Below are 112415 nucleotides of genomic sequence, written 5' to 3' on the forward strand. Positions count from 1 at the left end.
CACCACTCCTCCCGGCCTGACTCAACGAGCCAAGCCCCTGGAGGGGGTCAACTTTCAAGCGTCGCCGCTGGTCCACTTTTCAGCCGTCGCCGACACCCATCCCCGGCAGGCCCGCCAACAGCTCGTGTGCCGGTGTCCGGGAGGGTTCGTGCAGCCCGCCGCGCCGGGCGATGAGCTGCCCAGCTAGTTCCACCGCATCGCAACCACCCGTGCTTGAGCCGATCAGCAGGGTGAGGAGTTCGCGGTCGGAGAGCGCTTCCGCTCCTCGGTCCAGCAGCCCCTCCCGGGGTCGGTCAGAGACCGGTACGTCCGCCATCCGCATTCCTGCCCCACATCACCCATCAGTCCGCGGAATCGCGGTCGATCGGTTCGTCCAGGAGGGAGTCGGCGTCCGCTTCCTCCTCCAGCCCCTCGTCATCGGGCACCGACTGCGCCTCACCCCTCGCGGCAAGACTCGCCGGTCCCGCCGTTCCACCGATCAACTGCATCAACCGCCGGTGCAAAGTCTCCGACCTCACGCGCAGAAATGTGTCGTAGTCGTCCCTCAATGCCGCCTGGTAGGCGTCTTCCTCTACCAGACAGGTACTCAACCGCTCACGTAGCGGTCCCTCGCCCTCGATGTCGGCCAGGTCTCGCAGATACTGCGAGGGTGGCCGGTCGGTCACCCAGATGTTGCTGTGGGAGGTCAGCATGACCAGATTGCCGCAGACGTTCGCGCCAGCGCTGCTCACCCCGCGCGATCGCAGAAACGCCTTGGGAAAGAAGTGATGGAACTCTTTGTCGTTCTGCCAGGACAAGGCTCTGCCCACGTCGATCCGCTGCCCGGTGAGCAGGTCCAGCGGGTCCTCGTACGCAAGGAGGAGAGCGAGGAGCTTGCTCGGTGCGTTCCGTTTGGAGAAAGCGCTCCGCCGCCACACGGCGCTCCGCGGGAGCGCCGCTCCCGTCTCGATCTCTCGGGCCTCACCCTTGGCGAATGAAGTGATCGCCTGCAGGTCGGGACCCATCTGGGCCTCGCTCCAGCCCTTGAAGTACTCACCGCTCGCGGTCAGCCAGAACCAGCGGCGCAACGCGTCGTACTGCGCGGACGAAGGCTTCGGTAGCTGCCGGAACACTTCGACGAGCACCGCGAACTGGTTGTAGTACGGCAGCGCATCGGCCTTCGGTGTACGGATCTGGGTGCTGAGGAAATCCACCGCCCGCTCGGCCGCCTTCGCCGCCTCGGCCACAGCCTCCCGCAACCGCTCCTTGGCGAGTTCTCTCAGACGGTTGATGTCCTTGGTGGAGAACCCGAATCCGGAGGCAACCGCGATCGTCCGGAGCATGGTCTTGGTGTCGACCCGGCCGTAGCGCTTCGAGTCGAGGACCTGGAGCAGTGATTCGATCTCCTCCTTGAGGTCGAAGTCGGGGCTCCATGTGCCGGCCCGCGCCACGTCGACGATGTTCATCGTCGTGCCCGTGTTGTTGATCCGTACGAAGACCTCCGCCGACTCCTCAGCCGACATGTGGTCCAAGGTCACCACTGGCACCAGGTAATTGGCGAACTGCTCGTACAGCTCGGTCGCGCGCTCGCGCAGCTCGGGGGACAACTCGGCCACCTGCCCGAAGAGAGACCCCGCCGAGCTCACCTTCCGCATAGGGATGATGTGCGGCCCCGTCGGGCTCTCCGGGGTGCGCCGGAAGAAGCGCTCCTCTTCCAGGTCATAGGCGATGTCCCAGGAGCCGGTGCCGCCGTGCAGTGCGCCGATGATGCTGGCGAGCCTCTGCTGGCCGTCGAGGATGTACTTGACCGGGCGACCGGGACGCGGGGGGTCCACATCCAAGCCCGCGACGGTCTCCTCGCTGGCGAGTTGTTCCGTGGTGTCCCACAGCAGCAGGCTGCCGATGGGGTAGTTGCGCAGCACCGAATCCAGGAGGTGGAGGATCTGGTGCGGCCCCCACACGAACGCCCGCTGGTACTTCGGCAGCACGATCTCGCCGGTCAACACACGGTCGGCGAGCCGGGCGACCGGCACGATCGTCGGTTCCGGGCTAGCGGACTGGCGCCTGCGGCGTGTTGCGCTCACTGAACATGCCCCCGTAGGCCGTGATCGTTGGAAGATTGTTCGCTCCGAACTCTACGGAGCAGCACTGACAGACAGACGGCGCTCTAGGAAGGATGGGTACCGATGCCTTGTCATTGTCATGCCCAGCGGAGCTCACTCTCGCGGCGGCCGGACGCTGGCGGCCTTCAAGAAGACGGGAGACCTTAACGCACGGTTCTGTGGGACCTTGGCCGACCCTTGTCGGGTGGCCCGGGGCATCTCGCCGTCCGCCGCCAAGAAACCCGAGCTTTCCCAAGCTCAGTGCTCTACGCCGCCAGCACTGCGGGTCCCCGTGCAGTGCTCGCCATCGTCCCCGACGAGGGTCGCCGGCAGCTCTGCTGCGAGGTCGGCCACAGCAGCCCTGGCTGGGGTTGGTCTGCGGCGTCCCCGCAGGATCTGGCAGGCGAATGGCACGGTCCTTCCGCCTCGCACGCTCCTTGGCGGAGCCGGCCCCGAGTGTCTGAGCCTCAGCCGACGGCAGTCAGCCACGATGGCGGGTCAGCCGACCGTGCAGGCGCGCGTGTGCCTCGCTGTACCCCCACTGGCCTCAGCCGTGCTACTGGCGCCGTTGTTGCGCGAGCTCCGACGGAATGGCCGTTTGAGAGGCCAGTTTCTGGCGAGCAACTCTTTCTGACGCTTGGGAATTCATCAGCTAACTTCAGGGGACTCTCTCAATTTCTCGTCGAGCTTTGCGAGATGAGGATTAGTGGGATCGCGCAGGAGTCCTTCTGTCACTACTTCATTGGCTTTGGTGACATCTTTCGAATACAAGTAAAGCCATGCCAGTCGACTAAGTTCCGTCGGAGTCGCTTCGGTTTTCCTGCTTTCCATAAGGTGAGTTAGATTGGAGATCATCATGGCTCTTACTTCTGGGTCGAATTGAAGAGATTGATTCCTTTGCGTGTGAGCGAAGAAACTTGCCGCATTCGCAATCTCTGAGTAGTCTGCATCCGGCATTTCGGCCAGAACGATACGAGCATTCAGCTCCTGAAGGGCGTCACCCAGCCGTTGATTTACATAGATCAATTTGCGCCACGCTGCAACATTAGTCTCATCAAGCTCCAGGAGCCTTTCGATGCTAGCCCGTGCTTTACCCCAGTCATCACGAGATCCCTCCAGGTAAAAGTCGGCGATCCGCAGCCATGCCTCCGGGTAGCGCCCCGCGACATACTCAAGGGCCCTTATCTGAGGTTGATAGTCCTTGCCAGATTGACGAAGGGAGGCGATCACCCTAATCATTCGTTCGATCCTGGGAAGCATCCCCTTTGAGACATCAGTAACTTGCATGGGGCCGAACTGCTGTATCAATTGAGTATCAGCAAGGACAAGGGGTCTGAATTGACTCACCTTGAGTTTGCTTTGGCCGAAGACGGCCGCAGTCATCGGTGTTCGCAAGAACTGCGATCCGTCATCGTCCGTTAGAACCTCAATCATTGAGTAGCGTTCTAGCTGACTTAGGGCGTCATCAACGTCCATAGTTTCATTTTGGGGTCGGATTAGAGCGGCCTCCAGGGCGAGCCTAGGGACTAGAGAACGCCAATTGCTCAGTGTCAGAAAAACGCGCTGAGCTGCTGGAGATAGCACCCCATACGATCGCTCAAAAAGAGCCCTTAGGGAGTCTTCTTTGTTGAGGAAAAGTCGCCCGACGGGAATCGCTTTACCTTCTCGCTTCGTGTCTCCCAAAAGTATCTTCACGAAATATGGATGTCCGTCAGTTTCCTCGTAGAGCGATTCGACATACGAGACGGTCAGGAGGCTTTCAATACCCAATTTTCGCGAGGTCAACATCACAAGGTCTTCGAATTCTGCCCTCTTCATTCCGCGGATCTCAACTGGAAAGTCCGCTTTGAAGTCACGCATTCGGGTCGTGATAAGGACCTTATTTGGACACCGAACGTGAGAGTCGATGAACTGATACAGTTCAAGGGGATGTGAGGCGGTTTCGAAGTTATCGAAAACCAGGAGAAGTCTCCTACTTTCGTCCCGCTCGGCTAGAGCGCTTGCTAGGTAATCAACCGCCTTAAACCCCTTAACCTTGGCCTCGGTCGGGTTCATGAGTTTCACAAACTGCTTGGCGATGTCTTCCTTGGATAGGACTGCCGGCCGGACAGGCTTCGGACCGTTGGGAAGCAGGTCGATGTCCCGGGAACTGAACCAGAGAATCGCAAAATAGTGACCAGTCTGCGCAACGCGATGAAGTACCTCCAAAGCGAGCGAAGTTTTTCCGATGCCTCCCCTTCCAACAAGAGTGACCACTGGATGCCTATCATCCTGGAGAAGGGAGAAAACCTCGGACTCCAAGTCCGGCCTCTTGATGTAATCCTTCAGAGAGGGCGGGATGTTGGCGAATGACTTTCCTTCGAGGTCGAGGTCGGGGTCCCCCTCTGTCTCGCTGGGTGGTAGTGAATTGGGAGGCGTTTGATAAGACTCGGCGCTTTCACGCCTCCTGGTGTCCGTGATGTATGAAAGCGCTTCGTAGGTTGACCCGGTGCCTCCCTTGCCTTCCTTGTATCCTCCGTTCGCCATGTAGAAATCATGAATGTCTACGTCGCCATGGAGCAGAGGAAGGCGTACCAATCTCTCTCCGAAAGCAATGTGAATTCCATCTGTGTATACGTGATCTTTTTCTGATTTGAGGTATGAAAAATCAGATGTATTCCCCGAAATCGCGGACAGGCGGTATTTCCCTGAAATGTTGCGGTGCAAGTAAATCCATGGGATCGAAAACGCTGCGCAGCCAGTCATCAGTGACAAGATGGATACTTCGAGGAGCGGTGCTGCGGTCGAGCACTTACCAATGGTGATGGCGCCATGGCCGCGCGTCCTATTGCGCAGAGTAGCGAAATTCCTGACCCACCACTGCAGATTTGTTTTTCGGGCGGCTTGTTCGAGATCTGAGTCGATCTCCTGGCATGCGGCACTCAGATTATCGATCGCTACCCTTTGCCACGAAGCCTCACCGGTCAGGAAGTTCTCGGTAAGCTCACGAACGAGAGGCCTAGCTTCGGGAAGGATATAGGCATTTGCTGGTCCAGAAATCACCTCTTCCAAGGCCCTTGACCACTCGCCGATACCATCAGCTCGAACTAGCTGATACTCAACCTTGTACCTTTGTCGATCCCTATCGTTTCCTACACTTGCTAGGACTGTCGATGTGAGGAGTTTAACCAGGAACTCGCCGAGGAGCATCAGGTCGTGAAAGTATGCGACATCGGAATCCTGTTTGCTCTGCTCAACTCGTTCCCACATTCGGGCCAGGATTTTAGAGTTGAAATAGGCCGACATCGCGCTCCCCCTCAGGCCTTGATACTCGCTGAATCATGGATCCTATGGGCCTGACGTCCTATCAGCAAGCCACCGAACAGTGGCAGTCGAGAGACGACGTACCACGGTGCTACCGAGGTGTAGCGGGTGAGCCCGTTATTGATCTTGGAATCCTGATGGCACCGTGGCTGCTCAACGTGGTCAGCCTGACCGCCTTGCAGCGTGCGCCTCTTGCAGAATGAAGAGGGAATTCTGCCAACGCGGCACGGGCGCCGGCCGGGCTGGAGCGGGGCGGAGACAGGAGCGCAGGCCCGGCCGGCGCCCGTGCCGCGCGCGGTGAGCGGAGCGAGCCGCCTTGATGAAGTAGAGAAAGTCTTATCCCGCTGTGATGAGGTGCCGGCCGTCGTGGCTCCGTACGTGGGGTCCGTTGCCGTCCAAGGCATCCAAGAGCCTGATCGCGAAGACCTCGGACATGCGCTCCGCCACCTCGTCAGGCGTGAGCCATGCAACCGCCGTCGACTCGTCGGACGTCCGTTCCTCGCCGCCGGATGGCTTGCAGCGGAAGACCAGTGCCACGATGCCTCGGGTCGTGTTCTTGTAGACGCCGGTGAGTTCGTCCACCTCGACCTGGATGCCTGTCTCCTCCAGGACCTCGCGGGCGACGCCCGCTTCAGGGGTCTCTTCGAGTTCGAGTACGCCGCCGGGGAGCTCCCAAGTGCCGTTGTCGGCGCGGCGGATCGCCAGGAGGCGCCCGTCCTCGCGCACCACGGCTCCGGCCACGGATACCGAGTGCAGCGATGGTGCCTGCCTTGCCTCCTGTGATTGACTCATGTACAGGAGCATAGGAGGAAGAGAAGGACTATGGGAACCGCGGTAGGAGGAGACAAGGCCGTACCTCGGTACGTGCAGATCGCGAACGAGATCGTTCAGCAGATCCGGGCAGGCGTCCTCGAGCCTGGCGACATGGTGCCGAGTGAGTCCGAGTTGGTCGACCGCTACGGCGTCTCTGGCGGCACCATCCGTAAGGCCATGGTCGAGGTGCGCGCAAGCGGCCTCGTAGAGACCCGGCACGGCAAGGGCTCCATCGTGAAGGACCGGCCGCCCGTGCGGCACCGCTCCTCCGATCGCTTCCGGCGCTCTCTCCGTCAGGGGGGTAAGGCCGCGTATCTCGCGGAGTCCGAGCAGTCCGGCGCCTCTGCCAAGGTGAGCGTCCTCTACATCGGGCCGATGGAGGCCCTCGAGGATGCCGCCCGCCGTCTGGGCGTGCCCGTTGGCACTCAGGTTCTCGCCCGCCGACGTCTCTACTTCCGCAACGGCACGCCGGTCGAGACCGCGACGTCGTACCTGCCGTGGGACGTCGTCAAGGAGATCCCGGAGCTGTTCGCCGAGAACCCCGGTGGCGGTGGCATCTACGCCCGACTCGAAGAGCACGGGCATGAGTTCGCCGAGTTCGTCGAGACGCTGCAAGCGCGTCCGGCCTCCAAGGCAGAGGCGTCCGAGCTGGCGCTCAGTCCTGGTGCGCCCCTGCTTCATCTGATCCGGGAGGCCCGTACGACCGAGGGCCTGGTGGTCGAGGTCTGCGACACGCTCATGGCCGCTGACCAGTTCGTTTTCGAGTATCGGATCCCGGCAGCAGACTGACGGCCGCTCAACTGCCCACAGCCCGTCGCGAGTTCGTCTTCGCGGCGGGTTGACTCATGTATAGGAGTGATGCACTCTTCTTCATGTCACTCATGTACATGAGTGACAGAGTCCAGCCTCTATGTAGGAGTGATCTGCTGTGCGCCAGATTCCCGTCGACACCGCCAACGCCACCGTGATGGTCGCCAAGGCCCCGCAGCCCAAGGTCAAGGACCGCCGTACGGGCGAGATCGCCACCGACGCCGAGACCGGCGCGACGATGATGACCGTCGACGTGATGTTCGCGGCCAACGACGAGGTGGAGATCCTCTCCATCACCGTCCCGGAGCCGGGCATCTCCGCCGAGCTGGCCATGGGGACCCCGGTCGCTCTCACCGGCCTGGTCGCCCGTCCGTGGGAGAACGAGTTCAACGGGCAGAAGCGGCACGGCATCGCGTTCCGCGCGGTCGCCGTCACCTCGCTCGCCGATGCTGCGGCGAAGCCCAAGGCGGCCTGATCATGGCCGCGTTCACGGTCGCCCTGGTGCTGGTCGTCGCCACTGCGGGTCTCCTGCGGTGGCGGCGCCCCGCCTGGTACTGGCTGACCTTCGGGGTCACCCTCGCGGCGCTCCGGGTCCTGATCCGGTACGCCTCGGTCATGGACGCCTGCGGGCTGACCGTTCCGCCCTCGCGCTGGCGCCTCGCCCTCGCCCGGATCGCCGACCGGCCGGTGCCTGACTCCCGGGTGCCGCGCATCCTTCGGTTACGCCCGACCCGTACAGGGCTCGTCCTGCGACTCAAGCTTCGCCCGGGGCAGGACGCCTTCGACGTCGCGGCGGCTTCCGACCGGTTGCGGCACTCCTTCGCGATGTACGGCGTCACCTCCCGGGAAGTGCGGTCCGGCGTCGTAGAGCTGCGGATGACCGGCTATGACGTGCTCAAGCGGGTGCAGATGCCCGCCAAGGCAGACGCCCGACCCATGCGGGTGCCGGTCGCCCTGCGGGAAGACGGCTCGGTGCACTACCGCGACTACCGCGCCGTCCCGCACGCCCTCACCCTCGGGGCCACGGAGTCCGGCAAGTCCGTGTATCAGCGCAACCTGGTCGCCGGGCTCGCCCCGATGGATGTTGCCCTGGTCGGCATCGACTGCAAGCAGGGAGTGGAACTCTTCCCGCTGGCACACCGGTTCTCCGCGCTCGCCGACAACCCCGACACCGCCGCCGAACTGCTCGACGCGCTCGTCGACCACATGCAGGGGGTCTACCAACTGATCCGGGCCGAGCAGCGCATCAGCGTCGCTGTACCGGACGCGGACATTGCCGCCGACATCTGGGACCTGCCCGAGGAACTGCGCCCGGTCCCGGTCGTGGTCCTGGTGGACGAGGTCGCCGAGCTGGCCCTGTTCGCCAACAAGGAAGAGGAGAAGCGGCGGGACCGCATCATCACCGCCCTGGTCCGCCTCGCCCAGCTCGGCCGCGCGGCCGGCATCTACCTGGAGATCTGCGGCCAGCGCTTCGGCTCCGAACTCGGCAAGGGCATCACCATGCTCCGTGCCCAGCTCACCGGCCGCACCGCACACCGCGTCAACGACGAGGCCTCCGCGAACATGGCCTTCGGCGACATCTCCCCGGACGCCGTCCTGGCCGCCATCCAGATCCCCGCCGAGCTGCGTGGCGTCGCCATCGCCGGTGACTCCACCGGAGGCTGGCACCGCATCCGCGCCCCGCACACCTCCCTGCGCCAAGCCGTGAACGTCTGCAACAAGCACGCCGACCGCACGCCCGCGCTGCCCGTCCTGGAGCCCTTCCGGCCTGCCGTAGCCGCGCCGCCCGCTCCTCGCGTGCCGCTGTCCAAGACAGCCCCCGTCACGGCCTGATCCTCCCGCCCCAACCGGTCGGCGCGACCGCCTCGCGCCAGGTCCCTACCCCCGCCATGCCTCATCCCAGAAGGGAGCTCGTGATGGCCCGCCCCGCTCTTCGCGTCGACGCGGTCCTGGTCCAGGCCGTCATCGCCGGGGCCCTGTCCTTCGCCCACCTCCACGACCTCGCCGCCGCTGCCGGACAGGACGGCTGGAAGGCCTGGGCCTACCCGATCAGCGTCGACCTTCTCCTGGTAGCCGCCTGGCGCCGACTGCGGACGGACGGTCCTTCACGGCTGGCTTGGTGCTGGTTCATCACCGCGCTGTTCGCCTCGCTGGGCGCCAACGTGGCCACGGCCGGTCTGCTCGACCTGGACCAGGTTCCGGCATGGCTGCGCATCCTCGTCGCGGCGTGGCCCGCGCTCGCGTTCATGGGTGGGACGCTCCTGGCCCACTCCGCCGCAGAGCAGGTCCCGGAACCGCCGGCGCCTACGGTCCCGGACCCCGAACCGGCACCCGAGCCCGTGCCCACGCCCGTCCCGGAGCCTGAGCCCGTCCCGGCCGCCGACGACACCCCGGAGCTTCCCGCCGCCGAGCCCGCTCCGATTCCTCCTGTCACGGCTCCGCCGGTCCCGGCCGCGCTCGTCGACCACGCCCGCAAGGTCGCCGACGACCACCAGGCGCGTACGGGATCGCCCATCGACACCGACACCCTGCGCGCCCGCCTCGGCGTCCCGCCCCAGCTGGCCGACGCCATAGCCGCCCAGCTCGCCTGATCCGAAGGGAGACACCTCGTGCTCGTCGACCCGGCCGACCTGACCGCCGCCGACCACCTCGACGCCGCCCGTGAGATGGCCGCCGCCAACCGGCCCTTCCTCGCCTACCTGCTCGCCGAGGAGGCCGCCCGCCTCACCGCCGACCCGGCCACCGCCGCCGGTATCCGCGCCGCCTTCCCCGACCCGAACCTGACCCGAACGGAGACCGACTGACATGCCCGCCCGCGACTTCTTCCACTCTGTGATGCGGATCGGCCCGGTGCAGGTCGGCACCCACCGCGACCGCCACGGCACCACCAAGCACGCCGCCGTGTGCAGCGCGGACGGCTGCGGCTGGTCCGCCGACTACTCCAGCCAGTCCGCCGCCCAGCTCGCCGCCCGCACCCACCGCTGCCGCGTCCGCTAGGAGACCGCCATGGATGTCCCGCTCTGGTTCGCCCTGCTCGTCGTCGGCTACCTCGGCGTCAAGCTCATCCGCCCGCCCGCCTGGCTCATCGCGGTGCTTCTGCTCGGCGGCTTCCTCCTCGCCGACAGCGTCCTGGCCCCCGCCATCGACACCTTCATCAAGTGACCCGCGCCCGAAAGGGGAACCACTGATGTTCCGCCCGAAGATCCCGACCATGCCCACCCCGACCGGCCGCGTCACGCCGCCCACCGTGGTCGAGCCGACCACTGTCGTCCCGGGCTCGCACACCCCGCCGGCCTACCCGACGGAACCCGCCCGGTCTCGCCCCACCGTCCAGCTCACGCCCGGCACCGCGCTCGCCCTCGTCGGCGGCGGCACCGCCGTCGTCCTGGTCGTCGGCGCCGTCCTGGTCTCCCTGCTCCTGGCGGTCGCCATCACCGGCGCCTCGGTCGCCGTCTGCGCCGTCGTCCTGCGCTCGCTCCTCACATCCGAGGCCAAGCGACGCTGACCGGCCCCCGGGCGGCCTCAACCGCCAAGTCTCCGCCGCCCGGACGCCGTCCCCTGTCCGATCCACTGAACCGGAAGGAACCCCCATCATGACCGGCTCCACCCCGGCCCCCACCGGCAACGCCCGGATCTGCTCGAACTGCGACGGCTTCGGCTCCGTCGCCATCACCCTCGGCGGCCGCGACCGACACGGTCACCTGCGCACCATCACCGCCCACTGCCCGGCCTGCAACGGCCTGGGCACTGTCCCCGCCCGCCGCACCCGGGAGGGCGCCCGTGCCTGAGACGCTGCTCGACCCGACCACCCTCGGCGACCTGCTGAGGGTGGCTTCGGCCCCCGACTACCACCGCTGGGAAGACCAAATCCGCCGCACCGGTGGCTGCTCAGACCCCATCCACCTGACCGGCTGGACCCTCCACAAGGACAAGACGACCGGCGAGACCCTGCACCACTACTCCACCGAACACGAACCAGGCGGACGCCTCCGCCTCGCCTGCGGCAACCGCCGCGCCTCCCGCTGCCCGTCCTGCGCCTGGACCTACGCGGGCGACACCTACCACCTCATCCGCGCGGGCCTGGCCGGAGACGACCGCCGCGACATCCCCACCACCGTCCGAGACCACCCCCGCGTCTTCGCCACCCTCACCGCCCCCTCCTTCGGCCCGGTCCACAACCGGCCCGACCGAGGCATCTGCCGCTGCGGCACACGCCACGCATCGGACGACCCGGTCCTGGGCACCGCCCTCGACCCGGAGACGTACGACTACGCGGGCGCCGTCCTGTTCAACAACCACGCCGGACAGCTCTGGCAGCGCTTCACCACCCGGCTCCGCCGCGAGATAGCCACCCGCGCCGGCCTCACCCGCCGCGAACTCGCCGACCACCTACGCCTCTCGTACGGCAAGGTCGCCGAGTTCCAGAAGCGCGGCGCCCTGCACTTCCACGCAGTCATTCGCCTCGACGGCCCGGACGGTCCCGACACGCCACCGCCCGCCTGGGCAACGGTCGATCTCCTCGCCGACGCGATCCATGCAGCTGCCGCGCACTCGTACACCTCGGTCTCGGTCCCGGCCGCCGAGGGCCAACCAGCCCGCACCTTCCGCTGGGGCACCCAGCTCGACGTCCGACCCGTCAAAGCCTTCGGGGACGGCTCCGACATCACGGAACAGGCGGTCGCCTCGTACGTCGCCAAGTACGCCACCAAGGCCGCCGAGAACACCGGCACCCTCGACCGCCGCATCGGGGAGCTCGCCGAACTCGACCGCCACCAGGTCCCGGACCACACCCGCCGCTTGATCGAAGCCTGCAAGCTGCTCGATCCGCTCTACCCCGACAGGCGCCTGTGGGCCTGGGCTCACATGCTCGGCTTCCGCGGCCACTTCTCCTCCAAGTCCCGCCGCTACTCGACCACCCTCGGCGCCCTCCGCCAGGCCCGCGCCGACTACCGCGCCGCCCAGGAACACGCCGCCCTCGGCCTCGACGACCAGGAGCCGGACACCGTCCTCGTCCTGGCCGACTGGCAGTACGCCGGCCACGGCCACACCCCCGGCGAATCAGCCCTGGCCGCCACCATCGCCCGCGACCTCCAACTCAACCGCGAAACCGCCCGCCAAGCACTGCGAGACCTGGTCTTGGAAGGAGCCATTACATGACCGTACGCACGCTTCCGGAGCGGTACCTGACCCCGGCCGACGTCGCCGAGCTGCTGGGCGTCCCGGTCGAGACGCTGTACCAGTGGCGGCGGAAGCGCACAGGTCCTCCAGCCTTCCGCGTCGGCCGGCACCTTAGGTACGACCCCGTCCGGCTTCGCGAATGGGTCGACGGTCTGACTGAGGTGGCCGCCTGATGCCCGGCCACGTGCAGGACCGCTGGTACAAAACCGAGCCGGGCCCGGACGGCAAACCGGTGAGAGTGAAGACCGACCGCTACGGCAGCGGCCTGCGCTACCGGGCCCGGTACGTCGGTCCGGACGGGACGGAAAAGAGCCGGTCCTTTCCCGACCGTCAGAAGCGCAAGGCGGAAGAGTGGCTGGCCGAGACGGCCGCCGACATGTCCCGAGGCCAGTACGTCGATCCCAAGGCCGCCCGGATCACCTTCCAGCAGTACGCGGAACGCTGGATCGCCGGACAGACGACCGACCTGAACACCCGCATCGGCGTGGAGACCCGACTTCGGTTGCACGCGTTCCCTCGCATCGGCGCGCGTCCGCTCGGCTCCTTCCGGCCGGTCCACCTCCGCGAGTTCGTCCGCGACCTGGAGAACGACGCGATAGGCGGTGCCTACGCCCGCAACATCTACGCCAACGTCCGCGCCGTGCTGTCGGCCGCCGTGGACGATGGCCACCTTGCCCGAAATCCCTGCTCGGCTGCGTCTGTCCGCCCGCCGGTCGTCTCGGCCGCTCGGGTCGTGCCCTGGCTTCCGTCCCAGGTGCGTGCAGTCCGCGACGCTCTGCCCGAGCGTTATCAAGCCATGGTCTCCGTGGGCAGCGGCTGCGGTCTGCGTCAGGGCGAGATCATCGGTCTGTCCGAGGACGCCGTCCAGCTCGACGGCCACACATTGCACGTCACCACTCAGGTCAAGCTCATCCGGGGGGTCGCGGTCTTCGCCCCACCCAAGGGCAACAAGGAACGGAACGTCCCGCTGCCTTCGTCAGTGGCTTCCGCTCTGCGCCGGCACATGGAGCGTCACCCGCCCGTGGACATCAAGTTGCCGTGGGGCAGGCCGGACGGTCCGCTCACCGAGCGGCGTCTGATCTTCACGAACACGGTGGGTGGGGTCGTCTGGCGGAGCAACTTCAACGTGCACGAGTGGAAGCCCGCACTCGCCGCGGCTGGCATCATCCCCACGCCGGAGCCCGGGAAGCCGTACGCCTCCGCCCGGCAGCACGGGATGCACGCCCTTCGCCACTTCTACGCCTCGGTCCTCCTGGACGCGGGCGAGAGCATCAAGGCCGTGAGCGAGTACCTGGGCCACGCCGATCCGGCGATGACGCTGCGGGTGTACGCCCACCTGATGCCCAGCAGCAGCGAGCGAGCCCGCCGAGCCCTGGACGACGTCTTCGGCACGGCCCAGGATCCCTGACGGCCCAGGGACGGCCCACCGGATACGAAACGGCCCCCTGCTAGCGGAAGAACCGCTGGTAGGGGGCTTCTTCATGCCTGTCGGAGTTCAGTTCTCCGGGTGCAGGCATAACCCTTCCAGTGTGGCAGATCAACTCCGGGGCCCCGGGCGCGCGTGGGGTGGGGACGGTCACCTGGGGGCGGACGCCGAGGTTTCAGGAGGCGCCGGTCGGAGTAGGTGCCGGTACTCCCGTGCCGAACACGGGGTTCCTGCCGTCAGGGGTCACGGCGGCACCCTCGCACACGCCGCGGGCGAGCTGCAGCCGGTGCCTCCCTGGGGGCGCGTGTCCACGGGGCTTCCCCGCCGACGCCGGAGCCCCCGCTCCGAAAGAGCGGGGGCTCCCCATGGTCACGGTCCGGCAGGGCGGAGCCACCGGCTCAGCCCGACCCCACGAACACCACCAGCAGCAGCCACACCACCGGTGCCGTCGGGAGGAGCGAGTCCAGGCGGTCCATGATGCCGCCGTGGCCCGGCAGGAGGCTGCCCATGTCCTTGATGCCCAGGTCGCGTTTGATCATCGACTCGCCGAGGTCGCCCAGCGTGGCGCTGGCCGCGACCGCGAGGCCCAGGAGCAGGCCCTGCCACCAGCTGCCGTCGTCGATCAGGAACTGCATGCACAGCGCGCCCGCCACCATCGCGAAGCTCACCGCGCCCAGCAGGCCCTCGCGGGTCTTGCCGGGGCTGATGCGCGGCGCCAGCTTGGTCCGGCCGAAGCGCCAGCCGATGGCGTACGCGCCGGTGTCGCTGACGACGGTCAGGAGCAGGAACGTCAGGACGCGCCACGGCCCGTCGTCCGCGGTCAGCATCATCGCGACGAACGTGGCGAGGAACGGGACGTAGAACGCCGCGAAGACACCGGCGGTGACGTCCCGGAGGTAGTCCTCGGGCGGCTCCGTCATCCGCCAGACCAGGACGGCCAGCGCGGTCAGCGCCATCGCCACCCAGGCGCCCTCGGCGCCCCGCACGTATCCGGCGACCACCATCGCGGCGCCGCCGACCGCGAGCGGGACGAGCGGCGCCCTGATGCCCTTGCGCTCCTCCAGCCGCTTGGTCAGCTCCCACAGGCCCACGACCACGGCCACGGCGACCACACCGACGAACACGGCCTTGACGACGAACAGGGACGCCACGATCACGACGCCGAGCCCGACGCCGACCCCTATGGCAGAGGTCAGGTCGCGTCCCGCGCTCTTCTTCTGCGGCGGGGGCGCCGGCTGCGAGGCGTCGGGCATGGGCTCCGGATTCTGCGGCACCGCCTGGAACGGCTGCGCCAGCGGCGTGTGGTGAGGCCGCGCCTGCGACGGTTCCTCGCGGAACAAGGGGCCACTCAGCCGAGCGGCCCCCCGATCGTCATCCTGGTCTCCGCCGTACACGGGTCCGTCGGGCACGATGGGCATGGGGCGAGTCTGCTGCGCCTGAGGCGCATCGTACGCGGGACCTGCCGGGTCGGCCCCTTGGACAGGTCCTCGATCGTCGGGCCCCCAGTACCCGGCCTGCCCGGCCCCGGTCGGCGCGCCCCAGGAAGAGTCGTTCATCAGACCTCGAGCAGCTCGGCTTCCTTGTGCTTCAGCAGCTCGTCCACCTGAGCGACGTACTTGTGGGTGGTGTCGTCGAGCTCCTTCTCCGCACGCCGGCCCTCGTCCTCACCGATCTCGCCGTCCTTGATCAGCTTGTCGATGGCGTCCTTGGCCTTGCGGCGGACCGAGCGGATGGACACCTTGGCGTCCTCGCCCTTGCCCTTGGCGACCTTGATGTACTCGCGGCGGCGCTCCTCCGTGAGCTCGGGGAACACCACACGGATGATGTTGCCGTCGTTGCTCGGGTTGACACCGAGGTCGGAGTCCCGGATCGCCTGCTCGATGTTGCGCAGGGCGGTCTTGTCGAACGGGGTGACGACCGCCATGCGCGGCTCCGGCACGGAGAACGAGGCGAGCTGGTTGATCGGCGTCGGCGCACCGTAGTAGTCGGCCACGATCTTGTTGAACATCGCCGGGTGCGCACGGCCGGTGCGGATCGCGGCGAAGTCCTCCTTGGCGACCACGACGGCCTTCTCCATCTTCTCCTCGGCCTCGAGGAGGGTCTCTTCGATCACCACTTGCTCCTGCGTGTCTTGAGTGAAAGGCCCGGCTGCGGTTCCTGGGTGGAGGCGGCGGCCGGCTGCGTCGCGTCTTCTTCCTGCACGGTTCCCGACCGGCAGGACATTGTCCATCCCCCGGCCAGGGTCCGTCCCGTCCGTCCCCCGGACGGGTCGGTGCCGAGGCGTCAGCCCCGACCTCCCTGCTCACCCACCAGCGTGCCGATCTTCTCACCCTTGACGGCACGGGCGATATTGCCCTCCGCCAGAAGCTCGAAGACGAGGATCGGGAGCTTGTTGTCGCGGCACAGTGTGATCGCCGTGGCGTCGGCGACCTTGAGATCCCGGGTGATGACCTCGCCGTATCCGAGGGAGTCGAACTTGACGGCGTCCGGGTTGGTCTTCGGGTCGGAGTCGTAGACCCCGTCGACGCCGTTCTTGCCCATCAGCAGCGCCTCGGCGTCGATCTCCAGGGCGCGCTGCGCGGCGGTGGTGTCGGTGGAGAAGTACGGCATCCCCATGCCCGCCCCGAAGATGACCACGCGGCCCTTCTCCAGGTGCCGCACGGCGCGCAGCGGGATGTACGGCTCGGCGACCTGACCCATGGTGATGGCGGTCTGGACCCGGCTGTCGATGCCCTCGTTCTCCAGGAAGTCCTGGAGGGCGAGGCAGTTCATCACGGTGCCGAGCATGCCCATGTAGTCGGAGCGCGCGCGGTCCATGCCGCGCTGCTGGAGTTCCGCACCGCGGAAGAAGTTGCCACCGCCGATGACGACGGCGACCTGGGCGCCGTCGCGTACGACGGCCGCGATCTCACGTGCGATCTTGTGCACCACGTCCGGGTCGACACCGAGTCCCCCGCCGCCGGAGAATGCCTCTCCGGACAGCTTCAGCAGAAACCGGCCGTGTACTTTGCCGTCGTCGCTCTTCTGGGTCTTGGTGGTCATCGAGATCCCGCCTTTGTTACTGGGTGCACATGCGAAGAAGGCCATTGCCGGTGGGGTGTGTGTCGCAACCCATGCGCGGCAATGGCCTCCTCGTCAGATCTGCTGTCGTCCGTCAGCCGCGCGTGCGCGGTGGCGGCGTCCGCCATCGACTGCCTTCGACCCTATAGGGGCGGGGCGTCGAGCGCGGCACGGACTCAGATGCCGACCTTGATGCGCGCGAAGCGCTTCAGGGTGACACCGGCCTCGTCCAGGATCTTCTGGACGGACTTCTTGTTGTCGAGCGCGTACGGCTGACCGAGCAGCGTGGCGTCCTTGAAGAAGCCGTTGAGGCGACCCTCGACGATCTTCGGCAGGGCGGCCTCGGGCTTGCCCTCGGCGCGGGTGGTCTCCTCGGCGACGCGGCGCTCGGACTCGACGACCTCGGCCGGCACGTCCTCCTTGGAGAGGTACTTCGGCGCGAAGGCGGCGATGTGCTGGGCGACGCCCTTGGCGACCTCGGCGTTCGGCTTGTCGAGCTCGACGAGAACACCGATCTGCGGGGGCAGGTCGGGCATCGTGCGGTGCATGTACGCCGTCACGTAGCCGTCGCCGAACTGCGCGAAGCGGTCCAGGACGATCTTCTCGCCGAGGTTGGCGTTGGCCTCGTCCACGAACGCCTGCACGGTCTTGCCGGCCTCGATCTCGGAGGCGAGCAGGGCCTCGATGTCGGCCGGGGAGGTCTTGGCGACGTGATCGGCGATGGCGTTGGCCACGGCCTGGAACTTCTCGCCCTTGGCGACGAAGTCCGTCTCGCACTTCAGCTCGACGAGGACACCGGAGGAGTTGTCGTCGGCGATGACCGAGACCACGGCGCCGTTCTCGGCGGAGCGGCCCTCGCGCTTGGCGACGCCCTTCTGGCCCTTGATGCGCAGCGCCTCGACGGCCTTCTCGACGTTGCCCTCGGCCTCGTCCAGCGCCTTCTTGCAGTCCATCATGCCGGCGCCGGTGAGCTCACGGAGCTTCTTGACGTCAGCGGCGGTGTAGTTCGCCATGAGTCTGTGAATCTTTCTGGAAGTCTGGAAGATCGAAGATCTACGGGGTCTGCGGCCGCCATGGACTGACCGGGGCCGCCGGCCTTCCGTCGACCTACAGGTGAACGGCGGGAGCGGGTTTCACCGCGGCACGGGGGCCGTGGGATCCAGTACCGCTCCCGCCGTCAACGCTGACGGTGTCAGGCCTGCTCGCCCTCGGCGGCCGGAGCCTCGGTGGCCGGAGCCTCGGTGGCCGGAGCCTCGGTGGCCGGAGCCTCGGTGGCCGGGGCCTCCGCAGCGGGGGTCTCGGCGGCGGGGGTCTCGGCGGCAGCCGGAGCCTCGTCGGCCTTCTTCTCACCCTCGAGCAGGTCGCGCTCCCACTCGGCCAGCGGCTCGCCGGCGGCCTTCTCGCCCTTGCCCTCGGTGGCGACACCGCTGCGGGCGATGAGGCCCTCGGCGACGGCGTCGGCGATCACGCGGGTGAGCAGGGTGACGGAGCGGATCGCGTCGTCGTTGCCCGGGATCTTGTAGTCGACCTCGTCGGGGTCGCAGTTGGTGTCGAGGATGGCGACGACCGGGATGTTGAGCTTCCGGGCCTCGCCGACCGCGATGTGCTCCTTCTTGGTGTCCACGATCCAGACGGCGCTGGGCACCTTCTGCATCTCGCGGATACCGCCGAGGGTCTTCTCGAGCTTGGCCTTCTCACGCGAGAGGACCAGGAGCTCCTTCTTGGTCAGACCCGACGCGGCGACGTCCTCGAAGTCGATCTGCTCGAGCTCCTTGAGGCGCTGCAGACGCTTGTAGACGGTCGAGAAGTTGGTGAGCATGCCGCCCAGCCAGCGCTGGTTGACGTAGGGCATGCCGACGCGGGTGGCCTGCTCGGCGATGGCCTCCTGCGCCTGCTTCTTCGTGCCGACGAACATGACCGTGCCGCCGTGGGCGACGGTCTCCTTGACGAACTCGTAGGCGCGGTCGATGTACGACAGCGACTGGAGCAGGTCGATGATGTAGATGCCGTTGCGCTCGGTGAAGATGAAGCGCTTCATCTTCGGGTTCCAACGGCGGGTCTGGTGACCGAAGTGGACGCCGCTTTCCAGCAGCTCCCGCATCGTGACGACGGCCATGGCCGTGTTCTCCTTGGTTCTCGGTTGTGCCGCGGGGGCCGGACGGCTCCCGCGCCTGACGCCCGCGCGCGCCGTGCCACGAAGGACCGAGGGGCGCTGACACCGACCGTTTCCGGCGGGGTGTCGGGGCGTGCGAAGTCGACCCGGTGACCCGGATCGCCAGAAGAAGTGTACGGGACCCGGGAGGTCCCGGGTGACGCCGCTGTCCACAGCACGGAGCTTGTCCACAGATACCGGCCATGATCGGCGGGATTGCGCCACCGTTCGGACATGCGACAGAAGCGATACGTGAACGCGGCGAGGACGTCCGGACGGCTGGTCCTGCTGCTTCTGCTGACGGCCGCCGTCCTGCTGGCACCGGCGCCGGACCTGACCCCGACCGCCGCCCGGGCGCCCGCGGCTCCGGCCGCGGACCCCGAGGTCCCGAGGCTCGGACGGACCTGGCCCGTGGGATCACGCCCACCGGTCCTGCGCGCCTGGGAGCCCCCTGCGACGGCCTACGGCCGCGGCCACCGGGGTGTGGACCTGTCGGCCCCGGCCGGCACACCGGTGCGCGCGGTGGCGGCCGGACGGGTGTCCTACGCCGGACGGGTGGCCGGCAGGGGCGTGGTGTCGGTGGAGCTCGCGGGGACGGGTGACCCCCCGCTGCGCACGACGTACGAGCCGGTGCGGGCGTCCGTCGAGAAGGGCGAGGAGGTGGCGGCGGGGGACGTCGTCGGGGCCGTGGAGCCGGCCGGCTCGCACTGTGCGACGGCCTGCCTGCACTGGGGCCTGCGCCGGGGCGACGGCTATCTGAGCCCCTTGTCGCTGCTCCCGCCCTGGCTCCTGCACGGCCCGTCCCGCCTGCTGCCGGTCCTGCGGGTGCCGGTGCCCGCGGGGCCGGACCTCAGCCCCGCACACCCCTGAGCGCCATGGAGACGGCGGCGTCGGTGATCGCCGCCGGTTCCTCCGCGGCGCCCAGTTCGATCCTGCGGACCGCCGCGTCGACGACGCCCTGCAGCAGCATGGCGGCCAGCCGGGGCTCCGCGTGGCCCATCTCCCGCAGCGCCTCGACGATCATCGCGATCAGCCCGCCGTGCGCGGCCCGGATCTTCTCCCGGGCTCCGGCGTCCAGCTCGCTCGCGGAGATGGCCACGACGGCCCGGTGCCGCCGGTCACCGACCAGCGCGAGCTGGCGGCGCACATACGCCTCGACCTTGCCCTCGGGTGTCGTCTCGCCCTCCATCGCGGCCTCGACCTCCGCGGCCCAGACCGGGAAGTCGACCGCGCACAGCTCCTCGACCACGGCGGCCCGTGACCGGAAGTACTCGTAGACGGAGGACCGCGCGAGTCCCGTGCGCTCGGCCAGGGCCGGGAAGGTCAGCGCCTCCGTCCCGCCCTCGGACAACAGGGAACGAGCCGCGTCCAGCAGGGCGGCTCGCTGCATCGACCGGTGCTCGGCCACGGAGGCCGCTCGAATCCTTGGCACCCGTCCACTGTACGGACGCCGCTCGCCCGACGGGAGTGTCTGCGCCGAACACCACTGTTGCCGGGCAGGTCAGCGGCCGAAGCCGGCCAGTTTCGCCCGGAGCTGGAGCACGGACTTGGTGTGGATCTGGCTGACCCGGCTCTCCGTCACACCCAGGACGTTGCCGATCTCGGCGAGGGTGAGGCCCTCGTAGTAGTACAGCGTCACCACGGTCTTCTCCCGCTCGGGGAGCGTGTTGATCGCCCGTGCCAGGAACCGCCGCAGTTCCCGGTCCTCGGCCACCTCGACGGGGTTGTCCGCGGCGGTGTCCTCCAGCGTGTCCATCACGCTGAGTCCGTCGCCGCCCTCGGCGCCGACGTGCAGCAGCTCCTCCAGGGCCACGACGTTGGCCAGTGACAACTGACTGAAGACCGAGTGAAGTTCCTCCACCGCGATGCCCATCTCGGCGGCGACCTCGGATTCGGTCGGCGTCCGCCGCAGCCGCGCCTCCAGGGTCGCGTACGCGCGCTCGACGTTGCGCGCCTTCTGCCGGACGGAGCGCGGGATCCAGTCCAGCGCCCTGAGTTCGTCGATCATCGCGCCGCGGATCCGGGTGATCGCGTACGTCTCGAACTTGATCTCCCGGTCGATGTCGAACTTCTCGATCGCGTCGATCAGCCCGAACACCCCGGACGACACGAAGTCCGCCTGCTCGACGTTGGGCGGCAGGCCGACGCTGACCCGGCCCGCCACGTACTTGACGAGGGGCGAGTAGTGCAGGATCAGCTGTTCGCGCAGCCGCTCGTCCCCCGTCGCCTTGTACGACCGCCACAGCTCGTCGAGTGTCGAGGGAGCGGGCGGTCGCGCGCTGCCACCGTCACGGGCGGCTGGGGGGATCGCCGCCCGGTCGGACCCGGAGGTGTGCTGGGGCATTCGTTGCCTAGTGCCGTTCTGCCGTGAAGCGGGGTGCCTGGGGAGCCGTCGGTCTGGAGGTCGTCGTGGTCGCTGTGCTTGCTTTCCGTGTCGTGGGGCCGGTCCGAGCCGGAACCCCGTGAGCGTAGCGTGACTGACGTGTCGCGGTGCGCGAAGGGCGGAGGCCGAGCCGTGCGCAGATACGTTCCGCTGGAGGCCCCGCCCGGGTAGGGCGGTCGCGCTGCGTGATCACACGAACACCCCAACTGGGGGAATCTACAAGGGCGTCCGTGTTCCCCCGTACGGCCGAACACGCTCGGTCAGCATGGATGTCGCCCGGTGCGGGCGGCCACCATCGCCTGGCGTGTCAACTTCCAGCCGTCGCCGTGTCGTTCGACCCAGCCGAGTGAGCGGAGTTCGTACAGTCGGGCGACGGCGTCGTCCTCCGTCGTCTGCGCACCGCGCGCGATCTCGTCCGCCCGGGCGGCGCGCGGGCCGGGCAGGGCGGCCAGGACCGCGCGTGCCCTCGGTGCGAGCAGGTCGCGCGGGAGGACGGGCCCGTGTCGCTCGGGGGCCAGCTCCCCCATGTCTCCGACGAGTTCGATGATCTCCGCGGCGTCGGTGACCAGCACCGCGTCCTGCCGCAGCAGGTGGTGCACGCCGGCGGAGAGGCCGCTGGTCGCGGGGCCCGGGACGCCCATGGTGTGCCGGCCGAGGCGCCGGGCGGTCCGTGCGGTGGACAGGGAGCCGCTGCGGTGGGCGGCCTCCACGACGACCGTGCCGCGGGTGAGCGCGGCGATCACGCGGTTGCGCACGATGAATCTGCTGGGGGTGGGGTGCTCCCCCGGTGGCAGCTCCCCGACGACCAGGCCCTGCTCCGCGATCCGGTCGATCAACTGGGTGTGCCCGCGCGGGTAGGGGCGGTCGGCGCCGCAGGCGAGGACGGCGACGGTGGCCCCGCCGGCGCCGAGGGCGCCCCGGTGGGCGGCGCCGTCGACCCCGTAGGCGCCGCCGGAGACGACCACCCAGCCCTGTTCGGCGAGCGCGCCGGCGAGGGTGGCGGCCATGTGCGCGCCGTACTCCGTGCAGGCGCGCGCTCCGACCAGCGCGACGGAGCGCAGCGCCCACATGCGCAGGTCGGCCGGTCCGCGCACCCACAGCCCGAGGGGCCGCGCGTCACCGAGGTCGTCGAGCTGCCCGGGCCATTCGGTGTCCCCCGGGCACAGGAACCGCATCCCGGCGTCCTGGGCCACGGCGAGGTCCCGGGCGGGATCAGCGCGGGCCGCCCGGGCGCGCAGCCCCTCCCAGCGCCGGGGGCCGATGCCCGGCAGGGGCGGCCCGGCGTCCTCCCGAAGCCGCCGTACGACCGCGCTCGCGCCGTACTCGCGCACCCAGCGCCCGGCGGTCTCGTCGCCGGGTTCGACGACCCGGCTGAGGAAGACCCGGTCGAGCAGGGCGTCCGGCGGGGCCTCCCCCGGTGCCCCGGCGCCGGTCACCTCAGGGCCCCGGTCGCCATGGGGACTCCGCGGGGGACTCCGGTGCGCAGCTGCAGGGCGAGGGCGACGTCCGTGGCGTCGGGCCGGTCGCGGCCGACGAGGTCGGCGACGGTCCAGGCGACGCGCAGGACGCGGTCGAGTCCGCGGGCCGTGAGCACACCGCGCTCCAGGGTCCGCTCGGCCTCGTCCATGGCGCCACTCACCGCGTGCCAGCGGCTGCGCAGCTCGCGTCCGGGGATCTCGCTGTTGGTCCGCCAGGGGGTGCCGGTGAGCCGCGCGGCGGCCCGCTCACGGGCGGCGCGCACCCGGTCGGCGACGGTGGCGGTCGACTCGCCGCGGGCGCCGCGCTGGGCGAGCTGGGCCCGGGTGACGCGGTCGACCTCGACCCGGAGGTCGACACGGTCGAGCAGCGGCCCGGACAGCCGGGCCTGGTAGCGGCGGATGGCGGAGGGCGGGCACTCGCACAGGTCGTCGGTCCGGGAGAAGCGCCCGCAAGGGCAGGGGTTGGCCGCGAGGACCATGAGGAACTTCGCCGGGAAGCGGACGACGCCCGCGCTGCGTGCGATCACCACATGCCCGGCCTCCAGGGGCTGGCGCAGGGCGTCGAGCGCCTGGCCGCCGAACTCGGGCGTCTCGTCCAGGAAGAGCACGCCCCGGTGGGCGAGCGACACCGCGCCGGGGCGGGCGAAGCCGGGTCCGCCGCCGACCAGGGCCTGCATGGTGGCGGAGTGGTGCGGGGCGCAGTAGGGGGCCGCGTCGATGAGGGGCTTGCCCGGTGGCAGGAGTCCCGCGACCGAGTGCACGGCCGTGACCTCCAGGGACTCCTGTCGGCCGAGCGGTGGGAGGATGGCCGGCAGCCGCTCCGCGAGCATCGTCTTGCCGGCGCCGGGCGGGCCCTCCAGGAAGAGATGGTGCCCGCCGGCCGCGGCGATCTCCACGGCGGTGCGTGCCGAGGTCTGCCCGACGACGTCGGCGAGGTCGTGACCGTGGTCGCAGGCGGTGGCGCCCAGGGTCTGCATGCCGCTGGCCGCGCCGGTCCCCGGCATCCGCAGTCCCGCGAGGAGCGGGTCCGGACGGCCGTGGTCCTCGGGTTCCTCGTCGGGGACGGGTTCGTCGGCGAGGACGGCGACCAGCTGGCGCAGGCTGCGTACGCCGAGCACGGAGACGCCCGGTACCAGGGACGCCTCGGCGGCCGCGCACTCCGGGACGACGACCTGTTCGTATCCGGCGTCGGCGGCGGCCAGCACGGCGGGCAGGATGCCCCGGACGGGGCGCACCCGGCCGTCCAGTCCGAGTTCGCCGATCATCACGATGTCGGCGAGGACGCGTGGGTCGATGCGCTCGGCGGCGCCGAGGACCGCGCAGGCGACGGCCAGGTCGAAGCCGCTGCCGGCCTTCGGCACGGAGGCCGGGCTGAGTCCCACGGTGAGCTTCTTCTGCGGCCACTCGCCGCCGGAGTTGACCACGGCCGCCCGGACCCGGTCGCGGCTCTCGGTCAGGCTCTTGTCGGGCAGGCCCACCAGGGTGAAGGCCGCGACGCCCGGTTCCAGGTCCGCCTGGACCTCGACGACGACTCCCTCGACGCCCACGAGCGCCACCGAGCAGGTGCGTGCGAACCCCATGTCAGGCCACCCCTCGCGCATGCTCGACGACGGGGGCGCCCCGGTCGGGCAGGACGATGCCGACGAGGTCGATGCGGACGCCTCCGGGTGGGGCTCCGCCGTGCGCGTGGATCCAGCGTTCCGCGAGGCCGCGCAGGCGCCGCGCCTTCTCGGGTCGCACGGCGGCCATCGGATGCTCGAAGCCGCCGGCCCTGCGGGTCTTCACCTCGCAGACGACGAGGACGTCGCCGTCGCGGGCGACGATGTCGATCTCTCCGGTCCTGCCACAGCGCCAGTTGCGCCCGAGAACCGTCATCCCGGCCTCGGCCAGCCGCCTCGCGGCCAGATCCTCGCCGTACCTGCCGAGTGCCCTGCGTGCGTCCATGTCGGCACCACCTCCGGCGCCAACGATGAACCCGCCTCAACGCGTTGTTGGATCTTGGTGGACGACTACAGCGCTGTGGACAACTCCCTCACCCGGGCGGGTGAACCTCAGCCGCTGGGGAGTTCGAGGTCGCTCTTGTTCAGCTCCTCGATGTTCACGTCCTTGAACGTGAGCACGCGCACCTGCTTCACGAACCGCGCCGGCCGGTACATGTCCCACACCCAGGCGTCCGCCATGGACACCTCGAAGAACACCTCACCCTGGACCGAGTGCACCTGCATCTCGTAGTCGTTGGTCAGGTAGAAGCGCCGCTCGGTTTCGATCACGTACTTGAACAGACCGACGACATCGCGGTACTCCCGATAGAGCTTCAGCTCCATCTCGGTCTCGTACTTCTCGAGGTCCTCGGCGCTCATGGCATGTTCCCCTTCAGCCGTGCGATGCCCCCATTGTGCGCCAGTCCCGTCGGGCCCTAGACGATTTCGGTGTCGAGGGTCACGGGCCCGGCAGGGGGACCTTCGTCGAGCAGCCTCCGCAGCAGCTCGGCGAGTCTGGTCGGATACACGGTCTCATGTGCCCGGGCGAGTTCCCGACACGTCCACCAGCGTGCTCCGGCGACGCTGCGCCGCTCGAGCTCGGTGAGGGCGAGGGCCCTGACCGCCGTCTGGGTCGTACGGGCCAGGAAGTACCACTCGTCCTGGTCCCAGCGGCGGCCCGCGAACGGGAACGAGCACCGGCGCCGCCACAGCACGGGGCCGAGGTCGACGTCCGTGATGCCGGTCTCCTCGGCGAGTTCCCGCAGAGCGGCCTCTTCGCGCGTCTCGTCGCCCTCGACTCCCCCGCCGGGTGTGAACCACCAGTCGTCGGCGAGGTCCTCCGGCTCATGGCCGTGCAGCAGCAGGATGCGGTCCTCGGGGTCGAGCAGCACGACGCGGGCGACCCTGCGCACCCCGCCCTCGGGCGGGCCGTCGGCCTCAGCGGGCACGGGCGGGCTCCGCCGTGCGGGAGCGGCCTCCGAGCAGCCTGGCGATCGGGCCGTACGCCCCGCCGCCCAGGACGAGCACGGCACCCGCGACGATCATGAGGCCCTGAGTGCGCAGCGGCCCCTGCGGCGACAGCGGGCCGAGCTTCTCGAAGCCGGTGGCCTGCTCCAGCGTGCCGTTCATGGGCCACACGACGGCCTCCACGCGGGCCGAGACGGCACTGCGGGCGACCGTGCCGCTCGCGGCGTCCGTGAGGTGGGCGGTGGAGTCGAGGGAGCCGCTGCGCTCGTCGCCGAGGAGGAAGATCCGGCCCTCGGGGACCTTCACGGTCGGGAAGCCCTGGAGCTCGGCGAGGCCGTCGTCGGCCAGGTAGGGCTCGTCGATCTGCTTGCCGTTGACGGTGAGCCTGCCGTCGGTGCAGCAGGCGACGGTGTCGCCGCCGATCGCGACGACGCGTTTGACGACGGGGGCGTTGCTGACCCAGGTCTTGTCGGTGAAGACGACGACGTCACCGCGGTGGACGTCGCCGCCGTCGACGCGCTGCGCGAGCACCCGGGCGCCGGCGCCGATCGTGGGCGCCATCGAGCTGGTGGGGACGGTGTACGGCCGGTACACGACCGCTCCCCAGGCGAAGCCGCCCAGGAACAGCAGCAGACCCAGCGCCACGGCCAGCCCGGACAGCACCTGCCCGGTCCGGCTGCCCACCGGGCCCTTGCTCGCGCCGGGACGCGGCGCCGTACGTGTCGTGCTCTCGCCACCCATGGACCCGCACCCTACCCGGCGGTACCGACGCCGGGCAGCCCCTCAGGGGCCCGCGGGCCGGCGGCTCGGCAAAGCTTTCGCCAGCCGCGGGTGCGAAACGGAACGGCTGGTGCCGTACTCCGCGGCGGGCCCGGTGCGGCGGCCCGGGACGGTCCGGGACGCGGTGTCCCGGCCGCTCAGCGCGTCCGCTCGGCCTTGGGCCGCTGACGGCGCCACAGCACCAGCGGCACCGCTCCGGCCAGGGCGAGGCTCGGCGGCGCGACCGTCAGGGCCGCGGACCGCGTGCTGAGGTCCTGGTCGAAGGTGTCCGGAACCGGCAGGGTGTCCCAGCGGCCGACCGGCCACGCGATGACGACGGCACGGCCGACGGCCTTGTCGACGGGGACCATGCCGTGGTTCTCGTCGGACCGGTTGTAGCGCGAGTCCCGGGAGTTCTGCCGGTGGTCGCCCATCACCCAGATGAAGCCCTTGGGGACCTTCACCTTGAACTGACCGCCCTGGTCGTCCTGGCTGCACGGGGTGTTGCCCGGGTAGACGTAGGGCTCGTTCAGCGCCTTGCCGTTGACCGTCAGCGGGCCCGTGCCCTTGCACTCCACGGTGTCGCCGCCGACGCCGATCACCCGCTTGATCAGGTCCTTCTCCTCGGAGGACGGCATCAGGCCGATCCAGCTGAGGAAGGTCTGCAGGGCGTTCGGGTCGGGGGTGGGCTCCCCGGCGAGCCACTGGTCGGGGTCGTGGAAGACGACGACCTCGCCGCGCTGCGGCTCGGAGCCGAACCACGGGGTGAGCTTGTCGACGAGGACGCGGTCACCCTGCTGGAGGGTGTTCTGCATCGAGTCGGAGGGGATCGAGAACGCCTGTACCAGGAACGTCTTGATCAGCAGCGCGAGGACGAGCGCGATCCCGATCAGGATCGGCAGCTCCTTCCAGAAGGAGCGCTGCTTCTTCGCGGGAGCGGCCCCGCCCGACCCCTCGCCGCCGGTCGGGGGCTGCCCGCCCGACCGTCCGCCGTCATTGCCGGATCCGGGCTCATTCCCGGAGGTCACGGCGCCGTCCGCGGTCGGGTCGGCTGCTCCCACGGGGTGTCCGCGGTGCTCCTCGCCGTCGTGCCCGGACCGTGCGCCAACCGCCACATCCCCCACGCCAACTCCTTACTCTGTGCCGCTGCCTGCCCCATGCGCGGCGCAGGCCCACCACTCCCATAACGAGCGGGAGTTCCGCAGGGCTCGGGAGCTGGAGCGTTCCGTTCGATTCGTCCGAGGCAACCCTATGCGACAGCGGGACCGACGCAGTCGACCCCGGCACCGAGTCGGCCACCGAGGCGTAGGTGTTCGGCTCGTCCAGGCTGGTCCAGTGCCCGAAAGGCCAGGCGATCCACTTCGCGCGTCCGACGACCTCGTCCTCGGAGACCGTGCCGCCGTACTCCTGGTCCTGGTGGGCGCGGGAGTCGGCGGAGTTCGCCCGGTGGTCGCCCATCATCCACAGCCGGCCCTGGGGGACGGTGATGTCGAACTGTGTCTTGGAGGGGGTGTTGCCGGGATACAGGTAGTCCTCGTTCAGGGGAACGCCGTTGACGGTGACCCGTCCTTGCGCGTCGCAGCACTTGACGCGGTCGCCGCCGACGCCGACGACCCGTTTGATCAGGTCCTTCTCGTCGTCGGACGGCAGCAGGCCGATGAAGGTGAGGGCCTCCTTGACCTGCTTGACGACGACGGGGTCGTCCTTCTTCACGGTCGTCCGCTCGTCATTGAGCCAGCCGCCGGGGTCCTTGAAGACCACGACGTCGCCGCGCTCGGGCTTGTTGCCGAACCACGGGGTCAGCTTGTCGACGAGGACGCGGTCGCCGACCTGGATCGTCTGCTCCATGGAGCCGGACGGGATCACGAAGGCCTGGACGAGGAAGGTCTTCAGGACGAGCGCTATCAGGACGGCGACGCCGACGAGGAGGGGTATCTCCTTGATCGCGGAGCGCCTGCGGCGGCGTTTGACCTTGCGCTGGAGCTTGCGCCGTTCGGCGCGGCTGCGGCCGCCCGTGGGGCCGGACGCACGCCGGGAGCCGGTGGGCAGCAGGTTGTCGGCGGCACTGGTGGGTACGCCGCGCGGCTTGCCACGGTTACCCATGGGCGCCGTCCGGGGCGGGCACGCGCGCGTAGGCGTCCGGACGGTGCAGTCGGGTCCAGTGGGCCGCGGGCGAGACGATCGCCTCGGCGCGGCCGATGACGTCGTCGACCGGGATCATGCCGCCGCCGGGTGAGCCCAGGTGGTCGCGGGAGTCGCTGGAGGCGCCGCGGTGGTCGCCGAGGACGAAGAGCCTGCCGTCGGGGACGACGACGTCGAACCGCACGGTGGACGGGCGGTCGCCGGGGTACAGGAACGTCGACTCGTCGACCGGGCGGCCGTTCACCTGGATCCTCCCCTCCCTGTCACAGCAGACCACGTGGTCTCCCCCCACACCCACAACGCGTTTGATGTAGTCGGCGTCCCCGAAATACCCGGTTCCGTCGAACACGACGACATCGCCGCGCCGCGGCCCGGCATCGAAACGGTACGCCAACTTATTTACGACTACGCGGTCGCCGATCCTCAATGCGGGCTCCATGGATCCGCTGGGAATCTCGAACGGCCGCGCGACGAACAGGTTGAGCAGCAGGACGCCCACCAGGACCAGCAGCAGGGTCAGGCTGTACCGGCCGCCGGGGAGCCGGCCGGTGATCCCGGCCGGCAACGCGAAACGCGACCGTCCCTCCCGGCCCTCCGGGTCCGGGGCGTACCCGGTGCCGGAAGGGCGGGAGGAGCGGTCGCGCTCCGTGTGCTGTGCTTCGGTGTCCATCGAGGCCAGATGCTATCCGGCCCCGCCGCGGACCCCTCGGGGGCGAGCCCCCGGAAGCGCTCAGTTGTCGCGCTTCTCCTTGATCTTCGCGGCCTTGCCGCGCAGCTCGCGCAGGTAGTACAGCTTGGCGCGACGCACGTCACCCCGGGTGACGAGCTCGATCTTCTCCACGATCGGGGTGTGCACCGGGAAGGTGCGCTCGACGCCGACGGAGAAGGAGACCTTGCGGACCGTGAAGGTCTCGCGCACGCCGGCACCCTGGCGGCGGATCACCACGCCCTTGAACTGCTGCACACGGGAGCGGTTGCCCTCGATGACGCGCACGTGGACGTTGACGGTGTCGCCGGGGCGGAAGGCCGGGACGTCGCTGCGCAGCGACGTGGCGTCGAGGGAGTCGAGCAGGTGAGACATTTCGTCTGCTTTCTTCGCTGATGCCACAGGTCATCAACGGCATTAGGTGTTCGATGAGTGCTGTGCCCGTCAGGGCGGGCGTCGTGTCCCCCTGTGGCAGGGGCGCACGCCGGACAGCGCACAACAGCGGCCTATTCTTCCACGGCCTCGGTCCTGCGCCAAAATCGGCCGAACCGCTCGCCCTCCGGGTCGGGCATCCAGCCCAGGATGGAGAGCATCTCACGGTCCTTCTTGTCGAAGGCGGCGGGCTCGCAGCGTGCGATCAGGTCGGGCCGGTGGGCCGTGGTGCGCCGCAGGGCCTCGTCGCGGCGCCAGCGGGCGATCCTGCCGTGGTGGCCGCTGAGCAGCACCTCCGGGATGTCCCGGCCGCGCCACTCGGGCGGCTTGGTGTAGACGGGGCCCTCCAGCAGGCTCGCCATGGCACCGGGCGCGAAGGAGTCGTCGCGGTGCGACTCGGCGTTGCCGAGGACGCCGGGCACCAGCCGGGCCACGGCCTCGGTGATCACGAGGACGGCCGCCTCGCCGCCGGCGAGGACGTAGTCGCCGATGGACACCTCGTGCACGGGCATCCGGGTGCCGTACTCGTCGATGACGCGGCGGTCGATGCCCTCGTAGCGGGCCGGGGTGAAGATCAGCCAGGGCCGCTCGGACAGTTCGACGGCGAGTTCCTGGGTGAAGGGCCGCCCGCTGGGGGTGGGGACGATCAGGGTGGGCCGGCCGGCGCCGCTCTCGTAGCCGTCGGCCAGGACGGAGTCGAGCGCGTCGCCCCAGGGCTCGGTCTTCATGACCATGCCGGGGCCGCCGCCGTACGGGGTGTCGTCGACCGTGTTGTGGCGGTCGTAGGTCCACCGGCGCAGGTCGTGCACCTGGACGTTCAGCTGCCCGCGCGCGCGTGCCTTGCCGACGAGGGAGACGTTCAGGGGGTCCAGGTACTCGGGGAAGATCGTGACGACGTCGAGCCGCATCAGCTCTCGGCCTCCGCGTCGCGGGACGAGGCGATCTCCGCGCGGTCGTCGATGAGGCCCGGCGGCGGGGCGATGACGGCCCGCTGCTCCTCCAGGTCGATCTCGGTGACGATCTCGGAGACGAAGGGGATCATCACCTCGCTCCCGTCGGGCCGTTCGACGATGAACAGGTCCTGGGAGGGCAGGTGCGAGACCTCGGTGATGCGGCCGACCTCGACGCCGTCCGCGGTGACCACGTCCAGGTCCATGAGCTGGTGGTCGTAGTACTCGTCCTCCTCCTCGGGCAGCTCGTCGGGGTCGACGTCCGCGATCAGGAGGGTGTTGCGCAGGGCCTCGGCGCCGGTGCGGTCGCGTACGCCCTCGAAGCGGAGCAGGAGGCGGCCGCTGTGGACGCGGCCGCTCTCGATGGTGAGGGGTCCCGTGGAGGCGGGATCGGTGGCGAGCACGGCTCCGGGCGCGAGCCGCAGCTCCGGCTCGTCGGTGCGTACCTCGACGGTGACCTCGCCCTTGATGCCGTGGGCCCGGCCGATCCGTCCGACTACCAGCTGCACGTGTCCCATCTCCTGTCGTGTGCCTGCGGCATGACTTCATATACGACTACGGGCCGGGGACGGCCCAGTGGCCCTCCCCGGCCCGAGCCGGTGCTGTGTTCGGCGTCAGCGGACGTGGTCCACGTCGACGAGGTCGACGCGGACACCGCGGCCGCCGATGGCGCCCACGACGGTGCGCAGAGCGCGTGCGGTGCGGCCGTTGCGGCCGATCACCTTGCCGAGGTCGTCGGGGTGGACCCGGACCTCCAGCACACGCCCGCGGCGCAGGTCGCGCGAGGCGACCTGCACATCGTCAGGGTTGTCGACGATGCCCTTCACGAGGTGCTCGAGAGCCTCCTCGAGCATGCTCAGGCCTCGGCCGACTCGGACTCGGCCGAGGCCTCGTCCTTCTTCTCCGCCTTCTTCTTCTGGGTGATCGCCTCACCCTTGCCCTCGTCGTCGCCACCGAGGGCCTCGAACGTCGGGCGCGCCTTCTTCGGCTCGGCGGTCAGCAGCGGAGCCGGGGCGGGCTCGCCCTTGAACTTCTGCCAGTCGCCGGTCTTCTTCAGGATGGCGAGGACGGGCTCGGTCGGCTGCGCGCCGACACCCAGCCAGTACGCCACGCGCTCGGCGTCCACCTCCATGACCGACGGGTTGTAGGTCGGGTGGTACTTGCCGATCTCCTCGATCGCACGGCCGTCACGACGGGTACGGGAGTCGGCGACGACGATGCGGTAGTGAGGCGAACGGATCTTGCCCAGACGCTTCAGCTTGATCTTGACTGCCACTGGAGTGGGTTCTCCTGGATTTGACGTGGTTGGGCACGGCGGGACGGCCGCGTGGGGTTGCGGTACCCGAGTGCCCGATGGACGCGTCAGCCGGAGGAGAGAGGGGTCCTGTGCGGCTGTCGAGTACAGCTAGCCATTGTGCCACACCCGGCGGGTCGCTCCCGGCCGCGGGCGGCCGGCTGCGCGGGCATGGCGAAGGGGCACCCGGCGGACCGGGTGCCGTGAGCATCGGCCACGAGCGGCCCGACGCCGCGGGGTGCCGCTCGCGCCCGGCCGGGCCGTCCTCGACGGGACGGCCGCCCGGGGTCACGGCGGCACCCGCCTCGCCCCGCGTCCCTGACCGGCAGCCACGAGATGCCGGTGCCGGACGCCGTGCGAGCGCGTCACGCAGCTCCCATGACCTCCGGGATGCGGAACGGCTTGCCGCAGCCGCCGCACACGATCGGGGCCTGGGCGAGGACCGAGGGGACGACGCGGACGTTGCGGCCGCAGTCGCAGACCGCTTTGACGCGGACGCCGCCCCCGGAGGACCCGTGCCGTGCGGCCGGGCCCCGGAAGGTCCTGCCGGTGTCCGAGGAGGTCGCCGCCATGTGGGCCTTCAGGGCCCGCTGGAGCCGCTCGATGGTCGGGCGGTACCGGCGCTTGGCCTCGGGGTTGAGCGTGACCAGGGAGAAACCGCTGCTCGGGTGCGGCTCCTCGGGATGGTCCAGGCCCAGCTCCTCGGCGATGGTGAGGAATCTGCGGTTGTGGTAACGGCCGGCCCGGGACGTGTCCCGGATGCCGCGCGCGGCGGCGATGCCATGGACTGCCTCATGGAGCAGTCGCTCGAAGGAGAGTTCGTGACCGCACGCGGACGACGACTCCCCGATCAGGGACTCTGGCGCGGCGAGATCCGGCAGCTCGGGGTGGTACCGCTGAATGTCGGCCCACGCCTGTGCCAGCTCCGCGGCGAGAACAGGTGGTGTCTGTGTCGTGCTCACGTAATGACAACGAGCCGGGGTGCCGCTGTGTTCCGATTCCAGGGCATCCCAAATAATTTGCACGTACCCGTCAGTCGGGAATGATGCGCACCGACGAGGGCGGGTGCGCTGATCTGCGGAGAAAGGCTTACAGCTCGTACCAAGCCGGTGCGTAGCCTGACGTACGACCCGGCGCGTAGGCCGGGTCCAGACGCGGTCACCCCTGTGATGGGCGCGTGCGCAAGAGGCGTTTCGGCCGCTGTCGCTCCCCCGGCGTCATCTCAGTAAGCGCGCGCGACGACCGCGACGTTACCGGGCGCGTCCTCGGAGTCCGGCACCGACCCGTCCGCGGCGACCAGACACCGTACGGTCACCGCCTGCTCGGCGAGGCCGGCCTCGCCTTCCGGGCCGAGCGCGGCCCACGGCAGGCGCGCCCAGCCGCCGCCCGCCACCGCCTCGACGGCCTCCTCGGCGGTCGCCACGTCCGCGGTCCGGGAGGCGCGGCGCTCACGGGACTGCGCCAGCAGCAGCGCCTGGTCCTCCTCCAGGAGCGCGGGCAGCCGGGCCGCCAGCGCGTCGAGCGCGATCGGCTCCTTGCCGCCGGGGATCCGCCGGGCCAGCATCGCCGTGCCGTTCTCGAGGTCACGGGGGCCGACCTCGACGCGGGCCGGCACGCCCTTCAGCTCCCAGTCCACGATCCGGCGGCCGAAAGGGGTGTCCGTGCGGTCGTCGACTTGGACCCTCAGACCGGCTGCGGCGAGCCGGGCGCCGGTCTCCCGGACCGTGGCCAGAACCCGTTCGTCGTCCTTGACCGCGACCACGACGACCTGGGTCTGCGCCAGCCGCGGCGGCACGCGCAGGCCGTCGTCGTCGCCGTGCATCATCACCAGCGCACCGATCATGCGGGTGGTCGAGCCCCAGGAGGTCTGCCAGACCAGTTCCTGCCGCCCCTCCGCGGAGAGATAGCGCGTGTCGAACGCCTTGGCGAAGTTCTGGCCCAGTTCGTGGCTGGTGGCCATCTGCAGGGCCTTGCCGTCGCCCATCATGCCTTCGAGCGTGAGGGTGTTGACGGCTCCGGCGAAGCGCTCCCTCGTGGTCTTGCGGCCGGGGAGGACGTCCATGGCGAGGACGTTCACCATGAAGTCCTCGTAGACCTCGCGGTGGATGCGCGCGGCGAAGTCACGGGCCTCCTCGTAGGTGGCGTGCGCGGTGTGGCCCTCCTGCCACAGGAACTCGGTCGTGCGCAGGAACAGGCGCGGCCGCAGCTCCCAACGCACCACATTCGCCCATTGGTTGATCAGCAGCGGCAGATCGCGGTAGCTCTGCACCCATTTGGCGAAGTACTCGTTGACGATCATCTCGGAGGTGGGGCGGACCACGGCGGGCTCCTCCAGCTCCTTGCCGCCGCCGTGCGTGACCACCGCGAGTTCGGGCGCGAACCCCTCGACGTGGTCGGCCTCACGGGCCAGCAAGGACTGCGGGATCAGCACCGGGAAGTAGGCGTTCTGGGTGCCGGTCGCCTTGATGCGGGCGTCCAGCTCGGCCTGCATGCGCTCCCACAGGCCGTACCCGTACGGCCGGATGACCATGGTGCCGCGCACCGGGCCGTTGTCGGCCAGCTCCGCCTTGGCGACCAGGTCCTGGTACCAGCGCGGGAAGTCGTCGGCCCGGGGCGTGAGTACGGGTGCCTTCGCCATGACGGAATCGTACGGCCTCCGATTACCGGAATGTGAATTTTGGCCACGGACACGGGGAAGCCACAAGCAGGGCCCCGCAACCCCTGGACGCGGGGACGGGCGCGGAGTTACCTGGCATACGGGGGGAGCGCGAGCGCGTGCCACGGGGGCGACGGAAGCGGGCATCGCGACAACTCTCGGCGGATTGGGGCGCTTTACATGACACCTACGCTCGTGCGGCAGCGTCTGCCTCGCGCGGGCCGGGCCCCGCGCGTGGACCCGTGTGCACGCGCGCGTGACTGGTCCGAGATCCAGGAGCGGATGCTGGTCCCGCTCTACGAGGCGGTCTACGAGCGCTTGGAGGTGGGTCCCGGCAGCAGGCTGCTGGGCCTGGGATGCGGCAGCGGACTCGCGCTGCTGATGGCGGCGTCCAGAGGCGCGGCCGTCACCGGCGTCGAGGCGACCGCTCCCGAGCGGCTCGCCCTGGCGCGGCAGCGGCTGCTCCCCGCGGGCGGGGACGCACGCGCGCGCAGCGGCACGCGGCTCGTCGGCACCTTGGGGGACGCGAGGGAGGCGCGGTCGCAAGCCTTCACGGTCGTGACCGCCTTCGAGCCCATCGGGTGCCTGGACGGCGACGCGGAAGGGCTGGCGGGTCTGCTGGCGTCCGCGACCCCGCTCGCCGGGCGGGGTGCGCCGGTGGTGCTGGCGGGCTGGGGGCCGCCCGAGCGCTGTGCGACCTCGTCGGTGCTGCGGGTCGCCACGAAGCTGGCCGATCCGTTGCGGGGCGCGGGCAGTTGGCGCCCGGCGCTGCGGGACGACCTGGAGGAGGTCGCCGAGCGGGCGGGGCTGCGGATGGACGGGTCCGGCCGGGTGGCCTGCCCGTTCGGGTACGCGGACGTGGACAGCGCCGTGCGCGGATTGCTGTCCACGGGGCTGTTCGACGCGGCGATCACGGCGACGGACCAGGTGCAGGTCGACAAGGAGCTGACCGAGGCGCTGCATCCGCATCAGCGGCGGGACGGGACGGTGTGGATGCCGAACGTCTTCCGGTACCTGATCGCGCGCGTACCGTGAGCTCGGCCGCCCCGGTCCGCTACGCGGCGTCGTCCTTCGGCGGCCACGGGATGCCGGCGACCCGGTAGGCGTCGGCCTCCTCCAGGGTCTCCTGCTCCAGCAGGGCCTGCGCCAGGGCGTCCAGCCGGCCTCGGTGCTCGCGGAGTGTGTGGCGGGCCTCCTCGTAGCAGGCGTCGACGATGCGGCGCATCTCGGTGTCGATGACGTCCAGGGTGTGGGGGGCCGCGGAGAGCCCGTACGCCTGCTGGGCGTCGCTCGGCAGGGCGGACAGCCGGCCGACCCGTTCGCTCATGCCCCAGCGGGCGACCATGCCGCGGGCGATGGCGGTGACCTGTTCGAGGTCGCTCTCCGCGCCGGTGGTGACGACGCCGTAGATCTCCTCCTCGGCGGCCATGCCGCCCAGGGCGCCGATGATGCGTCCGCGCAGGTACTCCTCGGAGTGCGCGTACCGCTCCACCTCCGGGGTGGACATGGTGACGCCGAGGGCCCGGCCGCGCGGCACGATGGTGACCTTGCGGACCGGGTCGGCGCCGGGCTGGAGCATGCCGAGCAGGGCGTGGCCGCTCTCGTGGTAGGCGGTGCGCCGCCGGTCCTCCTCGGTCATCACAATGGTGCGTTCGGCGCCGAGCTGCACCTTCTCCAGCGCCTCGGACAGATCCCTGGCCGTCACCTGGGACTGGCCCCTGCGGACCGCGAGCAGCGCGCCCTCGTTGGCGAGGTTGGCCAGGTCCGCGCCGGTCATGCCGGGCGTGGTGCGGGCCAGCTGGGCCAGGTCCACGTCGTCGGCGAGCGGGATGTCGCGGGTGTGGATGCGCAGGATGGCCTCGCGGCCGCGGCGGTCCGGCGGGGAGACGTTGACGACGCGGTCGAAGCGGCCGGGCCGGGTCAGCGCGGGGTCGAGGATGTCGGCGCGGTTGGTGGCCGCGAGGACGACGACGCCCTCGGAGCCGGTGAAGCCGTCCATCTCGGTGAGGATCTGGTTCAGGGTCTGCTCGCGCTCGTCGTGGCCGCCGACCGAGGCGCCGCCGCTGCGGACCCGTCCGATGGTGTCGATCTCGTCGATGAAGATGATCGACGGTGCCACTTTGCGGGCCTCGGCGAAGAGCTCACGGACGCGGGACGCGCCGACGCCGACGATCATCTCGATGAACTCGGAGGCGGAGGCGGAGAAGAACGGCACGCCCGCCTCGCCGGCCACGGCCCGCGCGAGCAGGGTCTTGCCGGTGCCGGGCGGGCCCGCGAGGAGGACGCCGCGGGGCATCTTCGCGCCCATCGCGCGGTAGGCGTCGGGGTGTTCCAGGAAGTCGACGACGTCGTCGAGTTCGCCCTTGACCTCGTCGATGCCGGCGACGTCGGCGAAGGTGGTGCGGTGCCGGCCCGGCAGCAGCTCGACGGGTTTGGGCGGCGGCTTGCGCCCGAACATGCCGCCGGCACCGCCGCGGCCCGGGCCGAACCGCCGGGCGATGAAGATCCACACCGCGACGATGACGACGATCGGCGCGAGGGAGATCAACAGGTTGGTGAGGACACCGCGCTCCTTGACGACCGGCTCCGCGGTCACGGTGACACCCCGGCTGTTGAGCTCCCGCCAGAGGTCGTCCTCGGCGAACGAGGGGCGCTGGGTGTGGAACTTGGTGTACGTCCCGCCGTCGCCGGGGGCGTCCCGGGCCTTCTTGAGCTCGCCCTGGATGGCGTCGCCCTTGGAGTAGATCTTGGAGATGTTGCCCGCCTCGACCTGCCTGCTGAACTCGGTGTACGAGATCGTCGGCTCGTTGCCCCGGTCGAGGTAGTTCAGGCCCACGTAGGCGAGCAGGAACACGACCACCACGGTGACGGCCAGCCCCCACCAACGGCCGCGCATCCTGCGGCCGCCGGACCGCCCGGACGGCTCCTCCGGTGTGCCCTCGGTGCGCCACGGCTGTTCCGGATCCTTCCGTCGTGGCGCGGTATCGCTCATATCTGGACGTTACGGCAGTCGCCGGGCCTCGGCATGCGCAGAGGGCGCCCCTCCCGAAGGAGAGACGCCCTGCGCGACGTACGGGAGCGGTCAGCCCATGAACTTCTTGAACTCGTCCGGGAGCTCGAAGTCCTTGCCGGGCTGCTGGCCCGGCACGCCGAAGGCCCCGCCGCCCTGCGCGGCGGCGGCGCGGCGGGCGGCCTCCTCCTGCTCCTGCTGCTTGCGCTTCATCGGGTTGCCGGAGCGCTGCTTGCCCTTGGCCTTCTTCGGCTGCTTCTTGCTACGGCCGGGGCCCCCGCCCATGCCCGGCATCCCCGGCATGCCGGGCATCCCGCCGCCCTGGGCCATGCGGGACATCATCTTGCGGGCCTCGAAGAACCGCTCGACCAGGTTCTTGACGGCGCTGACCTCGACGCCGGAGCCCTTGGCGATACGGGCGCGCCGCGAGCCGTTGATGATCGTCGGGTCCTGGCGCTCGCCCGGCGTCATCGACTTGATGATCGCGGCGGTGCGGTCGACGTCCCGCTCGTCGAGGTTGTTGATCTGGTCCTTGATCTGGCCCATGCCGGGCAGCATGCCGAGCAGCTTGCTGATGCTGCCCATCTTCCGGACCTGCTCCATCTGGGCCAGGAAGTCGTCCAGGGTGAAGTCCTGGCCCTTCTTGGACGCCAGCTTGGAGGCCATCTTCTCGGCCTCTTCCTGGCTGAACGTCTTCTCCGCCTGCTCGATCAGGGTGAGCAGGTCACCCATGTCGAGGATGCGGGAGGCCATCCGGTCGGGGTGGAAGGCGTCGAAGTCGTCGAGCTTCTCGCCGTTGGAGGCGAACATGATCGGCTTGCCGGTGATCTGCCGGATCGACAGGGCCGCACCACCGCGGGCGTCACCGTCGAGCTTGGAGAGCACCACACCGTCGAAGCCGACACCGTCGCGGAAGGCCTCGGCGGTGTTGACCGCGTCCTGACCGATCATCGCGTCGACGACGAAGAGGATCTCGTCCGGGGAGACGGCGTCGCGGATGTCCGCGGCCTGCCGCATCATCTCCTGGTCGATGCCGAGACGGCCGGCGGTGTCGACGATGACGATGTCGTGGACACGGGACTTGGCGAAGTCGATCGAGTCCCTGGCGACCTTGACCGGGTCGCCGACGCCGTTGCCCGGCTCGGGCGCGTAGACCGCGACACCGGCGCGCTCGGCGACGACGCTGAGCTGGTTCACGGCGTTCGGGCGCTGGAGGTCGGCGGCGACCAGCAGCGGCGAGTGGCCCTGCTCCTTCAGCCAGCGGCCGAGCTTGCCCGCGAGGGTGGTCTTACCGGCACCCTGCAGACCGGCCAGCATGATCACGGTGGGCGGCTGCTTGGCGAAGCGCAGCCGGCGGGTCTCGCCGCCCAGGATCGTGACGAGCTCGTCGTTGACGATCTTCAGGACCTGCTGCGCCGGGTTCAGCGCCCGGGAGACCTCGGCACCGAGGGCCCGCTCCTTGACGTTCTTGATGAACGTCCGCACGACGGGCAGCGCCACGTCCGCTTCGAGGAGCGCGATACGGATCTCGCGCGCGGTGGCGTCGATGTCCGCTTCGGAGAGCCGTCCCTTGCCACGCAGGTTCTTGAACGTCGCTGAGAGGCGATCGGAAAGAGTATCGAACACGGCGCTCGCGGTCCTCGGGGTCGGTGGCAGCTGGGAATCGCCCTCCAGAGTATCCCGGCGACACAGGTGACCGGGATCCCCCGGTCAGCCCCGCAGCGTCTCCTCCAGCTTGCGGGCCACGGACACGGCCTCCTCGTCGGGCAGGGGCGCGCCCTCGGGACCTGTGACGTAGAACGCGTCGACGGCGTTGGCGCCCAGCGTGCTGACGTGCGCGCTGCGCACCCGCACGCTCGCGTCCTCCAGCGCGCGGCCGATCCGGAACAGCAGGCCCGGCGCGTCCTGGGCGCGCACCTCGATGACGGTGGCCAGCCGGGACGCCGCCGGATGCACGGTGACCCGGGGCGGCGGCGCCATGACACCCCGCCGGCGCGGGTAGGCGGCGTCCCGCTCCGCGAGCTTCCCGGCGATGTCCAGGGAGCCGTCCAGCGCCCGGACGAGGTCGGCGCGCAGCCGGGTCGCCTGCGGCAGGGAGCCGTACTCGGCGGCGACCCGCCAGTTCAGCAGGAGGACGGAGCCGTCGACGCCGTCGGGCAGGTCCAGGGCCCTCAGCTCGGCGGTGCGCACGGTCAGCCGGTGCATGGCGAGGACGCCCGCGACGGCGGGCAGCACGCCCGGCTGGTCGGGGACGGCGATCAGGAGCTCGACACCGAGGGGCTCCGGGTCCCCGGCGAGTCCGTCCCCGGCCGGTGGCTCCGTCTGGGCGCGCAGCGCCAGGACGGGGCTGCCGACGGCGATCGCCTCGAGGGCGAGACGTTCCTGCTCGGCGGTGGGCGCGGCGGCCTCGGGCTCGTCCGGGACGTCCCCGGCGAGTACCGCGCCGACCCGTTTGACCAGGTCGGCGACGAGGGAGCCGCGCCACGCCGACCAGGCGGCGGGGCCGGTGGCCAGGGCGTCCGCCTCGGTCAGGGCGTGCAGCAGCTCCAGCGTGCCGGGCGTGCCGACCGCGTCCGCGACCGCGCGGACGGTAGCCGGGTCCTCCAGGTCGCGCCGGGTGGCCGTCTCGACGAGCAGCAGGTGGTGGCGGACCAGGGTAGACAGGACCGCCACGTCGTCGCGGTCGAAGCCGATCCGGGCGGCCATGTCCTTGACGATGATCTCGCCGGCCACCGAGTGGTCGCCGGGCCAGCCTTTGCCGATGTCGTGCAGCAGCGCGGCGACCAGCAGCAGGTCGGGACGGTGGACGCGGCGGGTGAACCCGGAGGCGCGCACGGCGGTCTCGATGAGGTGCCGGTCGACGGTCCAGATGTGGACGGCGTTGCGCTGCGGGCGGCAGCGCACCCGTTCCCAGTCGGGCAGGAAGTGGGTGATCAGCCCCTCGGCCTCCAGCGCCTCCCAGACCTCCACGGTCGGCCGGCCCGAGCCCAGCAGGGTGACGAGCTGTTCGCGTGCCTCGGCGGGCCAGGGGGTGGGCAGCGGGCGCACCCCGGTCGCCATGCGCCGGACGGCGTGCAGGGAGAGCGGGAGCCCGGCCTGGGCGGCGGCCGCCGCGGCGCGCAGCGGGAGCACGGGGTCGCGGTCGGGGCGCGCGGCGCGGGCGAGCACCACCTCGCCGTCCTGCTCGACGACGCCCTCGGCCAGCGGGGAGCGTTCCGCGGTGGGCTTCCCGCCGCCCAGCATGGCCCGCAGCCTCGGCCGTACCGCGCGGGCCCGCAGCACACGGCCCACCTCGCGCCAGGTGACGTCGCTGGCGTACGAGATGACCCGGGCCGCCTCGTACACCTGGCGCAGCAGGGTGTCGGCGTCGAGCAGGCCCAGTTCGGCGGCGACCTGGTCCTGCTCCTGCAGGGCGAGGCGGTCGGTGGCCCGGCCGGTGGCCAGGTGCAGCGCGTCCCGGACGTCGAGCAGCCGGCGCCGGGCGTCGGCGAGGCCCTCGCGGGGGGCGTCCGCCAGCCAGGAGGCGGCGACGGCGCGCAGGATGGTGGCGTCCCGCAGTCCGCCGCGGGCCTCCTTGAGGTCGGGTTCCAGCAGGTACTGGAGTTCGCCCTGACGCTGGGCGCGCTCGGCGGACAGCTCCTGGAGCTCGGGCAGCCGCTTGGCCGCCTGGTTGCGCCAGTCGGCGAGGACGGCGGTGCGCAGTCCCGTGGTGAGGCCGAGGTCGCCCGCGATGTGCCGGGCGTCCAGCAGGCCCAGCTGCACCTTGAGGTCGTCGGCGGCGGTCTTGCGGGCCTCGGCGGGGGTGCGCACGGAGTGGTCGAGGGCGAGGCCGAGGTCCCAGACCGGGTACCAGATCCGGTCGGCGAGGGCGGCGACCGCCGTGCCGTCGCCTCCGTCATGCAGCAGGAGGAGGTCCAGGTCGCTGCGCGGGGACAGCTCGCCGCGGCCGTAGCCGCCGACGGCGACCAGGGCGACGCCCCGCATGCCTCCGGCGCCCGCGGCGAACAGGCCGTTCAGCCACTCGTCGGTGAGCTGGGCGAGGGCGGAGCGGCGCGGCGGCCCGGACCGCACCCCCTCGGTGAGGAGGCGCAGCCGGGCCGCCGCGTAGCCGCTGGGTCCCGAGTCCTCTGCTTCGTCACGCACATCCGTACTCGACACCCGGCAGCTCCTGTTCTTCTTCTGTTCAGAGCGCGTCGGGACCGCGCTCGCCGGTCCTGACGCGTACGGCCGTCTCGACCGGCAGGGACCAGACCTTGCCGTCACCGATCTTGCCGGTGCGGGCCGCCTTGACGATGACGTCGATCAGCTGCTCGGCGTCGTCGTCCTCGGCCAGGACCTCGATGCGGATCTTCGGGACCAGGTCGACGGTGTACTCGGCACCGCGGTAGACCTCGGTGTGCCCCCGCTGACGACCGTAACCGCTGGCCTCGGTGACCGTCAGGCCGTGCACTCCGAAAGCCTGGAGGGCTTCCTTGATCTCGTCGAGCCGGTGGGGCTTGACGACGGCGGTGATGAGCTTCATGCGTCCACCTTCTTGCTCTCGGCCGCGGCGACCGGGGCAGGGGCCGCGGCGGTACGGGCGGCACCGCCACCGGCACCGCTGAAGTCGTATGCGGTCTCGGCGTGCTCGGCCTGGTCGATGCCTGCGATCTCCTCGTCCTCGGAGACGCGCATCCCGATCGTCTTGTCGAGCAGGAAGGCGAGGACCGCGGAGGCGACCAGCGAGTAGGCGAGGACGCCGAAGACACCGGCGCACTGCTTCCAGAACTGGGCCAGGCCGCCGCCGTAGAAGAGGCCGGCCACGTCGGACTGGCCGCCGCCGGTGGCGAAGAAGCCGATGAGCAGGGAGCCGATGACGCCGCCGACGAGGTGGACGCCGACGACGTCGAGGGAGTCGTCGTAGCCGAACCTGTACTTCAGGCCGACCGCCATGGCGCACACGACACCGGCGATGAGGCCGACCGCGATGGCGCCGAGCGGGGAGACCGCGCCGCCCGACGGGGTGATGGCGACGAGGCCCGCGACCGCGCCGGAGGCGGCACCGAGGGTGGTGAACGCGCCGTGGCGGATCTTCTCGTAGGCGAGCCAGCCGAGGACGGCGGCAGCGGTCGCGACCTGCGTGTTGACGAACATCAGCGCGCCGACGCCGTCGTCGTTGCCGAGCCACGAACCGGCGTTGAAGCCGAACCAGCCGAACCACAGCAGACCGGCGCCGAGCATGACCAGCGGGAGGCTGTGCGGGCGCATCGGGTCCTTCTTGAAGCCGACGCGCTTGCCGATGACCAGGATCACGCCGAGCGCCGCGGCACCCGCGTTGATGTGGACGGCCGTACCGCCGGCGAAGTCGATCACACCGAGCTCGAAGGCCCAGCCGCCCGCCCCCCAGACCCAGTGGGCGACCGGGAAGTACACGATCGTGACCCACAGCGTGATGAACAGGGCCCACGCGGAGAACTTCACGCGGTCCGCGAGCGCGCCGCTGATCAGGGCGGGCGTGATGACGGCGAACATCAACTGGAAGACGGCGAAGACGTAGACCGGGATGGTGTAGCCGTCCCAGAGCTGCGTCAGCCCGACCCCGCTGAGGCCCACGAAGTCGGAGGACCAGCCGATGAGGCTGCCGGAGTCGGTGCCGAACGCCAGGGAGAAGCCGTACAGCACCCACAGGATGGTGACGATCCCCAGGCTGATGAAGCTCATCATCAGCATGTTCAGGGTGCTCTTGACGCGGACCATGCCTCCGTAGAAGAAGGCCAGGCCCGGGGTCATGAGCATCACCAGGGCGGAACAGATGAGCATGAAGCCTGTGTTGGCGGACGACAGCGTGGGTGCGTCCGCCGCAAGCGTGATGGCGGCTGATGCCATCGGCGTCTCCTCGTCGTTGGTACGGCCCCGTGCGGGCGAAGCCTGAGCGGAATGAGGGGTGGGCCGGTTATGCGCCAAGAGATTGGCGCAGCGCGGTTTCGGTGGGAGCCCCTCGTTGTTTCGCCGCCGTGACGAAGGCACCTCGCGTGTTACGCGTCGATGAACTGCCGGATCCGGGTCCGCCGGATCGTTATCGTGGCGCAACCTTCGTGGAGGGATGCAAACCGGCCGCGGTCGGCCTTCCGATGACCTGGCATGGGGGAGCCGAGTCGGGCAGTTCGGGAGGGCCGGCCGCGGCCGGGGTCAGGGGTGCCCTGGGCACACGCGCGTGGTCAGACCGCCTCCGCGGTCTCGGGCAGTTCCACGGCGAGCTTCTCGTTGAGGTCCACGACCTCGGCCAGTGCCCCGAAGTCGCGTACGGCCGTGTCGACCGTCTTTCGGATACGAGTGTTCACACGTTCGGAGCGGACCTTCTTGGCGATCCGCATGGCGCGCTCGGCGTAGCCCACGCTCTGCTCGGGCTCGCGCCGCAGCAGGTGCACGGTGGCCATGCCGATGAGGTTCAGCGCGTACGACCGCTGGTGCTCGCCGTCCTGGGCGAACAGGTCCACGGCGCGCTGCATCACGGGTTCGGCGAGCGAGGCGTACGCGGGGCTGCGGCCGGCCACATAGGCCAGGTCGCGGAAGGAGTGGGAGTTCTCCCCGTACAGCTCGGCCTCGGAGAAGAAGCGGATCCAGTCGGGGTCCGGCTCGTCCCACTCGTCGGCCTCGGCGAAGGTGTCCTCGGCCATCCGGACGGCCCGCTTGCACTTGCCGGGCTGGCCCATGTTGGCGTAGGCGCGGGCCTCCATCGCATACAGCATCGACTGGGTGCGGGGGCTCGCGCAGTCCCGGCTGCCGTACTGCGCGAGGTGGATCAGCTCCAGGGCGTCGTCGGGCCGGCCGAGGTGGATCATCTGGCGGCTCATGCTGGACAGGACGTACGACCCGAGCGGCCGGTCACCGGCCTCCTTGGCGGCGTGCAGCGCGAGGACGAAGTACTTCTGCGCGGTGGGCTGGAGCCCGACGTCGTACGACATCCAGCCGGCCAGCTCGGCCAGCTCGGCGGCGACCTTGAACAGCTTCCGGGTGGTGGCCTCGGGCTGGGGCTCCTGGAGCAGGTCGGTCACCTCGTGCAGCTGCCCGACGACGGCCTTGCGGCGCAGACCGCCCCCGCACTGGGCGTCCCACTGCCGGAACATCACCGTGGTGGACTGCAGCAGGTCCAGCTCGGGCTTGGACAGGCGCCCGCGGGCCCGGGAGGACGGGACGGCCCGGGAGTCGCGGTCGGCGCCGGCCGGGGCCGGGACCAGCCAGCGCTGCATCGGCTCGATCAGCGCCGGGCCCGCGGAGAGGGCGAGCGAGCTCCCGAGGAAGCCGCGCCGCGCGAGCATGAGGTCGCTGCGGGAGAACTCGCTGAGCAGGGCGACCGTCTGGGGGCCGGTCCAGGGCAGGTCGACGCCGGACACGGACGGTGCCTGGCGGGCGGTGCGCAGGCCGAGGTCCTCGACGGAGACGACGCAGCCGAACCGCTCGGAGAACAGCTCGGACAGGATCCTCGGGATCGGCTCGCGAGGGTTCTCCCCGTCCAGCCAGCGGCGGACGCGGGAGGTGTCGGTCGAGATGTGGTTGGCGCCCAACTGGCGGGCGCGGCGGTTCACTTGGCGGGCCAGCTCGCCCTTGGACCAACCGCTGCGCACGAACCAGGAGGAGAGGAGGTCGTTCGGGCGCTTGTCAGCGTGCGACGCGCCGGTGGCACTTGTACCGCTTCCGTCGTTGCCGCTCACTGGAACGCCCCCATCCCTTGGACCACTTGTCACCGAGTGCGCCAAGCCCTATCAGAATGCCGGTAAACACGGTCGCCCGTCCGGCAGTTGTCACCCTTCGAACGGAAAGCCGACTTGCCCGCGGCATACCCACAAGTGCATGTGCCCCGAGGCTCCGTGCACACACAGTAATCCTACGATCACTGGCGCAGCCATGGCGTTCGCGGAATCGCCACCATTCGCCACCCCTTCGAATGAACTCACGTACGCCGCAACGCGATTCACTTGACATAGGACGGCCGGAAGCAGGCGGAGCGGAGCATTCAGGGGCGCGTGTCACCTGCCCCACCACCCCGCACACTCCAACGAGCCGCACTGGACGACGCGGCGGCCGGGGTATCCGGCCATCCTGAGAACACAGAGGGTCACGATCCGCTTTCACGCCGTAACCAGCGGCGTGCTGGACCCGTTGGAGGGGGCATGGGCTTCACGATCGGCGGTATCCGGGAGATCCGATCCGGCGCGCGTCGGCGCGGCCGCTCCTCGGAGTGCACCACCGTGGCCGAGTTCACCGGGCTGTGGGGCTGGGACGTGGTGCCCGGCACCCGAGCCACGGGCGGCGCCTGCTCGTGCGGCCGTTCCGGCTGCGAGGCCCCCGGCGCGCACCCTCTGGACTTCGCCCCCCTCATCCCCGCCGGGGCCACGCTCGACGAGGTCAGCAAGGCGTGGTCGGAGTACCCCGGCGCCTCGGTGCTGCTCCCCGTCGGGCGGACGTTCGACGTCATCGAGGTGGCCGAGCCGGCCGGCCGCCGGGCCCTGACCCGGCTGGAGCGCATGGGACTCCCCCTCGGCCCGGTCATCGCCACCCCCGGCGGCCGCGCCCAGTTCCTGGTCGCCCCCGGCGCCGCCGCCGAGCTTCACGACCTGCTCTACCGCATGGGCTGGGACGATCGCACCCGCCTCGACCTGCACGGCCTCGGCCCCGGCAGCCACGTGACCGCGCCCCCCTCCGACCGGGGCGGCCTCGGCTCCGCCCGCTGGCTGCGGCCGCCGTCCCTGGACACGGCGACGAAGCCGCCGGCGGCTCGCCTGCTCCTCGGCACGCTGGCCTACGTGGCCCACCGCTCGCGCGCTTAGGTCGTGTCCCAGCCGTACACAGCGAAGCGCCCGCCCCCAACTGCACCTTGGGTGGCGGGCGCTTCTTCGCGCGGCGGGACGGGTTCGCGGCCGGTGGTGTCACTCCCCGATCAGGGCGTCGACGAACGCCTCGGGCTCGAACGGCGCCAGGTCGTCGGCGCCCTCGCCGAGTCCGATCAGCTTGACCGGGACACCCAGCTCGCGCTGGACGGCGATGACGATGCCGCCCTTGGCGGTGCCGTCCAGTTTGGTGAGCACGATGCCGGTGATGTCGACGACCTCGGCGAAGACACGGGCCTGCACGAGGCCGTTCTGCCCGGTGGTGGCGTCGAGCACGAGCAGCACCTCGTCGAGCGGCGCGTGCTTCTCCACGACCCGCTTGACCTTGCCGAGCTCGTCCATGAGGCCGGTCTTGGTGTGCAGCCGCCCCGCGGTGTCGATGAGGACGACGTCGGAGCCCATCTCCTTGCCCTCCTTCACCGCGTCGAAGGCGACGGAGGCGGGGTCGCCGCCCTCGGGTCCGCGCACGGTGTAGGCGCCGACGCGCTCGCCCCAGGTCTGGAGCTGGTCGGCGGCGGCGGCCCGGAAGGTGTCGGCGGCGCCGAGGACCACGCTGCGGCCGTCGGCCACGAGGACGCGGGCGAGCTTGCCGGTGGTGGTGGTCTTGCCGGTGCCGTTGACGCCGACGACCATCACGATGCCCGGCTTGCTCGCCTCGGGCTCGGTGTGGACCGTGCGGTCCATGTCGGTGCCGATGAGCTTGAGCAGCTCCTCGCGCAGCAGGCCGCGCAGCTCCTCGGGGGTGCGGGTGCCGAGCACCCTGACCCGCTCGCGCAGGCCGTCGACCAGCTCCTGGGTGGGGGCCACGCCGACGTCGGCGGTGAGCAGGGTGTCCTCGATCTCCTCCCAGGTCTCCTCGTCCAGGTGCTCGCGCGACAGGAGCGTGAGCAGCCCCTTGCCGAGGGCGTTCTGGGAGCGGGAGAGCCGGGTGCGCAGCCGGACCAGGCGGCCGGCGGTCGGTTCCGGCACCTCGATCGCGGTCGGCGGGAGTTCCTCGACGACGGGCGGTTCCTCGACGGCCGTCGTTCCGCCGCCCGGGAGATCCACCTCCTCTATGGTCCGGCGCTCTTCGTCGCGCGGTGTCTCGGCCTCGTCGCCGACGTGCGGCTCGGCCGGTGGGGCGGTGATGTCCGGGGCGGCGGGCGGCGGCGGGGGCAGCTGCTTCTTGCGGCGGGTGCCGACGACGAGCCCGCTGATCGCGCCGAGCACGACCACGGCGATGACTACAGCAAGGATGACGATGTCCATAACCCGACCAGTATCGGCCATGGAGTGCCGCGACACCCCTATGGATGTCTGACATACCGTCAGCTATGGTCCGCCGTGCCACCCGCCCCGGCGAAGGGGGAGCCCCCATGTCCGTCACGGTCGTGCGTTTCAACCTGGTCGAGCCCGACGCGACCCCGGCCTCGCTGTCCGCCCGCTACCGGGCCGCCCTGGAGATGGCCGCCTACGCCGACGGGCACGGCGTGACCACCGTCCAGACGGAGGAGCACCACGGCGCCGGCAACAACTGGCTGCCGTCCCCCTTCGCCTTCGCCTCGGCGGTCTTCGGCGCGACCCGGAACATCGCCGTCACCGTCTCCGCGATCATCGGCCCGCTGCACGATCCGCTGCGGCTCGCCGAGGAGATCGCGGTCCTGGACCTGCTGAGCGGGGGCCGGTTGGTGACGGTGGCCGGGATCGGGTACCGGCCGGAGGAGTACGCCATGTTCGACGTGGAGTGGAAGCGGCGCGGCCGGCTCCAGGACGAGCTGCTGGAGACACTGCTGCGGGCGTGGACCGGCGAGCCCTTCGCGTACCGGGGCCGTACGGTCCGGGTCACCCCGCGTCCGCTCACCGAGCCGCACCCCCCGCTGCTGGTCGGCGGCTCCTCGAAGGCCGCCGCCCGCCGGGCCGCCCGGCTCGGGCTGCCGTTCTTCCCGAGCGCGCACCTGCCGGAACTGGAGGCGTACTACACCGAGCGGCTGGCCGAGTACGGAACGGAGGGGTGGGTGATGATGCCGGCGGCCGAGACGCCGCTGCTGCATCTGGCCGAGGACCCCGACCGGGCCTGGGCCGTGTACGGCCGGCACTTTCTGCACGAGGCCCGCACCTACGCCTCCTGGCAGTCCGGGGACATCCGCTCGGCGGTGCGGTCGGCGGCCACGACGGTGGCCGAGCTGCGGGCCGAGGGTGTGTACCGGATCGTCACGCCCGAGGAGTGCCTGGCGCTGGGCCTCGGCCATCACGTCCTGCACCCCCTGGCCGGTGGGATGCCGCCGGAGGAGGGGTGGCGGAGTCTGCGGCTGTTCTGCGAGCGGGTGCTGCCCGCCCTCGGTGCCTGAGCGGGCCGGTACGACGGCGCCGCCCCGGCTCGGGCAGTGGCCGAGCCGGGGCGGCGGCGGGTTACGGGGAGAGGGGGGCAGCGGGGACTTGGCCCTTCCCCCCGGGCCGGGGGCGGTCAGCCCATGTCCTCCAGCCTCTTACCCTTGGTCTCGGGCACGAACTTGAGGATGAAGGGGATGGAGAGGAAGGCGAACACCGCGTACATGACGTAGGTGAGCGACAGGTTCCACTCCGCCAGGTCCGGGAAGGTGATCGTGATCACCCAGTTGGCGATCCACTGGGCCGAGGCGGCCACGCCCAGGGCGGCGGCGCGGATCTTGTTCGGGAAGACCTCGCCGAGCATGACCCAGACGACCACGCCCCAGGACAGGGCGAAGAACAGGACGAACGCGTTGGCGGCGATCAGCGCCACGTAGCCCTGCGCGGTGGGCAGCGGGTCGTTGCCGTGCTGGAAGGAGAAGGACCAGGCGGCCGCCGCCAGGGAGACGCCCATGCCGATGGAGCCGATAAGGGCGAGCGGCTTGCGGCCGAGGCGGTCGACGAAGATCATCGCGATCACGGTGCCGAGGATGTTGACGATCGAGGTCTCGAACGAGTAGAAGAACGAGCTCGACGGGTCGACGCCGACGGACTGCCACAGCAGGTTCGAGTAGTAGAAGATGACGTTGATGCCGACCAGCTGCTGGAAGACGGACAGGCCGATACCGATCCACACGATCGGCAGCAGGCCGAAGCGGCCGCCCAGCAGGTCCCGGAACGTGGACTTGTGGTCGCTGCGCATGGCCTGGTCGATCTCGGCGACGCGGCCGTCCAGGTCGATGTCGCCCTCGACGTCGGCGAGGACCTTCTTGGCGTGGGCGATCCGGCCCACGCTGATCAGGTAGCGCGGGGACTCGGGGATGGCGAAGGAGAGCAGCCCGTAGACGAGGGCGGGCACCAGCATCACGCCGAGCATCCACTGCCAGGCCTCCAGGCCCGCGACCTCTCCGCGCTCGGCGCCGTCGGCCAGGTTGAGGATGGCCCAGTTGACGAGCTGGGAGACGGCGATGCCGATGACGATGGCGGCCTGCTGGAACGAGGCGAGCCGGCCGCGGTAGGCGGGCGGGGCGACCTCGGCGATGTAGGCGGGGCCGATGACCGACGCCATACCGATGGCGATACCGCCGAGCACACGCCAGGCGGCGAGGTCCCAGGCGGCGAAGGGCAGCGCGGACCCGACGGCGCTCACGGCGAACAGCACCGCCGCGATCTGCATGACGCGGATACGGCCGATGCGGTCGGCTATGCGGCCGGCTATCGCGGCGCCCAGGGCGCTGCCGAGCAGAGCGCTGGCCGCGACGGTCCCGGTGACGCCGGTGCTGAGGTCGAACCGGGCCTGGATGCCGCCGTTGGCTCCGTTGATGACGGAACTGTCGTAACCGAAGAGGAAGCCGCCCATGGCGGCCGCCGCGGTGATGAAGACGACGTGCCCGAGATGTTCGGGGTGAGCCGCTCTGGCTCGTGCGGGCTGCGCCTGCGCTGTGCTGGTCACGTGTAACTCCTCGGGCCACCGGCAACGCTGCCGGGTGGGGGGGTCAGCCCCTTCAGGCCGTGATACCTGAAGGAAAAAGCAACGCTGGTGACCCTATTCCTTCAACTTCCGAAGTCAATAGGCTGAGGAGTGTGACTTCGGAGACGACTCCAGCGAGCGATGTGTTCATTTCTTGAAGAAATGAAGGTGAAAGGGCAGCAGCGAAGGGTCCGGCAGGAGGGCAGGGGTGCGCTCTCAGCGCAGCCGCTGGCTGATGACCTTCGACACCCCGTCGCCCTGCATGGAGACGCCGTACAGCGCGTCGGCGACCTCCATCGTGCGCTTCTGGTGCGTGATCACGATGAGCTGCGAGGCCTCCTGCAATTCCTGCATGATGCGGATGAGCCGCTGGAGGTTGGTGTCGTCGAGGGCGGCCTCGACCTCGTCCATGACGTAGAACGGGCTCGGCCTGGCCTTGAAGATCGACACCAGCAGGGCGACGGCGGTCAGGGAGCGCTCGCCGCCGGACAGCAGGGACAGCCGCTTGACCTTCTTGCCGGGCGGCCGGGCCTCGACGTCCACGCCGGTGGTGAGCATGTTGTCCGGATCGGTTAGGACCAGGCGTCCCTCACCGCCCGGGAAGAGCCGGCTGAAGACGCCCTCGAACTCCCGTGCGGTGTCCCGGTACGCCTCGGTGAAGACCTGCTCGACGCGCTCGTCGACCTCCTTGACGACCTGGAGCAGGTCCGCGCGGGTCTTCCGCAGGTCCTCCAGTTGCTCGCTGAGGAACTGGTGCCGCTCCTCCAGCGCCGCGAACTCCTCCAGCGCGAGCGGGTTGACCTTGCCGAGCTGCTGGTAGGCGCGCTCGGCGGCCTTGAGCCGCTTCTCCTGCTCGGCGCGGACGAAGGGCTTGGGCCGGTTGCGCGGGTGCTCGGGGTCCTCCGGGAGCTGCTCCCCCTCGGCGGGCAGGGACGGCGGTACGAGCTGGTCGGGGCCGTACTCGGAGACCAGTCCCGCCGGCTCCACGCCCAGCTCCTCCAGGGCCTTGCTCTCCAGCTGCTCGATCCGCATGCGCTTCTCGGCGCCCAGGACCTCGCCGCGGTGGACGGAGTCGGTGAGCTTGTCCAGCTCCGCCTTCAGGTCCCGGCCCTCGGTGCGGGCGGCCGCCAGCTCGTGCTCGCGCCGCGCCTTGGCGGCCTCGGCGGCCGCGCGCTCCCGCTCGGCGCGGCCCAGCGAGACCTCGACGTGGGCGAGGAGCTGCCGGGCGCCGGACGCGACGGCCTCGGCGACGGCCTCCTCGTGCCGCAGCCGCGCCCGCCGCTGCTCGGCACGCGCGCGTGCCTCGCGTTCGGCGCGGGCGGCCCGGTCCAGCGAGTCGGCCCGTCCGGCGAGTCCCTTGACCCGTTCCTCGTGCGTACGGACCTGGAGGCGGGCCTCCATCTCGGTCTGCCGCGCGTTGGCGCCGTCGGCGGCCAGCCGGTCGCGCACCGAGGTGTCCGGTTCCTCCTCGACCGGCATCTCCTCGGCGACGGCGAGCCGTTCCGCCAGCTCCTCGACCTCCTGGAGCGCCCGGTCGAGCGCCTCCTGGGCCCGGGAGGCGGCGGCCACGGACCGCTCGGCCTCCCCGGCGGCGCCGCGCGCCTGCCCGGCGAGCCTGCCGAGCTGCTGGGCGACGGCCGACTTCTCCCGGTCGGCGGCCCTGCGCCGCTCCCCCAGCTCCTCGACGAGCGCGGCGCGTTCCCGGCGCCGTTCGGTGGCCGCGTGCTGCGCCTCGGTCAGCTCCTCGCACCGCACGGCCAGCTCGTCCAGCTCGGCGGCGGCCTCGTCGACGGACGCCTGCACCTCCAGCAGGCTGGGCGCACCGGCGGAGCCGCCGTGCGCGAAGTGGGCGCCGAGGAGATCGCCCTCGGCGGTGACGGCCGTCAGCTCGGAATGGGCGTGGACGAGGTCCTCGGCGTCCTCCAGGGTGCCGACGACGACGATCCCCCGCAGCAGGCGGCGTACGGCGGGCATGAGCTCGGCGGGTCCGGAGACGAGGTCGGCGGCGTAGCGTCCCGCGGGCGCGGGTGCCTGCTCCGGTGCGGGCGCGGGCGCACCGGCCGGCAGGAGCGAGGCCCGGCCCCCGTCCTGCTTGCGCAGCAGCCGGATCGCCTCGGCGGCGGCCGAGGGGGACGTCACCGCGACCGCGTCCGCCGCGGACCCGAACGCGGCGGCGAGCGCCACCTCGTGTCCCGGTGCCACCGTCAGCAGTTCCGCCGCCGGGCCGAGCAGCCCCGTCAAACGCTCGCGCGCGCCGAGCAGGGCGCCCGTGCCGTCCTTGCGGCGCAGGCCCAGGGCCAGGGCCTCGTGCCGGGCCTGGGTCGCGGCGCGGCGGCGTTCGGCTGCGGTGGCGGCCTCGCGGGCGGCCGTCAGCGCGGCCTCCGCCTCGGCGAGGCCCCGCTTGGCCGTGTCGTGCCGCTCGCCGAGCTCGGCGTCACCGGCGTCCAGCCCGTCGACCTCGGCCTTCAGGGCCTCGTACTCCTCCTGGGCGGCGACCGCCCGCTCCTGCGCCTCGTCGCGGGCGGCGGCCAGGCGGTCGATCTCGGCCTGCGCGGAGGCCGCGCGCGAGCGGGCGGCGTTGACCTGGCCGTTCAGCCGGGCGAGGCCCTCGCGGCGGTCGGCGATGGCGCGGGCGACGTCCTTCAGGCGACGCTCCTCCAGAGCGAGCTCGCGCTCCAGTTCGGCCCGGTGCGCGACCGTGTCCTCCAGGGCGCGTTCGGCCGCTTCCAGGGCCGCTTCCAGTTCGGCCTCCTGCTCGCGGATACGGGCGGCCTCCCGCTCCATGTCCTCGGGTTCGCGGCCCCGGCGTTCCTCGGGCGGCGCGGACGTGGCGCTCTTCACCCGGGCGTCGGCCAGCGAGATCGTGCCGCGCACCCGCTCGGCGAGCTGGGACAGCTCGTACCAGGTCTGCTGGGCCCGCTGGAGGCGCGGGGCGAGCCGGCGCACTTCGTCCTCCAGGGCCGTCTCCCGCTGGAGCGCCTTCTTCAGCTCCTGCTCGGCGGACTCCTTGCGGGCCTTGAGCGCGGCCTCGTCCGCGACCTCGGCGTTCAGCGCCTGGCGCAGCCGTACGAGGTCGTCGGCGAGGAGGCGCAGCCGGGCGTCGCGCAGGTCGGCCTGGATGACGGCGGCCCTGCGCGCGACGGCGGCCTGGCGGCCGAGGGGCTTGAGCTGGCGGCGGAGTTCGTCGGTGAGGTCCTGCACGCGCGCGAGGTTGGCCTGCATCGCGTCCAGCTTGCGCAGCGCCTTCTCCTTGCGCTTGCGGTGCTTGAGGACGCCGGCCGCCTCCTCGATGAAGGCGCGGCGGCCCATCGGATCGGCGTGCAGGACGGAGTCGAGCTGGCCCTGGCCGACGATGACGTGCATCTCGCGGCCGATACCGGAGTCGGAGAGCAGTTCCTGGATGTCGAGCAGCCGGCAGGTGTCGCCGTTGATCTGGTACTCGCTGCCGCCGTTGCGGAACATGATCCGCGTGATGGTGACCTCGGAGTACTCGATGGGCAGGGCCCCGTCGGAGTTGTCGATGGTCAGCGACACCTCGGCGCGGCCCAGCGGCGGGCGGCCGGTGGTGCCGGCGAAGATGACGTCCTCCATCTTGCCGCCGCGCAGCGACTTGGCGCCCTGCTCGCCCATGACCCAGCTGAGCGCGTCCACGACGTTGGACTTGCCCGAGCCGTTCGGTCCGACGACGCACGTGATCCCCGGCTCGAACCGGAGCGTGGTCGCCGAGGCGAACGACTTGAACCCGCGGAGGGTCAGGGCCTTGAGGTGCACGCCGCCGGACTCTACCGTCCGGCGATGTCCCGCTCCATGAACGTGCGGTTTCGCCGGTGAACGCTGAGGGCACACCAGACGTTGAAGAAGGTGAAAGGATGCGCGGGGCAATAAGACGGGGGGAAAGAAAGAAGGGACGCCGAAGCGTCCCTTGCATTTTCTGACGACTGGAAGCCCAGTCGTCCGACGGATTGCCGAGCGGTTGATACGGGCCGCCCGACCACTGCCGTGCTTTCGTGGAGCGATGCAGTGATCAGGTGAGCGCAGGCTCCGCCTGGTGTGCGTCGATGCTCTCCATGATCCTGTCGTGAGAAGCGGCAGCCGTCAGCGCCTCGTTCTCGGCCTGGATCCGTACGAGCTCGGATTCCAGGTCCTGGACACGCTGCTGGAGCCGTCGCATCTCGGCGAGGAGTCGCGGGTCGGAGCCGCCGACGTAACCGAGAAGCGCCTTTGCCATGATGGATGGTCCTCCACACTGAGTGACCGACCGATGCGGTGTGGGTCGTGAGGGATTCGCACCCGTGGTTGCTTGACGGGGCGTGGGTTGTACTGCCGTTCAGCCACGCCAAACAGCCGAGGTGCGCGGGGACTTTCAGCGTCTCACCAAAAAGTTTGACGGTCAACACGATCACGCCCCGTATTGGCGGGCGAACCCGGGGGCACACGGCCGGACGGCGGCACGCGGCGACTCCTGCGGGCCCCTCGGGGCGTGACGATCACCGTGAGAGCGGAGCTTGCCACTACGCGCGGTTCTTTGGCAACCACCTGCTCATTTCTGCTTCGGGCAGGTGCCGGTGGCATGTCCCTCCGCTTCCGCGGGGCCGGCGTGCGGCCCCGCGTCACCGGACGGCGAAGCCGTCGTAGCCGCCGCGGGGTGTGTCCCAGATCTCGGTGACGCCGTCCACCCGCCCGGGCGTGTCGGCTCCCCGGAGCCAGTCGAGCAGCCCCTCGCAGCTCTTTCGGGGGCCCTCGGCGACCACCTGGACCCGGCCGTCGTCCAAATTGAGAGCAAAACCACTCAGGCCGCCGATCTCGAGCGCCTTGGCCCGCGTGAACCAGCGAAAACCCACACCCTGGACACGTCCACGCACCCAGGCGACCAGCCGCACATCCTCGCTCATGACTGCAACCTAACGGGCCAATGTCCCTCGGGGCACTTCCTCCCCTGGCGCCATGCGGTACCGTCCCGACCCAATGAATCTCATGTGAAACTCACCTGATCGTGTGAGTTCCGTGAGGGCATGAAGACGCAGGGACCAGGAAGGCCAGGACATGGGACGCCACCGACGCTCCGCCGCCGGCCGCGCCGCCACGGGCCGCGCCGCGGGGGGCACACACACGGACGGCTCGTACACGCACGGCGATGATCCGCTGAACCCGCTGGGCGACCGGCCCGCCATGGGCATCGCGCCCTACCTGAACCCGGAGGCGTACGCCGAGGCCTACGCGGCGAGCGACGCCTACCTCTTCGCCCCGGACGAGGGCTACGACCGGATCACCGCGACCACCACCTTCCCGGGCGACGGCACCACCACCGCCTTCCACAGCGAGGGCTTCACGCCCGACGCCGGCAGCCGGGTGCCGGGCGGCTCGCACCGCCGCCGCAAGAAGGGCCCGGCCCCGGTGAAGACGGGTCTGCTGGGCGTCTCGGCCGCGGTGGCCCTGGGGACGGTCGCGGTCGCCACCGGTGTGGTGCCCGGCGTCGACAACTACCGGCTCGGCGGCGGCAACGGCACCGACCGGGTGCAGGCCGCCGACAGCCCGACCAACGCGCCGAACGAGCTCGGCGGTACGTCGGGCAGCGCCGAGAGCCACGAGAGCGGCGGCACGACGAGCCGTGACGTCGAGCGGCCCGCCTCGCCCGCTCCCTCCACCACGTCGTCCGCGCCGACGAAGACGCCGTCGAAGAAGCCGTCGGCGACGCCCAGCGAGAAGCCGAAGGACACGCCGTCGCGTGTGGCCACCAAGGCCCCGCAGAAGCCGGCGAAGCCCCCGAAGGCCGAGGAGCGCACCAGCGCCCCGGTGACGGTCTCCGCGGAGGCCGCCGCCGCGGCCGAGGTCCTCCGGCTCGTCAACGAGGAGCGCGCCCAGGTGGGCTGCACCCCGCTGGCCGCCAACAGCGCCCTGGCCGACCTGGCGCAGAACTTCAGCGAGGACATGGCCCAGCGCGGCTTCTTCGACCACACCGACCCGAGCGGCGCCTCCCCGTGGGACCGCGCGGCGAAGGCCGGCGTCACGGACCTCGGCGGCGAGAACATAGCCCGCGGCCAGGCGGACGCGGCTTCGGTCATGGAAGCCTGGATGAACAGCCCCGGCCACAAGGCCAACATCCTGAACTGCGACTTCAAGACCCTGGGAGTCGGCGTCCACATGGGCGCGGGCGGGCCTTGGTGGACGCAGGACTTCGGGTACTGAGACGACCGCGGGTCAGATGGCTAAGCGCCCTCGGGGGTCGTCAGCGGCGGCTTAAGGTCCGGGGGTCATGAGGCGACCACCCGACCAGCCCGACCCGCGGTCACACGCGAGCACATCGTGGCGAGCGTGGTGGCCTGAGAGTGCAGGCGCTGGATTCCCGCACGCGCGTCGGTTGCACAATCCGTCGCGTGCATGCCATCCCAAGGGTGTTGTCGTGGTGTACACCTCCGTGAGGCTGGCGGTTTCTCCGGCGACACGCGCAATGGGTCGATCGCTCGCGGAACTCCGGCACCCGACGAGACCCCGTGCGGCAGATGGCCTGTCGCGGCACAGCAGCGAAGTACGGCAACCGCGCTGACCTCAGACGACCGTTCCCAGCCATGAACAGCCTTGTGACCAGCCCGGGAGACCTCAGCAACCCCCATAGCCATTCGCCTCAAGGGGGTCTCCGCGTGCGATCGGGTTTCGGTGTGGCAGGGTGCGCGCATGTCTGTCGACGTCGCCTATCCCGTGTTCCGCACCGACGATCCCGCGTCAGCGCTCCGAGTGGCACGTCAACTGCTCACGGTGGGCATTCAGCAGTACTCACGGGTACATGTGGACGTCGAACTCCGCACGGTCGACGACGTGCTCCACGCCAGGAAGGCGCTGCCCGAGGCCTGGTTCAGGAGGGAGGACCTTGCGGACTGGGCCCCTGATCCAAACGACCTGACAGCTCTGCACAGCACGGTCCACGCGCCCCGGCTTTCCACCGATCCTGCTTTCTTGTCGGCGCATCTTCCGCTCTGGGCATCGATGCTGGATCAGCCGGTCGGGAGCATCGAGGACCGGTTCACGGCCGTGGCGGCCCGGCATGTGGCGGAGATCCTCTGGGACTTTCTGGGATGGCCGGAGGTTCCGGAAGCCGACCTGTACGCGGACTTCAAGCACGCCGAGGTATCCGTCCTGTTCAACACCGCCACACGTGACCTGGACGAACGTATCGACGGACACACTGTCCTCGTGCACGTTCGCCGGAGAAACGGCGGCGGATACGAGGAGCGCCACGCGTCCTGGCTGGCCGAGCAAGTGGGCCGGACCGTCATCGGCCCGCCGCAGTTCAGCTAGCCCTGACGCGGCGTGCAGCAAGCGAACCGTAGGGGTGCATCTCTGTAAGTGAGGCTCTGAGTCGAGGCACTTCATCCGCCATCGTGTTGAGCCCCGCCGGGCCGTCCCTGGGCCGTCCGAGGGTGCTCAACGACGACCAACGCTGACAACCACAGACAGCTAAGTCGCAGGTCGCAGCGGCGGAAACGACGGCTTCATGGCCGACCCGACAGTCCCACCTTCCGCGCCCCGTGCGGCGAGAGGATCATGGGTGCGGACCAGCCTTGGTAGATCAGGGCGACTTGTGAGGGCAAAGGCACGACCGGATAAACAGTCCGACCACGGGACCAGTTCGCGAGCAGGCCCTCGGTGCTGTCGACGGCAGAGACGATCATGGTGACCGGCATGTCGTTGTCGCCCCAGGTATTCCACAGGGCCCAGCCATCCGCACGGGGTTCGACCGCCGAGGCGCCTGCACGCGTCCTCGTACGTCTCCGTCCATCCGGTCGGCATCGCGCCGGGACGGAGGATGACCACTCCGACGAGCTTGACCAGCGGACGTCCCCGGGTCGCGTCCAGCGTGGCCGCGGAGTTCCTCGCGTCGGGTCAGCGTCCAGGTGTGCTCCTCCTCCATGTCCGGGATGAAGTCCTGCCGCAGGAAGGTCGCCCAGGCGTCCGCGCCGAGCGGGCCCAGGCGCGCTGTCCGGTCGGTCTCTTCGCGGTGCAGCCGCCCCAGGGCGTCCAGCACGTCGGCCGGGTCCGCGCCGTAGACGTCGCACAGCCGTCGTCTCAACAGCCCGCCGTCCGCGCCGAAGCCGACCTTGCGCTGACGCTCGGGAAGCCGCAACAGCGCGCAGCAAGCGGGCCAGTTGCGCGAGCCAACGGGCGGCCGGGCCGACCCGGCGGTCGTCGGCCCAGACCGAGATCCAGGTCGTGAGGTCGCCGTGACGCCTGATCAGCCCGGGCCGCCGGCGGGCGTCCGGGTCGCACCAGATGGCTTCCGGCGAGGGCCGGAAGTCACGTACGGCGTCGTGGTACTCGTGTGGTCACCGCCCGAGCGCGGTGACACCCTCGGGCGGTGAGGAGCGCCCGCGGCCACGGGACAGCCCGTCGTCGCCGCGCAGCAGGGCCACCGCCTCGTGACCGTCCACGGAACCGTCACCGAGAGCGCGCGGCCCGCCGGCGAATCCTCCCTGCTCCAGGGGGCGCAGCAGTTCGCGCACGGCGGGGGTCCACCGGCACGCCGGTCTGAGAATGGCCTCCCCCACCCGGGCGCACCGCCGGGGAATCGTGGTGAGCGGCGGCAGCTCAACGACCCGGCACGACCTTCGGACCGGTCGCGCTCCGGGGGGTGCCGTCGTAACTGCTGTGCCGGTGGAAGGAGTACGCCTTTCCGGCCGCCTGGAGGAAGTTGGCGAGGGCAAGGGCCGCCCAGAGGGCGGTGAGGCCCCCGGCCGTGGCGAGCGGTTCAGCGGCGGCCGCCAGGACTCCGTAGCAGACGGCGGTCGTCACGAAGCTCGGCACCGTGCGCTTGAGGCCGATGAGGCCGAAGCCGACGACCGCCTGCGCGGCGTCGGTGACGACCACCGCCAGCACCCACGGCAGGAGGCCCGTGATCTGCTGCCGTACGCCGGCATCGCCGGTGAACAGCGGGACGACCCACGCGCTGAACACGATCACCGCCGTCCCGACGCACCCCACGATGGCCAGTGCCAGCCACGTCCCCGCCCGGACGCTGCGCCGGATGTTCGCGCTGTCGCGCTCCTCCGCGTACGCGGACACCAGGGGGATGGTGGCCTGGCCGACCGCCACCGCGGCGGTGAAGATCAGGTTCACCAGGGAGATCCCGACGCTGTGCACCGCCGCGCTGTCCGTCCCGGTCCGGGCCGCGGCGAACGTCAGGACGCCAAGGACGGCGAACTTGATGAGGACGGTGCCGGCGAGCGGGATCCCCACGGCACCCAGTTTCCAGACCCGCCGCAGGTCCGGCCGGCCCGGGCGCAGAGAGCGGCCGGACACTGCCGTGCACCGGCGGAGGGCCAGGTGGTTGGCGACGGCGGTGATCAGGCTGGAGGCGAGCATGGCGATGCCCGCCCCGGTCAGGCCAAGGCTCGGCAGCGGGCCCGGGCCGCCCACGAGGAGGACGGACAGCGTGGCCGACGCGGCGGTGCCGAGCAGTCCGGCCCGCATCACCGACGTCGAGCGTCCGAGGGCGACCAGGACCGAGGTCGCCGCCGAGGTGACCGCGATGGCGAGCACACTCGCGGCCAGCAGGTAGGGAAAGCTCCCCAACTCGTCGAGAGTGGCGCGGGTAACCCCGGTCACCCGGCCGATCAGTGGCACCGCCGCGACGGCCGCCGCCGCGAGGCAACCCACGAGGACCGCCAGCCACATCCCGCTGTGCACCACGGGCAGGAGCCGGTCGGGATCGTCCCTGCGGGGCGCGACGAACGGCATCACCCCGCGCAGCGCGCCCGCCACGGTCGCGGTGGCCGGGCTGAACGCCGCCATGGTGACGGCGAAGGCGGCCAGGGCGACGGTGGCATGGTTGCCCAGCAGAGCGGTGTCCACCAGGGCTCCGGCCGACGCGGCGATCATCGTCAGGTACAGCGGCAGCGCGGCCGCCGCCACCCCGGCCCACGTACTCCGCCCGGCTCGCCCGCTCCCCTTGCCGATCACGGTCCCGATCATCACACCTGGGGGACCGGCGGATGGGCGGGACGTGGAACTCAGTCCTCGGCCGGGCCCAGTGGCCGCAGGGCCGAGGTGTGGTCGCCCGTGCTGACGAGACGGTCGACGACCTCGGTCATCGCGGGGATGCCGGGGTCCAGGACCAGCAGGTTGTCCCAGCCGTCGAAGTACCGGCCGTCGAAGCACTCGCCCGTGTCCCGCCGGCGGTCCATGAAGCGGTGCGCCTTGTCGAGCGTGGTCAGGCTCCCCGACCAGCGCCACCCGTCCGGGAAGGTCAGCCACACGTCGACGCTGCACACCTCGTCGGGGTCCTCCCCCGCGCCCGGTACGAAGCAGATCTCGTAACCCGACCCGCGCACCCGGTAGAACGGGCCGTCCCACATGTCTCCCCCAGCCCCCACCCCACCGGCCGGCTCGGTGGGCACCCATGGCGGGTCACGGAACTCGTGCGCGGGGTTTCCGGGGCCGTCAGGCCGCCGCACGCCCCAGAGCGAAGGTCTTCGCCGTCTCCGCCACCCTGCGGCCCAGGTGTTCCGCCGTCGCCACGTCGGCCTTGTGGACGGCGTCCGGGGCCGCGTCGACGTCGGTCTGTGCGGCGGCGCCGGCGAAGACGCCGAGGCGGTTGAGGTCGTTCTCGGAGGCGGCGCTGTGGTTCCAGCCGGGGAGCAGGCCCAGGTTGATCCAGTGCATGCCGAGCTGGGCGGCGAGGATCTGGAAGAACTGCAGGGTGTGCAGCTTGTCGCCGCTCTTGGAACCGGAGTTGGTGAAGCCGGCCGCCAGCTTGTCCTTCCACGCCTGGTCGGCCCAGCGCTTGGAGGTCGCCTCCGCGAAGGTGTGGAAGGCGCCGGACGCGGTGCCCATGTAGGTCGGCGAGCCGAAGACGATCGCGTCGGAGCGGTCGAGGAGGGCCCACTGCTCCTCCGTGATCTCGTCCACCTTGATCAGGTGCACCTCGGCCCCGGCCTCGGTGGCACCGGTGCGCACGGCCTCGGCGACGACGGCGGTGTGGCCGAAGCCGGAGTGGTAGGCGATGGAAACGACAGGGGTGGTCACAGGGCACTCCTGGGGTGCGGGAAGGACCGGGCGCCGGTGACGCGCCGGTCGATGGCAGTATCCAGAGGAAAGCACTAACTATTCGAAAGCGCAAGCGCCGCGATAGCGCTGCATACGCGTACGCTGTCCGCATGGAGAGCACCCAGGAGCGCACGGCGGAGCAGCAGCTTCCGTACAACGTGTTCGCCAGGACCTGTCCGTCGCGCGGCACGCTGGAGCACGTCACGGGGCGCTGGGGCGGACTCACGCTGGGCGCCCTGTACGAGGGGTCGCTGCGGTTCAACGAGCTGCGCCGCAGGGTCGACGGCGTCAGCGAGAAGATGCTGTCCCAGACGCTGCACGCGCTGGAGCGCGACGGCCTGGTGCACCGGGAGGCGCAGCCGACGAACCCGCCGCGCGTGGACTACGAGCTGACTCCGCTGGGCCGCGGTGTGGCCGAGCGGCTGATGGGCCTCATCCAGTTCGTGGAGGGGCAGATGGACGACGTGCTCGCGGCACGACGGCACTACGACGAGACGCGCGGCGCCTTCTGACACTTCGGGCAGAAGTAGCTGGACCGGTTCATCCACGGCCGGCGCCGCATGGGCGTGCCGCAGCGCTTGCAGGGCAGGCCCTCACGCCCGTACGCGTCGAGCGAGCGGTCGAAGTAGCCGGACTCACCGTTGACGTTGACGTAGAGGCTGTCGAAGCTGGTGCCGCCCACCGCGAGGGCCGCGTTCATCACGTCCCGCGTGTGGCCCAGGAGTTCCCGCGTGCGCGGGCGGGTGAGGGTCGCCGTCGGGCGGTCGTAGTGCAGCCGGGCACGCCACAGGGCCTCGTCCGCGTAGATGTTGCCGACCCCGCTGATCAGCGACTGGTCGAGCAGGGCCCGCTTGACGGTCGTGCGCCTGCGCCGCAGCGCCTGGTGGAACGCCTCGTCGTCGAAGAGCGGGTCCAGCGGGTCGCGGGCGATGTGCGCGATGACGTCGGGCAGGCCGTCGGCGGTGGTGTCGTGCAACGACAGACCGCCGAAGGTCCGCTGGTCGACGAAGCGGAGTTCGGTGCCGAGGTCGTCGGCGAAGCGCACGCGGATGCGCAGGTGCTTCTCCGCGGGAGCCGTGTGCGGCTGCACCAGGAGCTGGCCGCTCATGCCGAGGTGCGCCAAGATCGCCTGGCCGGTGTCCGCCAGGGGCAGCCACAGGTACTTGCCGCGCCGGCTGGGGACCCCGACGCGGTGGCCCTTGAGGCGGTGAGCGAAGTCGTCGGCGCCCGCGACATGCCGGCGCACGGCACGCGGGTGCAACACCTCGGCGTCGGCGACCGTGCGGTGGGCGACCCACCGCTCCAGGCCACGCCGGACGACCTCGACCTCGGGCAACTCGGGCATGGGACTCCCCTGTTCACACCGTGCGGATACGGGCCGAGCGCCCGCCCCGGGGCCGGGACGGGCGCTCGGATCGCGCTGTTCGGTCAGGCGGAGGCCGACGCGTCGGCGTCGGGTTCGGGGGCGGCGTTCGCCGCCTCCTTGGCGCGCTCGTCCGCCGCGGCCTTGATGGACCGCCACGCGGACTCGGCGGCCTGCTGCTCCGCCTCCTTCTTGCTGCGGCCGGTGCCAGTGCCGTACGAGACGCCTCCGACGCGGGCGGCAGCAGTGAAGGTCTTCTCGTGGTCGGGGCCGGTCTCCGTGACCAGGTACTCGGGGACACCGAGCCCTTCGGTCGCGGTGAGCTCCTGGAGACTGGTCTTCCAGTCCAGGCCGGCACCGAGGTTCGAGGACTTCTCGATCAGGGGGTCGAACAGGCGGTGCACCAGCTCCGCCGCCGAGTCGAGGCCCTGGTCGAGGTAGACCGCGCCGATCACCGCTTCCAGGGTGTCGGCGAGGATGGATGCCTTGTCCCGCCCGCCCGTGCCCTCTTCACCCCGGCCGAGCCGGATGAAGGAGCCCAGATCGAGCCCCCGGCCGACCTCCGCCAGCGCACGCGAGTTGACCACCGCGGCCCGGAGCTTGGCCAGCTGGCCCTCCGGCAGATCGGGGTGGGTGCGGTACAGCGTGTCCGTGACCACCAGGCCGAGCACCGAGTCCCCGAGGAACTCCAGCCGCTCGTTGGTGGGCAGACCGCCGTTCTCGTACGCGAAGGAACGGTGGGTCAGCGCACGCACCAGAAGGGCGGACTCGAGCTTGTACCCGAGCCGCCCTTCCAACAGCGTGTGGGACGAGGCCTGGCTGTCCGCTGCGTTCTTCTTCGGCGTGGACACAGTGCCTCTCACCAGCCGCTCAGACCTCGAGGACCTGGCGCTTGTTGTAGGTGCCGCACGACGGGCACGCGATGTGCTGCAGCTTGGGCTCGTGGCAGCGCTCGCACGCAACCAGGGTGGGGACCGCAGCCTTCCACTGCGACCGGCGGTGGCGCGTGTTGCTGCGCGACATCTTCCGCTTCGGAACAGCCACGGCTACTTCTCCTGCTTCTCGTCGACGCCCGCTTCGGCGCCGCTCTTGTCGTCCTTATCGCCGGGTTCGAGTGAATCGGCGAGTCCCTGCAGTGCCGCCCAACGGATGTCGACGGCGTCATGGTGGTGGTCCGGGTCGTCAGCGAGACGCACGCCGCACTCGGCGCACAGTCCCGGGCAGTCTTCCTGGCACACCGGCTGCATCGGCAGTGCGAGCACCACCGCATCACGCAGCACAGGCTCGAGGTCGAACAGGCCGTCCTCGATGAAGAGCCTGTCCTCGTCGTCCTCGGCGTCGTCGCCGGGCTCCGCGTGGTGCACGCGGCCCCGGTCGTCGGCGTCAGGGTACGAGAACATCTCCTGGAAATCCGCTTCCACGTCGAGCTGAAGCGGCTCCAGACACCTTACGCACTCCCCCTCGGCCCGTGCACGGGCGGTGCCTGTGACAAGCACCCCTTCCATGACCGACTCGAGCCGGAGTTCGAGCTCCACCGGGGCGCCTTCCGGCACTCCGACGACCTTCTGGATACCGAGGTCCTTGGGGGCGTCGACCGTGCGGGTCAGGCGCTGCAGCGCACCGGGCCGCCGACCCAGCTCGTGCGTGTCGAACACGAGGGGGTTGCGGTGGTCGAGGCGGGCTGTCACGCCGTTCCTGCTTTCGATCTGCTGAGCTCAGGGGGTCCGCTGCCCCGTGGTACCGGCGGGCAGCGTAGATCGCGGACGTACGCGCGACCGAACAGCCAGGATACTGGACCTTTCGCTCACGGCCCAATCCGGTGGTCCCGCTACTGGCCGCGCCCCTGTTCGTACGCCCTGAGCTGCTCCGGAGTGATCATGCTGGTGTCGAAGAGACTGGTCTCGTCGAGCGCGTAGGACTGGTGGGTCTGCTGGGGCTGCTGGTCCGCCTGCTGCGGGTCGTACGCCTGCTGCCCGGTGTCGTAGCCCTGGAAGGGGGCACCTCCCGCCGGAGCGTAGCCGGAGGTGGATGAGTACGGGTCGGCCTGCTGGTAGCCGTAGGCGTCCTGCCCGTCGCCGTAGCCCTGCTGGTAGCCGTACGGGTCGGCGGTCTGCTGCTGGTAGCCGTACGCCGGCTGCGCGGCCCCGGGGTCGTACTGCGGCTGCGGCGGTACGGCCGCCGGCTGCTCGGCGGGGGCGGCCGGGGCGTCCTGCTGCGCGAGCGCGGCGAGGTCGGCGAGGTAGTCGGCGTCGCTGGAGTGCTGGACCGTGCTCATGTCGTCGGCGAGGGCGCCGAGGTCGTCGGTGGCGATCCGGCCGTGCAGCTTCTGCCGGCCGCGGCCGACCGCATCCAGGGTCTTGGCGAGCACCGCCTCGAAGGCGCCGAGCTTGACGTCGACGTACTCGTCGGCGCTGCGGCGCAGGGTCTCCGGGTCGTGGCTGCGCTCGGGGGCGTCCTCGTCCTCGTAGCCGTGCTCGTCGGTACCCGGGCCGGTGCCGAGGAGCTTCTCGCGGCCGCGGCCGACGGAGCCGAGCGTCTTGGTGAGGACGACCTCGAAGTTGGCGAGCTTGGAGTCGACGTAGTCGTCGGCCTCCGCGCGGATCTCCTCGGCCTCCTGGCGGGCCTCGGCGAGGATGCGGTCGGCCTCGGCCTGGGAGCGGCGGGCCACCTCGGTGCCGGAGATCAGGGAGCCGCGCTCGGCGTGCGCGCCCTGGATGATCCGCTCGGCCTCCTGGCGGGCCTGCTCGACCATCTGCTCGCGGTCGCCGATCAGCTCCTGGGCCTGGGCGAGGGAGCCGGGCAGGGCCTCGCGGACCTCTTCGAGCATCGAGAGCAGTTCGGCGCGGTTGATCACGCACGAGGCCGACATCGGCATCGACCGGGCACTGGAGACCGCCGCGACGATCTCGTCGAGCTTCTTCTGCACGTCCACCGTGTGCTCGCCACTCTCTACAGCTGTGATGGAGACGGACGGGACGACTGTAGCCCCATCAGCTGTGCCGCAGCCGCTTGTTCAGCGCCTCCAGGACCACCGGCGGGACGAGGTGGGAGACGTCGCCGCCCCAGGTCGCCACTTCCTTGACCAGGGAGGAGGACAGGAAGCTGTAGGTGGGGTTGGTCGGGACGAAGAGGGTCTCCACGCCCGACAGGCCGTTGTTCATCTGGGCCATCTGCAGCTCGTAGTCGAAGTCGCTGACCGCGCGCAGGCCCTTCACGATGGCCGGGATGTCGCGCTGCTTGCAGAAGTCGACGAGGAGGCCGTGGAACGCCTCGATCCGGACATTGCCGTACTCGGCGGTGACCTCGCGGATCAGGTCCAGTCGCTCGTCGACATCGAACAGGCCCTTCTTGGACTTGTTGATCATGACGGCGACATAGACCTCGTCGTACAGCCTGGAGGCGCGGGAAATGATGTCCAGGTGTCCGTTGGTGATCGGGTCGAACGACCCGGGGCATACGGCGCGGCGCACTTGCGATCCCTCGCTCTCCGGTCCGGTCATCGTGCGTCTTCGCACGTAGAGGCGGCGCGACCGTACCAAAACGTTCCCTCGCCGTACCGGCGGGCCCGGAGGCCCTCGAAACCGTCCGGCCACCGGAATTCCCCGCCTCTGGTGCTGCGCTCCACGGTGACGAGCGCATCGGGCGCGAGCCAGCCCCCGGCACGGAGTGTGAGGAGAATCTCCCGAAGATCGTCGTCGGAGACGGCGTACGGGGGGTCGAGGAAGACGATGTCGTACGGCTCGTCGGGAGCCGGGGTGCGGATGATCTGTTCCGCTTTGCCCGACCTCACCTCGGCGCCGGGGAGGCCGAGACTCCTCACGTTCTCCCGGACGACGCGGGCGGCCCGGGCGTCGGCCTCGACGAGCAGGGTGTGGCTCGCGCCGCGGGAGAGGGCTTCGAGGCCGACGGCGCCGGAGCCGGCGTAGAGGTCGAGGACCCGCTCCCCGTCCAGCGGGCCGCCGAGGAGCGACTGCCAGGTGGAGAGGAGACCTTCGCGCGCGCGGTCGGAGGTGGGCCTGGTCCCCGTGCCGGGCGGCACGGCCAGACGACGTCCGCCGGCGGCTCCGGCGATCACGCGGGTCATCTTCTGTCCTCGGGTGTGGGCGGCTGTGGGTATCAGTGTGGCCGGTCGCGCACGGGCCCGGGTACCCGCCTGGTCCCACCAGCTGCGACCCCCGGACGGGCGCGTCTCACCCCTTCTCCAGGTACTGCTCCCGCTCCTCGTCCAGGAGGGCGTCCAGGGCGGTGCGCAGGCCGGGCAGCTCCGTGAGCTCCGGGTCCCGCTCCACCAGGGCCGCGGCCTCCTGCCGGGCCTCCGCGATGATCTCCTCGTCCTCGATGACGGCCAGCATCCGCAGGCTGGTGCGGGCGCCGGACTGGGCCTGGCCGAGGACGTCGCCCTCGCGGCGCTGCTCCAGGTCGATCCGGGAGAGCTCGAAGCCGTCGAGGGTGGAGGCGACGGCGTCCAGGCGCTGCCGGGCGGGGCTCGCCTCGGGCATCTCGGTGACCAGCAGGCACAGGCCGGGCGCGGAGCCGCGGCCGACGCGGCCGCGCAGCTGGTGCAGCTGGGAGACGCCGAAGCGGTCGGCGTCCATGATCACCATGGCGGTGGCGTTCGGGACGTTGACGCCGACCTCGATGACGGTCGTGGCGACGAGGACGTCCGTGTCGCCGGCCGCGAAGCGGCGCATCACCGCGTCCTTGTCGTCGGGGTGCATCCTGCCGTGCAGCACCTCGACCGTGAGGCCCTGGAGGGGCCCCTGGGCGAGCTGCTCGGCCACGTCGAGCACGGCCAGCGGCGGGCGCTTCTCGGCCTCGTCCTCGGGCGAGGCGGCCTTCGCCTTCTTCGGGTCCTCCTCCTCGTCGCCGATGCGGGGGCAGACGACGTACGCCTGGTGGCCGTTCTCCACCTCCTCGCGCACCCGCTGCCACGCGCGGGTGAGGAAGTGGGGCTTGTCGGCGGCCGGGACGACATGGGAGGCGATCGGGGAGCGGCCCGCGGGGAGTTGGTCGAGGACGGACGTCTCCAGGTCGCCGAAGACGGTCATCGCGACCGTGCGCGGGATGGGTGTGGCCGTCATGACCAGCAGGTGCGGGGGCTGTCTGCCCTTGCCGCGCAGGGCGTCGCGCTGCTCCACGCCGAAGCGGTGCTGCTCGTCGACGACGACCAGGCCGAGATCGTGGAACTGCACCTTGTCCTCGATCAGGGCGTGGGTGCCGATGACGATGCCGGCCTCGCCGGTGACCAGGTCGAGCAGTGCCTGGCGGCGGGCGGCGGCTCCCATGGACCCGGTGAGCAGCACGACCTTGGTGGCGTGCTCGGCACCGCCCAGCGTGCCGCCCTCGGCCAGGTCGCCCATCATCTCGACGATCGACCGGTGATGCTGCTGGGCCAGCACCTCGGTGGGCGCGAGCATCGCGGCCTGCCCGCCCGCGTCGACGACGGCGAGCATCGCGCGCAGCGCCACCATGGTGTTGTGGGTCACCGTGAAGTTGTCGGTGATATAGGCATGGCTCGGGTGCGCGACGCTGATGCACTGAACAGGCTTTCGCCCCACATACTCGACCGCCCGGATCCCTCGCCGGAAGGTGTGGTATTCCGGCCGCGGGCGTACGCGTTCTGCCTTACGGGTGAGCCTGAAGGGGGCGTATTCGTCAGGCAGCGACACCGAGACGTTGAAGTCGGCCTTTTCCGGCAGAACACGCGCCTCACCGCCGAGCGAACGCACCAGCCAGGCCACGTCGTCCGCGAGCCTGCGCGAGGCTGAGCAGAGGGAAATGCTCCAGCCGTCGGCGTCGATGGTGCCACCGGTATCCAAAAGCCCCTGCAACAGCGCGAGACGGTTCTTGATCGAGGTGTTCTTGAACTCGTCGGGAACGAATGTGCCGTGCGACGTCACGCCCCACAGATCCACGTCCCGCAGGGCCTGTTTCACAGGATTGCGGACGCCTCCGACTCGCCGTGTCCGTTGGATCGTGAAGTCACGGCGCGAAGCCCTCACGGGGGCCAGTCGACATTCGGGCGCCACAGTTGCCGCCACGGCGTCGCGGATCTCGTCGTCGAGGGTGGACAGGCGCAGATGGTGACGAAATGAGCCGCCTCCGAGGAGCAGACCGAACAGATACGGATCGAGGGGCAGTCCCGAGTCGCTCCCGAGATCAACCGGCGTGGCCGCCGGGAGGTACCACTTCGAGGACCCGTTGGCCTCGAACGTGTCCAGGCGGATCTCGCGAGTGGTCATGACCTCGGGAGCCTGTCCACGATGCCATCCGCAACTCGTGCCGACGATCCACAGATGCTCGTCGTCGCACTCGACCGAGCTCCCGTCGGACAGGACCAGCCGCCAGACGTCACGCTCTCCTTGTGGAAAGACACCGTCGATCAGCGCGAGCTCGCCGTCCGGCACGACGACTTCGTCCCGCACCTTCAGGTTTCCCATGCGGCGGAACCCGGCAGGTGTGAGCACGAGCGAGTCGAGCGGCTGGGCCTTGCCCGAGCCGACCTCGCCCTGGAGCAGCCGGTGCATCGGGTGCTCGGTGGCCAGGTCGGCGAAGATCTCCCGGGAGACCTGCCGCTGGCCCTCGGTGAGGGTGAAGGGCAGGCGGGCGTCGAAGGCGGTGAGGAGTCCGTCGGGCGCGGGGCGCCGGGCGACGGCGGGGAGTTGGGCGTCGGCGTGCCGGCGGCGGGCGAGCGCGACCTGGAGGACGAACGCCTCGTCCCACTTGAGGCGGGCGCGGGCGTCCTCGATGTCCGCCTTGGTGTGCGGGCGGTGGATCTTGAGCAGGGCCTCCGGGAGGGGGACCAGGCGCCGTCCTTCGCGCAGGGACTCCGGGAGGGGGTCGACTGCCTCCTGGGCGCTCGGCAGGACCGTCTGGATCGCCTTGCCGATCTTCCAGGACTCCAGTTTGGCGGTGGCCGGGTAGAGCGGGATCAGCGCGCCGGCCCAGGTCTCGACGGCCTCCCCGGAGTCGTCGCGCAGCAGTTCGTAGGCCGGGTGCGCCAGCTGGAGGCGGCGGTTGAAGACGGAGACCTTGCCCGCGAACATGGCGCGGGTGCCCGGCAGGAGCTCCTTGTGCGGCTTGTGGACGCCGTTGCCGAAGAAGACCAGTTGGAGGCGGCCGCTGCCGTCCGTGATGGTGACCTCCAGGCGCTGGCCCTTGCCCCGCGGCGCCTTGGCGGAGGCGAAGCTGTGCAGCCGGGCGTCAGCGACCATGGCGACCACGGTGACGTGCTCGTCCATGGGGAGGTCGGCGAGGTGGGTGAGCTGACCGCGCTCCTCGTATCTGCGGGGATAGTGGTGCAGCAGGTCCCCGACGGTGTGCAGGCCGAGGTGCTCGGCCATCACCTTCGCGGTGGGGGGGCCGAGCACCTTCTTCAGTGGTTCGTCCAGTGCGGGCACGAGATCCATTCCACACCACGGCACTGACATCGCGCCGGGCGCCGCCGTGGCCTTGTGCGTAAACGTCCCGGAAACCCCTGGTCAGCCGGTTCGTCTCGGATCTAGGATGACGCGCCCCGGCCATCCCTTCGCGGTCACCGCCTCACCGGGACCGCCCGACCCCGCGCCGTCGCCCCTCCCCCCACCGGCGCTGCGACGATGGACTCCCAGACCTCTCAGTCATCCCAGGCCCCCCAGCCCTCCCCGTCACCTCACACCTTCCAGGTCGACCTGCGCGGTCTCGTGGACCTGCTCTCCCACCACCTGTACTCCAGTCCCAAGGTCTACCTGCGCGAACTGCTCCAGAACGCGGTCGACGCCATCACCGCCCGGCGCGCCGCCGAGCCGGACGCGCCCGCGTCGGTGCGGCTGTTCACCGAGCCGGGCGCGCTGCGGGTCGAGGACTCCGGGATCGGGCTGACCGAAGCGGACGTGCACGACCTCCTCGCGACGATCGGGCGCAGCTCCAAGCGGGCGGACGGACTTCAGGAGGCGCGGTCGGACTTCCTCGGGCAGTTCGGTATCGGGCTGCTCGCCTGTTTCGTCGTCGCCGAGCGGATCCGGGTGGTCAGCCGCAGCGCGCGGACGCCGGACGCGGCGCCCGTGGAGTGGACGGCGACCGACGACGGTTCGTACACCGTGCGCACGCTGCCGGACGACGCGCGCCCGGAGCCCGGCACCACCGTGCACCTGGTGGCCCGGGCCGGCGCCGCCGAGTGGCTGGCCGAGGACCGGGTGCTGGCGCTGGCGCGGGACTTCGGCTCGCTGCTGCCGTACGACGTGCGGGTCGGCGAGGAGGCGGTCACCGATCTGCCGGCGCCCTGGGACCGGCCGTACCCCTCCCCCGCCGCCCGGCGGGTGGCCCTCGGGCGGCACTGCCACGACCTGTTCGGCTTCAGGCCGCTGGACGCGATCGAGCTGGACGTGCCGCTCGCGGGGATCCGGGGGGTGGCGTACGTCCTGCCGTCGGCGGTCAGTCCGGCCCAGCGGGCGGGCCATCGCGTCCACCTCAAGGGCATGCTGCTGACCGAGCGCGCCGAACAGCTGCTGCCGGACTGGGCGTTCTTCGTGCGGTGCGTGCTGGACACCGACAGCCTGCGGCCGACGGCGTCGCGCGAGTCGCTGTACGAGGACGAGACGCTGGCGGCGGTGCGGGAGGCGCTGGGGGAACGGATCCGGGCCTGGCTGACGGATCTGGCGGCCGGTGATCCGGAGCGGCTGGCCGCGTTCCTCGCGGTGCACCACCTGGGCGTGAAGTCCCTGGCGCGGCACGACCGGGAGATGCTGCGCGTCATGCTGCCCTGGCTGCCGTTCGAGACGACCGACGGCCGGCTGTCCCTGGAGGAGTTCGCGCGGCGGCACCGGGTGGTGCACTTCACGCGGACCGTCGAGGAGTACCGCCAGGTCGCGCCGATCGCGTCCGCGCAGGGCGTCGGCGTGATCAACTGCGGCTACACGTACGACAGCGAGCTCGTCGAGGCGCTGCCGTCGGTGCGGCCCGGCACGGTCGTGGCCGAGCTGGACGCGGACACCGTGACCGCCCATCTGGACGCCGTCGACCCGGCGGTGGAGCTGGCGCTGTCGGGCTTCCTGGCGACCGCGCGGGCCACGCTCGACCCGCTGGGCTGCGACGTCGTCCTGCGCGCCTTCCATCCGCTGTCGGTGCCCGCGCTGCACCTGGACGACCGGGCCGCCCGGCACGAGCAGGCCCGCGCGCAGGCCGAGGAGCAGGCCGACGACCTGTGGGCGGGCATCCTCGGCTCGCTGCGGGGCGAGGCGCCCCGCGCGCGTCTGGTGCTCAACCACCTCAGCCCGCTGATCCGGCGGATCGGCTCGCTGGGCGAGCCGGAACTGATCGGCACCGCCGTGGAGTCCCTGTACGGGCAGGCGCTGCTGATGGCGCAGCGCCCGCTCAGGCCCGCGGACTCGGCGCTGCTGAACCGGGCCTTCATCGGCCTGCTGGAGTGGGCCACGAACGGGGAGGGCGACCGCTGATGACCGAGATCACCGACCTCGACGCGCTGCGCCGGGCGATGGCGGAGAACGGCGAGCAGCCGGAGGGCCCGGCCCGCAACGCGCGCGCGGAGCAGCTCCTCGCCGAGGCGGAGCGGCTGGGCGAGCCGCTCGCCGTGATCGAGGCGCTCGGGCACCAGCTGAAGGTCTACAACTACAGCTCCGAGAAGGCGAAGATGTTCGTCCCGTTCGCGCGGCTGCTGCGCATGTGGGACGAGCGGCCCGAGGACTTCGACGAGTACGAGACGCACAGCCTGCACTGGGTCTTCAAGTGGATGTCGGCCGGGATGCTCGACCAGCCGCACATCCCGCTCGCCTCGATCGAGAAGTGGCTCGGCGAGATGGAGCACCGCTACCGGCTCGCCGGCCACTCCGAGCGGGCGGTGCGCAGCGCCGAGTTCAGCGTGGCCGCGCACGTCGGCGACCTGGAGCGGGCGGAGCGGGCGTACGCGGCGTGGCTGGCGGCCGACCGGGACTCCATGGCCGACTGCCACGCGTGCGAGCTGCACGGGCAGGGCTGGTGGCAGGCGGTGCGGGGCCGGGACGCGGAGGCGGTCCGGCTGTGGCGGCCGGTCCTGGACGGCGAGTACTCCTGCGCCCACGAACCGCACACCGTGCTCGCGTCCTCCCTGGCCCCGCTGCTGCGCCTGGGCCGGGTGGACGAGGCCCGCGCCAACCATCTGCGGGGCTTCCGGCTGGTGCGGCCGATGGAGAGCATGCGCGGCGCGTACGCGGACCACGTGGAGTTCTGCGCGCTGACGGGCAACGAGGCGCGCGGTCTGGAGCTGCTGGCGGAGCGTCCGGCGTACTTCACGGACGACGGGCAGCCGCGCAGCAGGCTGGACTTCATGGCGGCGGTGACCCTGCTCATGGACCGGCTGACCGCGCTGGGGCTGGGCGGGCAGCAGGTGCCCGGCCCGGCGGACCGGACGTGGACCGCGCGCGAACTGGCCGCCCACGCGCGCGAGGAGGCGCTGGCGCTGGCCGCGCGGTTCGACGAGCGCAACGGCACGTCGTACACGAGCGAGCGGGCCCGTCTGCGCATGGCACAGGACCCGCTGGTGGAGCGGCTGCCGCTGGGCGTGCGGACGGCGAACCGCCCGGCGTCGGCGCCCCCGGCGGCTCCCGTGGCGCCCGCCCCGGCCGCCGCGGACGAGCGGCCCGGCCTGACGGAGCTGCTCGCCGAGGCGCGGCGGCTGTCGGACAATCTGCGGCCCAGTGCCATCGAGGCGTGGGCGGCGGTGTCCCGGGCCGCCGGGGGCGTCGAGCTGGACGCGCGTGACCGGGCGGAGATCGCCGACCACCGGGCGATGGACCTCGGCCCCGAGGGCGTCCCCCTGTTCGAGGAGGCCGCCGCGCTGTACGCGCAGGCGGGCGATCCGGGCGAGGCTCTGGCGGCACGCGCGCGTGGCGCGTACGTCCGGGCGCTCACCGGCGAGGTGTCCGCGGCGCTCGACGCGATCGGCGCCCTGTACGACCAGGTCCTCGCGCTGTACGCCGAGGACGGCACGGGCGTGCGGCAGACGGCGGCCGTCCTGATGAGCCGGGCGCGGATCCTGATGCGCCGGGTGCACGAGGCGGAGGAGGGCGCCGAGGGCGCCGCCCTGTCCGCCGCGGAGTCGGCCGTCCGGGAGGTGCTGGCGTTCGTCTCCGGGCGCACCGGGGACGACGTACGGCTGCTCGCGCGGGTCGCGGAGGCCCGGGCGATGCTGGCCGAGCTGGCGGCGCTGACCGGTGACGTGGAGGGGGCCGCGGAGCTGTTCGCGCGGGCCTCGGGCGAGTTCGTCGGGGCGGGGCTGCCGTGGTTCGCGGTGGAGTACGAGGCCCGGCTGGCCGGTCTCGCCCACCATCTCGGCGACACGGCCCGGGCCGAGCGGGCGCTGCGGGCCGCCCTGGAGCACGGCGGACCGTACCTGGAGGCGACCGGGCGGGCCCAGCTGCATCTGCAGCTCGCCGAGGTGCTCGGCGGCACCGGGGTGTCCGAGGAGGCCGCGGAGCACGCCCTGGAGGCGGCGCACTGGGCCGACGAGGCGGGTGAGAGCCGCACGCTGGGCGCCTGGGCGCGGCACCAGCTCGGTGGGTTCCTGGTGCGGCAGCAACGTTTCGCTGAGGCGGCGGAGGTGCTGGAGTCGGCGCTGCCCGACCTGTCCGCCGAGACGCACGGCGACGGCGCGGTCGTCCAGACGCTGTGGTGGCTCGGTGACTGCCTGGGCGAGCTCGGCGACCACCGGGACGCGGCGGAACGGCGGCTGCAGGCGGCATCGATCGCCCGGGAGTGGCCCGAGCAGCACGACCACGCGACGCTGGCGCACCTGGCCGCCGAGTCGCTGGGCCACGCGGGGCTGCACACCGAGGCCGACCGCGCCTACACGCGCGCGGGCGACCTGTGGCGCTCGCTGGGCAACGTCCACGGTCTGGTCCGCTCGCTGCGCGCCCGCGCGTGGCTGGCGCTGCGGGTGGAGGACGGCGACAGCGCGCGTGCGGCCGAGCTGATGGCGGGCGCGGTCGAGGAGTGCACGGCGGCGCTGGACGAGGCCGGCGACGAGGAGGCACGGCAGCGGCTGGTCGCCGAACTCGGCCAGACGCACCGCCAGTTCGGGGACCTCCTGGCGCGCTCGGCGGCCGAGGACGCGGAGGACGACTCGATCCGGACGGCGCTGGAGGAGGCCCTGGCGCAGATGACCCGGGCCGTCGCGGTGTTCGCCTCCCTCGGCGACGACGCCCTGCACGGCCGCACCGGCGCCGAGCTCGCCGCCGGCTGGCTCCAGGCCGACCTCAGCCGCCCCGCCGAGGCGGCGGCACACGCGCGTGCGGTGCTCGCCGCCTACGAGGGCGACGACGGGCGGGACGAGACGGTGCGCCGGCGCCGGGCCGAGGCGGAGCAGATGCTCCAGGTCGTGGAGGAGCAGGACGGGGCGTGACGCGGGCCGTGGCCCGGTGGGTCACTCCACGCCGATGAGCAGGAGCGCCCCCTGGCGGCCGCCCCGGTACACGACCGTGTCGACGGCGAGGTACGTCTCCCGTACGCGGGTCTCGAGGTGCTCGGCGATCGTCTCGGGGGCCTCGTCGCCGAGGACGAGGGTGACGAGTTCGCCGCCGGCGGCGAGCATGCGGTCGAGGACGGTCTCCGCGACGGCGGTGACGTCGGCGCCGATCACGGCCACGTCGCCGTCGATGAGGCCGAGGACGTCCCCGGCCTGGCAGATGCCGGCCGAGGTCCAGGACCGGTGCTCGGCGACGGCGACCTCGGCGTGCCGGGTGGCGCCGGCCGCGGAGGTCATCGAGACGACGTCCTCGTCGAAGCGGCGCTCGGGCTCGTGCACGGCGAGCGCCGCGATGCCCTGGACCGCGGAGCGGGTGGGGATGAGGGCCACCCGGATGCCCTCGGCGCGGGCCTGCTCGGCGGCCGCGGCGGCGGTGTGCCGCAGCTCGGCATTGTTGGGGAGCAGCACGACCTCGCGCGCGTGGGCCCGCCGTACGGCCTCCACGAGCTCCCCGCTGGCCGGGGGCTCCCCGGGGCGGGCGAGCACCGTGGTCGCTCCGGCCTCGCCGTACAGCCCGGCCAGTCCCTCGCCGGGCACGACGGCGACGACGGCCCGCTGGACCCGTTCGCGGGGGGTGCGCTCGCCGGTGCTGTGCGCGTCCCCGGCCCCGAAGTGGGTGATCCGGATCCGGTACGGCCGTCCCGCCTCCACGCCGGCCTCCACGGCCGCGCCCGCGTCGTCGACATGGACGTGGACGTTCCACAGGCCGTCCCCGCCGACGACCACGAGGGAGTCGCCGAGCCCGTCGAGACGGTCCCGCAGCCGGGCCACGGCCGCGTCCTCGGCCTCCAGCAGGTAGACGACCTCGAAGGCGGGGCCGCCCTCGCCGGAACCGTCGGCGCAGTCCTCCGCCCCGGCCGGGCCGTCCCCCGTACCGGTACACGCGCGCGTGAACGCCCCGGCGACCACGGGGGCCGCCTCCCCGGTGAACGTCTCGACCAGCGCGCCCAGGACCGCGACCAGGCCGCGCCCTCCGGCGTCGACCACCCCGGCACGCTCCAGCGCGGCCAGCTGTCCGGGGGTGGCGGCCAGCGCCGTGAGTGCCCCGTCGAAGGCGGCCCGGGCGATCGCCCCGCAGTCGTCGCCGGTGGCCGCGCCGGCCGCGTCGGCGGCGGCCGAGGCCACCGTGAGGACCGTGCCCTCCACGGGGTGGGCCACGGCCTGGCGGGCGGAGTCCGCCGCGGTCCGCAGCGCCTGCCGCAGCCCCGTTCCGTCGGTGTGAGCCGTCTCCCGCTCGGCGGCGAGCACCTGTGCCATGCCCCGCAGCAGCTGCGCGAGGATCGTCCCGGAGTTGCCGCGCGCCCCGATCAGGGCGCCGTGCGCCATGGCGCGGACGGCGTCGGCGAGTGTGGGCTTGCCCACGTCGTAGGCGGTGAAGACGGCCTCCACGGCCGCGGCCGCGGACTCCACGGTCAGGTACAGGTTCGTCCCGGTGTCGCCGTCGGCCACGGGGTAGACGTTGATCGCGTCGATCTCCTCGCGCGCCCGGCCCAGCGACTCCAGCGCGAGGCCGCACCAGGTACGCACCGCGAGAGCATCGAAGAATGTCTGCGGCACCTGCGCCACCTGCGCCTCCTCGGACTGCTGGACGTGGGACGCAGCGTAGACCCAGGTCCGGGGCCCGCCGGAGGTGGGCCGGGACCGCCCCCCGGGCAGCCATGGTAGTTTCGTTGTACTGGCGCAGCCGTTGTATGCTGCTCCGGTTGCCCGATCCAATCGGGCCATTCCCCCTGGCAACGCCACTCAGATCTCTGATCCTACGATCTCGATCCCGGCCTGCCGGGATCAACCGTAAGTGCATCTGAAGTCTTTGGAGTGACCGGTGGCTGCCAACTGCGACGTCTGCGGCAAGGGGCCGGGCTTCGGCAACAACATCTCGCACTCGCACCGCCGTACGCCCCGTCGCTGGAACCCGAACATCCAGCGCGTGCGTACCGTGGTCGGTGGGACGCCGAAGCGCGTGAACGCCTGCACCTCGTGCATCAAGGCCGGCAAGGTCTCGCGCTGACGCCCACAGCTGAGCGCGCGGCCACTGCTGGTTCGCTGCGAAAAGCCGGTCCACCCTCGGGTGGGCCGGCTTTTCGCTGTGCCTGACGGACGGGCCGCGGGCTAGCCGAGGGCCCAGCCGTGGTGCACGGGCCCGATCCCGGCGCCGAGGGCGAACCCGGCGGCGATCGCCCCGGTGACGTACTCCTTGGCGGCCGTGACGGCCTCGGGCACGCTCTGCCCCTTGGCGAGCTGGGAGGCGATCGCGGAGGCGAGGGTGCAGCCGGTGCCGTGGGTGTGCCGGTTGTCGTGGCGGGGGGCGCGCAGCCAGTGCTCCTCCGAGCCGTCCGTGAGCAGGTCCACGGCGTCCCCGGCGAGATGGCCGCCCTTCACCACGACCCAGCGCGGCCCGTACGTCAGTACGGCCTCCGCCGCCCGTCTGAGGTCGCCCTCCGACTCGACGCGCACACCGGTGAGCTGCGCGACCTCGTCGAGGTTCGGTGTGGCCACGGTCGCGAGCGGCAGCAGCGCGGTGCGGACGGAGTCGAGCGCGGACGGGGCGAGCAGCGGGTCCCCGTGCTTGGACACCCCGACCGGGTCGACCACGGCCGGCGCGTCCGTCCCGGCGATCAACTCGGCGACCGTGTGGACGAGTTCGGCCGAGGACAGCATCCCCGTCTTGACGGCCCGTACGCCGATGTCGTCGACGACGCTGCGGTACTGGGCGCGGACCGCCTCGGCCGGCAGCTCCCAGGCCCCCTGGACGCCGAGCGAGTTCTGCGCGGTGACCGCGGTGATCACGCTCATGCCGTGCACGCCGAGCGCCAGCATCGTCTTCAGGTCGGCCTGGACGCCGGCCCCGCCGCCGGAGTCGGACCCGGCCACCGTGAGAACGCCCGGTATCACGACTCGATGTCCCCGAAGTGGTCCCAGCCGCCCTTGCGGGTCCAGGGCGCGCCGTCGACCGTGACCTGCGGGAGCGCCGACGGGTTGAGGACCTCCCCGATGACCTTCCAGCGGGCCGGGAGCTTCACGTCGGGCGGGAAGGTCGCCACGATCGCGTGGTCCTCTCCCCCGGTCAGCACCCACTGCATGGGGTCGACGCCGACGGCCTGCCCGATGTCGTTCATCTGGGTGGGGATGTCGATGGCGCCCGAGCGGATGTCGATGCGCACCTTGCTGGCCTCGGCGATGTGCCCGAGGTCGGCGATCAGCCCGTCACTGACGTCGCACATGGCGGTCGCGCCCAGCCCGGCCGCGGCCGGACCCGCGTGGTACGGCGGCTCGGGGCGCCGGTGGGCCTCCACGAAGGCGCGGGGCGAGCGGAAGCCCCGGGCGAGCACGGCGTATCCGGCGGCGGACCAGCCCAGCCAGCCGGTCACGGCGACGAGGTCGCCGGGCTGGGCGCCGCCGCGGGTGACGGGCTCCTGGTTGCGCAGGTCGCCGAGCGCGGTGATGGCCACCGTGATCGAGTCGCCGCGCACGACGTCGCCGCCGACCACCGAGGCGCCCGCGACCTGGCACTCGTCGCGCAGTCCGTCCATCAGCTCGCTCGCCCAGGTCACCGGGAGTTCGGCCGGCACGACCAGGCCGAGCAGCAGCGCGGTGGGCACCGCGCCCATGGCGGCGATGTCCGCGAGGTTCTGGGCGGCCGCCTTGCGGCCGACGTCGTAGGCGGTGGACCAGTCGCGGCGGAAGTGCCGCCCCTCGACCAGGATGTCGGTGCTGGCGACCACCCTGCGGTCGGGGGCGGCCACCACCGCTGCGTCGTCGCCGGGGCCGACCCGGACCGCCGGGGTGGTGGTGAGACGGGAGGTGAGCTCCCTGATGAGCCCGAACTCCCCTAGCTCACCAACAGTGCCCTTCATTTCCCTTACGCCCCTTCTGTCCCTGTTCGCACCCGGTCGCGCGTCTCTGCTGTCCTCGCTACGGTCGAGATGCACGACGACTTCTGCCGTGCGGGCACCCCGGCGCGCAAGCCCCGGCCCTCGCGGGTCTCCCCGCGGCGAGCGGCGACGCGATACCGTTGCGTTCCTTTTCCCCACATGATCCTCGTGGCCGCCCTGGAGGTTCCGTGGTACAGGCGTACATCCTGATCCAGACCGAGGTCGGCAAGGCGTCGACCGTCGCCGAGACGATCGGCAAGCTCGCCGGAGTCATCCAGGCCGAGGACGTGACGGGACCGTACGACGTCATCGTGCGCGCCCAGGCCGACACCGTCGACGACCTGGGCCGCATGGTGGTCGCCAAGGTCCAGCAAGTGGACGGCATCACCCGCACCCTGACCTGCCCCGTCGTCCATCTGTAGCCCCCGTCTACCCTTGGCCGGTGAACTCTTTCCGTCACTGGCGCGCTGTCGTCCTCGGGCTGCCCGCACTCGCCGTGCTCGTCACCGCCGTGGGCTGCTCCTCAGCAGACGGCGGTGCGTCGGCGGCGGTTCCCAGTCCCGGGGCGAAAGCCACGGAGCTGTGCCGGAACCTCGACAAGGTGCTGCCGGCCGAGGTGGACGGGGCGGACCGTGCGGATCCCTCGCCCGCGTCCGCGTTGACCGCGGGCTGGGGAGACCCGGCGATCATACTGCGGTGCGGTGTGGAACGGCCGCCCAAGATGCTGGACCCGAAGGTGGCCGAGGGCAGGGACCCCGACGCGGTGCCCGGTGGCGTGGAAGGCGTGCGCTGGTTGATGGAGAAGCGCGACGGCGGGGGGTACCGGTTCACCTCGGCCCTGCGCAGGGCGTACGTCGAGGTGGACGTGCCCGAGGGCCGGGACGGTTCGGGCGTGCTGATCGACCTGGCCCCGGCCATCAAGAAGGCGATCCCCGAGGGGATCGCCGACTGAGGTTCCGGACGGGCGTCTAGCGCAGTCCGGTGGAGCGCCGCAGGGCCGCCTTGATGAGCCGGTCGATCAGCTCCGGATACGCGATCCCGCTGGCCTGCCACATCTGCGGGTACATCGAGATCGGTGTGAAGCCGGGCATCGTGTTGATCTCGTTGATCACGAACTCCCCGTCCTCGGTGAGGAAGAAGTCCGCCCGCACCAGGCCCTCGCACGAGGCCGCCTCGAAGGCGTCCACCGCCAGGCGCTGGACCTCGGCCGTCTCCTCGGCCGTCAGCGGCGCCGGGACGATGCCGGGCGTCGAGTCGATGTACTTGGCCTCGAAGTCGTAGTAGGCGTGGGCGTCCGGCGGCGGGATCTCGGCGGGGACGGACGCCCGCGGGCCGTCCTCGAACTCCAGCACCCCGCACTCGATCTCGCGGCCGCGCAGGGCCGCCTCCACGAGGATCTTCGGGTCGTGCCGCCGCGCCTCGGCGATCGCCTCGTCCAGCCCGGACAGGTCGTCGACCTTGGTGATGCCGATGGAGGAGCCCGCGCGCGCGGGCTTCACGAACAGCGGCCAGCCGTGGTCGCCCGCGAGGTCGACGATCTTCTTGCGGGCGGCGGACTCGTCCTGCTCCCACTCCCGCGGCCGGATCACCACGTACGGGCCCACCTTGAGCCCGAACGACGTGAACACCCGCTTCATGTAGTCCTTGTCCTGGCCGACGGCCGAGGCGAGCACACCCGAACCCACGTACGGGACGCCGGAGAGCTCCAGCAGCCCCTGCAGGGTGCCGTCCTCGCCGTAGGGGCCGTGCAGCACCGGGAAGACGACGTCGATCTCGCCCAGCGCCTTGGGTACCGAACCGGGCTCGCTGTAGACGACTTCGCGGTTCGCCGGGTCGACGGGCAGCACCACACCGCCGTCGTGGGACTCGGCGAGCTGGTCGACGCTGGGCGTACGGCGCTCGGTGATCGCCATGCGGTCCGGGTCGTCGGCGGTGAGCACCCAGCGGCCGCTCTGCGTGATGCCGATCGGCAGGACGTCGTACGTGGTCCGGTCGATCGCGCGCAGCACGGCCCCCGCGGTGACCGCGGAGATCCCGTGCTCGGAGCTGCGTCCGCCGAAGACGACGGCCACCCGCGGCTTGCGCGCCGGCCGGTCGGGGCTCTGGGGGAGGTTCTCGGTGCTCATATCGCGATGAGAGTACCCGGTGGCAGGGCGCCGAGTCAGCGTCCGTTGACGGGTGGCGGTTCGAGAGATGCCCCGAAAGGGTGGGCGGCGGCGCCGTGCTCCCGGCCCCGGTCGCTCAGCGCCTCTCCGGCTTCGCGCTGCGCGACATCAGCTCCTTCAGCGCGACGACCGGCGGCTTGCCCTCGTGCACGATGCCGACGACCGTCTCCGTGATGGGCATGTCCACCCCGTGCCTGCGGGCCAGATCCAGCACGGACTCGCAGGACTTGACGCCCTCCGCGGTCTGCTTGGTGACCGCGATGGTCTCCTGCAGGGTCATGCCCTTGCCGAGGTTGGTGCCGAAGGTGTGGTTGCGCGACAGCGGCGAGGAGCAGGTGGCCACCAGGTCGCCGAGGCCGGCGAGCCCGGAGAAGGTCAGCGGGTCGGCGCCCAGCGCCATCCCGAGCCGGGTCGTCTCGGCGAGGCCGCGGGTGATGAGGGAGCCCTTGGCGTTGTCGCCGAGGCCCATGCCGTCCGCGATGCCGACGGCGAGACCGATGACGTTCTTCACGGCACCGCCCAGCTCGCACCCCACCACGTCGGTGTTGGTGTACGGCCGGAAGTACGGCGTGTGGGAGGCGGTCTGGAGCCGCTGGGCGACCGCCTCGTCGGTGCAGGCGACGACCGCGGCGGCCGGCATCCGCGCGGCGATCTCCCGCGCCAGGTTGGGTCCGGTGACCACGGCGATGCGGTCCGGGCCGACCTTGGCGACGTCCTCGATGACCTCGCTCATCCGCATCGTGGAGCCGAGTTCGACACCCTTCATCAGGGAGACGAGGACGGTGCCCGGGGCGAGCAGCGGGGTCCAGTCGGCGAGGTTGGCGCGCAGGGTCTGCGAGGGGACGGCGAGGACGGTGAAGTCGGCGTCGCCGGTGGCCTCGGCGGCGTCCGTGGTGGCCCGCAGGTTGCGGGGCAGCTCGACGCCCGGGAGGTAGTCCGGGTTGGTCCGGGTGGAGTTGACCGCGTCGGCCAGGCCGGCGCGCCGGGCCCACAGGGTCACCTCGCAGCCGGCGTCGGCGAGGACCATGCCGAAGGCGGTGCCCCACGATCCCGTGCCCATGACGGCCGCCTTGACGGGCTTGCTCACGTGCCCTGCCCCTCCTCCTGCTCGACCTGCTCCTCCAGCACCCGCCGGCTCTGCGCGGTGGTCCTGCGGCGCTGCTCGATGCGCTCACGGCGCGGGTCGTAGGGCACGTCGGGCGCCTTCTCCCCGCGGATCTCCTCGAGCTGGCGGGTGATCGCGGCCATGATGACCTCGGTCGCCTCCTTCAGCAGCTCCGGGGTCATCTCCTGGCCGTAGAACGCCGAGAGGTCCACCGGGGGTCCCGCCAGCACCCGGTGCGTCTTGCGCGGGAACAGGTACGGCTTCTTGGCGTAGGGCGGCAGCAGTTCGTTGGCGCCCCACTGCGCGACCGGGATCACCGGGCACCTGGTCTGCAGCGCGACCCGCGCGGCGCCGGTCTTGCCGGTCATGGGCCACAGGGCCGGGTCGCGGGTGAGGGTGCCCTCCGGGTAGAAGGCCACGCACTCGCCGCGCTCGACGGCGTCGATCGCGGCCCGGAAGGCGCTCAGCGCGTCCGTGGTTTCCCGGTAGACGGGGATCTGCCCGGTGCCGCGCATCGCGGCGCCGACGAATCCCTTCTTGAAAAGGCCGCTCTTCGCCAGGAATCGCGGAACCCTGCCGGTGTTGTACTGAAAGTGCGCATACGCGAAGGGATCGATGTGCGAATTGTGATTCACCGCGGTGATAAATCCGCCCTCGGCCGGAATGTGCTCCATTCCACGCCAGTCCCGCTTGATCAGAACCACCAGCGGCGGTTTGCAGATCACTGCGGCGAAGCGGTACCAGAAGCCGATTCTGCGGCGGGGCACGCGGACACCTTCCTCTAGGAATCAACGACATCGGGCCGGGGGGCCGCACAAGTGTCGCCCCAGGCCGCCGGTCTGTCGAGAACACTACGCCCGCCTGTTGCGCGCCCCTACCCCTCCAAGGCGCTCCGTCCGGCCCCGTGCCCGCGGCCGCCGGACGCCCCCGGTGACGGCTGGGTGACAATGACCGCGACGAGAGAGGGACGGAACGCCGGTGCAGTGGACCTTGGTCGTACCCCTGAAGCCCTTGGCACGGGCGAAGAGCAGGCTGTCGGACACCGCGGCCGACGCACTGCGCCCGGAGCTGGCCCTCGCGTTCGCCCAGGACACCGTCGCGGCGGCGCTGGCCTGCTCGGCGGTGAAGGATGTGGCCGTCGTCACGGACGACGTGCGGGCGGGCCGCGAGCTGGCGCTGCTCGGCGCCCACATCGTCCCCGACGAACCGCGCGGCGGTCTCAACGCGGCGCTGGCGTACGCGGTCGCCGCCGTGCGCTCCACCCGCCCCGAGGCAGCGGTGGCCGCGCTGAACGCCGATCTCCCCGCCCTGCGCCCACTCGAACTGACCCGGGTCCTGGACGCGGCGGCGGAATCCCCGCGGGCCTTTCTCGCGGACGCGGCGGGGACCGGCACGACCCTGCTGGCGGCGGCGCCCGGAAACGCGCTGCGGCCGGAGTTCGGGGAGAACTCGCGCGCCCGGCACCGCGCCTCCGGCGCACGGGAACTGCGCCTCCACGACGTGGACTCCGTACGCCAGGACGTGGACACCGGCGCGGACCTGCGCGCCGCCCTGGCGCTGGGCGTCGGTCCGCGCACGGCCCAGGTGGCGGCCCGGCTGCTCACCGAGGGCGCGTAGGGGCGGCGACACCACGCCCGGCGAACACCCCCTCGCGGCCCCCCGGCAGAGCGCATAGGCTGCGAACATGCAGGCCACCGCATACACCTACGACGCCGAGACCCGCTCCGGCAGCGTGCTGCTGGACGACGGGACGCCCGTCCCCTTCGACGCCCCGGCCTTCGACGCGGGCGGCCTGCGGCTGCTGCGGCCCGGACAGCGGGTCCGCATCGAGACGGAGGGCGACGGCGGTTCGCTGCGCGTGACGCTGGTGACGCTGCAGACCTTCTGAGCCCGCGCGGGCCCGGACACGCCGCGGGCCGGACTCCGTGCGGAGTCCGGCCCGGCGCGTGAGTGCCCTTGCGGTTCTACCTCTTGCGGGCGGTCGCCTTGGCGGTGGTCTTGCGAGCCGTCGACTTCTTGGCGGGCGCCTTCTTGGCGGTGGCCTTCTTCGCCGGGGCCTTCTTGGCCGCCGTCTTCTGCGCGGTCGCCGTGGTCTTCTTCGCCGTCGTCTTCTTGGCGGCGGCCGTCGTCGTCTTCGCCGGCGCCTTCTTCGCGGCCGCCTTCTTCGCCGTCGCCGTGGTCTTCTTCGCCGTCGTCTTCTTGGCGGCGGCCGTCGTCGTCTTCTTCGCGGCGGCCTTGGTGGTCTTCTTCGCGGCGGCCTTCTTGACCGTGGCCGAGGCGCCGCCGGACAGGCTGCCCTTGGGCGCCTTCTTCACGGAGACCTCTCCGCCGCGCGGCAGCTTCTTCGAACCGCTCACCAGGTCCTTGAAGCCCTGACCGGCGCGGAAGCGGGGAACCGAGGTCTTCTTGACCCGAACCCGCTCGCCCGTCTGAGGGTTGCGGGCGTACCGGGCCGGGCGGTCGACCTTCTCGAACGAACCGAAGCCGGTGACCGAGACCCGCTCGCCCCCCACGACGGCGCGGACGATGGCGTCCAGTACGTGGTCGACAGCATCGGCGGCCTGCTGGCGGCCACCCATCTTGTCGGCAATCGCTTCTACGAGCTGCGCCTTGTTCACGTCTTCCCCTTCGGAGACATCGCCAGAACGAAAGTGTTCAAGCTTTTTCGCACGTTAGGCAGATATATACCGCAAATCAAACACGAAACGGGCTAATCACCCTTGTGCCGCAACAGACTCGACTGTCTCGAAGGTGTTCTCAGCGTTCCTCTTCGGGGAATCGCCCCGCGTCGAGGTCCGCGACGAACCGCTCCAGACGCCTTGCCGCTTCGGCGACGTCGTGCTTGGCCGCGGCCGTAATGACCAGCAGCTTCCGGGTCAGCGCCATCCGTACGCCCTCCGGGACTTGCAGTGCGCGCACGCTCGCGTGCGCTTCCTTGAGTTGGTCCGCGACCGCCGCATAGGGCTCGAGTTGGCCGTCGTGTTCCATGCACAGATTGTGCCATCTGGGGCGAGTTGTCGCCTGCCAGGGGTGCAACTCCGGCCTCAGTTGGCTTTCCGGGCACTTGCGGAAGCCGCGGTGGCACCACTCACGTACCCCGGCAACACCCGCCGTAACGCGGGGTGTTGTGAGCGGTGCGGGGATCACGCAGGGCCGTTCGGGTGCAGACATGGCAGTACCCCCGATCGGGCCGATCGGGGGTACTGCGGGTGTGTTGGGGTGGCCGGAAGTCGCCTTGCGCGGGGTCCGGATCAGCCCTGGAGGGTGCGCGGCTTGAACGACGGCCGCTTCGCCTCGTAGGCGGCGATGTCGTCCTCGTTCCGCAGGGTGATCGAGATGTCGTCGAGGCCGTTCAGCAGCCGCCAGCGGGAGTTCTCGTCCAGCTCGAAGGGGGCGGTGAGGCCCTCGGCGCGCACCTCACGCGCCTCAAGGTCCACAGTGACCTCAGTTGTGGGGTCGTTCTCGGTGAGCTCCCACAGCGTGTCCACGATCTTCTGCTCCAGCACGACCGTGAGCAGGCCGTTCTTCAGCGAGTTGCCGCGGAAGATGTCGGCGAAGCGGGACGAGATGACGGCCTTGAAGCCGTAGTTCTGCAGCGCCCACACGGCGTGCTCACGGGAGGAGCCGGTGCCGAAGTCGGGGCCGGCGACCAGCACCGTGGCGCCTTCGCGCTCGGGACGGTTGAGCACGAACTCCGGGTCCTTGCGCCAGGCCTCGAACAGCCCGTCCTCGAAGCCGTCCCTGGTCACCTTCTTGAGCCAGTGAGCAGGGATGATCTGGTCGGTGTCGACGTTGGAGCGGCGCAGCGGGACGGCCCGGCCGGTGTGCGTGGTGAATGCTTCCATGACTGATCAGACTCCAGCGGGCGTACGGGTCTCGGCGTCGGACAGGTCGGCCGGGGAGGCCAGGTGGCCCAGGACCGCGGTGGCCGCCGCGACCTGCGGCGACACCAGGTGGGTACGACCGCCCTTGCCCTGCCGGCCCTCGAAGTTGCGGTTGGACGTGGACGCCGAGCGCTCGCCGGGGGCCAGCTGGTCGGGGTTCATGCCCAGGCACATCGAGCAGCCCGCGTGGCGCCACTCGGCGCCGGCCTCCTTGAAGACGACGTCCAGGCCCTCGGAGACGGCCTGCAGACCGACCCGCGCGGAGCCGGGGACGACCAGCATCCGTACGCCGTCGGCGACTTTGCGGCCCTTGACGAGCTCGGCGGCGGCGCGCAGGTCCTCGATGCGGCCGTTGGTGCAGGAGCCTACGAAGACGGTGTCCACCTTGATGGAGCTCAGCGGCTGGCCGGCCTCCAACCCCATGTACTCCAGGGCCTTTTCGGCGGCCAGACGCTCCGAAGCGTCTTCGTACGAAGCCGGGTCGGGGACGGACGCCGAAAGCGGCGCGCCCTGCCCCGGGTTGGTGCCCCAGGTGACGAACGGCGACAGCTCGGAGGCGTCGATGACCACCTCGGCGTCGAACACGGCGTCGTCGTCCGTCCGCAGCGTCTTCCAGTACGCGACGGCCGCGTCCCAGTCCTCGCCCTTCGGCGCGTGCGGACGGCCCTCGAGGTACGCGAAGGTCGTCTCGTCGGGGGCGATCATGCCCGCGCGGGCGCCGGCCTCGATCGACATGTTGCAGATGGTCATGCGGGCCTCCATCGAGAGCTTCTCGATGGCGGGGCCGCGGTACTCCAGGACGTAGCCCTGGCCGCCGCCGGTACCGATCCGGGCGATGATCGCCAGGATCAGGTCCTTGGCGGTGACGCCCTCGGGCAGCTCGCCGTCGACCGTGATGGCCATGGTCTTCGGCCGGGTCATGGGCAGCGTCTGGGTGGCCAGCACATGCTCCACCTGGGAGGTGCCGATGCCGAACGCCAGGCCGCCGAACGCGCCGTGCGTGGAGGTGTGCGAGTCGCCGCAGACCACCGTCATGCCGGGCTGGGTCAGTCCGAGCTGCGGGCCGACGACGTGGACGACGCCCTGCTCGACGTCGCCCAGCGGGTGCAGCCGGACGCCGAACTCGGCGGCGTTCTCGCGCAGGGTCTCCAGCTGGACGCGGGAGACGGGGTCCGCGATGGGCTTGTCGATGTCGAGGGTCGGGGTGTTGTGATCCTCGGTCGCGATGGTGAGGTCGAGCCGGCGCACCCGGCGACCGCTCTTGCGCAGACCGTCGAAGGCCTGCGGGCTGGTCACCTCGTGCAGCAGGTGCAGATCGATGAAGAGGAGGTCGGGCTCGCCCTCGGCGCGCCGGACGACGTGGTCGTCCCAGACCTTCTCCGCGAGTGTCCTACCCATCGCTTTCCCTTCGGCCGGTCTACGGTCCACCGGCCCAACTAGAGATCTTGAGAAGGCGACCGCCGTCCGCGCCCCTGCTTCCGGACGTCCGCCGCCAGGCCCGTTCTGGTCCACGGGCCGCTGTGCCTTCGTGACATCCAGAGTGGCGTGTTCCACGGGAAATTGAACTTGCGTTTCACAGAGTGAGACGCGAGTATCGTTGCATGGACAACAGTAGCGGCGTCGGCGTCCTGGACAAGGCAGCCCTTGTCCTGAGCGCCCTGGAGTCCGGCCCGGCCACCCTCGCGGGACTCGTCTCGGCCACCGGACTCGCACGACCCACAGCACATCGACTGGCCGTGGCATTGGAACACCACCGGCTGGTGGCGCGCGACATGCAGGGCCGTTTCATTCTCGGCCCCCGGCTCGCGGAACTGGCCGCGGCGGCGGGTGAGGACCGGCTCCTCGCGACGGCCGGCCCGGTCCTCACGCATCTGCGGGACGTGACGGGCGAGAGCGCCCAGCTCTACCGCCGCCAGGGCGACATGCGCATCTGCGTCGCCGCGGCGGAGCGGCTGTCCGGCCTGCGGGACACGGTCCCGGTCGGCTCGACGCTGACGATGAAGGCGGGTTCGTCCGCGCAGATCCTGATGGCCTGGGAGGAGCCCGAGCGGCTGCACCGCGGCCTGCAGGGCGCCCGCTTCACGGCCACCGCCCTCTCCGGCGTACGGCGCCGCGGCTGGGCCCAGTCGATCGGCGAGCGCGAGCCGGGCGTCGCGTCCGTCTCCGCGCCGGTGCGCGGCCCGTCGAACCGCGTGGTGGCCGCCGTGTCGGTCTCCGGCCCCATCGAGCGCCTCACGCGCCACCCCGGCCGGATGCACGCCCAGGCGGTCATCGACGCCGCCTCCCGTCTGTCCGAGGCCCTGCGCCGCACGGGCTGATCGCCCCCCCCCTCACGACGGTCCACGCCGTCGGTCCGGGACCCGCCTCAACGCCGCGGCGGATCCCGGGCCGACGGATCACCCCCGCGCTACCCGGGCGGGCTTTCCGAACGGTGGGCGAACCGGTCCCTCGCGGACCGGCCGCGTCGCTCCACCGGCACCTGCCCGTGCGCGGCCGCGAGGCCGAACGCCGGCATGTCCCCGTAGACGGACTCGTACGACCCCTCGGGCACGACGTACGCCTCGTGCCAGATCCCCACGTTCCCGCGGACCTTCCCGGCCCGCTCCTCGCGGTTCACGGTCCCCCACACCTTGTGGTGGAACATGTCCGGCGCGGCCGCGTACGCGTACAGCTTGTCCTTGGACTCCCAGTACTGGACGACGTAGTACGTCCGCGGCGAGGCCGTCAGGAGCACCCGCCCCAGCAGCCCCCGGTCGCTGTCCCGCGCGAGCTCCGCGAGCATGCGGAACATGGCCAGCATCACCGGGAGCCACTGGTGCACGGCCCAGAAGTGGTTGATCCGCATGCCGATGAGCAGCACCACCACGTCGCCCTCGGTGTCGGCGGTCGTACGCCCCAGCACCGGCTTCGCGACCATGTCGCCCCCTGACCCCTCGTTGGACAGCGGCACTATCCTTCGGTTCGGTGATTGGATAGTGGCACTTCCCAAGGAGAGGCGCAAGACATGCGGCTGGCGGAGCTGAGTGAGCGCAGCGGCGTGCCCATCGCGACGATCAAGTACTACCTGCGCGAGGGCCTGTTGAGCCCCGGCCGCCAGATCAACGCCCGCACCGCCGAGTACGACGAGGAGCACCTGCGCCGGCTGCGGCTGGTGCGCGCGCTGATCCAGGTGGGGCGACTGCCGGTGGCGACCGCCCGGGAGGTGCTCCGCCACGTCGACGACGACACCCTCCCCCGGACGATCCGGATGGGCGCGGCCCTGTGGGCCCTGCCGCAGATCCCGGAACCGGACGAGGACGACGAGCACGTGCGCGGCGCCCACGAGACCGCGGACCGGCTCCTGGCGGACCTGGGCTGGTCCAACGCCCAGGCGCTGGTGTCGATCTCCCCCGCCTACCGCTCCCTGGTCGTCGCGGTGGCGGCCCTGCGGCGCCTCGGCTACGACTGGGACCCCCAACTGCTGCTGTCCTACGCCCGGTTGATGCACGGCGCGGCCGTCCTGGACCTGGACTTCGTGGAGACCCACGCGTCGGAGGCCGAGAAGGTGGAGACGGCGGTCCTGGGCGCGGTCCTGGTGGAGCCGATGCTCCAGGCTCTGCACCGGCTGGCCCAGGAGGAGGAGTCCGCGCGACGCTACGGCTTCGAGTGAGCGGGAACACGGCGAAGGCCCCCCGCCGAAGCGGAGGGCCTTCTCGCTGTACCCCCGACCGGATTCGAACCGGCGCTACCGCCTTGAGAGGGCGGCGTGCTAGGCCGCTACACAACGGGGGCGAGGATCCTACGAGCGTTCAAAACTGCACCGCCGCGGATCCGAGCTGGTCTACCTGGACTCGAACCAAGACTAACTGAACCAGAATCAGTCGTGCTGCCAATTACACCATAGACCAATGTGGTTTAGACCAGTTTGTACCCCCGACCGGATTCGAACCGGCGCTACCGCCTTGAGAGGGCGGCGTGCTAGGCCGCTACACAACGGGGGCCCTAGCGATCCTGCATCGAAGTCGGTGGGAGCTACCCGAGCCGTCCTCGCGGGAAGGATCTGTACCCCCGACCGGATTCGAACCGGCGCTACTGCCTTGAGAGGGCAGCGTGCTAGGCCGCTACACAACGGGGGCTTTGCGGACTGGTCTCCGCGGCGCAGATGAGCTCTGCGAGCTGGCCTACCTGGACTCGAACCAAGACTAACTGAACCAGAATCAGTCGTGCTGCCAATTACACCATAGGCCACTGGAACGCAAGCCCCTAAGGGGTTCTTGTTCTAGTTCGCTCCCCCGGGTCCCGGCCTTTCGGCCCGCTCCTCGGCGGCGCAGGAAGAACATTACCTGAACGAGGGCCGGGCTCCAAAACGGGTATCGGCGCCGAGCAGCGCGGGGAGTTCGGCGAGCGAGGCGATCCGGTGGGGGCCGACGGCCATGTCATCGGCGGTGTACACGCCGTCACGGTCGATCCAGACCGACAGCAGCCCGGCGTCCGCCGCGCCCCGCCCGTCGATCAGCGGATGGTCGCCGACGTAGGCCACCTGGTGCGGGGCGAGCCGCAGGGCCGCGCAGGCGGCGTGGAAGGCGCCGGCCTCCGGCTTGGACACGCCCAGCTCGGCGGCGCACAGGATGGCCTCGAAGCGGTCGTGGACGCCCAGCACCCGAAGCTTGCGGTCCTGGACGTGCAGGCTGGAGTTGGACAGCACCGCGTGCCGGTGGCTGGCCGCGAGGGCGTCCAGGACCGGCAGGACGTCCGGGAACAGCGCCCAGGCCGTCTCGTAGTGCCCGACGTACCGGTCGAACCAGGCGTCCGCCTCGGCGTCGCCCAGCTCCTCGCCGAGGAAGACCCGCACCCGGTCGCGGCGCTGCGCCTGGAAGGTCACCTGGCCGGCCGCGAAGCGCGCCCACTGGGCGTCGGTGACCTCGCGCCAGCGCGCCAGGGCCCGCTCGGCGCTCCCGTACCTCTCGAGCAGCCCCTCGGCCGCCAGGTGTGCGCGCATACCGGCCCGGTCGGCCGCGGTGTAGTCGAAGAGCGTGTCGTCCACGTCCCAGACCACGGCGCGAATGCTCATGATCCGACGGTAGCGCGCGCCACCGCGGCCTGTCCGGGGATCGCGGCGCGCGGGCCGGTCAGACCAGGGCGCCGGCCTCGTCCGGGGCCACGAAGAAGTCGGTGACGAAGCAGGTGACCTCGCCGTCGGCGCCGCGGCCCGTCCAGGTCGGGTAGGCGCCGTCGCCCCAGCCCGAGGTGAAGGCGGCCAGGGTGTGCCCGGTGCCGGGGGACGTGATCAGGTGGGGCCCGCCGGACCAGTCGCTGCCCTCGAAGGCGTCCCACAGCGGCCCCTCGTCCTCCTGCGCCTCCGGGAAGCCCTCCTCGGCCGAGGCGTCGTAGAAGCAGCCGGTGCCGGCGTCGACGCCGTAGCCGTAGAACTCCTCGTCCCCGAGGTCGGCCGGGTCCTGGCCGGGCTGCAGGGCCAACTCCCACGTCACGGTGGGTTCGTCGCGGATGACCAGGCGTGCCGCCGCCACCCGGCGGTGGGGGTCGTCGGACGGGGCCTCGCCGGGGGAGGTGAGGGTGGCGACGGCGGCCTCGACGCGGTAGCGGCCGGGGGCGACGGTGACCGTGAAGGGCTCTATGTCCCCGGTGCCGAGGTACACGAAGGGGTCGCAGGCGACGACCCGTCCGGTGGGCAGGTCCAGCTCGCCGCCGTCGGCCACATGGATCACGCCGGTGGTCCCGGAGGGGTGGCTGAACGTGCTGCCCGGCGTGAACAGCCAGGTGTAGTCGCGAGGAGACATCGGCATGACGGCGCGCCTTCCTGATCAAGGAACTCGATGGGTGGAACCGTAGCCGGGCCCACTGACATCGCCGCCCGACGCCGAAGGGGCGGCACCCGCGGACCGCGGGTGCCGCCCCTCACGGGCGCGCGTGGATCAGGCGGCGGACAGCTTCGCCAGCGCCGCGTCGATCCGGGCCAGCGTCTTCTCCTTGCCCAGGACCTCCAGGGACTCGAAGAGCGGCAGGCCGACGGTGCGGCCGGTGACGGCGACGCGGACCGGGGCCTGGGCCTTGCCGAGCTTGAGGCCATGGGCCTCGCCGGCGGCCAGGACGGCCTCCTTCAGCGACTCGGCGGAGGACCAGTCGGCGGCGTCCAGCTTCTCGCGGGCCGTGCGCAGCAGGGCGTCGCTGCCCTCCTTCATGGCCTTGGCCCAGGACGCCTCGTCGAAGACCGGCTCCGGCAGGAACAGGAAGTCGACGTTGTCGGTGATCTCGGACAGGACCTTGAGGCGGGTCTGCGCGTACGGGGCGATCGCCTGCCACTTGGCCTCGTCGAACGCCTCCGGGGGCCACGGGGCGACGGGAGCCTGGAGCCACGGGCGGCAGCGCTCGGTGAAGTCCTTCACGTCGAGCAGCCGGATGTGGTCGGCGTTGATCGCCTCGCACTTCTTCAGGTCGAAGCGGGCCGGGTTCGGGTTGACGTCCTCGATCTCGAAGGCCGCGATCATCTCGTCCATGCTGAAGATGTCCTGGTCGGCGGAGAGTGACCAGCCGAGCAGCGAGAGGTAGTTGAGCAGGCCCTCGGGCAGGAAGCCACGCTCGCGGTAGAGGTTCAGCGAGGCCTGCGGGTCGCGCTTGGAGAGCTTCTTGTTGCCCTCGCCCATCACGTACGGCAGGTGCCCGAAGGCCGGGGTCTGCTTGGCGATGCCCAGTTCGGTGAGCGCCTTGTAGAGGGCGATCTGACGGGGCGTGGAGGAGAGCAGGTCCTCGCCGCGCAGGACGTGGGTGATCTCCATGAGGGCGTCGTCGACCGGGTTGACCAGCGTGTACAGCGGGGCGCCGTTGGCACGGACGATGCCGTAGTCCGGGACGTTCTCCGGGAGGTAGGTGATCTCGCCGCGGACCAGGTCCGTGAAGGTGATCGGCTCGTCGGGCATCCGGAAGCGGACGATCGGCGTGCGGCCCTGGGCCTTGTACTCCTCGACCTGGGCGTCGGTGAGCCGGCGGCAGTGCCCGTCGTAGCCGGACGGCCTGCCGGCGGCGCGGGCGGCCTCGCGGCGGGTGTCCAGCTCCTCCTGGGAGCAGTAGCAGTGGTAGGCGTAGCCGGCGTCCAGCAGCTTGGCGGCGACGTCCCTGTAGAGGTCCATCCGCTGCGACTGGCGGTACGGCGCGTGCGGGCCGCCGACCTCGGGGCCCTCGTCCCAGTCGAAGCCCAGCCAGCGCATGGCGTCCAGGAGCTGCTCGTAGGACTCCTCGGAGTCGCGGGCCGCGTCGGTGTCCTCGATACGGAAGACCAGGGTGCCCTGGTGGTGCCTGGCGAACGCCCAGTTGAACAGGGCGGTGCGGACCAGGCCCACGTGGGGGTTACCGGTGGGCGACGGGCAGAAACGGACGCGTACGGGGGAGCCTGATGCGCTAGCCACGCTTGACAACCTTGTTGGTGAGAGTGCCGATGCCTTCGATGGTGACGGCGACGTCGTCGCCGACGTTGAGGGGTCCGACGCCTGCCGGGGTGCCCGTGAGGATGACGTCGCCGGGGAGCAGCGTCATGGCCTCGGAGATGTTGACGACCAGGTCCTCGATGGAGTGGATCATCTCGCTGGTGCGGCCGAGCTGGCGCTGTTCGCCGTTGACCGTGAGCTGGATCGTCAGGTCGGACGCCGTCCCGATGTCCAGTCCGGTCTCCACCCAGGGGCCGAGCGGGCAGGAGCTGTCGAAGCCCTTGGCCCGCGCCCACTGCTTCTCGCGCTTCTGGACGTCCCGCGCGGTGATGTCGTTGGCGCAGGTGTAGCCGAAGATCACGTCCTTGACGCGCTCGCGCGGGACCTCGCGGCACAGCCGGCCGATGACGACGGCGAGTTCCGCCTCGTGGTGGAGGTCCTGGGTGAAGGACGGGTACTGGATCTCGTCACCGGGGCCGATCACCGAGGTGGACGGCTTGAAGAAGGCGAACGGGGCGTCGGGTACCTCGTTGCCGAGTTCACGGGCGTGCTCGGCGTAGTTGCGGCCGAAGGCCACGACCTTGCTGGGGAGCACCGGCGGCAGCAGCCTGACCTTGCTCAGCGGCACCTTCGTGCCGGAGAGCTCGAAGTCCGTGAACGGGATGCCTTTGATGATGTCGAGGACGTATTCGTCCGGCCTGTCGCCCTCGACCGCGCCGAAGGCGACGTTCCCGTCGATGGAGAATCTGGCGATGCGCACGGGATCCTGCGCCCCTCACTTGAAGCCGGCTGGAGTCTGATGCTCCAGGCTAGCGCGGTGAGGCGTCCACGCCTCGCGCGAGCGGCGCGGACGCCGGGGCCGTCGTGGCGGATCCCTCCACCGGGTGGTCGTCCGCCGATGAACGACCTGCCGTGCGCGCCCGTACTAACCGGCGACGGTGGTCGCGGGGAGTTCCTGGAGGATGGTGCGCTTGGGGTTGGCGGTCTGAGCGGGGAGGTCGAGGGAGTGCTCCGGCTGCTCGGGGAGGCGCAGTTCGCCGGCGCTGTCGAGGTGGGCCAGCTTCGTGCGCCGCGGGTTGGCTATGGTGTGGATCATCGTCGTCTTCACGGTCGTACTGAGTCCTGTCGTGACGAAGCGCCCGGATACGAGCCTGTCGGGGCCTGCGTCCGGACGCGGGTGGGCAGAAACATCCCTCTTGTAAAGCGTCAGGCTAAACATCCGCTTCCCGGAGAAGTCGTGAAGACCCCTTGATCTAAGTGTGAGTTTGCTCACGCCGGGATGAATAATCCCGGCAATTCCGACCCGACCCACGAGGCGGGGAAACGGACAATCGCCCCCTGAAGCCATCATTCCGCTCCTGATCATGGCGACTGGGGCACCTTTCACGCGAAAGCGACTCGCGGACTTATGCCCGTTCTGGGATGAATAAGGATCCACGGCAGGTAACCCGGCACTCACACGGTGTCACGTATGTCACGGCTCGACCTACGGGCCTTGTTGGAGATCCTGCACTGTGCTGGAATTCCACGGACCGCCGCAGGATCGAGCCGGCGCACAGGGGGCGCATCGACGCGCCGAGTGGCGGCGAGAAGGGGGAGCCAGCGCCGGGGTCACTCACGACCACCAGGGAGCGTGTTCAGGACGCTCCCCAATACGCCGACACCGTGTCCGACCGCTCACGCGGAAGGGCGCCTGGTCCAGAGGTTGCGACGCTAGTGCAGGGACGTTTCAAGAGGGATGGCAGCGCTTCGGCGGAGCCGGAGCACGGCGGGACCGACCGAGGTCCCTCGACCCAGCACGCCCAGACCCAGGGCCCGGCCCCGTCGGTCGACAGCGGTGAGCGCTCCGGGCGCCACGCTGTGTCGGCGTCCCCGGGTACCGCGGTTCCCCCGCCTCCGACGAAGAAGCCGGCCAGGGGCGAGGTCGGCCCGGGCTCACGGATAGCCCTGCGCAACTGGCGTATCTCCACGCGCCTCGTCGCGCTGCTGACGCTCCCCGTGGTCGCGGCCACCTCGCTGGGCGCCCTGCGCATCAGCGACAACATGGACGACATCCAGCAGCTGGAGAACATGCGGCTGCTGACGGACATGACGAAGCGGGCCACCGAGCTCGCCCACGCGCTCCAGGAGGAGCGCGACCAGTCCGCCGGTCCGCTCGCCCACGGCGCCAAGGCCGGCGACTACACGGTCAAGGGCTACCGCGACAAGACGGACCGCGCCGCGCAGAGCTTCCGCGACGCCTCCGAGGAGATCGACGACCAGAGCAAGGACGGCAGCCTCAAGGGCGTCCGCGACAACATCGTCCAGCTGATCCGCGAGCTCGGCACGATCTCCGAGGTCCGCGGCACGGCGTACCAGGCCGACGGCAACTCCACGCAGACCGTGGAGGCCTACCACCGGCTGATCACCCACCTGCTGGACCTCTCCCAGGACATGGCCGAGGCGACCAGCAACCCGGACATGATCCAGAGCACCCGCGCCCTGGCGTCGTTCTCCTCCGCCAAGGAGTACGCCTCCATCCAGCGCGCGGTCCTCGCCGCGGCCCTCCCGGCGAACAACACCGCCGACGCCGACCTCTCGGACAACGACCGCCTCTACGCCGACTCCGCGCTGGAGAGCCAGAAGTCCGAGCTCCGCTCCTTCAAGAGCATCTACGGCAGCGAGCCCGCCGAGGAGCTGCTGAAGCCGATCGGTGACGGCAACCCGACGATCAAGGCCAGTGACACCTACGCCACCCGCGCCCTGACCTCGTCCACCGGCCTCGCCTCGCTGGACAAGCGCTCCTACCGGGACTGGGTGGACGACAGCACCACCAAGATCCAGGGCATGCGCGCCATCGAGACCACTCTGCTCGAGGAGATGGAGCAGAAGGCCCGCGAGCTGCGCAACGAGTCGGAGAGCGAAGCGATCATCTCCGGTGCGCTGATCCTGCTCGTGCTCGGTGTGTCGCTGGTCGGCGCCTTCGTCGTGGCCCGCTCCATGATCCGCTCGCTGCGCCGGCTGGAGGAGACAGCCACCAGGGTCGCCCAGGACCGTCTGCCCGAGCTGGTCAAGCAGCTCTCCGAGGCCGACCCGCAGGACGTCGACACGTCCGTGGAGTCGGTCGGTGTGCACTCCCGGGACGAGATCGGCCAGGTGGCCGCGGCCTTCGACGACGTGCACCGCGAGGCGGTCCGCCTCGCCGCCGAGCAGGCCCTGCTGCGGGGCAACGTCAACGCGATGTTCACCAACCTCTCGCGTCGCTCCCAGGGCCTCATCCAGCGTCAGCTCTCGCTGATCTCCGAACTGGAGTCCCGCGAGGCCGACCCGGACCAGCTGTCCTCGCTGTTCAAGCTCGACCACCTCGCGACGCGTATGCGCCGTAACGGTGAGAACCTCCTCGTCCTCGCGGGTGAGGAGCCCGGCCGCCGGTGGACCCGCCCGGTCCCCCTGGTCGACGTGCTCCGCGCCGCCGCGTCCGAGGTGGAGCAGTACGAGCGCATCGAGCTGGCCGCCGTGCCGACCACCGAAGTGGCCGGCCGTGTGGTCAACGACCTCGTGCACCTGCTCGCCGAGCTGCTGGAGAACGCGACCTCGTTCTCCTCGCCGCAGACCAAGGTCAAGGTCACCGGTCACGCGCTGCCCGACGGCCGCGTGCTGATCGAGATCCACGACACCGGCATCGGCCTCTCCCCCGAGGACCTCGCGGCGATCAACGAGCGGCTCGCCTCGCCGCCCACCGTGGACGTCTCCGTCTCCCGCCGCATGGGTCTGTTCGTGGTCGGCCGTCTGTCGCAGCGCCACGGCATCCGCATCCAGCTCCGCCCGTCCGACTCCGGTGGTACGACCGCGCTGGTCATGCTGCCCGTCGACGTCGCCCAGGGCGGCAAGAAGCCGGCCGGTGGCAAGCCCGGCCCGAGCGGCCCCGGTGCCTCCGGCGGTCCCGCCGCCGCGCAGGCCGCCGCCGGTGCGGCCGCCGCCCGCCGTCAGGCGCAGTCCGGCGGCGGTGCCTTCGGTGGGGGTGCGCCGGGTGGCGGCGCCGTCGGCGCCGGTGCCCCGGGCGGCGGCCGGCTCGCTCCCGGTCAGGGCCCGCGGGCCGCGCTGCCCGGACGTGACGGTGGCGGTATGCAGGGTGGACCGGGCGCGCCGCGCGGACCGCAGGGCGGTCCCGGTGCTCCCGCGCAGGGCCGGCCGGCTCCGGCCGGTGCCGGGTTCGGCGGTCCGCCGCAGGGCGCCGGTCAGGGCATGCAGGGCAACGGCGCCGGTCAGGGCATGTTCGGCGGCGGCTCCCGCGGGACCGCCCCCGGACGCGACCAGTCCCGCCAGAGCGCCCCGACGCCTCCGCAGGCGCCGCCCGCCGGCGAGCAGGGCTCCCGCCGTGGCCGCCGGCCGCAGCTGCCGCCGCGCGGTGGCGCGCGGGCCGAGCTGCCGGGCGGCAACCAGCCCTCGCGTCCCAGCTGGAGCGACGAGAACGCGCAGCCTCCGGTGCCGCGTGCCTCGCTCGACGCCCCGCGCGGGCACGACGAGGACCCGGCGCAGCAGACGTCGCGGATGCCGCGGATCGACGACCGGCAGGGCCCGGCCTCCACCTCGGAGTTCGCCCGTCCGGACTTCGACGCCCCGGCCGCCGGCGGTTACGGCCAGCAGAACACGGGGCAGTTCGCCCACCCCGGTGCCAACGCGCAGCACGACACCGGCCAGTTCGTCCGCCCGGACGTCTTCGGCCCCAACGGCTCGGGGCAGAACAACGCCTCGCAGACGGGCCAGTTCGCCGCGCCGCAGGCGTACGACAACGGCTCGACGGGCCGGCACTCGCTGCCGGGCCGGCAGAGCCCGGAGTCCACCGGCCAGTTCGAGCGGCCCCAGGTCAACGGCAACGGGACGTACGGCGGCAACACCGGCTACGGCGCCGGCCAGCAGCCCCCCGTCCCGCAGCGTCCGCAGCAGCGTCCCGTGCGGCAGGAGCCCGAGGCCCTGCCGCCGGCGACCGGTCCCGGCGACGGTCGTACCCCGCTGTACGACACACTGGAGACCAACTGGTTCCACGGCGGTCCGCAGGGACACCAGCCGGGCACCGACACCCCGGCCGCCGCTCCGCAGCAGGAGCGTCCGGCCCCGGCGGAGCGGCCCCAGCCGTCCTCCGCCCCCCAGCGCTCCGCGTCGACCGCCTGGCGCAGCTCACCGAACGACGACCTCGTTCGGCAGGCTGAACGCGTCCGGCAGCCCGCCGCGGGCGGAGTCACCACCTCCGGCCTGCCGCGCCGCGTGCCCAGGGCGAACCTCGTCCCTGGCACGGCTCAGCAGCAACAGCACCAAAGCGGTCCGCAGGTCTCGCGTGCGCCCGATGACGTACGCGGCCGGCTGACCAACCTTCGTCGGGGCATCGCTCAGGGCCGTCAGGCCGGCAGCGGCCAGACCGGCAGCTTCCCGAGCCCCACTCACCAGCAGGAGCGTTAGTTGAGCCAGATGAGCCAAGCGGCACAAAACCTCAACTGGTTGATCACCAACTTCGTGGACAACACCCCCGGGGTGTCCCACACCGTCGTCGTGTCCGCCGACGGCCTTCTGCTCGCCATGTCGGAGGGTTTCCCCCGCGACCGTGCCGACCAGCTGGCGGCCGTCGCGTCGGGTCTGACCTCGCTGACGGCAGGAGCCAGCCGGATCTTCGAAGGCGGGGACGTCGCACAGACCGTCGTCGAGATGGAGCGGGGATTCCTCTTCCTCATGTCCATCTCGGACGGGTCGTCCCTCGCCGTCCTGGCTCACCCGGATGCGGACATCGGCCTCGTCGGGTACGAGATGGCACTCCTGGTCGACCGTGCGGGCGCGGTCCTCACCCCGGACCTGCGTGCCGAACTGCAAGGCAGTCTGCTCCACTGACATCTCCCGGATCCACCCGTCTCACCAAATCACCGTCCGGCCGCCACAATCCCCCCACTGGCCCCTCACCCGACGGCTTGACCGACCGACTTGTGTCCCAGCCCGGAGGATTCATGACCCCGCCCACCGCCTCTCATGATCCGTACGCGGAGCCGTACGAGGATGAGGGCGACCAGCCGCTGGTACGTCCGTACGCGATGACCGGCGGCCGGACCCGGCCGCGCTACCAGCTGGCCATCGAGGCTCTGATCAGCACCACTGCGGACCCGGCGGCACTGATGGGGCTCCTCCCGGAGCACCAGCGCATCTGCCACCTGTGCCGCGAGGTGAAGTCGGTCGCCGAGGTCTCCGCGCTCCTTTCCATGCCCCTGGGCGTGGCCAGGATCCTCGTGGCGGACCTCGCCGAGGCGGGCTTGGTCGCCATCCACCAGCCGGGTGGCGACGAGAACAACGGTGGCGCACCGGACGTGACGCTGCTCGAAAGGGTGCTCAGTGGACTTCGCAAGCTCTGAACCAAGCCGGGCGACCACCTCCGCCAAGATCGTGGTGGCGGGTGGCTTCGGCGTGGGCAAGACCACGTTCGTCGGCGCCGTCTCGGAGATCAACCCGCTGCGCACGGAGGCCGTCATGACCTCCGCGAGCGCGGGGATCGACGACCTCACGCACACCGGGGACAAGACCACCACCACGGTGGCCATGGACTTCGGACGTATCACCCTGGACCAGGACCTGATCCTGTACCTGTTCGGTACGCCGGGTCAGGACCGCTTCTGGTTCATGTGGGACGACCTGGTGCGGGGCGCCATCGGCGCCGTCGTGCTGGTGGACACCCGCCGTCTCGCCGACTGCTTCCCCGCGGTCGACTACTTCGAGAACAGCGGCCTGCCCTTCGTCATCGCCCTCAACGGCTTCGACGGACACCAGCCGTACACACCGGACGAGGTGCGCGAGGCGCTGCAGATCGGACCGGACGCGCCGATCATCACGACGGACGCCCGGCACCGTGCCGATGCCAAGAGTGCGCTGATCACGCTGGTGGAGCACGCGCTCATGGCACGGCTGCGGTAGCACAAGTCTGCGGGCACGTACGGCACTTGGCGTAGATGTCCCGGAGCCGGCTGTGGCCTTTGACACGGTCGGCTCCGCTGTTCATAACGTTTCGGCAGAGGAATCGGGTGGTACGGCAACTCGTCGCGGTCAACCGGTCTCGCTGCGCGCACGAACGCCCCGTCTTTTGACGGGGCTCGCTCTTTATGACCGTTTTATCTAGGCCATACATCGCACGGAATCCCCCTCTTCCACTGTTTGGAGGAGCGCGGGCCCACGTGCTGGAATGCCAGAACTGCCCACTGGCCGAAGACGTACTCATCAGTCATGCGTACTCCAAGGCGATGGGCTCTGAGACACAGCGGCACGACCTAGGTGCCGACCCCGCCGGAAGGTTGTTGGTCGAGTGAGGCGAAGCAAGAACAGTCCCGAGCCGTCGGCCCGGGGCAACTTCACCCCGCCGCCGCGCGGAGCGGCGCCCGCCCCTGTGCCCGGATCCGAGCCCACGGCCGCGCCGGCCCCGAGCGGCGGCCGTTTCTCGCCGCGCAACTGGCGCGTGCCGACGAGGCTGAACGCGATCCTGCTCATACCCGTGATGGTCGGCCTCGTCATGGGCGGCTTCCAGGTGAAGAGCTCCATCGACACCTGGCAGCAGGCCGAGGACGCCGAGAACGTGGCCCTCCTCGTGCGCGCCGCCGAGGAGTACGGCAACGCCCTGCTGGACGAACGCGACCTCACCGCGCCCGACCTGCTCCAGGGCAAGGGCACCACGGACACGGTCACGCAGCTGCGGTCGGCGACCGACCGGGCCAAGCAGAAGTTCGACCAGGCGGCGCAGAACCTGCCGAACACGGCCGCGCTCGACCGCCGTATGCAGCTGTTCCGCTCCAACGAGACCAAGCTGGCGCCCCTGCGTCAGGCGGCGTACACCAAGGCGATGGACCCGGTGAAGACCGAGGAGGGTTACGTCGCCGTCCAGCACTCGCTGATGGAGTTCGCCAACGAGCTCAGCCTGGGCACCGGCAACATCACCTCCTACGGCCGCACCGTCTACGCCGTGTCGCTCGCCAAGGCCGCCGTCTCGCTCCAGCGGTCGATCGGCGTGCACATGCTGATCCGGCCGAGCACCAAGGAAGCGGTGGTCCGCCAGCAGGGCGTCTCCCTCGTGTCGTACCGCTACCTCGAGGGCATCGCGATCAACGAGTTCGTCTCGGGCGCCACCCAGGACGACGTCGACCAGCTCGACCAGATCATGGCCACGCAGCGCAAGAAGATCGGCGACAAGGGCACCGCCGTCGACGCCGGTGCCAGCAGCTCCACGCAGGGCGGCGCCTACAGCGCCATGCCGGCCGCCGACGCCATGCTCCAGGGCATCGCCGCGGGCACCTTCACCCCCGAGCAGCTGGCCGCCAAGGGCGTCACGCCCAAGGCCTGGCTGGGCGCCTCCACCGCCAAGTTCGAGGGCTACCGCGAGATCGAGACCGACCTCGTCAGCAAGGCCGTGGACGAGGCCGCGAGCGTCTCCGAGAACGCCAAGCGCGACGCGCTCATCACCGGTGCCGCCGTCGTCATCGCCCTGCTCGCCGCGTTCATCCTGGCCGGCATGGTGGCCCGCCAGATGTCCCGCGCGATGCGCCAGCTGCGCAACGCCGCCTTCGGCATCGCCGAGCAGCGCCTGCCGATGCTGGTCGACCAGCTCTCGCGCACCGACCCCGGCCGGGTCGACACCCGGGTCGCGCCCATCCCGATCACCACCCGCGACGAGATCGGCGAAGTCGCCCGCGCCTTCGACCAGGTCCACCGCGAGGCCGTCCGGCTCGCCGCCGAGCAGGCCCTGCTGCGGGGCAACATCAACGCGATCTTCACCAACCTGTCGCGCCGCAACCAGTCGCTGATCGAGGGCCAGCTGACCCTGATCACCGACCTGGAGAACAACGAGGCCGACCCGGACCAGCTGGAGAACCTCTTCAAGCTGGACCACCTCGCGACCCGTATGCGCCGCAACGGCGAGAACCTCCTCGTCCTCGCCGGCGAGGAGCCGGGCCGCCGCTGGGACCAGCCGGTCCCGCTGGTCGACGTGCTGCGCGCCGCCTCCTCCGAGGTGGAGCAGTACGAGCGCATCGAGCTGTCCGGCGTCCCGGAGGCCGAGATCCACGGCCGCGCGGTCACCGACCTCGTGCACCTGCTCGCCGAGCTCCTGGAGAACGCCACCACGTTCTCCTCGCCGCAGACCAAGGTGCGTGTCACCGCGACCCGTCTCCCCGACGGCCGCGTGATGATCGAGATCCACGACAAGGGCATCGGCCTCACCGCCGAGGACTTCGCGGACATCAACCACAAGCTGGCGAACCCGCCCACCGTCGACGCGGCGATATCCCAGCGCATGGGCCTGTTCGTGGTCGGCCGGCTGTCCGACCGGCACGGCATCCGCGTCCAGCTGCGCCCCTCGGGCGAGCAGGCCGGCACCACCTCGCTGGTCATGCTGCCGGACGCCATCACGCACGGTGGCGGTGGCGCCGAACAGCAGCCGCTGCGCGACGAGTTCACCGTCTCGCAGATCATCCCGGAGCAGCAGTTCCAGGGCGAGAACTTCGGTCAGCCGATGCGTACGGCGGCCGAGCTCGGCTTCGACGACAGCGCCTACACCGAGGTCCCGGACGACATCCGCGAGCTCGACCCGGTCGGCCGCTCCCTGATGCGCGAGGAGCGCCGCGCGGCCCTCGAGGCCGAGGTGCAGGGGCAGGAGGGCACCGAGGCTCCCGCGTACGACGAGTTCGGCCAGCCCGCCTACGACGACCGCAACGGCTACGCGGGGCCGCAGGACGGCTACGACCAGCAGCAGGCGTACGAGGAGCAGCGGCAGCAGTCCTACGAGGACCAGCGGCAGGCGTACGGCGAGCAGCAGCGCTCCGCCTACGAGGAGCCCCAGCGGACGTCGTACGACGACACGTACTACGCGCCGAACGGCGGCCTCCCGCGCGACGACGCCTTCTCCTCCCCCAACGGCTACCCGGACTCCGGCTATGCGGAGCCCGCGGCCGAGGAGCCGGTGGCGCACAACGCCTCCGGCCAGGACGGTTTCACGGCCTTCGAGCAGCGGCGCCACCAGGACGACTGGCCTCAGCAGAACGGCTACCGCGACGGCTACCAGGAGCAGTACGCTCCGGAAGCGGAATCCGCGCAGGCCGGTGACGCCGGCGAGTCCCGCGGCATAGGCTTCGACCGTTCGGGACCGGCCCATTCCGCGGCCCGCGCAGTGACCGACGCCGGGCTTCCGCGTCGTGGCGCCGCCGCGGGCGGCACCAACGGCACGCGGCCCGTGCGGCAGGAAGCGCCGGCTCCCACTCCGGAGAGCAACGGCGAAAACGCCTGGCGTTCGCAGAACGACGAGCGCTGGCAGCAGGCTTCGCAGCTCCGGAAGCCCAAGGCGGGCGGGGTCACCTCCTCCGGCCTGCCGCGGCGGGTCCCGAAGGCCAACCTGGTCCAGGGAGCCGCCGAATCCACCCCCCAGGGGGGCCCACAGGTCTCCCGTGCTCCCGAGGACGTCCGGGGCAGGCTGAGCAACCTGCGCCGGGGTGTCCAGCGGGGTCGCAGCGCGGGAAGTGAAACGAACGGCCAGGGCTTCGGTCCTGACAGCACCTACAACCAGGAGCGTTAGTGTGAGCCCGATGAGCCAGGCGGCACAGAACCTGAACTGGTTGATCACCAACTTCGTGGACAACACCCCCGGGGTGTCTCACACGGTGGTGGTCTCCGCCGACGGACTCCTTCTGGCGATGTCCGAAGGCTTCCCGCGCGACCGCGCCGACCAGCTCGCGGCCGTCGCCTCCGGTCTGACGTCACTGACGGCAGGCGCCTCCCGCATCTTCGAGGGCGGCAGCGTGAACCAGACGGTTGTGGAGATGGAGCGGGGATTCCTCTTCATCATGTCCGTCTCCGATGGTTCGTCCCTCGCCGTCCTCGCACATCCCGAGGCGGACATCGGTCTCATCGGGTACGAGATGGCGCTTCTGGTCGACCGTGCCGGTACGGTCCTGACGCCGGATCTGCGTGCGGAGCTCCAAGGGAGCCTGCTCAACTGAACGGACAGCGGTGCGTTTTGGCGTCCCGGGGCCGTAAGGTACCGGGACGCGGCTCCACATGATGGGTGCCAGGCACAGTCGGAGGAGGAGAGAAAGTGGCAACACCCCCAGACGGTTCGTCATCGGGCAACTGGTCGTACGGCCCTGCCCAGGGCCAGAACGACGGTTCCCAGAACCGGTACTTCCCCTCCCAGCAGAACCAACGGCAGCCGTACCCGCAGGGTCCCGGACCCTCGCCGTACGACCAGCCGCCAGCCCGGCGCATCCAGCCGGTGCAGCCGCAGCGACGCGCCCCTGAGCCGACGCCCGCCGGGGCGTCGAACAACCCCCTGGTGCGTCCGTACGCCATGACCGGCGGCCGGACCCGCCCGCGCTACCAGCTCGCCATCGAGGCGCTGGTGCACACCACCGCGCAGCCGCACCAGATGCAGGGCCAGCTGCCCGAGCATCAGCGGATCTGCAACCTCTGCCGAGAGATCAAATCGGTGGCCGAGGTCTCGGCCCTCCTCACGATCCCCCTCGGCGTGGCCAGGATCCTCGTCGCCGACTTGGCGGAGGCAGGACTGGTCGCCATCCATCAGCCCGGCGGCGACGAGAGCGCCGGCGGCCAGCCAGACGTGACACTGCTCGAAAGGGTGCTCAGTGGACTTCGCAAGCTCTAGCGGAGGGCCTTCCCGCTCCACCACGTCCGCGAAGATCGTGGTGGCTGGCGGCTTCGGCGTGGGCAAGACCACGTTCGTCGGCGCCGTCTCGGAGATCAACCCGCTGCGCACGGAAGCCGTCATGACGTCCGCTTCGGCGGGCATCGACGACCTCACCCACACCGGGGACAAGACGACCACGACGGTCGCCATGGACTTCGGACGTATCACCCTGGACCAGGACCTGATCCTGTACCTCTTCGGTACGCCCGGCCAGGACCGCTTCTGGTTCATGTGGGACGACCTGGTGCGGGGCGCCATCGGCGCGATCGTCCTGGTGGACACCCGCCGTCTCGCCGACTGCTTCCCCGCGGTCGACTACTTCGAGAACAGCGGCCTGCCCTTCGTCATCGCGCTCAACGGCTTCGACGGCAATCAGCCGTACAACCCGGACGAGGTGCGCGAGGCGCTGCAGATCGGCCCCGACACCCCGATCATCACGACGGACGCCCGCCACCGCGCGGACGCCAAGTCGGCGCTGATCACGCTCGTCGAGCACGCGCTGATGGCGCGGCTGCGGTAGACACGGGCCTGTGCGGCCCCTGGGCCGCCTCGGACGGTTGTTCGCCGCCCGGGGCGGCCCAGTCGCTTGTCGCGCGGTTCCCGCGCCCCTCAGGGACGGCAGAAGGGCCCCTCTCCAGGAGAGGGGCCCTTCTCTTCGTTCATACGGGCTCAGCGCCAGCTGTGCGGGGCGCGGAAGCCGCCCTCGCGCTCCAGGCGGCGCCAGCCGGCCTTCGGGCGGCCTCGGTGGGCCGGGGCGGCGACGGGCCGGGCGGCGGCGCGGGCCAGGAGGATCGCCGTGATGGCGGCGACTTCCTCGGCGTCGGCGTGGCCCTTCTCGACGCGGATGTCAGGGACGTTCATGGGCTCAGTCTCCATGGATGAGGTTTCCGCACGGATACCGGTGGGTTACTGCGGAGGGTTGCCGTGCTTGCGGGACGGCAGGTCGGCGTGCTTGGTGTGCAGCATCGCCAGGGAGCGGACGAGGACCTCCCGGGTCTCGGAGGGGTCGATCACGTCGTCGACCAGGCCCCGCTCGGCCGCGTAGTACGGGTGCATCAGCTCGGACTTGTACTCCTTGACCATGCGCGCCCGCATGGCGTCGGGGTCCTCGGCCTCGGCGATCTGCCGCCGGAAGATGACGTTGGCGGCGCCCTCGGCGCCCATCACGGCGATCTCGTTGGTCGGCCAGGCGTAGGTGAGGTCGGCGCCGATGGACTGGCTGTCCATGACGATGTACGCGCCGCCGTACGCCTTGCGCAGGATCAGGGAGATCCGGGGCACGGTCGCGTTGCAGTAGGCGTACAGCAGCTTCGCGCCGTGGCGGATGATGCCGCCGTGCTCCTGGTCGACTCCCGGGAGGAAGCCGGGGACGTCCAGGAAGGTGACGATCGGGATGTTGAAGGCGTCGCACATCTGCACGAAGCGGGCCGCCTTCTCGGACGCCTCGATGTCGAGCACGCCCGCCAGGACCTGGGGCTGGTTGGCGACGATGCCGACGACCTGGCCGTCCAGCCGGGCCAGCGCGCAGATGATGTTCCGCGCCCAGCGCTCGTGGACCTCCAGGTACTCGCCGTCGTCGACGATCTCCTCGATGACCTTGGTCATGTCGTACGGGCGGTTGCCGTCGGCCGGCACCAGGTCGAGCAGCGTCTCGCTGCGGCGGTCCGCGGCGTCCGACGGCTCCACCCGGGGAGGGTTCTCCCGGTTGTTCTGCGGGAGCAGGGACAGGAGGTAGCGCACCTCGGCGATGCACGTCTCCTCGTCGTCGTACGCGAAGTGGCAGACGCCGGAGGTCTCGGCGTGCACGTCGGCGCCGCCCAGGCCGTTCTGGGTGATCTCCTCGCCCGTCACGGCCTTGACCACGTCGGGGCCGGTGATGAACATCTGCGAGGTGTCGCGGACCATGAACACGAAGTCCGTGAGGGCGGGACTGTAGGCCGCGCCGCCCGCGCACGGGCCCAGCATCACGCTGATCTGCGGGATGACGCCGGACGCCTTGGTGTTGCGCTGGAAGATGCCGCCGTACCCGGCGAGGGCGGAGACGCCCTCCTGGATACGGGCGCCGGCGCCGTCGTTCAGGGAGACCAGCGGCGCGCCGGCCGCGATGGCCATGTCCATGATCTTGTGGATCTTGGTGGCGTGGGCCTCGCCCAGCGCGCCGCCGAAGATCCGGAAGTCGTGGGCGTACACGAAGACCGTGCGGCCCTCGACCGTGCCCCAGCCGGTGATGACACCGTCGGTGTACGGCTTCTTGGTCTCCAGGCCGAAGCCCTGGGCCCGGTGCCGGCGCAGCTGCTCGACCTCCCGGAAGGTGCCGGGGTCCAGGAGCAGCTCGATGCGCTCCCGGGCGGTCAGCTTCCCCTTGGCGTGCTGCGCCGCGGTGGCCTTCTCGCCCGGGCCGGCCAGCGCCTGGGCACGGATCCCGTGCAGCTCGGCGGTCCGTCCGCGGGCGTCGATCGGCTCACCCGGTGCCTCATCCAAAACGGTCATGTAGTGACCTTACGAAGGACCCGGCGCAATGCGAGCCGTCGACTCCTCACAGTCTCCGGAGCGTTTTCCTGGTAGCACTGAACAGAACCAAGGCGGCATGCAGCCTTTCCGACTGCTCAGAGGGCCCGTGCGTTGTGGAGGTCACACAAAGCCGTCAGGCGAGAACCACGTCACAACGGTGGGTCCGGCATACCGTCCCCGGAGTGACGCGGAGCCTGAGCCGGGGTCCGGTGGCGAGGATCTCGACCGTCTCGTCGGCGTGCGTCACGTGCCGTACGGGGTGGTCGAGGACGATCTCCAGGGGCTCGCCCGTGCGGGGCGGCTCACTCACACAGAGGGTAGCGGTCCGGCGCCGGCGCCGGAGCAGCACGCTCGCTCCCGCGCCGGCGGTGAGGGGGCCCGCGGTGCCCGGCTGCCGGAAGAGGGCCGCCGTCACTCCCAGGGAGGGGACGTGGACGGCCTGGCGGGCCGGGTCGTTGGCGAGGACCGACAGCCATCCGCGGTCGGCCGCCCGCGCGGCGACCTCCCGGCGGCTCGCGCCCGGCATGAGGACGTACCGGTAGGTCGCGTCGCGCGGGTCGGTGCCGTGGTCGAGCCAGAGGGTCTGCCAGCGGCGGATGCGGCGCTCGGTGGTGCTGGTGGTGTTGATGTCGGCCCACGCGCCGCCGCGGTCCTCGCGGAGGGTGCGCAGCCGGCCGTACGGCACGACCCAGCCGCCATGGCCCTCCAGATGGGCCCAGCCGGGGCCGCGCACCAGGGCGGGGGTGCCGTTCTCCCCCAGGTTGCGGTTGTCGACGACGGTCTCCACGGGGACGCCGTCGGCGCAGGTGATCCCGGTGCCGAGGCAGACCACGGCGTCCGCGAGGCAGAACCACGCCTTGTGGGCCCGCAGCGTCGAGCCCAGGCCCTCCAGCTGCTGGCCGATCGCCGCGTACTCGCCGTCCGTCGTGCCGCCGACCCAGCGTGCGGCGGGCCGGGCCTCGCCCCATTCGCCGCCCGCCCGGTCGGGCAGGCGGCGGGTGGAGACGGTCGTGCCGGGCAGGCGGTACCAGTCGACGGTCGGCCAGTACCAGTCGGTGTACTGGTCGCCGAGGCCGTCGGCCCACCAGGAGACCATGCCCGCGCCGGTGTGCCAGCCGCGCGGGTTCTCGCCGTTGCCGCACTCGTAGTGGGCGATCCGGTCGCTGGCCATGGCGATGGTCGCGACGAAGCGCGGGCGGCGGTGGACGGCGCGGTCCATCGCGGCGAAGAGGTGGTGCCCGACCGGCTCGGGCGCCGCCGGGACCGGCGCCCGGGCGACGGCGTGCAGGCGGGCGAGGTCGGCCACCCCGAACTGACGTGATGTCAGCACCGGTGTGACGGTGTCCCGTTCGATCCAGCCCTTGACGCGGGCGTGCCACCGGTCGCGTTCGGCCGCGCTCGCGCCTGCGGCGAGCAGGACGATGGCGGCGATGAGCCCGTGCCCGTGGTAGTGGTCGCCGCGCATGACCCGCCGGTCGTCGTTCTTGAGGAACCCCCGGCTGATGGCGCGCCCGTTGACGCTGTCCATGACGAGTCCGTCGTGGATCAGCGGGGCGTAGGCCCGCTCGACGCTGTCGAGGACGATCTGCCGGCCGGGGTCGGTGACCTCCCAGTCGGAGCCGGCGAGCAAGGCGAAGAGGCGTCCGAGTCCGTCGAGGAGGACCTGGCCGTAGGTGCCGGAGTAGGCGACCCAGGTGTGTTGTACGAAGGAGCCGTCGGCGTACAGCCCGTCGCCCGCCGTGACGTACGGGAAGACCGGGGAGAGCGCGTCCCGGGCGAGCGCGATCCGGTCCGGGGCGCGGCCGAGGATGCCCCGCAGCGCGACACCGCGGCACAGGTCGACACGGTTGGCGCCGGTGGCGGTGCCGGAGTAGTCGGTGAGCTGCGTGTCGGGGATGAAGTGGTCGACGGCGGCGCAGGCGGCGTCGATCCGGGCCTGCCCGAGGTGGTCGTACAGGGCCGCCGTGATGTCCATGAGCAGGCGCGGGCTGCCGATCTGCCACTCCCACCAGTTGCCGTAGCGGGTGGTGCCGGGGTGGTAGACGGTGGCGGAGAGGTGGTCGAGGCCGCGCAGGACGTCGGCGAGCAGGGCGGGGTCGGCGGTGGCTCCGGTTCCCGGCTGGACGTAGGCCTGGGTCATGGTCCACAGGCGGCTGTAGCTCCGGGTGATGCCGGCGGGCGGGTCGAAGGGGTGGCCGGGCCACAGGGACGCCGGGGTCGGGTCCATGGCCTGCTGGAACCCGCGGGCCAGCGTGCCGGTCTCGGCGAGGCGCCCGGCGTACGGCTCGGCGGCGGGGTCGTAGCCGGCGCCGAGGGTGATGCCGAGCCAGCGGGCACGGAGGGTGTCGTAGGGGTCGGCCGCCCCGGCGCGGGCCGGGGTCCCGGCGGTGCGGCCGAGGGCCGCGGCGAGGGCGGCGGCGGTCAGCAGGGCGCGGCGCGAAGGGGTCATGTCCATGCCCTATCACGTCACGCGGGGTGACACCAGGAACACGTCGCGGATGATGTTGAAAGTTGAAGGGAATGCGTCTACGGTGGTGCGCGTTGGGTAGTTAAAGATTCAACATCACCTCCCGAGGAGAACGTCATGGGCATCTTCAACCGCAAGGCTTCCGCCGAGACCACCGCCCCGGCCGCCGCCGTCGCCGTGGCTCCGGAGCTTGCCGCGCTGACCGGCGACTACACGATCGACCCGGCGCACTCCACGCTCGGCTTCGTCGCCCGGCACGCCATGGTCACCAACGTCAAGGGCAAGTTCCTCGAATTCAGCGGCTCGCTGCACCTGGACGGCACGAACCCGGCCGCGTCCACGGCGTCCCTGGACATCCAGATGGACAGCATCGACACCGGCTCGGCCGACCGCGACGGGCACCTGAAGAGCGCGGACTTCTTCAAGACGGACGAGTTCCCGACGATGACGTTCCGCTCCACCAAGGCGCAGGCCCTGGGCGGCGAGGACTACCGCATCACCGGCGACCTGACCATCCTCGGCACCACCCGGTCGATCACCATCGACCTGGAGTTCAACGGCGCCGCGACGGACCCGTTCGGCAACGAGCGCGTCGGTTTCGAGGGCAAGGCCGAGATCCTGCGCTCGGAGTGGGGCCTGACCTGGAACGCCGCGCTGGAGACGGGCGGCGTGCTGGTCTCCGACAAGATCAAGCTGAACTTCGACATCTCGGCGATCAAGAGCGCCTGAGCCGCGCGGCGCAGGCGCCGCGCATACCGAGCACTCCCGTCCCCCGGTTTCGCGCCGGGTGGGCGGGTGCTCTGTTTTCCGTCACGATCCGCCCAAGTGGGGGGCCTGTGGCCAGGGCCAGTGGCCGGAATTGGGTTCTTATGGGGGTCGTCACAGGGTTCTCATAATCCTGCAACGGAAACGGCCGGGGCGTCTCAGCCGTTCCCGATTGACATGTTCCTGCCATATGCACTTCTCGCGTTGGCATGTCCAACCCCCCACGGAAGGCATCACGTTGAAGAAGCTCCTCACCGCGCTCAAGAGATGCGCGGTCCTCGGCGCCGCCGCTCTCGCGATCGTCAGTCTCCAGCCCGTGTCGGCCGCGCAGGCCGCGGACTCGCGCGTCGTCGGCGGGACCCGTGCCGCGCAGGGCGAGTTCCCGTTCATGGTCCGGCTCTCCATGGGCTGTGGCGGCGCGCTCTACACCCAGCAGATCGTCCTCACCGCCGCCCACTGCGTCGGCTCGACCGGTCCGAACACCGGCATCACGGCCACCGCCGGCGTCGTGGACCTCCAGTCCACCAGCGGCCGGGTCCAGGTCCGCTCCACCTACGTGTACCGGGCGCCGGGCTACAACGGCACCGGCAAGGACTGGGCGCTCATCAAGCTGGCGCAGCCCATCAACCTGCCGACGCTGAAGATCGCCACCACCACGCAGTACAACACCGGCACCTTCACCGTCGCCGGCTGGGGCGCCAACAGTGAGGGCGGGGCCCAGCAGCGCTACCTGCTCAAGGCGAACGTGCCCTTCGTCAGCGACGCCCAGTGCCGCTCCTACAGCGGCTACAGCGGGCTCGTCGCGAACGAGGAGATCTGCGCCGGGCTGCCCTCCGGCGGCGTGGACACCTGCCAGGGCGACTCCGGCGGCCCCATGTTCCGGCGCGACGCGAACAACGCCTGGATCCAGGTCGGCATCGTCAGCTGGGGCATAGGCTGCGCCCGGCCGAACGCGCCCGGCGTCTACACCGAGGTCTCCACCTTCGCCTCCGCCATCGCCTCGGCGGCGTCCGGCCTCTGAGCGGCGCTCCGCGCCACCGTTCCGCCCACAGGGCCCGGTGTCCCGGGGACGCCGGGCCCCCGCGCGTCAGAAGCCTCCACCGCCGTCGAAGCCGCCTCCCCCGCCGAAGTCCCCGCCGCCCCCGAAGCCGCCGTCGAAGTTGCCCGGGTCGAAGTCCGCGCCCGAGACGTCACCGCCCTCGTAGCCGCCGAAGTCGCCGTACCCGGCCCCGTAGTCGGCCGCGTACGCCGGGCCCGCCATCGCGCTGCCCAGCAGGGTGCCGACGAGCAGGCCGGGGAGGATGCCGCCGCCGAA

The 112415-nt window shown here is 70.9% G+C and carries 108 protein-coding genes and 5 tRNA genes (1 of these 113 running past the window's edge); 38 read left to right on the top strand and 75 right to left on the bottom strand.

Annotated features, from left to right (window positions below; genetic code table 11):
* Positions 1-79: 79 nt before the first annotated feature.
* The 4 genes from ACFRAC_RS22855 to ACFRAC_RS22870 form a co-directional block, all read right to left on the bottom strand.
* Positions 80-316: a UPF0758 domain-containing protein gene (locus ACFRAC_RS22855; protein ID WP_382926602.1), complete on the bottom strand. Its 237-nt coding sequence runs from the start codon at positions 314-316 to the stop codon at positions 80-82.
* 25 nt (positions 317-341) lie between these two features.
* The gene (locus tag ACFRAC_RS22860; RefSeq protein ID WP_382926605.1) at positions 342-2012 is read right to left on the bottom strand and encodes a DUF262 domain-containing protein; all 1671 of its coding nucleotides are present in this window, start codon (positions 2010-2012) and stop codon (positions 342-344) included.
* A gap of 717 nt (positions 2013-2729) precedes the next feature.
* Entirely contained in the window at positions 2730-5366 is a 2637-nt protein-coding gene (locus ACFRAC_RS22865) for an NB-ARC domain-containing protein (protein ID WP_382926607.1), read from the bottom strand.
* Positions 5367-5720: 354 nt separating this feature from the next.
* On the bottom strand, positions 5721-6188 hold the full coding sequence (locus ACFRAC_RS22870; RefSeq protein WP_382926610.1) for an NUDIX hydrolase: 468 nt from the start codon (positions 6186-6188) through the stop codon (positions 5721-5723).
* Positions 6189-6206: 18 nt separating this feature from the next.
* Here ACFRAC_RS22870 and ACFRAC_RS22875 point away from each other — a divergent pair, with 18 nt between their 5' ends.
* The 12 genes from ACFRAC_RS22875 to ACFRAC_RS22930 all read left to right on the top strand — a co-directional run bounded on the left by ACFRAC_RS22875 (position 6207) and on the right by ACFRAC_RS22930 (position 13593).
* On the top strand, positions 6207-6986 hold the full coding sequence (locus ACFRAC_RS22875; protein WP_382926613.1) for a GntR family transcriptional regulator: 780 nt from the start codon (positions 6207-6209) through the stop codon (positions 6984-6986).
* Positions 6987-7125: 139 nt separating this feature from the next.
* Positions 7126-7482, top strand: coding sequence for a hypothetical protein (locus tag ACFRAC_RS22880; protein ID WP_115507966.1), 357 nt, complete (start codon positions 7126-7128; stop codon positions 7480-7482).
* A 2-nt stretch (positions 7483-7484) separates the two neighbouring features.
* Positions 7485-8840 (top strand): FtsK/SpoIIIE domain-containing protein, encoded by a 1356-nt coding sequence (locus ACFRAC_RS22885; RefSeq protein ID WP_382926617.1) that lies wholly within the window; start codon positions 7485-7487, stop codon positions 8838-8840.
* An 83-nt stretch (positions 8841-8923) separates the two neighbouring features.
* The gene (locus tag ACFRAC_RS22890; protein ID WP_381919114.1) at positions 8924-9598 is read left to right on the top strand and encodes a DUF2637 domain-containing protein; all 675 of its coding nucleotides are present in this window, start codon (positions 8924-8926) and stop codon (positions 9596-9598) included.
* Positions 9599-9616: 18 nt separating this feature from the next.
* Entirely contained in the window at positions 9617-9811 is a 195-nt protein-coding gene (locus ACFRAC_RS22895; RefSeq protein ID WP_382926620.1) for a hypothetical protein, read from the top strand.
* Between the two features lies 1 nt (position 9812).
* A complete protein-coding gene (locus ACFRAC_RS22900; RefSeq protein WP_382926623.1) occupies positions 9813-10004 on the top strand; it encodes a mobile element transfer protein in 192 nt (63 codons plus the stop codon).
* 9 nt (positions 10005-10013) lie between these two features.
* Positions 10014-10169, top strand: coding sequence for a hypothetical protein (locus tag ACFRAC_RS22905; protein WP_086867423.1), 156 nt, complete (start codon positions 10014-10016; stop codon positions 10167-10169).
* Positions 10170-10194: 25 nt separating this feature from the next.
* Positions 10195-10512, top strand: coding sequence for a SpdD-like protein (locus ACFRAC_RS22910; RefSeq protein WP_382926627.1), 318 nt, complete (start codon positions 10195-10197; stop codon positions 10510-10512).
* A gap of 88 nt (positions 10513-10600) precedes the next feature.
* Positions 10601-10795, top strand: a complete 195-nt coding sequence (locus ACFRAC_RS22915) for a hypothetical protein (protein ID WP_382926630.1) — start codon at positions 10601-10603, stop codon at positions 10793-10795.
* Positions 10788-12164 carry a replication initiator protein RepSA gene (repSA, locus tag ACFRAC_RS22920; RefSeq protein WP_382926633.1) on the top strand — a complete coding sequence of 459 codons (1377 nt, stop codon included), beginning with the start codon at positions 10788-10790 and terminating at the stop codon, positions 12162-12164. The genes ACFRAC_RS22915 and repSA overlap by 8 nt, the downstream gene beginning before the upstream one ends.
* Complete coding sequence (locus tag ACFRAC_RS22925) at positions 12161-12358, top strand: helix-turn-helix domain-containing protein (protein WP_115507958.1); 198 nt, start codon at positions 12161-12163, stop codon at positions 12356-12358. Before repSA ends, ACFRAC_RS22925 begins: the two co-directional genes overlap by 4 nt.
* Positions 12358-13593 (top strand): tyrosine-type recombinase/integrase, encoded by a 1236-nt coding sequence (locus ACFRAC_RS22930; protein WP_382926637.1) that lies wholly within the window; start codon positions 12358-12360, stop codon positions 13591-13593. Before ACFRAC_RS22925 ends, ACFRAC_RS22930 begins: the two co-directional genes overlap by 1 nt.
* Before the next feature lie 416 nt (positions 13594-14009).
* Here ACFRAC_RS22930 and ACFRAC_RS22935 read toward each other — a convergent pair whose 3' ends face one another.
* The 5 genes from ACFRAC_RS22935 to rpsB all read right to left on the bottom strand — a co-directional run bounded on the left by ACFRAC_RS22935 (position 14010) and on the right by rpsB (position 18787).
* Complete coding sequence (locus ACFRAC_RS22935; protein WP_382926640.1) at positions 14010-15167, bottom strand: phosphatidate cytidylyltransferase; 1158 nt, start codon at positions 15165-15167, stop codon at positions 14010-14012.
* Positions 15167-15724 (bottom strand): ribosome recycling factor, encoded by a 558-nt coding sequence (gene frr / locus ACFRAC_RS22940; protein WP_031485072.1) that lies wholly within the window; start codon positions 15722-15724, stop codon positions 15167-15169. Before frr ends, ACFRAC_RS22935 begins: the two co-directional genes overlap by 1 nt.
* 170 nt (positions 15725-15894) lie before the next feature.
* A complete protein-coding gene (gene pyrH, locus ACFRAC_RS22945; protein WP_382926643.1) occupies positions 15895-16653 on the bottom strand; it encodes a UMP kinase in 759 nt (252 codons plus the stop codon).
* 194 nt (positions 16654-16847) lie between these two features.
* Positions 16848-17684 (bottom strand): translation elongation factor Ts, encoded by an 837-nt coding sequence (gene tsf / locus ACFRAC_RS22950; protein ID WP_382926646.1) that lies wholly within the window; start codon positions 17682-17684, stop codon positions 16848-16850.
* 179 nt (positions 17685-17863) lie between these two features.
* On the bottom strand, positions 17864-18787 hold the full coding sequence (rpsB, locus tag ACFRAC_RS22955) for a 30S ribosomal protein S2 (protein ID WP_382926648.1): 924 nt from the start codon (positions 18785-18787) through the stop codon (positions 17864-17866).
* Between the two features lie 270 nt (positions 18788-19057).
* Between rpsB and ACFRAC_RS22960 the strand changes: the two genes are divergently transcribed.
* Complete coding sequence (locus ACFRAC_RS22960) at positions 19058-19693, top strand: murein hydrolase activator EnvC family protein (RefSeq protein ID WP_382926651.1); 636 nt, start codon at positions 19058-19060, stop codon at positions 19691-19693.
* On the opposite strand, the gene ACFRAC_RS22965 is transcribed toward ACFRAC_RS22960, so the two are convergent.
* The 18 genes from ACFRAC_RS22965 to proS all read right to left on the bottom strand — a co-directional run bounded on the left by ACFRAC_RS22965 (position 19674) and on the right by proS (position 34553).
* Entirely contained in the window at positions 19674-20231 is a 558-nt protein-coding gene (locus ACFRAC_RS22965) for a TetR/AcrR family transcriptional regulator (protein ID WP_382926856.1), read from the bottom strand. The two genes, ACFRAC_RS22960 and ACFRAC_RS22965, sit on opposite strands and share 20 nt — an antisense overlap.
* Before the next feature lie 93 nt (positions 20232-20324).
* Positions 20325-21167 (bottom strand): RNA polymerase sigma factor WhiG, encoded by an 843-nt coding sequence (whiG, locus tag ACFRAC_RS22970; protein WP_382926654.1) that lies wholly within the window; start codon positions 21165-21167, stop codon positions 20325-20327.
* A 299-nt stretch (positions 21168-21466) separates the two neighbouring features.
* On the bottom strand, positions 21467-22642 hold the full coding sequence (dprA, locus tag ACFRAC_RS22975; RefSeq protein ID WP_382926656.1) for a DNA-processing protein DprA: 1176 nt from the start codon (positions 22640-22642) through the stop codon (positions 21467-21469).
* Positions 22639-24264, bottom strand: coding sequence for a YifB family Mg chelatase-like AAA ATPase (locus ACFRAC_RS22980; protein WP_382926658.1), 1626 nt, complete (start codon positions 24262-24264; stop codon positions 22639-22641). The genes dprA and ACFRAC_RS22980 overlap by 4 nt, the downstream gene beginning before the upstream one ends.
* Position 24265: 1 nt before the next feature.
* Positions 24266-24628, bottom strand: coding sequence for a YraN family protein (locus ACFRAC_RS22985; RefSeq protein ID WP_382926661.1), 363 nt, complete (start codon positions 24626-24628; stop codon positions 24266-24268).
* 107 nt (positions 24629-24735) lie between these two features.
* The gene (locus ACFRAC_RS22990) at positions 24736-25044 is read right to left on the bottom strand and encodes a DUF2469 domain-containing protein (RefSeq protein WP_003993268.1); all 309 of its coding nucleotides are present in this window, start codon (positions 25042-25044) and stop codon (positions 24736-24738) included.
* A 56-nt stretch (positions 25045-25100) separates the two neighbouring features.
* Positions 25101-25613: an NUDIX hydrolase gene (locus ACFRAC_RS22995; protein WP_382926665.1), complete on the bottom strand. Its 513-nt coding sequence runs from the start codon at positions 25611-25613 to the stop codon at positions 25101-25103.
* The gene (gene lepB, locus ACFRAC_RS23000; RefSeq protein WP_382926668.1) at positions 25603-26373 is read right to left on the bottom strand and encodes a signal peptidase I; all 771 of its coding nucleotides are present in this window, start codon (positions 26371-26373) and stop codon (positions 25603-25605) included. Before lepB (ACFRAC_RS23000) ends, ACFRAC_RS22995 begins: the two co-directional genes overlap by 11 nt.
* Before the next feature lie 176 nt (positions 26374-26549).
* Positions 26550-27515 carry a signal peptidase I gene (gene lepB, locus ACFRAC_RS23005; protein WP_382926670.1) on the bottom strand — a complete coding sequence of 322 codons (966 nt, stop codon included), beginning with the start codon at positions 27513-27515 and terminating at the stop codon, positions 26550-26552.
* Positions 27403-28494, bottom strand: a complete 1092-nt coding sequence (lepB, locus tag ACFRAC_RS23010; protein WP_382926673.1) for a signal peptidase I — start codon at positions 28492-28494, stop codon at positions 27403-27405. The genes lepB (ACFRAC_RS23005) and lepB (ACFRAC_RS23010) overlap by 113 nt, the downstream gene beginning before the upstream one ends.
* The gene (gene lepB, locus ACFRAC_RS23015; protein WP_382926676.1) at positions 28487-29203 is read right to left on the bottom strand and encodes a signal peptidase I; all 717 of its coding nucleotides are present in this window, start codon (positions 29201-29203) and stop codon (positions 28487-28489) included. The genes lepB (ACFRAC_RS23010) and lepB (ACFRAC_RS23015) overlap by 8 nt, the downstream gene beginning before the upstream one ends.
* A gap of 60 nt (positions 29204-29263) precedes the next feature.
* Positions 29264-29614: a 50S ribosomal protein L19 gene (gene rplS, locus ACFRAC_RS23020; RefSeq protein ID WP_382926679.1), complete on the bottom strand. Its 351-nt coding sequence runs from the start codon at positions 29612-29614 to the stop codon at positions 29264-29266.
* A gap of 131 nt (positions 29615-29745) precedes the next feature.
* Positions 29746-30579, bottom strand: a complete 834-nt coding sequence (trmD, locus tag ACFRAC_RS23025) for a tRNA (guanosine(37)-N1)-methyltransferase TrmD (protein WP_382926682.1) — start codon at positions 30577-30579, stop codon at positions 29746-29748.
* Positions 30579-31130, bottom strand: a complete 552-nt coding sequence (gene rimM, locus ACFRAC_RS23030; RefSeq protein ID WP_382926685.1) for a ribosome maturation factor RimM — start codon at positions 31128-31130, stop codon at positions 30579-30581. The genes trmD and rimM overlap by 1 nt, the downstream gene beginning before the upstream one ends.
* A gap of 105 nt (positions 31131-31235) precedes the next feature.
* Positions 31236-31475, bottom strand: a complete 240-nt coding sequence (locus ACFRAC_RS23035) for an RNA-binding protein (RefSeq protein ID WP_005479813.1) — start codon at positions 31473-31475, stop codon at positions 31236-31238.
* A 2-nt stretch (positions 31476-31477) separates the two neighbouring features.
* Positions 31478-31897 carry a 30S ribosomal protein S16 gene (gene rpsP, locus ACFRAC_RS23040; RefSeq protein ID WP_382926688.1) on the bottom strand — a complete coding sequence of 140 codons (420 nt, stop codon included), beginning with the start codon at positions 31895-31897 and terminating at the stop codon, positions 31478-31480.
* A gap of 383 nt (positions 31898-32280) precedes the next feature.
* The gene (locus ACFRAC_RS23045; protein WP_086870333.1) at positions 32281-32877 is read right to left on the bottom strand and encodes a hypothetical protein; all 597 of its coding nucleotides are present in this window, start codon (positions 32875-32877) and stop codon (positions 32281-32283) included.
* 260 nt (positions 32878-33137) lie between these two features.
* Positions 33138-34553: a proline--tRNA ligase gene (gene proS / locus ACFRAC_RS23050; RefSeq protein WP_382926691.1), complete on the bottom strand. Its 1416-nt coding sequence runs from the start codon at positions 34551-34553 to the stop codon at positions 33138-33140.
* Positions 34554-34751: 198 nt separating this feature from the next.
* On the opposite strand from proS, the gene ACFRAC_RS23055 reads away from it, so the two are divergent.
* The gene (locus tag ACFRAC_RS23055) at positions 34752-35606 is read left to right on the top strand and encodes an SAM-dependent methyltransferase (RefSeq protein WP_382926692.1); all 855 of its coding nucleotides are present in this window, start codon (positions 34752-34754) and stop codon (positions 35604-35606) included.
* A gap of 19 nt (positions 35607-35625) precedes the next feature.
* On the opposite strand, the gene ftsH is transcribed toward ACFRAC_RS23055, so the two are convergent.
* From ftsH to ACFRAC_RS23085, 6 genes are all read right to left on the bottom strand, one after another.
* Complete coding sequence (gene ftsH / locus ACFRAC_RS23060) at positions 35626-37563, bottom strand: ATP-dependent zinc metalloprotease FtsH (RefSeq protein WP_382926694.1); 1938 nt, start codon at positions 37561-37563, stop codon at positions 35626-35628.
* Positions 37564-37653: 90 nt separating this feature from the next.
* Positions 37654-39207 (bottom strand): signal recognition particle protein, encoded by a 1554-nt coding sequence (ffh, locus tag ACFRAC_RS23065; protein WP_382926697.1) that lies wholly within the window; start codon positions 39205-39207, stop codon positions 37654-37656.
* 84 nt (positions 39208-39291) lie between these two features.
* Positions 39292-41739: a [protein-PII] uridylyltransferase gene (locus ACFRAC_RS23070; protein WP_382926699.1), complete on the bottom strand. Its 2448-nt coding sequence runs from the start codon at positions 41737-41739 to the stop codon at positions 39292-39294.
* A gap of 25 nt (positions 41740-41764) precedes the next feature.
* Positions 41765-42103, bottom strand: a complete 339-nt coding sequence (locus tag ACFRAC_RS23075) for a P-II family nitrogen regulator (RefSeq protein WP_003997576.1) — start codon at positions 42101-42103, stop codon at positions 41765-41767.
* Positions 42100-43446: an ammonium transporter gene (locus ACFRAC_RS23080; RefSeq protein WP_382926702.1), complete on the bottom strand. Its 1347-nt coding sequence runs from the start codon at positions 43444-43446 to the stop codon at positions 42100-42102. The genes ACFRAC_RS23075 and ACFRAC_RS23080 overlap by 4 nt, the downstream gene beginning before the upstream one ends.
* 332 nt (positions 43447-43778) lie before the next feature.
* Positions 43779-45272, bottom strand: coding sequence for a hypothetical protein (locus tag ACFRAC_RS23085; RefSeq protein WP_382926703.1), 1494 nt, complete (start codon positions 45270-45272; stop codon positions 43779-43781).
* Between the two features lie 459 nt (positions 45273-45731).
* On the opposite strand from ACFRAC_RS23085, the gene ACFRAC_RS23090 reads away from it, so the two are divergent.
* A complete protein-coding gene (locus ACFRAC_RS23090; protein ID WP_382926706.1) occupies positions 45732-46388 on the top strand; it encodes a bifunctional DNA primase/polymerase in 657 nt (218 codons plus the stop codon).
* A gap of 99 nt (positions 46389-46487) precedes the next feature.
* On the opposite strand, the gene ftsY is transcribed toward ACFRAC_RS23090, so the two are convergent.
* Positions 46488-47696 carry a signal recognition particle-docking protein FtsY gene (gene ftsY / locus ACFRAC_RS23095; RefSeq protein ID WP_382926709.1) on the bottom strand — a complete coding sequence of 403 codons (1209 nt, stop codon included), beginning with the start codon at positions 47694-47696 and terminating at the stop codon, positions 46488-46490.
* A 107-nt stretch (positions 47697-47803) separates the two neighbouring features.
* Here ftsY and ACFRAC_RS23100 point away from each other — a divergent pair, with 107 nt between their 5' ends.
* Entirely contained in the window at positions 47804-48775 is a 972-nt protein-coding gene (locus tag ACFRAC_RS23100; RefSeq protein WP_382926711.1) for an LLM class flavin-dependent oxidoreductase, read from the top strand.
* Positions 48776-48891: 116 nt separating this feature from the next.
* Here the strand turns inward: ACFRAC_RS23100 and ACFRAC_RS23105 are convergent, their stop codons facing one another.
* The 4 genes from ACFRAC_RS23105 to ACFRAC_RS23120 all read right to left on the bottom strand — a co-directional run bounded on the left by ACFRAC_RS23105 (position 48892) and on the right by ACFRAC_RS23120 (position 55217).
* Positions 48892-50307, bottom strand: coding sequence for a sugar porter family MFS transporter (locus ACFRAC_RS23105; RefSeq protein ID WP_382926714.1), 1416 nt, complete (start codon positions 50305-50307; stop codon positions 48892-48894).
* A gap of 234 nt (positions 50308-50541) precedes the next feature.
* Positions 50542-54096 (bottom strand): chromosome segregation protein SMC, encoded by a 3555-nt coding sequence (smc, locus tag ACFRAC_RS23110; protein ID WP_382926716.1) that lies wholly within the window; start codon positions 54094-54096, stop codon positions 50542-50544.
* Between the two features lie 253 nt (positions 54097-54349).
* On the bottom strand, positions 54350-54553 hold the full coding sequence (locus ACFRAC_RS23115) for a hypothetical protein (RefSeq protein ID WP_055623302.1): 204 nt from the start codon (positions 54551-54553) through the stop codon (positions 54350-54352).
* A gap of 382 nt (positions 54554-54935) precedes the next feature.
* Positions 54936-55217, bottom strand: coding sequence for an acylphosphatase (locus tag ACFRAC_RS23120; protein WP_382926720.1), 282 nt, complete (start codon positions 55215-55217; stop codon positions 54936-54938).
* Between the two features lie 151 nt (positions 55218-55368).
* Here ACFRAC_RS23120 and ACFRAC_RS23125 point away from each other — a divergent pair, with 151 nt between their 5' ends.
* Together ACFRAC_RS23125 and ACFRAC_RS23130 are read left to right on the top strand one after the other, a co-directional pair.
* Positions 55369-56511 (top strand): CAP domain-containing protein, encoded by a 1143-nt coding sequence (locus ACFRAC_RS23125; protein ID WP_382926722.1) that lies wholly within the window; start codon positions 55369-55371, stop codon positions 56509-56511.
* A gap of 486 nt (positions 56512-56997) precedes the next feature.
* On the top strand, positions 56998-57618 hold the full coding sequence (locus ACFRAC_RS23130) for a hypothetical protein (RefSeq protein ID WP_382926725.1): 621 nt from the start codon (positions 56998-57000) through the stop codon (positions 57616-57618).
* A gap of 1025 nt (positions 57619-58643) precedes the next feature.
* Here the strand turns inward: ACFRAC_RS23130 and ACFRAC_RS23135 are convergent.
* The 4 genes from ACFRAC_RS23135 to ACFRAC_RS23150 form a co-directional block, all read right to left on the bottom strand.
* Complete coding sequence (locus tag ACFRAC_RS23135) at positions 58644-58820, bottom strand: hypothetical protein (RefSeq protein ID WP_382926726.1); 177 nt, start codon at positions 58818-58820, stop codon at positions 58644-58646.
* An 85-nt stretch (positions 58821-58905) separates the two neighbouring features.
* Positions 58906-60288, bottom strand: coding sequence for an MATE family efflux transporter (locus ACFRAC_RS23140; RefSeq protein ID WP_382926729.1), 1383 nt, complete (start codon positions 60286-60288; stop codon positions 58906-58908).
* A gap of 38 nt (positions 60289-60326) precedes the next feature.
* Positions 60327-60671 carry a hypothetical protein gene (locus tag ACFRAC_RS23145; protein WP_382926732.1) on the bottom strand — a complete coding sequence of 115 codons (345 nt, stop codon included), beginning with the start codon at positions 60669-60671 and terminating at the stop codon, positions 60327-60329.
* Positions 60672-60756: 85 nt separating this feature from the next.
* Positions 60757-61341 (bottom strand): flavodoxin family protein, encoded by a 585-nt coding sequence (locus tag ACFRAC_RS23150; RefSeq protein WP_382926734.1) that lies wholly within the window; start codon positions 61339-61341, stop codon positions 60757-60759.
* A 131-nt stretch (positions 61342-61472) separates the two neighbouring features.
* Here ACFRAC_RS23150 and ACFRAC_RS23155 point away from each other — a divergent pair, with 131 nt between their 5' ends.
* A complete protein-coding gene (locus tag ACFRAC_RS23155) occupies positions 61473-61874 on the top strand; it encodes a winged helix-turn-helix transcriptional regulator (RefSeq protein ID WP_382926737.1) in 402 nt (133 codons plus the stop codon).
* On the opposite strand, the gene mutM is transcribed toward ACFRAC_RS23155, so the two are convergent.
* The 8 genes from mutM to ACFRAC_RS23195 form a co-directional block, all read right to left on the bottom strand.
* Entirely contained in the window at positions 61847-62707 is an 861-nt protein-coding gene (gene mutM, locus ACFRAC_RS23160) for a bifunctional DNA-formamidopyrimidine glycosylase/DNA-(apurinic or apyrimidinic site) lyase (protein WP_382926739.1), read from the bottom strand. The two genes, ACFRAC_RS23155 and mutM, sit on opposite strands and share 28 nt — an antisense overlap.
* An 83-nt stretch (positions 62708-62790) precedes the next feature.
* Positions 62791-63588: a ribonuclease III gene (gene rnc / locus ACFRAC_RS23165; protein ID WP_382926741.1), complete on the bottom strand. Its 798-nt coding sequence runs from the start codon at positions 63586-63588 to the stop codon at positions 62791-62793.
* 7 nt (positions 63589-63595) lie between these two features.
* Positions 63596-63769: a 50S ribosomal protein L32 gene (gene rpmF / locus ACFRAC_RS23170; RefSeq protein WP_007493396.1), complete on the bottom strand. Its 174-nt coding sequence runs from the start codon at positions 63767-63769 to the stop codon at positions 63596-63598.
* A 2-nt stretch (positions 63770-63771) separates the two neighbouring features.
* A complete protein-coding gene (locus ACFRAC_RS23175; RefSeq protein WP_382926744.1) occupies positions 63772-64413 on the bottom strand; it encodes a YceD family protein in 642 nt (213 codons plus the stop codon).
* Positions 64414-64553: 140 nt separating this feature from the next.
* Positions 64554-65657, bottom strand: a complete 1104-nt coding sequence (locus ACFRAC_RS23180) for an ATP synthase F0 subunit B (RefSeq protein ID WP_382926747.1) — start codon at positions 65655-65657, stop codon at positions 64554-64556.
* 58 nt (positions 65658-65715) lie between these two features.
* Entirely contained in the window at positions 65716-66195 is a 480-nt protein-coding gene (gene coaD, locus ACFRAC_RS23185) for a pantetheine-phosphate adenylyltransferase (RefSeq protein ID WP_382926751.1), read from the bottom strand.
* A gap of 26 nt (positions 66196-66221) precedes the next feature.
* On the bottom strand, positions 66222-66809 hold the full coding sequence (rsmD, locus tag ACFRAC_RS23190) for a 16S rRNA (guanine(966)-N(2))-methyltransferase RsmD (RefSeq protein WP_382926754.1): 588 nt from the start codon (positions 66807-66809) through the stop codon (positions 66222-66224).
* A gap of 106 nt (positions 66810-66915) precedes the next feature.
* Positions 66916-70134 (bottom strand): helicase-related protein, encoded by a 3219-nt coding sequence (locus tag ACFRAC_RS23195; RefSeq protein WP_382926756.1) that lies wholly within the window; start codon positions 70132-70134, stop codon positions 66916-66918.
* Positions 70135-70323: 189 nt separating this feature from the next.
* On the opposite strand from ACFRAC_RS23195, the gene ACFRAC_RS23200 reads away from it, so the two are divergent.
* The gene (locus ACFRAC_RS23200; protein ID WP_382926759.1) at positions 70324-72159 is read left to right on the top strand and encodes an HSP90 family protein; all 1836 of its coding nucleotides are present in this window, start codon (positions 70324-70326) and stop codon (positions 72157-72159) included.
* Positions 72159-75098, top strand: a complete 2940-nt coding sequence (locus ACFRAC_RS23205) for a tetratricopeptide repeat protein (RefSeq protein ID WP_382926763.1) — start codon at positions 72159-72161, stop codon at positions 75096-75098. The genes ACFRAC_RS23200 and ACFRAC_RS23205 overlap by 1 nt, the downstream gene beginning before the upstream one ends.
* Positions 75099-75119: 21 nt before the next feature.
* Here the strand turns inward: ACFRAC_RS23205 and ACFRAC_RS23210 are convergent, their stop codons facing one another.
* Positions 75120-76787, bottom strand: a complete 1668-nt coding sequence (locus tag ACFRAC_RS23210; protein ID WP_382926765.1) for a DAK2 domain-containing protein — start codon at positions 76785-76787, stop codon at positions 75120-75122.
* Positions 76788-77043: 256 nt separating this feature from the next.
* Here ACFRAC_RS23210 and rpmB point away from each other — a divergent pair, with 256 nt between their 5' ends.
* The gene (rpmB, locus tag ACFRAC_RS23215) at positions 77044-77229 is read left to right on the top strand and encodes a 50S ribosomal protein L28 (RefSeq protein ID WP_004924906.1); all 186 of its coding nucleotides are present in this window, start codon (positions 77044-77046) and stop codon (positions 77227-77229) included.
* A gap of 101 nt (positions 77230-77330) precedes the next feature.
* On the opposite strand, the gene thiD is transcribed toward rpmB, so the two are convergent.
* Complete coding sequence (thiD, locus tag ACFRAC_RS23220; protein WP_382926767.1) at positions 77331-78113, bottom strand: bifunctional hydroxymethylpyrimidine kinase/phosphomethylpyrimidine kinase; 783 nt, start codon at positions 78111-78113, stop codon at positions 77331-77333.
* Entirely contained in the window at positions 78110-79075 is a 966-nt protein-coding gene (locus tag ACFRAC_RS23225; RefSeq protein ID WP_382926771.1) for a thiamine-phosphate kinase, read from the bottom strand. Before ACFRAC_RS23225 ends, thiD begins: the two co-directional genes overlap by 4 nt.
* A 206-nt stretch (positions 79076-79281) precedes the next feature.
* On the opposite strand from ACFRAC_RS23225, the gene ACFRAC_RS23230 reads away from it, so the two are divergent.
* Both ACFRAC_RS23230 and ACFRAC_RS23235 read left to right on the top strand, forming a co-directional pair.
* Positions 79282-79515: an Lrp/AsnC ligand binding domain-containing protein gene (locus tag ACFRAC_RS23230; RefSeq protein ID WP_382926773.1), complete on the top strand. Its 234-nt coding sequence runs from the start codon at positions 79282-79284 to the stop codon at positions 79513-79515.
* 20 nt (positions 79516-79535) lie between these two features.
* A complete protein-coding gene (locus ACFRAC_RS23235; RefSeq protein WP_382926775.1) occupies positions 79536-80045 on the top strand; it encodes a DUF3515 domain-containing protein in 510 nt (169 codons plus the stop codon).
* Between the two features lie 16 nt (positions 80046-80061).
* Here ACFRAC_RS23235 and ACFRAC_RS23240 read toward each other — a convergent pair whose 3' ends face one another.
* The 3 genes from ACFRAC_RS23240 to ACFRAC_RS23250 form a co-directional block, all read right to left on the bottom strand.
* Positions 80062-81219 carry a D-alanine--D-alanine ligase family protein gene (locus ACFRAC_RS23240; RefSeq protein ID WP_382926778.1) on the bottom strand — a complete coding sequence of 386 codons (1158 nt, stop codon included), beginning with the start codon at positions 81217-81219 and terminating at the stop codon, positions 80062-80064.
* A 115-nt stretch (positions 81220-81334) separates the two neighbouring features.
* Positions 81335-82345 (bottom strand): NAD(P)H-dependent glycerol-3-phosphate dehydrogenase, encoded by a 1011-nt coding sequence (locus tag ACFRAC_RS23245; protein WP_382926780.1) that lies wholly within the window; start codon positions 82343-82345, stop codon positions 81335-81337.
* Positions 82342-83130: a lysophospholipid acyltransferase family protein gene (locus ACFRAC_RS23250; protein ID WP_382926783.1), complete on the bottom strand. Its 789-nt coding sequence runs from the start codon at positions 83128-83130 to the stop codon at positions 82342-82344. The genes ACFRAC_RS23245 and ACFRAC_RS23250 overlap by 4 nt, the downstream gene beginning before the upstream one ends.
* Positions 83131-83341: 211 nt before the next feature.
* Here ACFRAC_RS23250 and cofC point away from each other — a divergent pair, with 211 nt between their 5' ends.
* Together cofC and ACFRAC_RS23260 are read left to right on the top strand one after the other, a co-directional pair.
* Positions 83342-83980, top strand: a complete 639-nt coding sequence (cofC, locus tag ACFRAC_RS23255) for a 2-phospho-L-lactate guanylyltransferase (protein ID WP_382926786.1) — start codon at positions 83342-83344, stop codon at positions 83978-83980.
* Positions 83981-84047: 67 nt separating this feature from the next.
* Positions 84048-84251 carry a hypothetical protein gene (locus tag ACFRAC_RS23260; RefSeq protein WP_382926789.1) on the top strand — a complete coding sequence of 68 codons (204 nt, stop codon included), beginning with the start codon at positions 84048-84050 and terminating at the stop codon, positions 84249-84251.
* A gap of 76 nt (positions 84252-84327) precedes the next feature.
* Here ACFRAC_RS23260 and ACFRAC_RS23265 read toward each other — a convergent pair whose 3' ends face one another.
* From ACFRAC_RS23265 to leuC, 4 genes are all read right to left on the bottom strand, one after another.
* Positions 84328-84981 (bottom strand): HU family DNA-binding protein, encoded by a 654-nt coding sequence (locus tag ACFRAC_RS23265; RefSeq protein WP_361346805.1) that lies wholly within the window; start codon positions 84979-84981, stop codon positions 84328-84330.
* Between the two features lie 139 nt (positions 84982-85120).
* Positions 85121-85351 (bottom strand): hypothetical protein, encoded by a 231-nt coding sequence (locus ACFRAC_RS23270; protein ID WP_361346802.1) that lies wholly within the window; start codon positions 85349-85351, stop codon positions 85121-85123.
* 263 nt (positions 85352-85614) lie between these two features.
* A complete protein-coding gene (gene leuD, locus ACFRAC_RS23275) occupies positions 85615-86208 on the bottom strand; it encodes a 3-isopropylmalate dehydratase small subunit (RefSeq protein WP_382926793.1) in 594 nt (197 codons plus the stop codon).
* 6 nt (positions 86209-86214) lie between these two features.
* Positions 86215-87645 (bottom strand): 3-isopropylmalate dehydratase large subunit, encoded by a 1431-nt coding sequence (leuC, locus tag ACFRAC_RS23280; protein WP_382926796.1) that lies wholly within the window; start codon positions 87643-87645, stop codon positions 86215-86217.
* A gap of 203 nt (positions 87646-87848) precedes the next feature.
* Between leuC and ndgR the strand changes: the two genes are divergently transcribed.
* On the top strand, positions 87849-88565 hold the full coding sequence (ndgR, locus tag ACFRAC_RS23285; RefSeq protein ID WP_055623332.1) for an IclR family transcriptional regulator NdgR: 717 nt from the start codon (positions 87849-87851) through the stop codon (positions 88563-88565).
* Positions 88566-88654: 89 nt separating this feature from the next.
* On the opposite strand, the gene ACFRAC_RS23290 is transcribed toward ndgR, so the two are convergent.
* Complete coding sequence (locus tag ACFRAC_RS23290) at positions 88655-89164, bottom strand: DUF4188 domain-containing protein (protein WP_382926801.1); 510 nt, start codon at positions 89162-89164, stop codon at positions 88655-88657.
* Positions 89165-89251: 87 nt separating this feature from the next.
* Between ACFRAC_RS23290 and ACFRAC_RS23295 the strand changes: the two genes are divergently transcribed.
* Entirely contained in the window at positions 89252-89896 is a 645-nt protein-coding gene (locus ACFRAC_RS23295; protein WP_382926804.1) for a MerR family transcriptional regulator, read from the top strand.
* A gap of 49 nt (positions 89897-89945) precedes the next feature.
* Here the strand turns inward: ACFRAC_RS23295 and ACFRAC_RS23300 are convergent.
* The 10 genes from ACFRAC_RS23300 to ACFRAC_RS23345 all read right to left on the bottom strand — a co-directional run bounded on the left by ACFRAC_RS23300 (position 89946) and on the right by ACFRAC_RS23345 (position 94773).
* A tRNA-Glu gene (locus ACFRAC_RS23300) sits at positions 89946-90018 on the bottom strand.
* Between the two features lie 44 nt (positions 90019-90062).
* A tRNA-Gln gene (locus ACFRAC_RS23305) sits at positions 90063-90134 on the bottom strand.
* A gap of 20 nt (positions 90135-90154) precedes the next feature.
* Positions 90155-90227, bottom strand: a tRNA-Glu gene (locus ACFRAC_RS23310).
* Between the two features lie 62 nt (positions 90228-90289).
* A tRNA-Glu gene (locus ACFRAC_RS23315) sits at positions 90290-90362 on the bottom strand.
* Between the two features lie 40 nt (positions 90363-90402).
* Positions 90403-90474: transfer RNA gene (locus ACFRAC_RS23320), tRNA-Gln, on the bottom strand.
* Between the two features lie 91 nt (positions 90475-90565).
* The gene (locus tag ACFRAC_RS23325; RefSeq protein WP_382926806.1) at positions 90566-91297 is read right to left on the bottom strand and encodes an HAD family hydrolase; all 732 of its coding nucleotides are present in this window, start codon (positions 91295-91297) and stop codon (positions 90566-90568) included.
* Between the two features lie 58 nt (positions 91298-91355).
* Positions 91356-92030, bottom strand: a complete 675-nt coding sequence (locus ACFRAC_RS23330) for a DUF4241 domain-containing protein (RefSeq protein ID WP_382926809.1) — start codon at positions 92028-92030, stop codon at positions 91356-91358.
* Between the two features lie 129 nt (positions 92031-92159).
* Entirely contained in the window at positions 92160-93647 is a 1488-nt protein-coding gene (gene gltX, locus ACFRAC_RS23335; protein ID WP_382926812.1) for a glutamate--tRNA ligase, read from the bottom strand.
* Positions 93640-94425, bottom strand: coding sequence for a fumarylacetoacetate hydrolase family protein (locus ACFRAC_RS23340; protein ID WP_382926813.1), 786 nt, complete (start codon positions 94423-94425; stop codon positions 93640-93642). The genes gltX and ACFRAC_RS23340 overlap by 8 nt, the downstream gene beginning before the upstream one ends.
* 165 nt (positions 94426-94590) lie before the next feature.
* A complete protein-coding gene (locus ACFRAC_RS23345) occupies positions 94591-94773 on the bottom strand; it encodes a hypothetical protein (RefSeq protein ID WP_062666619.1) in 183 nt (60 codons plus the stop codon).
* A gap of 608 nt (positions 94774-95381) precedes the next feature.
* Here ACFRAC_RS23345 and ACFRAC_RS23350 point away from each other — a divergent pair.
* The 8 genes from ACFRAC_RS23350 to ACFRAC_RS23385 all read left to right on the top strand — a co-directional run bounded on the left by ACFRAC_RS23350 (position 95382) and on the right by ACFRAC_RS23385 (position 105877).
* Positions 95382-99101, top strand: coding sequence for a nitrate- and nitrite sensing domain-containing protein (locus tag ACFRAC_RS23350; RefSeq protein WP_382926815.1), 3720 nt, complete (start codon positions 95382-95384; stop codon positions 99099-99101).
* Positions 99102-99110: 9 nt separating this feature from the next.
* Complete coding sequence (locus ACFRAC_RS23355) at positions 99111-99524, top strand: roadblock/LC7 domain-containing protein (protein WP_382926858.1); 414 nt, start codon at positions 99111-99113, stop codon at positions 99522-99524.
* Positions 99525-99637: 113 nt separating this feature from the next.
* Positions 99638-100036, top strand: a complete 399-nt coding sequence (locus tag ACFRAC_RS23360; protein ID WP_003997626.1) for a DUF742 domain-containing protein — start codon at positions 99638-99640, stop codon at positions 100034-100036.
* Positions 100017-100592, top strand: coding sequence for an ATP/GTP-binding protein (locus ACFRAC_RS23365; protein ID WP_055624289.1), 576 nt, complete (start codon positions 100017-100019; stop codon positions 100590-100592). The genes ACFRAC_RS23360 and ACFRAC_RS23365 overlap by 20 nt, the downstream gene beginning before the upstream one ends.
* A gap of 385 nt (positions 100593-100977) precedes the next feature.
* Positions 100978-104229, top strand: a complete 3252-nt coding sequence (locus ACFRAC_RS23370) for a nitrate- and nitrite sensing domain-containing protein (protein ID WP_382926817.1) — start codon at positions 100978-100980, stop codon at positions 104227-104229.
* 10 nt (positions 104230-104239) lie between these two features.
* On the top strand, positions 104240-104653 hold the full coding sequence (locus ACFRAC_RS23375) for a roadblock/LC7 domain-containing protein (protein WP_005479603.1): 414 nt from the start codon (positions 104240-104242) through the stop codon (positions 104651-104653).
* A 95-nt stretch (positions 104654-104748) separates the two neighbouring features.
* Positions 104749-105315 carry a DUF742 domain-containing protein gene (locus ACFRAC_RS23380; RefSeq protein ID WP_382926819.1) on the top strand — a complete coding sequence of 189 codons (567 nt, stop codon included), beginning with the start codon at positions 104749-104751 and terminating at the stop codon, positions 105313-105315.
* Positions 105296-105877 carry an ATP/GTP-binding protein gene (locus ACFRAC_RS23385; protein ID WP_026248371.1) on the top strand — a complete coding sequence of 194 codons (582 nt, stop codon included), beginning with the start codon at positions 105296-105298 and terminating at the stop codon, positions 105875-105877. The genes ACFRAC_RS23380 and ACFRAC_RS23385 overlap by 20 nt, the downstream gene beginning before the upstream one ends.
* A 149-nt stretch (positions 105878-106026) precedes the next feature.
* Here ACFRAC_RS23385 and ACFRAC_RS23390 read toward each other — a convergent pair whose 3' ends face one another.
* The 3 genes from ACFRAC_RS23390 to ACFRAC_RS23400 all read right to left on the bottom strand — a co-directional run bounded on the left by ACFRAC_RS23390 (position 106027) and on the right by ACFRAC_RS23400 (position 110323).
* Positions 106027-106218 (bottom strand): acyl-CoA carboxylase subunit epsilon, encoded by a 192-nt coding sequence (locus ACFRAC_RS23390; protein ID WP_382926823.1) that lies wholly within the window; start codon positions 106216-106218, stop codon positions 106027-106029.
* Between the two features lie 45 nt (positions 106219-106263).
* Complete coding sequence (locus ACFRAC_RS23395) at positions 106264-107847, bottom strand: acyl-CoA carboxylase subunit beta (RefSeq protein WP_382926826.1); 1584 nt, start codon at positions 107845-107847, stop codon at positions 106264-106266.
* 154 nt (positions 107848-108001) lie between these two features.
* Complete coding sequence (locus ACFRAC_RS23400) at positions 108002-110323, bottom strand: polysaccharide lyase 8 family protein (protein ID WP_382926828.1); 2322 nt, start codon at positions 110321-110323, stop codon at positions 108002-108004.
* A gap of 129 nt (positions 110324-110452) precedes the next feature.
* Here ACFRAC_RS23400 and ACFRAC_RS23405 point away from each other — a divergent pair, with 129 nt between their 5' ends.
* Together ACFRAC_RS23405 and ACFRAC_RS23410 are read left to right on the top strand one after the other, a co-directional pair.
* Complete coding sequence (locus tag ACFRAC_RS23405) at positions 110453-111064, top strand: YceI family protein (protein WP_382926831.1); 612 nt, start codon at positions 110453-110455, stop codon at positions 111062-111064.
* 274 nt (positions 111065-111338) lie between these two features.
* The gene (locus ACFRAC_RS23410) at positions 111339-112121 is read left to right on the top strand and encodes a serine protease (protein ID WP_361346753.1); all 783 of its coding nucleotides are present in this window, start codon (positions 111339-111341) and stop codon (positions 112119-112121) included.
* Positions 112122-112187: 66 nt separating this feature from the next.
* Here ACFRAC_RS23410 and ACFRAC_RS23415 read toward each other — a convergent pair whose 3' ends face one another.
* Positions 112188-112415, bottom strand: the end of a protein-coding gene (locus ACFRAC_RS23415) for a hypothetical protein (protein ID WP_382926834.1). The gene runs 1119 nt beyond the window's last position; 228 of the gene's 1347 nt are visible here — the last part of the coding sequence; its start codon lies beyond the right edge, outside the window; its stop codon occupies positions 112188-112190.

The organism is Streptomyces sp. NPDC056628 (assembly GCF_042792555.1).
Taxonomy (GTDB): Bacteria; Actinomycetota; Actinomycetes; order Streptomycetales; family Streptomycetaceae; genus Streptomyces.

Coding starts and splice junctions, on each gene's coding strand:
- ACFRAC_RS22855 (WP_382926602.1), bottom strand. CDS start 316: ATGGCGGACGTACCGGTCTCTGACCGACCCCGGGAGGGGCTGCTGGAC.
- ACFRAC_RS22865 (WP_382926607.1), bottom strand. CDS start 5,366: ATGTCGGCCTATTTCAACTCTAAAATCCTGGCCCGAATGTGGGAACGA.
- ACFRAC_RS22870 (WP_382926610.1), bottom strand. CDS start 6,188: ATGCTCCTGTACATGAGTCAATCACAGGAGGCAAGGCAGGCACCATCG.
- ACFRAC_RS22875 (WP_382926613.1), top strand. CDS start 6,207: ATGGGAACCGCGGTAGGAGGAGACAAGGCCGTACCTCGGTACGTGCAG.
- ACFRAC_RS22885 (WP_382926617.1), top strand. CDS start 7,485: ATGGCCGCGTTCACGGTCGCCCTGGTGCTGGTCGTCGCCACTGCGGGT.
- ACFRAC_RS22890 (WP_381919114.1), top strand. CDS start 8,924: ATGGCCCGCCCCGCTCTTCGCGTCGACGCGGTCCTGGTCCAGGCCGTC.
- ACFRAC_RS22900 (WP_382926623.1), top strand. CDS start 9,813: ATGCCCGCCCGCGACTTCTTCCACTCTGTGATGCGGATCGGCCCGGTG.
- ACFRAC_RS22905 (WP_086867423.1), top strand. CDS start 10,014: ATGGATGTCCCGCTCTGGTTCGCCCTGCTCGTCGTCGGCTACCTCGGC.
- ACFRAC_RS22910 (WP_382926627.1), top strand. CDS start 10,195: ATGTTCCGCCCGAAGATCCCGACCATGCCCACCCCGACCGGCCGCGTC.
- ACFRAC_RS22915 (WP_382926630.1), top strand. CDS start 10,601: ATGACCGGCTCCACCCCGGCCCCCACCGGCAACGCCCGGATCTGCTCG.
- ACFRAC_RS22925 (WP_115507958.1), top strand. CDS start 12,161: ATGACCGTACGCACGCTTCCGGAGCGGTACCTGACCCCGGCCGACGTC.
- ACFRAC_RS22930 (WP_382926637.1), top strand. CDS start 12,358: ATGCCCGGCCACGTGCAGGACCGCTGGTACAAAACCGAGCCGGGCCCG.
- ACFRAC_RS22935 (WP_382926640.1), bottom strand. CDS start 15,167: ATGAACGACTCTTCCTGGGGCGCGCCGACCGGGGCCGGGCAGGCCGGG.
- pyrH (WP_382926643.1), bottom strand. CDS start 16,653: ATGACCACCAAGACCCAGAAGAGCGACGACGGCAAAGTACACGGCCGG.
- tsf (WP_382926646.1), bottom strand. CDS start 17,684: ATGGCGAACTACACCGCCGCTGACGTCAAGAAGCTCCGTGAGCTCACC.
- rpsB (WP_382926648.1), bottom strand. CDS start 18,787: ATGGCCGTCGTCACGATGCGGGAGCTGCTGGAAAGCGGCGTCCACTTC.
- ACFRAC_RS22960 (WP_382926651.1), top strand. CDS start 19,058: ATGCGACAGAAGCGATACGTGAACGCGGCGAGGACGTCCGGACGGCTG.
- whiG (WP_382926654.1), bottom strand. CDS start 21,167: ATGCCCCAGCACACCTCCGGGTCCGACCGGGCGGCGATCCCCCCAGCC.
- ACFRAC_RS22980 (WP_382926658.1), bottom strand. CDS start 24,264: ATGGGGTTCGCACGCACCTGCTCGGTGGCGCTCGTGGGCGTCGAGGGA.
- ACFRAC_RS22985 (WP_382926661.1), bottom strand. CDS start 24,628: ATGGACGCACGCAGGGCACTCGGCAGGTACGGCGAGGATCTGGCCGCG.
- ACFRAC_RS22990 (WP_003993268.1), bottom strand. CDS start 25,044: ATGAGCGCCGAGGACCTCGAGAAGTACGAGACCGAGATGGAGCTGAAG.
- lepB (WP_382926668.1), bottom strand. CDS start 26,373: ATGGGTGGCGAGAGCACGACACGTACGGCGCCGCGTCCCGGCGCGAGC.
- lepB (WP_382926673.1), bottom strand. CDS start 28,494: ATGGGTAACCGTGGCAAGCCGCGCGGCGTACCCACCAGTGCCGCCGAC.
- lepB (WP_382926676.1), bottom strand. CDS start 29,203: ATGGACACCGAAGCACAGCACACGGAGCGCGACCGCTCCTCCCGCCCT.
- rplS (WP_382926679.1), bottom strand. CDS start 29,614: ATGTCTCACCTGCTCGACTCCCTCGACGCCACGTCGCTGCGCAGCGAC.
- trmD (WP_382926682.1), bottom strand. CDS start 30,579: ATGCGGCTCGACGTCGTCACGATCTTCCCCGAGTACCTGGACCCCCTG.
- ACFRAC_RS23035 (WP_005479813.1), bottom strand. CDS start 31,475: ATGCTCGAGGAGGCTCTCGAGCACCTCGTGAAGGGCATCGTCGACAAC.
- proS (WP_382926691.1), bottom strand. CDS start 34,553: ATGGCGAAGGCACCCGTACTCACGCCCCGGGCCGACGACTTCCCGCGC.
- ACFRAC_RS23055 (WP_382926692.1), top strand. CDS start 34,752: ATGACACCTACGCTCGTGCGGCAGCGTCTGCCTCGCGCGGGCCGGGCC.
- ftsH (WP_382926694.1), bottom strand. CDS start 37,563: ATGAGCGATACCGCGCCACGACGGAAGGATCCGGAACAGCCGTGGCGC.
- ACFRAC_RS23075 (WP_003997576.1), bottom strand. CDS start 42,103: ATGAAGCTCATCACCGCCGTCGTCAAGCCCCACCGGCTCGACGAGATC.
- ACFRAC_RS23080 (WP_382926702.1), bottom strand. CDS start 43,446: ATGGCATCAGCCGCCATCACGCTTGCGGCGGACGCACCCACGCTGTCG.
- ACFRAC_RS23090 (WP_382926706.1), top strand. CDS start 45,732: ATGGGCTTCACGATCGGCGGTATCCGGGAGATCCGATCCGGCGCGCGT.
- ftsY (WP_382926709.1), bottom strand. CDS start 47,696: ATGGACATCGTCATCCTTGCTGTAGTCATCGCCGTGGTCGTGCTCGGC.
- ACFRAC_RS23100 (WP_382926711.1), top strand. CDS start 47,804: ATGTCCGTCACGGTCGTGCGTTTCAACCTGGTCGAGCCCGACGCGACC.
- ACFRAC_RS23115 (WP_055623302.1), bottom strand. CDS start 54,553: ATGGCAAAGGCGCTTCTCGGTTACGTCGGCGGCTCCGACCCGCGACTC.
- ACFRAC_RS23120 (WP_382926720.1), bottom strand. CDS start 55,217: ATGAGCGAGGATGTGCGGCTGGTCGCCTGGGTGCGTGGACGTGTCCAG.
- ACFRAC_RS23125 (WP_382926722.1), top strand. CDS start 55,369: ATGGGACGCCACCGACGCTCCGCCGCCGGCCGCGCCGCCACGGGCCGC.
- ACFRAC_RS23130 (WP_382926725.1), top strand. CDS start 56,998: ATGTCTGTCGACGTCGCCTATCCCGTGTTCCGCACCGACGATCCCGCG.
- ACFRAC_RS23140 (WP_382926729.1), bottom strand. CDS start 60,288: ATGATCGGGACCGTGATCGGCAAGGGGAGCGGGCGAGCCGGGCGGAGT.
- ACFRAC_RS23145 (WP_382926732.1), bottom strand. CDS start 60,671: ATGTGGGACGGCCCGTTCTACCGGGTGCGCGGGTCGGGTTACGAGATC.
- ACFRAC_RS23155 (WP_382926737.1), top strand. CDS start 61,473: ATGGAGAGCACCCAGGAGCGCACGGCGGAGCAGCAGCTTCCGTACAAC.
- mutM (WP_382926739.1), bottom strand. CDS start 62,707: ATGCCCGAGTTGCCCGAGGTCGAGGTCGTCCGGCGTGGCCTGGAGCGG.
- rsmD (WP_382926754.1), bottom strand. CDS start 66,809: ATGACCCGCGTGATCGCCGGAGCCGCCGGCGGACGTCGTCTGGCCGTG.
- ACFRAC_RS23195 (WP_382926756.1), bottom strand. CDS start 70,134: ATGGATCTCGTGCCCGCACTGGACGAACCACTGAAGAAGGTGCTCGGC.
- ACFRAC_RS23200 (WP_382926759.1), top strand. CDS start 70,324: ATGGACTCCCAGACCTCTCAGTCATCCCAGGCCCCCCAGCCCTCCCCG.
- ACFRAC_RS23205 (WP_382926763.1), top strand. CDS start 72,159: ATGACCGAGATCACCGACCTCGACGCGCTGCGCCGGGCGATGGCGGAG.
- ACFRAC_RS23225 (WP_382926771.1), bottom strand. CDS start 79,075: ATGAAGGGCACTGTTGGTGAGCTAGGGGAGTTCGGGCTCATCAGGGAG.
- ACFRAC_RS23240 (WP_382926778.1), bottom strand. CDS start 81,219: ATGAGCACCGAGAACCTCCCCCAGAGCCCCGACCGGCCGGCGCGCAAG.
- ACFRAC_RS23260 (WP_382926789.1), top strand. CDS start 84,048: ATGCAGGCCACCGCATACACCTACGACGCCGAGACCCGCTCCGGCAGC.
- ACFRAC_RS23270 (WP_361346802.1), bottom strand. CDS start 85,351: ATGGAACACGACGGCCAACTCGAGCCCTATGCGGCGGTCGCGGACCAA.
- leuD (WP_382926793.1), bottom strand. CDS start 86,208: ATGGAAGCATTCACCACGCACACCGGCCGGGCCGTCCCGCTGCGCCGC.
- leuC (WP_382926796.1), bottom strand. CDS start 87,645: ATGGGTAGGACACTCGCGGAGAAGGTCTGGGACGACCACGTCGTCCGG.
- ndgR (WP_055623332.1), top strand. CDS start 87,849: ATGGACAACAGTAGCGGCGTCGGCGTCCTGGACAAGGCAGCCCTTGTC.
- ACFRAC_RS23290 (WP_382926801.1), bottom strand. CDS start 89,164: ATGGTCGCGAAGCCGGTGCTGGGGCGTACGACCGCCGACACCGAGGGC.
- ACFRAC_RS23295 (WP_382926804.1), top strand. CDS start 89,252: ATGCGGCTGGCGGAGCTGAGTGAGCGCAGCGGCGTGCCCATCGCGACG.
- ACFRAC_RS23325 (WP_382926806.1), bottom strand. CDS start 91,297: ATGAGCATTCGCGCCGTGGTCTGGGACGTGGACGACACGCTCTTCGAC.
- ACFRAC_RS23330 (WP_382926809.1), bottom strand. CDS start 92,030: ATGCCGATGTCTCCTCGCGACTACACCTGGCTGTTCACGCCGGGCAGC.
- ACFRAC_RS23355 (WP_382926858.1), top strand. CDS start 99,111: ATGAGCCAAGCGGCACAAAACCTCAACTGGTTGATCACCAACTTCGTG.
- ACFRAC_RS23360 (WP_003997626.1), top strand. CDS start 99,638: ATGACCCCGCCCACCGCCTCTCATGATCCGTACGCGGAGCCGTACGAG.
- ACFRAC_RS23375 (WP_005479603.1), top strand. CDS start 104,240: ATGAGCCAGGCGGCACAGAACCTGAACTGGTTGATCACCAACTTCGTG.
- ACFRAC_RS23390 (WP_382926823.1), bottom strand. CDS start 106,218: ATGAACGTCCCTGACATCCGCGTCGAGAAGGGCCACGCCGACGCCGAG.
- ACFRAC_RS23395 (WP_382926826.1), bottom strand. CDS start 107,847: ATGACCGTTTTGGATGAGGCACCGGGTGAGCCGATCGACGCCCGCGGA.
- ACFRAC_RS23400 (WP_382926828.1), bottom strand. CDS start 110,323: ATGGACATGACCCCTTCGCGCCGCGCCCTGCTGACCGCCGCCGCCCTC.
- ACFRAC_RS23405 (WP_382926831.1), top strand. CDS start 110,453: ATGGGCATCTTCAACCGCAAGGCTTCCGCCGAGACCACCGCCCCGGCC.